The 115343-nt window shown below is 44.6% G+C and carries 99 protein-coding genes and 1 pseudogene (1 of these 100 only partly in view); 55 read left to right on the forward strand and 45 right to left on the reverse strand.

Features of this window, described 5'->3' with window-relative positions; all coding sequences use genetic code 11:
• Window positions 1-639: 639 nt before the first annotated feature.
• From ACRRSY_RS02945 to kduD (ACRRSY_RS02980), 8 genes are all read right to left on the reverse strand, one after another.
• Complete coding sequence (locus tag ACRRSY_RS02945; RefSeq protein WP_432454660.1) at window positions 640-1416, reverse strand: IclR family transcriptional regulator; 777 nt, start codon at window positions 1414-1416, stop codon at window positions 640-642.
• A gap of 124 nt (window positions 1417-1540) precedes the next feature.
• Window positions 1541-2380: a 5-dehydro-4-deoxy-D-glucuronate isomerase gene (gene kduI / locus ACRRSY_RS02950; protein ID WP_432454659.1), complete on the reverse strand. Its 840-nt coding sequence runs from the start codon at window positions 2378-2380 to the stop codon at window positions 1541-1543.
• A gap of 275 nt (window positions 2381-2655) precedes the next feature.
• Window positions 2656-3279, reverse strand: a complete 624-nt coding sequence (locus ACRRSY_RS02955) for a bifunctional 4-hydroxy-2-oxoglutarate aldolase/2-dehydro-3-deoxy-phosphogluconate aldolase (protein ID WP_432454658.1) — start codon at window positions 3277-3279, stop codon at window positions 2656-2658.
• An 11-nt stretch (window positions 3280-3290) separates the two neighbouring features.
• Window positions 3291-4220, reverse strand: a complete 930-nt coding sequence (locus tag ACRRSY_RS02960) for a sugar kinase (RefSeq protein ID WP_432454657.1) — start codon at window positions 4218-4220, stop codon at window positions 3291-3293.
• A gap of 174 nt (window positions 4221-4394) precedes the next feature.
• Window positions 4395-5036: an RpiB/LacA/LacB family sugar-phosphate isomerase gene (locus ACRRSY_RS02965; protein ID WP_432454656.1), complete on the reverse strand. Its 642-nt coding sequence runs from the start codon at window positions 5034-5036 to the stop codon at window positions 4395-4397.
• Window positions 5037-5078: 42 nt separating this feature from the next.
• Window positions 5079-5399, reverse strand: a complete 321-nt coding sequence (locus ACRRSY_RS02970) for a cupin domain-containing protein (protein WP_432454655.1) — start codon at window positions 5397-5399, stop codon at window positions 5079-5081.
• 15 nt (window positions 5400-5414) lie between these two features.
• Window positions 5415-5933, reverse strand: coding sequence for a YgjV family protein (locus ACRRSY_RS02975; RefSeq protein ID WP_432460868.1), 519 nt, complete (start codon window positions 5931-5933; stop codon window positions 5415-5417).
• Between the two features lie 30 nt (window positions 5934-5963).
• Window positions 5964-6725 carry a 2-dehydro-3-deoxy-D-gluconate 5-dehydrogenase KduD gene (kduD, locus tag ACRRSY_RS02980; RefSeq protein ID WP_432454653.1) on the reverse strand — a complete coding sequence of 254 codons (762 nt, stop codon included), beginning with the start codon at window positions 6723-6725 and terminating at the stop codon, window positions 5964-5966.
• 256 nt (window positions 6726-6981) lie between these two features.
• Here kduD (ACRRSY_RS02980) and kdgR point away from each other — a divergent pair, with 256 nt between their 5' ends.
• The 3 genes from kdgR (at window position 6982) to ACRRSY_RS02995 (ending at window position 10424) form a co-directional block, all read left to right on the forward strand.
• Window positions 6982-7764, forward strand: a complete 783-nt coding sequence (gene kdgR, locus ACRRSY_RS02985) for a DNA-binding transcriptional regulator KdgR (protein WP_432454652.1) — start codon at window positions 6982-6984, stop codon at window positions 7762-7764.
• A gap of 76 nt (window positions 7765-7840) precedes the next feature.
• Window positions 7841-9703, forward strand: coding sequence for a DUF294 nucleotidyltransferase-like domain-containing protein (locus ACRRSY_RS02990; protein ID WP_432464324.1), 1863 nt, complete (start codon window positions 7841-7843; stop codon window positions 9701-9703).
• Between the two features lie 10 nt (window positions 9704-9713).
• Window positions 9714-10424, forward strand: a complete 711-nt coding sequence (locus ACRRSY_RS02995; RefSeq protein WP_432464325.1) for an exonuclease domain-containing protein — start codon at window positions 9714-9716, stop codon at window positions 10422-10424.
• A 90-nt stretch (window positions 10425-10514) separates the two neighbouring features.
• On the opposite strand, the gene ACRRSY_RS03000 is transcribed toward ACRRSY_RS02995, so the two are convergent.
• Window positions 10515-11273, reverse strand: a complete 759-nt coding sequence (locus ACRRSY_RS03000; protein WP_432454649.1) for a S1 family peptidase — start codon at window positions 11271-11273, stop codon at window positions 10515-10517.
• 119 nt (window positions 11274-11392) lie between these two features.
• On the opposite strand from ACRRSY_RS03000, the gene ACRRSY_RS03005 reads away from it, so the two are divergent.
• The 3 genes from ACRRSY_RS03005 (at window position 11393) to ACRRSY_RS03015 (ending at window position 14487) form a co-directional block, all read left to right on the forward strand.
• Window positions 11393-12253, forward strand: a complete 861-nt coding sequence (locus ACRRSY_RS03005) for a ThiF family adenylyltransferase (protein WP_432454648.1) — start codon at window positions 11393-11395, stop codon at window positions 12251-12253.
• Window positions 12254-12448: 195 nt separating this feature from the next.
• The gene (locus tag ACRRSY_RS03010) at window positions 12449-13357 is read left to right on the forward strand and encodes a THxN family PEP-CTERM protein (protein WP_432454647.1); all 909 of its coding nucleotides are present in this window, start codon (window positions 12449-12451) and stop codon (window positions 13355-13357) included.
• A 167-nt stretch (window positions 13358-13524) separates the two neighbouring features.
• Window positions 13525-14487 carry a PEP-CTERM/exosortase system-associated acyltransferase gene (locus tag ACRRSY_RS03015; RefSeq protein WP_432460871.1) on the forward strand — a complete coding sequence of 321 codons (963 nt, stop codon included), beginning with the start codon at window positions 13525-13527 and terminating at the stop codon, window positions 14485-14487.
• 30 nt (window positions 14488-14517) lie between these two features.
• Here the strand turns inward: ACRRSY_RS03015 and prsT are convergent, their stop codons facing one another.
• Complete coding sequence (prsT, locus tag ACRRSY_RS03020; protein WP_432464326.1) at window positions 14518-17277, reverse strand: XrtA/PEP-CTERM system TPR-repeat protein PrsT; 2760 nt, start codon at window positions 17275-17277, stop codon at window positions 14518-14520.
• A gap of 174 nt (window positions 17278-17451) precedes the next feature.
• On the opposite strand from prsT, the gene tviB reads away from it, so the two are divergent.
• The 8 genes from tviB to ACRRSY_RS03060 all read left to right on the forward strand — a co-directional run bounded on the left by tviB (window position 17452) and on the right by ACRRSY_RS03060 (window position 26298).
• On the forward strand, window positions 17452-18720 hold the full coding sequence (gene tviB, locus ACRRSY_RS03025) for a Vi polysaccharide biosynthesis UDP-N-acetylglucosamine C-6 dehydrogenase TviB (RefSeq protein ID WP_432454644.1): 1269 nt from the start codon (window positions 17452-17454) through the stop codon (window positions 18718-18720).
• Window positions 18721-18732: 12 nt separating this feature from the next.
• Window positions 18733-19767: an NAD-dependent epimerase/dehydratase family protein gene (locus ACRRSY_RS03030; RefSeq protein ID WP_432456105.1), complete on the forward strand. Its 1035-nt coding sequence runs from the start codon at window positions 18733-18735 to the stop codon at window positions 19765-19767.
• A gap of 158 nt (window positions 19768-19925) precedes the next feature.
• The gene (locus ACRRSY_RS03035) at window positions 19926-20984 is read left to right on the forward strand and encodes a GNAT family N-acetyltransferase (protein ID WP_432464327.1); all 1059 of its coding nucleotides are present in this window, start codon (window positions 19926-19928) and stop codon (window positions 20982-20984) included.
• On the forward strand, window positions 20936-22345 hold the full coding sequence (locus tag ACRRSY_RS03040; protein ID WP_432454642.1) for an O-antigen ligase family protein: 1410 nt from the start codon (window positions 20936-20938) through the stop codon (window positions 22343-22345). Before ACRRSY_RS03035 ends, ACRRSY_RS03040 begins: the two co-directional genes overlap by 49 nt.
• Before the next feature lie 52 nt (window positions 22346-22397).
• Window positions 22398-23315 carry a polysaccharide pyruvyl transferase family protein gene (locus ACRRSY_RS03045; protein WP_432454641.1) on the forward strand — a complete coding sequence of 306 codons (918 nt, stop codon included), beginning with the start codon at window positions 22398-22400 and terminating at the stop codon, window positions 23313-23315.
• Entirely contained in the window at window positions 23305-24192 is an 888-nt protein-coding gene (locus tag ACRRSY_RS03050; protein WP_432454640.1) for a glycosyltransferase family 2 protein, read from the forward strand. Before ACRRSY_RS03045 ends, ACRRSY_RS03050 begins: the two co-directional genes overlap by 11 nt.
• Before the next feature lie 26 nt (window positions 24193-24218).
• A complete protein-coding gene (locus ACRRSY_RS03055) occupies window positions 24219-25145 on the forward strand; it encodes a glycosyltransferase family 2 protein (RefSeq protein WP_432464328.1) in 927 nt (308 codons plus the stop codon).
• A gap of 208 nt (window positions 25146-25353) precedes the next feature.
• Entirely contained in the window at window positions 25354-26298 is a 945-nt protein-coding gene (locus ACRRSY_RS03060) for a sulfotransferase family protein (protein ID WP_432464329.1), read from the forward strand.
• A gap of 301 nt (window positions 26299-26599) precedes the next feature.
• Here the strand turns inward: ACRRSY_RS03060 and ACRRSY_RS03065 are convergent, their stop codons facing one another.
• The 4 genes from ACRRSY_RS03065 to ACRRSY_RS03080 form a co-directional block, all read right to left on the reverse strand.
• Complete coding sequence (locus ACRRSY_RS03065) at window positions 26600-27661, reverse strand: pectinesterase family protein (RefSeq protein WP_432464330.1); 1062 nt, start codon at window positions 27659-27661, stop codon at window positions 26600-26602.
• A gap of 48 nt (window positions 27662-27709) precedes the next feature.
• A complete protein-coding gene (locus ACRRSY_RS03070; protein WP_432464331.1) occupies window positions 27710-29743 on the reverse strand; it encodes a methyl-accepting chemotaxis protein in 2034 nt (677 codons plus the stop codon).
• 294 nt (window positions 29744-30037) lie between these two features.
• Complete coding sequence (locus tag ACRRSY_RS03075) at window positions 30038-32251, reverse strand: right-handed parallel beta-helix repeat-containing protein (RefSeq protein ID WP_432464332.1); 2214 nt, start codon at window positions 32249-32251, stop codon at window positions 30038-30040.
• A gap of 86 nt (window positions 32252-32337) precedes the next feature.
• Window positions 32338-33108, reverse strand: coding sequence for an oligogalacturonate-specific porin KdgM family protein (locus tag ACRRSY_RS03080; RefSeq protein WP_432464333.1), 771 nt, complete (start codon window positions 33106-33108; stop codon window positions 32338-32340).
• Window positions 33109-34558: 1450 nt separating this feature from the next.
• On the opposite strand from ACRRSY_RS03080, the gene ACRRSY_RS03085 reads away from it, so the two are divergent.
• The 6 genes from ACRRSY_RS03085 to ACRRSY_RS03110 all read left to right on the forward strand — a co-directional run bounded on the left by ACRRSY_RS03085 (window position 34559) and on the right by ACRRSY_RS03110 (window position 42393).
• Window positions 34559-35446, forward strand: a complete 888-nt coding sequence (locus tag ACRRSY_RS03085; RefSeq protein ID WP_432454633.1) for a carbohydrate ABC transporter permease — start codon at window positions 34559-34561, stop codon at window positions 35444-35446.
• The gene (locus ACRRSY_RS03090; protein WP_432454632.1) at window positions 35446-36354 is read left to right on the forward strand and encodes a carbohydrate ABC transporter permease; all 909 of its coding nucleotides are present in this window, start codon (window positions 35446-35448) and stop codon (window positions 36352-36354) included. Before ACRRSY_RS03085 ends, ACRRSY_RS03090 begins: the two co-directional genes overlap by 1 nt.
• A 17-nt stretch (window positions 36355-36371) precedes the next feature.
• Window positions 36372-37514, forward strand: a complete 1143-nt coding sequence (locus ACRRSY_RS03095; RefSeq protein ID WP_432464334.1) for an ABC transporter ATP-binding protein — start codon at window positions 36372-36374, stop codon at window positions 37512-37514.
• 113 nt (window positions 37515-37627) lie between these two features.
• On the forward strand, window positions 37628-38911 hold the full coding sequence (locus ACRRSY_RS03100; RefSeq protein ID WP_432464335.1) for an ABC transporter substrate-binding protein: 1284 nt from the start codon (window positions 37628-37630) through the stop codon (window positions 38909-38911).
• A 359-nt stretch (window positions 38912-39270) separates the two neighbouring features.
• Complete coding sequence (locus ACRRSY_RS03105) at window positions 39271-40941, forward strand: hypothetical protein (protein ID WP_432454629.1); 1671 nt, start codon at window positions 39271-39273, stop codon at window positions 40939-40941.
• Window positions 40942-42393, forward strand: coding sequence for an EmmdR/YeeO family multidrug/toxin efflux MATE transporter (locus tag ACRRSY_RS03110; protein ID WP_432464336.1), 1452 nt, complete (start codon window positions 40942-40944; stop codon window positions 42391-42393).
• An 18-nt stretch (window positions 42394-42411) separates the two neighbouring features.
• Here the strand turns inward: ACRRSY_RS03110 and ACRRSY_RS03115 are convergent, their stop codons facing one another.
• From ACRRSY_RS03115 to kduD (ACRRSY_RS03130), 4 genes are all read right to left on the reverse strand, one after another.
• Entirely contained in the window at window positions 42412-43323 is a 912-nt protein-coding gene (locus tag ACRRSY_RS03115) for an alpha/beta hydrolase (RefSeq protein WP_432464337.1), read from the reverse strand.
• A gap of 72 nt (window positions 43324-43395) precedes the next feature.
• Entirely contained in the window at window positions 43396-44034 is a 639-nt protein-coding gene (locus ACRRSY_RS03120) for an RpiB/LacA/LacB family sugar-phosphate isomerase (protein WP_432454626.1), read from the reverse strand.
• 49 nt (window positions 44035-44083) lie between these two features.
• Window positions 44084-44407, reverse strand: coding sequence for a cupin domain-containing protein (locus tag ACRRSY_RS03125; protein WP_432454625.1), 324 nt, complete (start codon window positions 44405-44407; stop codon window positions 44084-44086).
• Window positions 44408-44640: 233 nt separating this feature from the next.
• Window positions 44641-45402 carry a 2-dehydro-3-deoxy-D-gluconate 5-dehydrogenase KduD gene (gene kduD, locus ACRRSY_RS03130; RefSeq protein ID WP_432464338.1) on the reverse strand — a complete coding sequence of 254 codons (762 nt, stop codon included), beginning with the start codon at window positions 45400-45402 and terminating at the stop codon, window positions 44641-44643.
• A gap of 342 nt (window positions 45403-45744) precedes the next feature.
• On the opposite strand from kduD (ACRRSY_RS03130), the gene ACRRSY_RS03135 reads away from it, so the two are divergent.
• Complete coding sequence (locus ACRRSY_RS03135) at window positions 45745-46950, forward strand: hypothetical protein (protein WP_432464339.1); 1206 nt, start codon at window positions 45745-45747, stop codon at window positions 46948-46950.
• 46 nt (window positions 46951-46996) lie between these two features.
• Here ACRRSY_RS03135 and ACRRSY_RS03140 read toward each other — a convergent pair whose 3' ends face one another.
• Complete coding sequence (locus ACRRSY_RS03140; protein ID WP_432454622.1) at window positions 46997-48451, reverse strand: lipopolysaccharide biosynthesis protein; 1455 nt, start codon at window positions 48449-48451, stop codon at window positions 46997-46999.
• 444 nt (window positions 48452-48895) lie between these two features.
• Between ACRRSY_RS03140 and ACRRSY_RS03145 the strand changes: the two genes are divergently transcribed.
• The 8 genes from ACRRSY_RS03145 (at window position 48896) to ACRRSY_RS03180 (ending at window position 57801) form a co-directional block, all read left to right on the forward strand.
• Window positions 48896-50035 (forward strand): glycosyltransferase, encoded by a 1140-nt coding sequence (locus ACRRSY_RS03145; protein WP_432454621.1) that lies wholly within the window; start codon window positions 48896-48898, stop codon window positions 50033-50035.
• Window positions 50036-50187: 152 nt separating this feature from the next.
• On the forward strand, window positions 50188-51381 hold the full coding sequence (locus ACRRSY_RS03150) for a glycosyltransferase family 4 protein (RefSeq protein WP_432454620.1): 1194 nt from the start codon (window positions 50188-50190) through the stop codon (window positions 51379-51381).
• Window positions 51378-51905 carry a serine O-acetyltransferase gene (locus tag ACRRSY_RS03155; protein ID WP_432454619.1) on the forward strand — a complete coding sequence of 176 codons (528 nt, stop codon included), beginning with the start codon at window positions 51378-51380 and terminating at the stop codon, window positions 51903-51905. The genes ACRRSY_RS03150 and ACRRSY_RS03155 overlap by 4 nt, the downstream gene beginning before the upstream one ends.
• Window positions 51906-53078 carry a glycosyltransferase family 2 protein gene (locus ACRRSY_RS03160; protein ID WP_432460879.1) on the forward strand — a complete coding sequence of 391 codons (1173 nt, stop codon included), beginning with the start codon at window positions 51906-51908 and terminating at the stop codon, window positions 53076-53078.
• A complete protein-coding gene (locus ACRRSY_RS03165) occupies window positions 53075-54265 on the forward strand; it encodes a hypothetical protein (RefSeq protein WP_432454617.1) in 1191 nt (396 codons plus the stop codon). The genes ACRRSY_RS03160 and ACRRSY_RS03165 overlap by 4 nt, the downstream gene beginning before the upstream one ends.
• A 79-nt stretch (window positions 54266-54344) precedes the next feature.
• Window positions 54345-55253: a polysaccharide deacetylase family protein gene (locus tag ACRRSY_RS03170; RefSeq protein WP_432464341.1), complete on the forward strand. Its 909-nt coding sequence runs from the start codon at window positions 54345-54347 to the stop codon at window positions 55251-55253.
• A 27-nt stretch (window positions 55254-55280) separates the two neighbouring features.
• Complete coding sequence (locus ACRRSY_RS03175; protein ID WP_432464342.1) at window positions 55281-56714, forward strand: right-handed parallel beta-helix repeat-containing protein; 1434 nt, start codon at window positions 55281-55283, stop codon at window positions 56712-56714.
• A 40-nt stretch (window positions 56715-56754) separates the two neighbouring features.
• Complete coding sequence (locus ACRRSY_RS03180) at window positions 56755-57801, forward strand: glycosyltransferase family 4 protein (protein ID WP_432454614.1); 1047 nt, start codon at window positions 56755-56757, stop codon at window positions 57799-57801.
• Here ACRRSY_RS03180 and xrt read toward each other — a convergent pair.
• Both xrt and ACRRSY_RS03190 read right to left on the reverse strand, forming a co-directional pair.
• Window positions 57786-59214: pseudogene (gene xrt / locus ACRRSY_RS03185) on the reverse strand (exosortase). The gene ACRRSY_RS03180 and the pseudogene xrt overlap by 16 nt on opposite strands.
• A 4-nt stretch (window positions 59215-59218) precedes the next feature.
• Window positions 59219-60622, reverse strand: coding sequence for a TIGR03013 family XrtA/PEP-CTERM system glycosyltransferase (locus ACRRSY_RS03190; RefSeq protein WP_432454612.1), 1404 nt, complete (start codon window positions 60620-60622; stop codon window positions 59219-59221).
• A gap of 281 nt (window positions 60623-60903) precedes the next feature.
• Here ACRRSY_RS03190 and ACRRSY_RS03195 point away from each other — a divergent pair, with 281 nt between their 5' ends.
• From ACRRSY_RS03195 to ACRRSY_RS03230, 8 genes are all read left to right on the forward strand, one after another.
• Window positions 60904-61545, forward strand: coding sequence for an XrtA/PEP-CTERM system exopolysaccharide export protein (locus tag ACRRSY_RS03195; RefSeq protein ID WP_432454611.1), 642 nt, complete (start codon window positions 60904-60906; stop codon window positions 61543-61545).
• Window positions 61546-61562: 17 nt separating this feature from the next.
• Window positions 61563-63125, forward strand: coding sequence for an XrtA system polysaccharide chain length determinant (locus ACRRSY_RS03200; RefSeq protein ID WP_432454610.1), 1563 nt, complete (start codon window positions 61563-61565; stop codon window positions 63123-63125).
• Complete coding sequence (locus ACRRSY_RS03205; protein ID WP_432454609.1) at window positions 63122-64018, forward strand: XrtA-associated tyrosine autokinase; 897 nt, start codon at window positions 63122-63124, stop codon at window positions 64016-64018. Before ACRRSY_RS03200 ends, ACRRSY_RS03205 begins: the two co-directional genes overlap by 4 nt.
• Window positions 63972-65453, forward strand: a complete 1482-nt coding sequence (locus ACRRSY_RS03210) for an outer membrane beta-barrel protein (RefSeq protein WP_432464343.1) — start codon at window positions 63972-63974, stop codon at window positions 65451-65453. Before ACRRSY_RS03205 ends, ACRRSY_RS03210 begins: the two co-directional genes overlap by 47 nt.
• A 2-nt stretch (window positions 65454-65455) precedes the next feature.
• Window positions 65456-66523, forward strand: a complete 1068-nt coding sequence (locus ACRRSY_RS03215) for an XrtA/PEP-CTERM system-associated ATPase (protein ID WP_432454607.1) — start codon at window positions 65456-65458, stop codon at window positions 66521-66523.
• 415 nt (window positions 66524-66938) lie between these two features.
• Window positions 66939-68978, forward strand: coding sequence for an XrtA/PEP-CTERM system histidine kinase PrsK (gene prsK, locus ACRRSY_RS03220; protein ID WP_432464344.1), 2040 nt, complete (start codon window positions 66939-66941; stop codon window positions 68976-68978).
• A 42-nt stretch (window positions 68979-69020) separates the two neighbouring features.
• On the forward strand, window positions 69021-70367 hold the full coding sequence (gene prsR / locus ACRRSY_RS03225) for a PEP-CTERM-box response regulator transcription factor (RefSeq protein ID WP_432454605.1): 1347 nt from the start codon (window positions 69021-69023) through the stop codon (window positions 70365-70367).
• A gap of 70 nt (window positions 70368-70437) precedes the next feature.
• Window positions 70438-70881, forward strand: coding sequence for an acyl-CoA thioesterase (locus tag ACRRSY_RS03230; RefSeq protein WP_432454604.1), 444 nt, complete (start codon window positions 70438-70440; stop codon window positions 70879-70881).
• Window positions 70882-70923: 42 nt separating this feature from the next.
• Here ACRRSY_RS03230 and ACRRSY_RS03235 read toward each other — a convergent pair whose 3' ends face one another.
• The 5 genes from ACRRSY_RS03235 to ACRRSY_RS03255 all read right to left on the reverse strand — a co-directional run bounded on the left by ACRRSY_RS03235 (window position 70924) and on the right by ACRRSY_RS03255 (window position 77299).
• Entirely contained in the window at window positions 70924-72321 is a 1398-nt protein-coding gene (locus ACRRSY_RS03235; protein WP_432454603.1) for a TRAP transporter large permease, read from the reverse strand.
• 24 nt (window positions 72322-72345) lie between these two features.
• The gene (locus tag ACRRSY_RS03240) at window positions 72346-72882 is read right to left on the reverse strand and encodes a TRAP transporter small permease (RefSeq protein WP_432454602.1); all 537 of its coding nucleotides are present in this window, start codon (window positions 72880-72882) and stop codon (window positions 72346-72348) included.
• A gap of 69 nt (window positions 72883-72951) precedes the next feature.
• Window positions 72952-73932: a TRAP transporter substrate-binding protein gene (locus tag ACRRSY_RS03245; RefSeq protein WP_432454601.1), complete on the reverse strand. Its 981-nt coding sequence runs from the start codon at window positions 73930-73932 to the stop codon at window positions 72952-72954.
• A 199-nt stretch (window positions 73933-74131) separates the two neighbouring features.
• On the reverse strand, window positions 74132-75478 hold the full coding sequence (locus tag ACRRSY_RS03250; RefSeq protein ID WP_432464345.1) for a sigma-54-dependent transcriptional regulator: 1347 nt from the start codon (window positions 75476-75478) through the stop codon (window positions 74132-74134).
• A 9-nt stretch (window positions 75479-75487) separates the two neighbouring features.
• Entirely contained in the window at window positions 75488-77299 is a 1812-nt protein-coding gene (locus tag ACRRSY_RS03255; RefSeq protein ID WP_432464346.1) for a sensor histidine kinase, read from the reverse strand.
• Between the two features lie 201 nt (window positions 77300-77500).
• Between ACRRSY_RS03255 and ACRRSY_RS03260 the strand changes: the two genes are divergently transcribed.
• Genes ACRRSY_RS03260 through ACRRSY_RS03270 form a run of 3 tightly spaced genes read left to right on the forward strand, consistent with a single transcriptional unit; the run spans window position 77501 to window position 81736 of the window.
• Entirely contained in the window at window positions 77501-79288 is a 1788-nt protein-coding gene (locus ACRRSY_RS03260) for an assimilatory sulfite reductase (NADPH) flavoprotein subunit (RefSeq protein ID WP_432464347.1), read from the forward strand.
• On the forward strand, window positions 79288-80991 hold the full coding sequence (cysI, locus tag ACRRSY_RS03265; RefSeq protein ID WP_432464348.1) for an assimilatory sulfite reductase (NADPH) hemoprotein subunit: 1704 nt from the start codon (window positions 79288-79290) through the stop codon (window positions 80989-80991). Before ACRRSY_RS03260 ends, cysI begins: the two co-directional genes overlap by 1 nt.
• Entirely contained in the window at window positions 80984-81736 is a 753-nt protein-coding gene (locus tag ACRRSY_RS03270) for a phosphoadenylyl-sulfate reductase (RefSeq protein ID WP_432454596.1), read from the forward strand. The genes cysI and ACRRSY_RS03270 overlap by 8 nt, the downstream gene beginning before the upstream one ends.
• Window positions 81737-82032: 296 nt before the next feature.
• Here ACRRSY_RS03270 and ACRRSY_RS03275 read toward each other — a convergent pair whose 3' ends face one another.
• From ACRRSY_RS03275 to ACRRSY_RS03290, 4 genes are all read right to left on the reverse strand, one after another.
• Complete coding sequence (locus tag ACRRSY_RS03275; protein ID WP_432464349.1) at window positions 82033-82854, reverse strand: TIGR03899 family protein; 822 nt, start codon at window positions 82852-82854, stop codon at window positions 82033-82035.
• Window positions 82855-83100: 246 nt separating this feature from the next.
• On the reverse strand, window positions 83101-83643 hold the full coding sequence (locus tag ACRRSY_RS03280; RefSeq protein ID WP_432454594.1) for a YtfJ family protein: 543 nt from the start codon (window positions 83641-83643) through the stop codon (window positions 83101-83103).
• Between the two features lie 75 nt (window positions 83644-83718).
• Complete coding sequence (locus ACRRSY_RS03285) at window positions 83719-84645, reverse strand: hypothetical protein (protein ID WP_432464350.1); 927 nt, start codon at window positions 84643-84645, stop codon at window positions 83719-83721.
• 80 nt (window positions 84646-84725) lie between these two features.
• Window positions 84726-84965: a hypothetical protein gene (locus tag ACRRSY_RS03290; protein WP_432454592.1), complete on the reverse strand. Its 240-nt coding sequence runs from the start codon at window positions 84963-84965 to the stop codon at window positions 84726-84728.
• A 49-nt stretch (window positions 84966-85014) separates the two neighbouring features.
• Here ACRRSY_RS03290 and ACRRSY_RS03295 point away from each other — a divergent pair, with 49 nt between their 5' ends.
• Together ACRRSY_RS03295 and mpl are read left to right on the forward strand one after the other, a co-directional pair.
• On the forward strand, window positions 85015-85347 hold the full coding sequence (locus ACRRSY_RS03295) for a hypothetical protein (protein WP_432460889.1): 333 nt from the start codon (window positions 85015-85017) through the stop codon (window positions 85345-85347).
• Window positions 85348-85414: 67 nt separating this feature from the next.
• Window positions 85415-86764 (forward strand): UDP-N-acetylmuramate:L-alanyl-gamma-D-glutamyl-meso-diaminopimelate ligase, encoded by a 1350-nt coding sequence (gene mpl / locus ACRRSY_RS03300; RefSeq protein WP_432464351.1) that lies wholly within the window; start codon window positions 85415-85417, stop codon window positions 86762-86764.
• 34 nt (window positions 86765-86798) lie between these two features.
• Here mpl and ACRRSY_RS03305 read toward each other — a convergent pair whose 3' ends face one another.
• Entirely contained in the window at window positions 86799-87416 is a 618-nt protein-coding gene (locus ACRRSY_RS03305; protein WP_432454589.1) for a TetR/AcrR family transcriptional regulator, read from the reverse strand.
• 292 nt (window positions 87417-87708) lie between these two features.
• Between ACRRSY_RS03305 and hpt the strand changes: the two genes are divergently transcribed.
• The 4 genes from hpt to trmB are packed head-to-tail and all read left to right on the forward strand — an operon-like array spanning window position 87709 to window position 90647.
• A complete protein-coding gene (hpt, locus tag ACRRSY_RS03310) occupies window positions 87709-88239 on the forward strand; it encodes a hypoxanthine phosphoribosyltransferase (protein WP_432454588.1) in 531 nt (176 codons plus the stop codon).
• Between the two features lie 55 nt (window positions 88240-88294).
• Window positions 88295-89212: an ABC transporter ATP-binding protein gene (locus ACRRSY_RS03315; protein WP_432454587.1), complete on the forward strand. Its 918-nt coding sequence runs from the start codon at window positions 88295-88297 to the stop codon at window positions 89210-89212.
• The gene (locus ACRRSY_RS03320; RefSeq protein WP_432454586.1) at window positions 89209-89982 is read left to right on the forward strand and encodes an ABC transporter permease; all 774 of its coding nucleotides are present in this window, start codon (window positions 89209-89211) and stop codon (window positions 89980-89982) included. Before ACRRSY_RS03315 ends, ACRRSY_RS03320 begins: the two co-directional genes overlap by 4 nt.
• Entirely contained in the window at window positions 89979-90647 is a 669-nt protein-coding gene (gene trmB / locus ACRRSY_RS03325; RefSeq protein WP_432461093.1) for a tRNA (guanine(46)-N(7))-methyltransferase TrmB, read from the forward strand. The genes ACRRSY_RS03320 and trmB overlap by 4 nt, the downstream gene beginning before the upstream one ends.
• On the opposite strand, the gene ACRRSY_RS03330 is transcribed toward trmB, so the two are convergent.
• The 11 genes from ACRRSY_RS03330 to sfsA form a co-directional block, all read right to left on the reverse strand.
• A complete protein-coding gene (locus ACRRSY_RS03330; RefSeq protein WP_432454585.1) occupies window positions 90644-91480 on the reverse strand; it encodes a nitrate- and nitrite sensing domain-containing protein in 837 nt (278 codons plus the stop codon). The genes trmB and ACRRSY_RS03330 overlap by 4 nt on opposite strands.
• Window position 91481: 1 nt before the next feature.
• Entirely contained in the window at window positions 91482-92573 is a 1092-nt protein-coding gene (locus tag ACRRSY_RS03335; RefSeq protein ID WP_432454584.1) for a methyl-accepting chemotaxis protein, read from the reverse strand.
• A 75-nt stretch (window positions 92574-92648) separates the two neighbouring features.
• The gene (locus ACRRSY_RS03340) at window positions 92649-93053 is read right to left on the reverse strand and encodes a hypothetical protein (protein WP_432454583.1); all 405 of its coding nucleotides are present in this window, start codon (window positions 93051-93053) and stop codon (window positions 92649-92651) included.
• Window positions 93054-93290: 237 nt separating this feature from the next.
• Window positions 93291-93671, reverse strand: a complete 381-nt coding sequence (panD, locus tag ACRRSY_RS03345; protein WP_432454582.1) for an aspartate 1-decarboxylase — start codon at window positions 93669-93671, stop codon at window positions 93291-93293.
• A 13-nt stretch (window positions 93672-93684) separates the two neighbouring features.
• Entirely contained in the window at window positions 93685-94545 is an 861-nt protein-coding gene (gene panC, locus ACRRSY_RS03350; protein WP_432454581.1) for a pantoate--beta-alanine ligase, read from the reverse strand.
• Window positions 94546-95340 carry a 3-methyl-2-oxobutanoate hydroxymethyltransferase gene (gene panB / locus ACRRSY_RS03355; RefSeq protein WP_432454580.1) on the reverse strand — a complete coding sequence of 265 codons (795 nt, stop codon included), beginning with the start codon at window positions 95338-95340 and terminating at the stop codon, window positions 94546-94548.
• Between the two features lie 54 nt (window positions 95341-95394).
• The gene (gene folK, locus ACRRSY_RS03360) at window positions 95395-95895 is read right to left on the reverse strand and encodes a 2-amino-4-hydroxy-6-hydroxymethyldihydropteridine diphosphokinase (protein ID WP_432454579.1); all 501 of its coding nucleotides are present in this window, start codon (window positions 95893-95895) and stop codon (window positions 95395-95397) included.
• Between the two features lie 2 nt (window positions 95896-95897).
• Window positions 95898-97238 carry a polynucleotide adenylyltransferase PcnB gene (gene pcnB, locus ACRRSY_RS03365; RefSeq protein WP_432454578.1) on the reverse strand — a complete coding sequence of 447 codons (1341 nt, stop codon included), beginning with the start codon at window positions 97236-97238 and terminating at the stop codon, window positions 95898-95900.
• A 442-nt stretch (window positions 97239-97680) separates the two neighbouring features.
• Window positions 97681-98550: a tRNA glutamyl-Q(34) synthetase GluQRS gene (gluQRS, locus tag ACRRSY_RS03370; RefSeq protein ID WP_432464352.1), complete on the reverse strand. Its 870-nt coding sequence runs from the start codon at window positions 98548-98550 to the stop codon at window positions 97681-97683.
• 68 nt (window positions 98551-98618) lie between these two features.
• Complete coding sequence (gene dksA / locus ACRRSY_RS03375; protein ID WP_432454576.1) at window positions 98619-99062, reverse strand: RNA polymerase-binding protein DksA; 444 nt, start codon at window positions 99060-99062, stop codon at window positions 98619-98621.
• A gap of 334 nt (window positions 99063-99396) precedes the next feature.
• Window positions 99397-100098 carry a DNA/RNA nuclease SfsA gene (sfsA, locus tag ACRRSY_RS03380; protein ID WP_432454575.1) on the reverse strand — a complete coding sequence of 234 codons (702 nt, stop codon included), beginning with the start codon at window positions 100096-100098 and terminating at the stop codon, window positions 99397-99399.
• Window positions 100099-100253: 155 nt separating this feature from the next.
• Between sfsA and hrpB the strand changes: the two genes are divergently transcribed.
• From hrpB to ACRRSY_RS03395, 3 genes are read left to right on the forward strand one after another with little or no spacing between them, the layout of a single operon-like run.
• Window positions 100254-102719 carry an ATP-dependent helicase HrpB gene (gene hrpB, locus ACRRSY_RS03385; protein WP_432464353.1) on the forward strand — a complete coding sequence of 822 codons (2466 nt, stop codon included), beginning with the start codon at window positions 100254-100256 and terminating at the stop codon, window positions 102717-102719.
• 6 nt (window positions 102720-102725) lie between these two features.
• On the forward strand, window positions 102726-105122 hold the full coding sequence (gene mrcB, locus ACRRSY_RS03390) for a penicillin-binding protein 1B (RefSeq protein ID WP_432454573.1): 2397 nt from the start codon (window positions 102726-102728) through the stop codon (window positions 105120-105122).
• A 15-nt stretch (window positions 105123-105137) separates the two neighbouring features.
• Entirely contained in the window at window positions 105138-105791 is a 654-nt protein-coding gene (locus ACRRSY_RS03395; RefSeq protein WP_432454572.1) for a dUTP diphosphatase, read from the forward strand.
• Between the two features lie 674 nt (window positions 105792-106465).
• Here the strand turns inward: ACRRSY_RS03395 and ACRRSY_RS03400 are convergent.
• The gene (locus ACRRSY_RS03400) at window positions 106466-106651 is read right to left on the reverse strand and encodes a hypothetical protein (RefSeq protein ID WP_432454571.1); all 186 of its coding nucleotides are present in this window, start codon (window positions 106649-106651) and stop codon (window positions 106466-106468) included.
• A gap of 218 nt (window positions 106652-106869) precedes the next feature.
• Here ACRRSY_RS03400 and ACRRSY_RS03405 point away from each other — a divergent pair, with 218 nt between their 5' ends.
• Complete coding sequence (locus ACRRSY_RS03405; RefSeq protein WP_432454570.1) at window positions 106870-107241, forward strand: YbaN family protein; 372 nt, start codon at window positions 106870-106872, stop codon at window positions 107239-107241.
• A 9-nt stretch (window positions 107242-107250) separates the two neighbouring features.
• On the opposite strand, the gene ACRRSY_RS03410 is transcribed toward ACRRSY_RS03405, so the two are convergent.
• Together ACRRSY_RS03410 and hemL are read right to left on the reverse strand one after the other, a co-directional pair.
• On the reverse strand, window positions 107251-107796 hold the full coding sequence (locus ACRRSY_RS03410) for a cysteine hydrolase family protein (protein WP_432454569.1): 546 nt from the start codon (window positions 107794-107796) through the stop codon (window positions 107251-107253).
• A 71-nt stretch (window positions 107797-107867) separates the two neighbouring features.
• Window positions 107868-109151, reverse strand: coding sequence for a glutamate-1-semialdehyde 2,1-aminomutase (hemL, locus tag ACRRSY_RS03415; protein WP_432454568.1), 1284 nt, complete (start codon window positions 109149-109151; stop codon window positions 107868-107870).
• Window positions 109152-109299: 148 nt separating this feature from the next.
• Between hemL and ACRRSY_RS03420 the strand changes: the two genes are divergently transcribed.
• From ACRRSY_RS03420 to ACRRSY_RS03440, 5 genes are all read left to right on the forward strand, one after another.
• Window positions 109300-109971, forward strand: coding sequence for a DUF6776 family protein (locus ACRRSY_RS03420; protein WP_432454567.1), 672 nt, complete (start codon window positions 109300-109302; stop codon window positions 109969-109971).
• A 57-nt stretch (window positions 109972-110028) separates the two neighbouring features.
• Complete coding sequence (gene erpA / locus ACRRSY_RS03425; RefSeq protein WP_432454566.1) at window positions 110029-110388, forward strand: iron-sulfur cluster insertion protein ErpA; 360 nt, start codon at window positions 110029-110031, stop codon at window positions 110386-110388.
• Window positions 110389-110576: 188 nt separating this feature from the next.
• Window positions 110577-111695 carry an efflux RND transporter periplasmic adaptor subunit gene (locus tag ACRRSY_RS03430; protein WP_432460892.1) on the forward strand — a complete coding sequence of 373 codons (1119 nt, stop codon included), beginning with the start codon at window positions 110577-110579 and terminating at the stop codon, window positions 111693-111695.
• Window positions 111695-114820: an efflux RND transporter permease subunit gene (locus tag ACRRSY_RS03435; RefSeq protein ID WP_432454564.1), complete on the forward strand. Its 3126-nt coding sequence runs from the start codon at window positions 111695-111697 to the stop codon at window positions 114818-114820. The genes ACRRSY_RS03430 and ACRRSY_RS03435 overlap by 1 nt, the downstream gene beginning before the upstream one ends.
• 323 nt (window positions 114821-115143) lie before the next feature.
• Window positions 115144-115343, forward strand: the 5' portion of a protein-coding gene (locus ACRRSY_RS03440) for a hypothetical protein (protein ID WP_432454563.1). 121 nt of this gene lie beyond the right edge of the window; 200 of the gene's 321 nt are visible here — the first part of the coding sequence; its start codon is at window positions 115144-115146; its stop codon lies off the right edge, out of view.

The raw sequence follows: 115343 nt of genomic DNA on the forward strand, positions 1-115343 counted from the left end.
TATTTTATCCCCGACAAACCGTTGTTGTGCCTTGAAGGCGGGTACTCGTTTGCAAATTAGTCCTCCAAGGATTTGCCTTAGAGTTCGATCTGGAACTCTGTTGAATTTCAAAACAGCTAGGTTATTTCATCACAGACGTCGTGTGGTGTTTTCATTTAGCTTGTATCGGTTATCTAAACTGCGCTTGGAGCTGTTCTCTGAGTAGAAACGCAATGGTTTGGCATTCCCACAATGAGCAATTGATCCAGAACGTAGATTGATTTGTGCGATTTTAATATTGATAAGTGTGGCAGCGTTTAGGAGTTGCACCATCAATAAATTCACGTGTAAAACAGTATTTCAATAATATTAATTAGCATATTCAATATATATGAATGCATAAAAATAGAAAGTGTTTGCTTGGCAAAGTGTGAAGCTTGTTTAGGCTTTTATACTGCGAGGCCAATGTACTCGTTTAGGCGCGTGTTTTTGTCTGGTATTTGGGCTTGATATTGGGTTGGGGAGACAGTTCTTGGTGATTAAACATTTGGTTTGCGAATAAGCTGCGGTAGTTGGTTGATTCAGCGAGGCTCATTTTAGAGCAGAGACTCTCGCTTGTTGTGGGTTAACATTTCGGCCAAGGCGATATTCTTTAATTTTTTAAGCCTCAAGGCTCAAATTGTGGCTTAATTTTTTGGCCATTTTGAGTAGTTGCTGTCGGGTATGCTCTAGGTCGTCGACAGGATGATGTACGGTATTTTCATTTAAACTAAGAAACGGAATGGTCGCTACCGCCAGTAACCCGCCGTGAACATTTAAGATGGGTACGCTGATGTTGGTCACGCCGGAAATTTGAGGGCTGGGGCCAACAAAGTAGCCCTGCGCTAAGGTTTGTTCGAGTACGGCTAAAGCCTGATTTTTTTCGTCTGCTGTGTCTTCAAGCTGGGCCAAAATCTGGTTTCGTTGCTGGGGGTTACTGTAGGCGAGTAGGATGATCCCTGAACCAGAATTACAGATACTAAGCTTGGCTCCGAGTCGAAGGCTAAAGCCCATCTTGTAGGGACTTTCTTGGCGAGCGATAACCACCAATTCACCATGTTGATAGTGGCTCAGATGGCAGGATTGATTGACCCGATCACAAAGCTGTTCAAGTAAGGCTGGGGCTTGTTTTAGTAATAGCGCGATAGGGGGGTGTTGATTCGACAGAGTAAACATTTTTAGGGTTAGTGAGTAGGTTGCACTATCCAAGTCATAACCGAGGTAGTTTTTCTGTTCTAGCAGCAATAACATGCGAAATATTTCGTTGACACTACGCCCCAGCTTTTCGGCGATTTGTTTTTTACTCAGCGGTTCGGCTTGGGTGGCGAGTAGCTCAAGTATTTCTAAGCCTTTTTCTAGCGCTGGCGCTCGGTATTCAGGAGAGGGGGTATTTTTCATAGCTCGTTCAGGAAGGTCCTATGCAGGTGATGCTTCACGAGGGATCACAGAGATCCTCTGGTGTAATTGAAGGCAGAGTGCCAATTTTGACACTCTGCTTGCCACATTGGAAGCTTGGTTTGAGCTAACGTAGTTGGCTTGTTTCTACAAAATCCATGTCGTCAAAGGTTTGATTCTCGCCCACCATTCCCCAAACGAAGCTATAGTCTTTGGTGCCGCAGCCGGAGTGAATCGACCAGCTCGGCGAGAGCACTAGTTGGCGGTTATTCACCACCAAATGGCGAGTTTCTTGGGGTTCCCCCATCATATGGAAAACGACTTGGGAAGGTTGAATATTAAAGTATAAGTAAGCTTCCATACGCCGTTCATGGGTATGGGCTGGCATGGTGTTCCATACGCTGCCGGGCTGCAGATGAGTGACCCCCATACATAGCTGGCAGGTGTCTAGTACATCTGGGTGGATATACTGGTTGATCACTCGTTCATTGGCGGTATCTTGCGAGCCGAGTTCAATTTTAATGGCGTCATCTAATGATATTTTACGTGAGCTAAATTGCTGGTGAGCGGGGGCGCTAAGACAATATAACAAAGCTGGATTTTCGGGATTTAAGGATGTAAATCGAATGTTTTTTTCACCCTTGGCCAAATAAGCTGCATCTAGATGACCCAGCGTGTACTGTTCGTTATCACTTTCAACCAAGGCCTTACCACCGAGATTGACAATACCCAGCTCGCGGCGCTGCAAGAAAAAGTCGGTACCGAAAGCTTGGTTATCGATAAAGTCTGCTAGCTTGAGTACTTGCGTAATGGGTGATACTCCGATCGCGACAATTCGATCAATGTGGCTATATACCACTTGGATCTGATCTTCGATAAAGAGTTGCTCGGTTAGGAATTCCTCGCGTAAGCGAGCGGTGTCAAATTGTTTGACATCTCTTGGATGACTGGCGTGTTTAATAATCATAAGAACCTCATTCAATAATTATATTGAGTGTAGTGTCTATTTAAATATGATCAATTCGATTTGTATATGAATAATGTTTTTGTGAACGCGATCATTGTTGCTTACGATCAATTAAATCAACGGGATGCTGCGTTGCTTGGTATGTGCGAGGATTCGGAAGCTGAGTGACGAATGACGAGGTAAGATAATTGGGGCAAAAAAAAGACGCCTAAATGAGGAGTAAAGGCGCCAAGAGACTATGATAGTCAAAGTTAAGTATTGGAATTATGAAGGAATTAGTCGATGATCCCGGCCACTTCGCTGACCAGTTTAGCAAGTTCATCCCATTGCTCGTTGTCGATCAGATCGTTTGGAACCATCCAAGTACCACCACAGCAAAATACGCTTGATAGTGCCAAGTAATCGTTCACGTTTTTGGGATTTACACCACCAGTAGGCATAAATTTAACGGGGTAAACTGCTGCTAATGATTTTAACATTGCGACGCCACCAGATGCTTCCGCTGGGAAGAACTTAAGCGTTTCAAGACCCATTTCCATCGCCTGTTCAACCAGACTTGGATTATTCACACCAGGAACAATAGTTACATTGCGTTGCTGGCAGTATTTAACTGTGCTTGGGTTGAAACCAGGGCTGACTACAAAATCTGCACCTGCATCCATCGCTTGGTCAACTTGTGCAGGTGTTAGTACGGTACCGGCACAAATTAGCATTTCAGGGTAAGCTTCACGCATTGCTTTGATTGCGTCTGCTGCTTGCGCAGTACGGAAAGTTACTTCGGCGCAAGGTAGGCCGTTTTCAATCAGTACTTCTGCTAATTTTACTGCTTTAGAAGCATCGTTAATTGCGATAACGGGTACAACTTTGATCTCGCTAAGGCGTTGATTGATGGTTGTCATGCTTGTCTCCATTAAATAGTTGGCATTACGTCGCGAGATATTACCGCGCCGCGATGTTGAATTACATTTCCTGCTAGCACATGGCCTGCCTGAGCCGATTGTTGCATATCGCCACCAGTGAGTCGTTTTGCTAAATAGCCAGCACTGAATGAATCGCCAGCGGCCGTGGTATCTACGACTTTATCGATTTTATTCGCGGCGACCTCAGTTAAGCCATCTTTATCTACGACATAACAGGCTTCTGCGCCACGTTTCACAACAATCTCGGTTACGCCCAATTGTTGGCTGCGTTCAATGGCTTGTTGTTCATTGGCATCACCCCATAATAGTACTTCATCATCGAAGGTGAGGAAGGCAATATCGGTAATTGCTAGTATGCGCTTATAGAAAACCTGCGCTTCGGCGGCTTCTTTCCATAGTGCTGGGCGATAATTGTTATCAAAGACAATTTTTACCCCTTCGTTACGGCACATCGTGAGCACTTCAATTAAGGCTTCACGGCTTTCATCAGATAGGATCGCTAAGCTAATACCGCTTAAATAGATCATCTGGTGCTGGCATAAGTCTTTTGCGAGTGCACTTAATTGCTGATCTTTGATCCAATATTTTGCTGCTGAATCATTCCGCCAATAGAAAAAACTACGCTCGCCGTCATCGGCGGTCTCAATTGCGTAAATGCCAGGCAGCTTTTCTTTAGAAAGATAGACCATCTCGGTATTAATGCCTTCTTCTTTCCAAGCCGCGAGCATTTCAGAACTAAAAGGATCAAGCCCTAGTCCGGTCACGTAAGAAGTCGTAATACCGTGTGGTTTGGTTAAACGAGATAAGTAAACAGCGGTATTTAAAGTATCACCGCCAAAGCCTTGTTCTAGAGAACCGGCAACTTTTCTTAGCTCGACCATGCATTCACCGATAATGGCTACACGGGAAATTTGGGTCATTAGAATGCTCCTGATCATTTATTGCCGCGATTATACACAATTCCGGGTGGCTATAAATAAAAATTAAAACGATGTTTCATTAATTTGTGATGAAGGTCTAAGTTGTATCATAAAAAAATGGCTAACCTCATCGAGGCTAGCCATTTTTAATGTTCACGCTAAATTTTAGGTTGTTTAGCCTAAAATTGATTTTACATAGGCTTCGATTTCTGGCACTTGGCAGTTGTCGAAGAAACATTGTTGGAAGCGCTCACCAGAAACTGCAGTTTTCACTAATTCTGAGTCAATCGCTTTCAATGTATCTAGGTAGTTTTCTTTAACGACAGCAGATTTAACCTCGTTAAGGATCCCAGCATTGCGTTGTTGTGGTTCTGCACGCTCTAGTGGGTAACCTTGACCACGCTCACCAGTGGTGAAGGCTTTTTCGAAGATATAGCGAACGTTTAGCTCAGCACCCCAGCCAAAACCTTTCGCAAACGCTAGTGCTAAAGCATTACCGTTGTTGATTTGGTTGAATAGGAAAGCATCAGAAGGATCTAAACAGTAACCACATACCACACCTGGGTGGATGTTGAGTGACATCATCGCACCTTGGCCAGTACCACAACCAGTAACGACAAAGTCAACCGCTTTAGAGTTGATAAGGATACTCGCCATAATGCCGAGGTGGATGTATGTGAGGTGATGGTCGTTTTCATCGCTCATACCCACGTTGTAAACAGGGTAGTCTAGTCCACCAACAACTGTTTGTAGTTGGTCTAGTACTGTTGCGTTTTTGCCAGCTTGGCTATTTTCCATCATTAATGCAATTTTCATTAAATTCTCCTGCAGTATTTGCTGCGATAAATTAAAGTGTGATTAAACGAAGTCTTTACGCATAGGGGTGAAGTTGTCGATCAACACACCCGCTTCTAGGCAGACACAGCCGTGTTCAATATTTGGCTGTTTATACATGGTGTCACCGGCTTTGACGACTTTTACTTCATCACCAATGGTGAATTCGAATGCGCCCGACATGACGTAAGTTAATTGCTCATGCGGATGGCTATGCATTGGGCCAATGGCTCCTTTTTCGAAGTGCACTTCAACCGTCATGATGTTATCGCTATAAGCAAGAACTTTACGAGAAACGCCTGCTCCGAGGTCTTCTAAAGTGATTTGGTCGTTAAATACAAACATAGTTCACCTAATGTGTTAGTGATTAAGGGTCAGCGCTTGGCGACGTTCACGGGTTAAACGGTAGATGGTGATCAAGTTCATATGGATCACGGTAATTTCTAGGAGTGTTCCACCAATGGAGCCCACCGTTATGTTGTTGATTAACCAACAACTAGCCCCTGCGAGGAAGCCGAGTCGCATCGGAATACCTTTCAGTACAAATACCGAGTAGGTTCCGATAATCGTGCCTAGTATCGGCCAGAGATCCCAGAGGGTATCAGACATGTAAATGCCACTGGCCAAACTAATGCTGATAAATACCACCGCAACCTTTTTCGATGAAACATAAATCGCGGTTGCGGTTCGTAGCGCAGAAAGTAAAGCGCTGAGCGCAGAAACGACTGAGCCCAGCAATAAATAGTGTACGAGATGGTTGAGATTGAAGATTAACATCACAATCTTCAGGGTTTTATCATTTTTCTGATAAAAGGTTGATATCCCTAAAGCAAAGCTCACAAAACCTAATGCTTGCGCAAAAGATAAATCAACCACCATTATTTTAATTACTCTCTTTTTTTGTCGCGTTTAGCGTGATAACCAGCCGCCGTCGACAGCAATGGTATAACCGTTGATGTAGTCAGACGCTTTAGACGCAAGGAATACACAAGGTCCTGCTAAATCTTCTGGTGTGCCCCAGCGAGCAGCTGGAATACGGCCAACAATTTCGGCATTACGGGCTTCATCGGCACGTAAAGCAGTGGTGTTGTTTGTCGCCATGTAGCCAGGGGCAATCGCATTTACGTTCACGCCGTGAGCAGCCCATTCGTTGGCCATAAGACGAGTCACACCCATCACGCCGCTTTTAGATGCGGTGTAAGAAGGCACGCGAATACCACCTTGGAAAGATAGCATTGAGGCGATGTTGATAATTTTGCCGCCTTCACCTTGTGCGATAAATTGCTTGGCAACTGCTTGAGACATGAAGAATACAGACTTGATGTTGATGTTCATCACGTCGTCCCAGTCTTGCTCTGAGAAATCAATCGCATCGTTGCGGCGAATAATACCGGCATTGTTTACCAGAATGTCGATACGGCCAAATTCTTTCACGGCAGTTTCGACAATTGATGGAATGTCATCTAACTTCATCAAGTTGGCGCGAATGTCGATAAATTTACGGCCAGTTTCCGCCATTTTTTCGATGGTTTCGGTGGGTTCAACAATGTTTACACCAACGATATCACAACCCGCATTAGCTAAACCTAATGCCATGCCTTGGCCAAGACCAGTATCACAGCCAGTTACAATGGCCACTTTGCCTTGTAAGTTGAATGAATCAAGAATCATGTTATTTCCTCTAAACTACCTAATTTAGTGATAGCTTCAATTGAAGTGTCACTATTAATGCGCTCAATATACCAACAAATAGAACCGCTTTCCATTTATTTTTGAAATTACGTTTTAAAAAAATTGGTAAGAAGGCATAAGTAATCGTTGAATTATATGCGCGGTTTCAAAATTCTGAAAACCGTTTTCAAAATTAGTGGTCGTTCGCAAAGCTTTGGTTATAATGTCAACAAACATAGTTAAGTAAGGGAAAGTAATGGAAAAGGCAACTCAGCCTGAGGCGGTATCGTCGGTATTAAAGGTGTTTAACATCCTGCAAGCCTTGGGCGAGCAAAAAGAGATTGGGGTCTCTGAGCTATCACAACGTCTCATGATGTCTAAGGCAACTACCTATCGTTTTTTACAAACGATGAAGACCTTAGGCTACGTCTCTCAAGAGGGGGAAGCTGATAAATATTCTTTAACCCTTAAGTTATTCGAGTTAGGCGCTCGGTCATTAGAATATGTTGAGCTGATTGAATTAGCCGATAAACAAATGCGGCATATCTCCGAGCATACTAATGAAGCTTTGCACTTAGGTGCCTTAGACGAAAGCTCCATCATTTATATTCACAAGATTGATTCGGGTTACAATCTACGTATGCAGTCGCGTATTGGTCGCCGTAATCCTTTATACAGTACTGCCATTGGTAAAGTATTGTTGGCAGGGCGTGAAGAGAGCTTTGTCCGTGAAGTTCTTACTGGTGTGGAGTTTATTAAACATACCGATAAGACTTTAGAAAATACAGAACAGCTACTGGCGGAACTGCAAGTGGTTAGACAGCAGCACTATGCGGAAGATAACGAAGAGCAAGAACCTGGACTACGTTGTATTGCAGCCCCTATATTCGATCGTTTTGGTAACGTGATTGCAGGTATTTCTATCTCTTTCCCGACCATCCGTTTCGATGAAAAGCGCATGTCTTATTATGTCGGCTTATTACATAAGGCTGGCAAGAATATTTCTGAGCAACTGGGTTATCAGCATTATCCAAGCTAAAATCCGCAGCCTACGGGCTGTTTTTTTTGTGCCAACTTAGTATGTAAAACGCTGTTTCATTTTTAATGGGTTTAAAATGGGTACCTCCCTTACTATCAATGTTTTTGATTTTCTCGTGAAGCTCGATCCTTTTGATCGCCTACCAACGGCTCTGGTGGATAGCTTAGCTAATTCAGTGAAGGTGAGTTACTTAACTCGAGGTGAAGAGATACAGTTTAGCGCTCAATGTGAACAACGTTACTTATATATTATTCGCACCGGGGCGATCGAGCAACGTCTGAAAGACGGCGAATTACGTGCTCGTTTGGGCAAAGAAGATCAGTTTGGTTTTACTTTCTTAGGCCCTTTAGATAAAGCAGAAGATGGTTATCGTGCGGTTGCCATTGAGGATTCCTTACTTTACTTAATTCCTCATCAGCAGCTACAGCGGATCTGTCAAGAATATCCAGAGTGCGAGAATTATTTTGCCACGCAAGCTTTAGTTCGTTTGAGTTCGGCGGTGGATTATTCCCGTAAAGAGGATAATGGTCTGTTCTTCCGTTCGGTGGGAGAAGTCGCGAGTAAAAACATTGCGATTGTCGACGCCGATACCCCGATCCAAGAAGTCGCTCGTGTAATGTGCGGCGAGCAGCGTAGCTCTTGCGCAGTGGTCAAGCAGGGCGACGACATTGTGGGTTTGGTGACGGATCGCGATATGACCCGTAGTGTGGTTGCTACGGGGATTGACCGCAGCTTACCTATCCAGCAAGTGATGACGCCACAGCCGACGCTGATCCAGAGTGATGATAAGGTGATCCAAGCCATTTCTTTGATGTTGCAGTATCACATTCGTTGCTTGCCTGTATTAAAAGGTCAAAAGGTGGTGGGTTTACTTACCACCTCTCACTTGGTACATAATCACCGTACTCAAGCGTTATTTTTAATTGAAAAAATAAAATATGCCAGTTCGGTGGGTTCGTTGGCCACCTTAAAAGACGAGCGCTTGTCGATTTTTGAGTCTTTGGTTGACAGTGGGGTTAGCGCCGAAATTCAAGGGCGCGTGATGTCGATGATTATGGATGCTTTTACGCGTCGTTTAATTCAACTCTGTGAGGAACTACTTGGTCCTCCGCCAGTGGCATACGCATGGGTGGTGGCAGGCTCGCATGCCAGAAATGAAGTCCATATGTTATCCGATCAAGATAGCGCCATTGTCCTGGCCGATGAGATTAGTGCCGCTGATAGAGTTTACTTTCAGCATCTTGCGATGAAGGTATGCAATGGTTTAGCTGCCTGTGGTTATCCATTGTGTGATGGTAAGTATATGGCGGCTACCGCTCAATGGTGCCAGCCCTTAAGCCGATGGAAAGCCTATTATCAAAAGTGGGTGGCTAGCCCAGAATACAACAAGTTATTGAGTATTAGCGTCTTTTTAGAAGTTCGTGCGATCTATGGCGAGCATGAATTGGTTGATAAAATGCAGCAGTATTTACATCAGTGTATTCAGCAGAGCCGTAATTTTATTCCTGCCTTAGTCAAAGATGCAGTTGATACCCAACCTCCGTTAGGGATTTTCAATAATTTGGTCCTGGAAAAGGGCGGAGAGCATAGTAATACTTTAAATATTAAGAAATTTGCCTTGAACCTGATTATCGATTTAGCCCGTATATTCAGTCTCGCTGCGGGAGGATCGCTGACCGGAACCGAGGAACGTTTTCGCTATGCTGCGGAACAAGGCACGCTTTCTCAGGATAGTTGTGACAACATTATTGGCGCTTATCATTTTATTTCGCAAGTTCGTTTTATTCACCAGATGCACGCGATAAAAGCAGGTAAAGAGCCGAATAATCATATTGCGCCTGCTTTATTTAGCAGTTTCGAACGAAAACATCTTAAAGAGGCCTTTAAAATCATCAGTGAGCTACAAAGTGTAGCCAAATTGCGGTTTATTAAGGCGTGAGCGAAAAACCATGTTTAAGACGCTGAAAAGAACCTTTGCTAAAAAGCTGTCCCCAGAAGCGCAACGTTTAGCGATGCTTGCAGATCCCACGTGGTCACTTGGGATCCGCCAATATTTATCGACGCCTTTGCCCGCGCTTACGGCTGCATTTAACTCACTTCAGTTTTTGGCTTTAGATTTTGAAACCACAGGGGTTGATCCTCAAGAAGACCGAATTTTGAGTATCGGTCTGGTGCCGATGAGTCTTGCTCAGATAGAAATCGCTGAAGCGCAAGAGGTGTTCATTGCGCACGGGCAATACATAAAAGCGGATAGTGCAAGAGTAAACCAGATTACTCCGCAAATGCTTGATGGGGGGCTACCTTTAGAAGAAGGTATTAGTCTGTTATTTCAAGCTTTATCAGGTAAGGTGTTATTGGTGCATGGCGCTTGCATTGAACGAAATTTTATAGATGCTTACTTTAAACAATACCTTGGCATTGAACACTGTCCTTTGTATATCATTGATACTTTAGCGATTGAAAAGAAACTCAGTTATTCGGGGAGAACTGGTGCACATAAGAGTTTTCAGCTGAATGATTTACGTCGTCACTACGGTTTACCTGACTACGTTTCTCACTCCGCCGCCAGTGATGCCTTCGCTTGTGCTGAATTATTCATGGTTCAGTGTAAGAAGTTGAATATAGCAGCTACGACTTCCCTGCGAGATTTACATCTCTAACTTGAGCATGGCGCTTCTGGCCATGGTTGAACAGGCCATCACTGATTCTGATCAGGCTCTTTAAAGGCCCGCTGGCTATAGCATGTTGCTTTACTGTGGTTTGACGGTTGCTAATAGTTGCTTCAAGTATTTCACGGGTATCGCGTAACTGATTGCACTGGGGTTACTTAATACCGCTTCTTTAGTTGTTTTGACAAATACTTTGTTGATGATGCCTATGACTTCGCCCGTATCTGGGTGGTATAGCGGACTTCCGCTATTCCCTGGATAGGCAGTAGCGTCGAGCTGATAGACATTATAGGGCGCTTTCAATCTTTTGAGTTGAGCAGGGTTTAATTCTCGAGCTGAACGCGCAGGTATCACGACCGGAGTAATACTGGAAATGATACCGCGGTGAGTGACAGGATAAAGTCCAAGTACTGCCCCGATAGGAAAACCGGTAAAGGCATATCGCTCGCCTTCCCTTACCGTTTGGTTTGACACGCGCATTGGCCTTAAGGGTTCTCCTTCAATTTTCAGGAGTGCGAGGTCGTGCTGTTGATTACTTGCCAGCAAGGTTGCGTACCTTAGTTGGGGAGACCGACCTTGGCCAACAAATACCACTAAGCGTTCTTTTTGTTGTTGATTTAAGGTTTTGGGAATGACATGGGCATTGGTCGCGATGACATTGCCGCTAACGGCAAATCCGGTACCACGTAAGGTGGCTCTTGGTGAGTTTAATTTGTTGAACGTTCCCACGCCGACCACCGAGGGCTTGATCTGCTCAATGGTATCGGCAAGTTGGCTTGATGCGGTGCTACTGTATAGCGCCAAGATGATAAGACTTACGATGACTGGAATGAGCCGCATATAGAGTTATTCCTTGAAATGCTGCCTCATATTAATTTTTACTCTAGGCTAGGGCAAGCTAGTATGAAAAGAACATCAAATAAAGTGTTGTGATAAAAACGTTATAACAGGGATGAATAATGATGAGTTTCAATTACGAAGATGCATTTTCGCGCAACATAGGGTGGCTTACCGACGATGAACAGCAACTATTACGCGGGAAGCGGGTGGCCATCGCTGGGGCCGGTGGGGTGGGGAGCGAACATATTGTTACCTTGGCGCGTTTAGGTGTCGGTAAATTTAATATTTCAGATTTTGATGAATATGAAGTGCATAACTTTAACCGCCAAGCGGGCGCATTCATGTCTACCGTTGGGCAAGATAAAGTTAAGGTGATGGAAAGTGTTTGCCTAGATATTAATCCCGAAGCCGAGATCTGTAGTTTTCCTGAGGGTGTATTTGAGCATAATGTTGACCAGTTTTTAGAGGGGGTGGATGTTTATGTTGATAGCCTCGATTTTTTTGCCCTATCGGCACGTAAGTTAGTTTTTCAGAAGTGCCTAGAGAAAAACATCCCTTTGGTGACCGCTGCCCCCCTCGGTATGGGCTGTGCATTTTTGTGTTTCATGCCTGGTGGTATGAATTACGAAGAGTATTTCCGTTTTGAAGATTGCCAAGATGAAAATGAGCAATATATTAAGTTTTTAATTGGTTTGTCTCCCGCAATGTTGCAGCGCCCTTATTTAGTCGATCCAAGTAAGGCCGATTTTCACGCGAAGAAAGGACCGTCGACGCCGATGGCAGTGAAGTTGTGTGCAGGCGTGGCGGCGACTTATGTATTAAAAATCCTTTTAAAACGAGGTGATTTAGTCACCGCTCCCCATGGTTTACATTTTGATGCTTACCGGAATCGTTTTAAAAAAACCTGGCGGCCAATGGGCAATCGGAACCCTTTGCAACGGTTGGTGTTTAAGATTGCGAAAAAAGTGGTTTTAAATTGAGGACTTAGCAACTATTCGCTGAAATATAGTGGGAGTCGTTGCTTGATTAGAAGTGTCAGTAAATTTTACATATTGCTCATGAAAACGGATGTCATTTTATTTAAATTATTGTTTTATAAACGTTTTTTAAGTTGGCATTTGAGTTGCATTGATATACTTGTATTTAACTCTGCGATGACCAAATGGACGGGCAATATGAATAAATTAAAATTGACTGGTATGGCATTAGCTTTAGGTGTTTCAAGCCTTTCGGCAAATGCTGTTTTAATCACGGATTGGGATTACTTAAACGACGCGGGTTTCGGCACTGATTATGTCTCAGAAGCTGGCGACGCAACAGGGATTAACGCTTCGGGTGCTACCTTAGATGACTTTGATACACTCTTTGCTGGTGAGCTTCCTAAAACATTGGCTTGGGGCCAACCTTATAAAGAGGTTAACCCTAACGAATTGCAAAGCTCTTTAATCGTTGACGATGCTAAAACTGGCTCGGTAACCACCAGTGTAGTGAATGGTGTTGGTGCTCTAGCTTTCTCTGAAGGTACTGGTTTAACCCATGAAAACTGGGGAGTAACGGGTGATACTTTGGTATCGGCGACCTTATTCGATGGTTTGTTTTTAGGCCCAACATCTCCAGTGGTGTTGCCTCCAACGGCTGGACCAACGCTACAATTTGAAATTCAATTTGAAGAAACCTACAACCACCCTACTGGCGGCGTATGTGAATATGGCGATACTTTAGATGGTGCAGTTGGTATCAATGAGGCTGGTTGTGCCGATTTATTTACCATTGTATTAGACGACAGTGTTTCTTTCACTCAGGAAGGTGATGCGATTTTCTTAAGCAACAGCTTCACCATCCCTGTAGACGGCTTAGACGATTATGAATACACCTTAACAACTCGTTTGTTAGGTCTAACATTCGTTGAGAATGTCGATTGTCCAGAAGGTAAAACCTGTATTGGTTTCTTAACTGAAGAAGATGATACCAATACTCTTGAAGCTGCATTTGCTATCTCAGCCAGAGAAGTGACAGAACCTGGTACCTTAGCTATATTTGGTTTAGGTTTATTAGGTTTGGCTGGTTTGCGCCGCCGTGCTTAAGGCTTAATAAAAACGTCGCTAAGAGTTAGCGTCATTAGTTGATATTAAAAGCGCAGCCCAGTACTGCGCTTTTTTGTTTTTGAGTCCTTGTCATTGATATTATTTAGCTGCTTTTAACTCTGGCGAGTGAGTGGGTTGCTTTAGATCGAAAGCTTTGAGAGTGCCTTATGATTCGTAATAAATACATAAAAAATTTGGCAAGCTATCCGGTGATTGGGCCGATGGTGAGAAGTGGTATTTCACTGCTAGTGAAACGAGAAGCAAAGTTAATTGCTCAACATTTTGCCGAGTATCTGCGTCCTGTGGTTGCTTATCGTCCCGATATTGTGCATGAAGCGTTTAGGATCCGTCATGATGTTTATTGTGAAGAACTAAACTTTGAGCCAATTCGAGACGATGGGATGGAGCAAGATGAGTTTGATGAATATTCTCGGTTCTGTTTGATCCAACATAAACCCAGTGCGGATTTTGCAGGTTGTGTGCGGATTGTATCCCCAAGTCATAAAGATGAATTACTTCCTATCGAGAAATACTGCGCGCAGGCAATTGAAGGCGCGAAATTCCATCCGGATCAATTTGAACGCTCTGAAATATGTGAGATCTCTCGTTTAGCGGTACGACCTCAGTTTCGTCGTCGTAAAGCGGATAATTTTGAAGGCGCGGCAGCGGGTGCCATTAATGAACAAACCTACTCAGAAGAAGAGCTACGCTGTTTTCCATTTTTGGCGATAGGTTTATATTTGTCGATAGCTTCGCTTGCAGTACGCTCCGGCACACATCATGCGTTTGTCATGATGGAACCTCGTTTAGCACGCAGTATGAGCTTTTTAGGGATCAAGTTTGAGCAGCTCGGGGCCGCTATCGACTACCATGGTTTGCGAGCGCCTTACTATATTAGTGCGTCGATGCTGATGCGAAGCTTGCCGGTTGGTTTTCAAAAACTGATGATGAATATTGACAAAGAAGTAGCCAAGGGTTGTCTGGCCGCCAGAAAAAATGATGATGATGATGAATACATTAAAAAAATGTATTCATCAAACTTCAAAGCAAAACCAAAATCAGACAATAGCCTAATGATGAGAAAAGGTTTTGTTTATTCTCCTGCGAAGGGCTTGTACCTACCGCAATAACTGCAAGCTTTCTCACCATTGGTCAGATGGTTATTTTAGCTGAGCTTCTAGCTCAGCTTTTTTATTCAGCAAGGCCGGATCGAGATCGATTAAACTATTCAACAAGGTTCTCGCCTGACTATGTTTGTTACTCGCAATCAGCGCTTCAACATAATGAACGCCAATTTCGTTATTGGCTTGCTGTTGATAGCTTTCTGCCAGAATTTCGGTGGCTTTTTCTGCTTGACCCGCTTTAAGCAACATATAGCCATAAGTGTCTTTAATCTGGGCGAGTTCAGGTTTGAGTTGATAGACTTGTTTGGCGTATTTTAAAGCTTGTTGGTTGTCTTGTTGCGCATGATATACCCACGCGAGGTTATTCAAGGCAATGATGTTTTCAGGCTCCTTACTGATGATCTTCTGGTAACTTTGCAAAGCTTGCTGAGGGTTTAAACTCATTTGTAATTCTGCTAATTGCAGCTGTAATGGTTGTGCGGCTTCACCATGCTCAGACAGTGTTTTTTCTACAAATGCAACAGCACGCTCGGGTTGATTGGCGTCTTTGTAAGTTTGAATTAAACGATTTGCGGTTTGCATGCTGGGGTGCTTGCTATATAAGTCTTCAAAAGTCTTAATCGCTAAAGGCAAGTTTTCTTGGGTAAGATAAATATAACCTTGTTGTTGAATCGCGGCTAAGGTTTTCAACTGGTTTGGGGCGAGGCTATTTAAGGCCTCTTGGCTTGCCGCAGCATTGCCTGTTTTAAGCAACAATACCGAATTTAAAAAAATCATTTTTTGATTATTTTTAAATACTTTGACTGCTCTGTTGCTCAACGCCACAGCTTCATTTAGCTTATTATTAGCCTCTAATACATTAATGTTCTTAATATAAGCCGCTAACGATAATGGAGAGTTATCTAACCAGCGTCGATAAGTGCTAATTGCATTGTCGTTCTGCTTATCTTGTAAATATAGGTCGCCAATTAACTGCCAGATTTGGTCGCTACGTAGCAAAGGCTCGACCTGTTCAAGGCTTGTAATCGCTTGCTTAAAGTCTTTTTTGAAGACGAAGTAGCGGCCTAATTGTTCTTGCAATAGATTAGAGTTGGGTTGTTCCAGTAGCTGCTGATCGAGTAAGGCTTTAACCTCTGCCATTCTATCTAGTTGGCTGGCATGCCCCATTAAAAATTGAAACACTCGCAAGTTTTCTGGATTTTCGGTCTTGAGTTGGTAAATAATTTGGTAAGCTTTTTCGGCCTTGCCGATTTGTACATAAGCAGAAGAACTAAATAGTGTAGCTGGTACATCTTTCGGATTATCTTTAAGAACTGATTGGTATGCATCCAGTGCTTCTTGATAACGACCGAGTTGCTCTAATAATGCGCCTTTATACAATTTTACCGCTTGGTCTTTAGGGTGTTCACCTAGCCATTGCTCAAGTGCTGCAAAGACCTCGTCGGTTTTTTTCTGCTTGTAATGAAAGGCTTGGATCCCCAGGAAGGCTTGGGTTTGCGCTGGATTTTCTGCGAGAACTTGATTTAGGGTCTCTAAACCTTTGGGGTCATTCTGTTTTAGTTGTAACAAGCCCAATTTAGCCTTGGCCGATAAGTTACCGGATGCGGCAGCCTTTTCGGCAATTTGTAGTGCCTCTTCAGTTCTCCCCAGCTGGTTGAGCTGGATGCTGACGGTACTCAAAAAATTGCTATCTTGAGCGTCGGTAAGCGAACTCTGGTTAAGCTGCTCTAGTGCAGAGTCTAATTGACCAATACGAAACTGGGTGGTCACATACAGGCGTTGAGCAAGGGCGTTGCCCGGGTCTTTGGTAATCACTTTCTCAAGTTGAGTGAGTGCTTGCTCATACTTGTTTAGTTTGTAAGCGGATATGCCTGCAATTAGTTGGGTTGAAGTATTGTTTGAACCATTTTGTAAGGCTTTAGTGGCCAGTGTAAATGCGCTATCAAAATCTTCTTTTTGAAACTGAATATAAGCTTTTAATTGGTTACTCAGTATATGGTTCGGCGCCATTTTTAAGATCCTATTGAGATAGGGTTCGGCCTCCGAATACTGTTTGTTTTTCACTAATGCTTGCGCCAAATATAGGGTGAATTGAATCGCATCTGGGGCCAATTCAACGGCATGACGATAGGCCGCCACTGCCGTTTCTATATCGTTGGAGAGCGTTGCTAAGTGGCCTTTCAGCAGCCAAACATCGGTGTTATTTGGCGCCTCTTGTGCCAGCTGATCGATGGTACTATTGGCTTGGTCATATTGCTTATCAGCTGCAGAAATACTGGCGCTTGCCATTCGTGAGTAGGTATTCTCAACGCCCAGCTCTTGTGCCTGATTCAGAGTGAGACGAGCCTTATCGATTTGACCTTCTCTAAATAGTGAGAGGGCATAAATGGCCAGCAGTTCGGTTTCTACATCTGCTTCAAGGGGGCGATTATCAGGGATCAGTGTAGAAATTTTGTCGGCTTGATTTTGATTTAAATAGCTTCTTGCGAGTAGCGGTAAGACTTGCGCTTTGTCTGCGTTAAGCGCTAAGGCTTTGAGCAATTCTTTTTGTGCGGCTGGATAGCTGCCTCGATTCAAATAAATTCGTCCTAAAGAAAGTCGGGCTTGTCCGAGTTCACCATCCTTCTTTATCGCATTTTTCAGTTCGATAATCGCGGCACTATTATCCCCTTGGGCCAGATAATTAGTCGCCTTCGTTAGGTGCTCTTGGGCTGAATCGCCCCCACAAGCGACTAAGCTTAAACTTAGTGCACCTAATACTAGTAATTTTTTCATTCCAAACTGATGATTACTCATATCTTTCCCTGTTTGTTGGATTGATAAATTTGATAAAGAGCATACAACGGAATTAGCTCGATGTCCTACTTTGAGCAGCCTTTTGTTGAGAACTCAAGTTATACTCTTACTTTCTTCTTCAATATGCGGTTTAATTAGCCCAGATTATATAATTTTTATCACATAGGTGTGTACATGGACGTGAGTATTGCTGTAATTGGTTTAGGTTATGTTGGTTTACCTTTAGCCATTGAATTTGCCAAGAAACGCAAAGTGATTGGCTTTGATATTAACCAGGTGCGCGTCGCTGAATTACAGCGGGGGATTGATCTGACTCAGGAAGTGAGTGACGATGAGTTAAGTGATGTTGCCAATAACATGAGCTATAGCAGCCAGATCGAGGAATTGGCTAACTGTAACGTCTTTATTGTCACAGTTCCGACACCGATTACAGAACACAAACAACCTGATTTGACTCCATTGATTAAAGCCAGTGAAACGGTTGCAAAAGTGCTCAAACCTAAGGATATAGTGGTCTATGAATCGACGGTGTACCCTGGTGCAACCGAAGAGCAGTGTGTGCCCGTATTAGAGCAACATTCAGGCTTGGTATTTAACCAAGACTTTTTTGTTGGCTATAGCCCAGAGCGAATCAATCCCGGCGATAAAACTCACAGAGTTTCTACGATTAAAAAGATTACCTCTGGCTCCACACCTGAAATTGCAACTGTGGTCGACGATCTTTACAGTGAAATTGTGGTTGTTGGGACCCATAAGGCTTCTAGCATTAAAGTCGCCGAAGCAGCCAAGGTGATTGAAAATACTCAACGTGACGTGAATATTGCATTAATCAATGAATTAGCTTTGATTTTTAATCGCCTTGATATTGATACCGAAGCAGTATTGGAAGCCGCGGGCACCAAATGGAACTTTCTTCCTTTCAGACCGGGCTTAGTTGGCGGACATTGTATTGGTGTTGACCCTTACTATTTAACCCATAAAGCTGAGTCAATCGGTTATCGTCCAGAAGTTATCTTAGCGGGTCGTCGGATAAACGATAATATGGGGCGTTATGTGGTGGGTCAGTGCGTGAAAGCAATGGTGAAACGCAACATTTCGGTAAATCAAGGTCGTGTATTGATTTTAGGTTTGACCTTTAAGGAAAACTGCCCTGATATCCGAAACACCAAAGTGATTGATATCGTGCATGAGTTTTCTGAATATGGGGTGCAGGTTGATGTTTTTGACCCTTGGGCTGATAAACAAGAATGTCATGCAGAGTACGGCATTGATTTAGTTGAACAGCCAGCGGCTGATAGCTATGAGGCTATTATTCTGGCGGTCGCTCATCAGCAGTTTAAAGAGATGTCGGTGCAGGATATTCGAGCCTATGGTAAAGCTAAACATGTACTATATGATTTGAAGTATTTACTTCCAGTGAAAGACAGCGACCTACGTTTGTAATAGGAGTTCATGGTGAATCGTTTTGAACAGGTATGCGCAACATTAAAGGCCGAACCCAAAGTATGGGCTATTTCTGGTGTCGCTGGTTTTATTGGCTCAAATCTCTTAGAGGCCTTACTGAAGCTAAATCAGCGGGTGATTGGTTTAGATAATTTTGCCACTGGCTATCAACACAATTTGGATGAAGTCCAAGGTTTAGTGAGTGAGCAGCAGTGGCAGCGTTTCCAATTTATAGAAGGTGATATTCGAGAACTAGAACACTGCAAGCAGTTTGTTGCAGGTGCCGATTATGTCTTACACCAAGCGGCTTTGGGCTCGGTGCCTCGCTCGATCAACGATCCAATTACCACCAATGGCGTAAACATTTCAGGCTTTTTGAATATGCTGGTGGCTGCTAAAGAACAACAGGTCACAGCTTTTGTTTATGCAGCATCTAGCTCTACCTATGGCGATCATCCTGACTTACCTAAGGTTGAAGAGGTCATTGGGAATCCTTTGTCACCCTATGCGGTGACCAAGTATGTGAATGAATTGTATAGTTCGGTATTTGAGCGGACTTATGCCTTTCCATCTATTGGTTTGCGCTACTTTAATGTGTTTGGTCCACGACAAGATCCAAATGGTGCCTATGCAGCGGTCATTCCCAAATGGACTGCGGCGTTAATTGATGAGCAACAAGTCTTTATTAATGGCGATGGCCAAACCAGTCGAGATTTTTGTTTTATCGACAACGTGGTGCAGATGAATATTTTGGCGGCAACTGCGGGCTTAAGTCAAAGTGAAGTCTTTAATGTGGCACTGAATGATCAAACCAGCCTTACCGAGTTATTTGAGTTGCTACAACAAAATTTAGCAATTCATGGTGTCGTTCGACAATCGGTCCCTGAGTATCGTGATTTTAGGGCGGGTGATGTGCGACATTCTCGAGCTGATATTGGTAAGGCGCAGAAATTGTTAGGTTATGCGCCTGCATTTAATATCGGCCAAGGTTTGGCCAGAGCCATGCCTTGGTATATCGCGCATGCTGATTCTGAGCATCAAACTTAAATTAAGCTGGTTACGCTAATCGAGCTTATAGTTTCGCTGATGAGTGATGTTACAGGGAACGAAACAATGGGCTGTGGGCTATGTCACACCGTAGGCAAGGATGCTGGGGACGTTTATATCTATGCTGTTGTCTCTTGCTTTGTGGAAGAGTTTAGCGCATGAGTCAAACAGCGGTAGATTGGCGTGTAATTACTCAACTGGATGAGTTGATGCGCCTCGAGCCTCAATGGGAGCAACTTGCGGATACTTGTCAAGCTTCGTTGTTCAGTCAGTTCAAGTGGATTAAACACTGGTTAAAGGTTTACTGGCAGGAGGATTGGCAGCTGCTCGTCTATGCTGGTTTCGCTGAGGGTCAGTTGGTAGCCGTTGCTCCCTTTTATCGGCAAATCTTGAAAGCAGGCTTTGGTCTTAAAAAATTGTCGCTGTTGGCACAAGGCGAAGAAGAAGAGGCTGAGTTAGCCTCGGAATATATTGATGTTTTAGTGATGCCGAATTACCAACAGCAAGCATTGCCGGTTTTATCTTTGTATTTACAAAATCTCGATTTTGATTTATTGCTGTGTCGGGCGATTCATGTCTCAAGTCATTTGTATCAGTTGTTGGCTGGAGTAAAACTCTGTCAGTGTTATCCTGCGAAATCCTATGCGGTGAATTGCGAACAATGGTCAATTGCTAAGCTATCGCGTAATGGGCGTTCTAAGTGGCGTAGAGCCAGCAAAACACTAGCGCACTCGTCAGCTGTGTTTAAATGGCTAAGCTTGTCGGAGATGGAGCATTATTGGCCAGATTTGGTTGCCATGCACCAGGGGCGTTGGCAAAACCAAGGACAATTGGGGGCATTCTCTGCGGCTCGTTTTATTCAGTTTCATGGTGATTTTCGACGCGAATATGCCAATCATGTTGCAATGAGTGGCCTGTTTGTTGGCCAAAAAGCGATTGCCTTAAACTACTTCTTGCTGGATAAACAACATCTACATTTTTATCAATCTGGCTGGGATGACGCTCAATTTGCCCATTGCTCTCCAGGTTTCGCCTTACACGTTTGGAGCCTGTTGCATAGCAAAACGACGATTTATGATTTTATGATGGCAGGAAAGTTGGGCGGCTATAAAACGCAATTTGCTGCTGAAGAAACAGAAATGGCTAATCTTTGTCTCGCGAAACGTCCATGGAGGGTAAAGTTATTCAAGTTAATCAACAAAGTCATTCCAACATGAATGCGGGTAAGGGGATGCGGAGACAATTTCCGGTTAAAGAGCAAACGGCTCCTTTAGGCTTTTTTTTCTTATATCTGTACACCATTGCGGTATTGATCCGTCCTCATGAGTTTTCTTATGAAACCGCGAATTATATTGTCATTAAGGTGTTTGCGATTTCGTCTTTAGTATTGACATTATTGACGCTCCGCCCGATGAAGCTCTACCCGCAGCATTATATGTTGTTAGCTTTAGTGCCGTTGATTATGGGGTCCGCCTTTTTAAATGGCTGGGGGACTGGCGGGATTTTTCAGGCGCAGCGTTTATTTGTGAGTTCCATCGTACCATTCTTTTTGTACAGCGTATTAATCACCTCACCTAGTCGGCAGCGTTGGTTGATGGTGGTTTGCATTATTGCTGCCCTTGGCATGGTATATAACGGGCATGTACAGCAAAGTACGTTTAATGGCCGTTTTGGCTCTGGGATCGGTGGCAGTATTACGGTAGGTCGAGAGGAGATGCGGATTAGTTATCTGGGCTTCTTCAGTGATCCAAATGACTTAGGTATGTTTTTAGTGATGAATATTCCTTTTGTGGGGTATTTTTATGGCCGTGGCGGTAAATTAGTTAAATTATTAATGTTAGCTGCGCTTGTGGCCCTAGGCTACGGCGTCTATATGACTGGCTCGCGAGGCACCTTGTTGGGTTCTATCGCAGTGATAGCGATTTATTTTTTAATCAGTAATGCGGGCGCTCGCCTGGTGTTATTTATCGTGTTTAGCGCCCCCATTGCCGCAACATTGTTGGCTTCGTTTGGGGGCTTATCGGCTTCCGAGTCATCCGCTCATGGGCGACTTGATGCATGGTACGATGGTATTCAAATGTTGATTTCTAGTCCGGTATTTGGTGTTGGCATGGGCAATTTTGTGGACGTCCATGGCATTGTTGCACATAACTCTTATGTTCATGTCGCCGCTGAACTCGGGGTGCCGGGTTACAGTTTTTGGGGCGGCACTTTGATCCTAAATATGCTGATTGGATATATGTTTTTAAAGCGTTCTGACGCAGAGCTTGAGAATGATGACCAGTTGAGCGCCGAGCTTGAAAAAGAGAAACTGGAACAATACGCAGAAGAAGCCAGTCTCAATAAGACCTTATTTTATTCTATGGTCGGCTTTATGGTGACTGCATTTTTCCTTAGTCGACAATTTACATTGTTGTTGTTTATCTTTATGGGAATGCAAACCGCGAGTCACCTTCGTTTGATGAAAATCCGCCCGGTATTGGCAGAACTGCTATCCGCACAAATGGTATGGCGTTGTATGTTTTATGCCTGGGCGATTATTATCGCAGTTTATATCACCTTGAAAGTGAGTTTATGAGAACCGCTATGCAGCAAAGTACGATTCATCATCAATGGCGAGAGTATCGCTGATGCAGCTATTTTATTATAAAGACGACATCGGCAACTTTGGCGATGACTTAAATCCTTGGTTATGGCCGAAGCTACTTCCTGACTTTTTCAATGATGATCCCTCTGAATTGTTAGTCGGTATAGGTACCTTGCTCAATCATCATTTACCAAGTGATAAAACTCTACATATTGTTGGTTCAGGCGTGGGATATGGCGACATCCCCCAAGTGACTGAGCTTTGGAAAGTGCATGCCGTGCGTGGGCCTTATTCAGCAAAATCACTGAATTTAGATCCCAGTTGTGCGATCACAGATTCGGCACTGTTGTTACGCAATGTGATGCAGCCAAAACATCAAGCCAGTGGTGATATTGGTTTTATGCCGCATTATTTAAGTTGTCGCAGTGCCGACTGGCAAAATATCGCAGAGAGCTGTGGTTACCGGTTTATTTCTCCTGAATGGTCGGTTGAGCGAGTATTTGCAGAGATGCAGCAGTGTCGTTTAATGCTTTGCGAAGCAATGCATGGTGCGATTGTCGCCGATGCTTTGCGGATCCCTTGGCATCCAGTTTTATTATCGGACAAAGTGAATACCGTAAAATGGAAAGATTGGTTAGATACCATCAATATTGACTTCCAACCGACAACGATCAGACCGTATATTCATTATGCTAATGTTGGTACCAAGCAGTATCTTAAAGATGAGTTTAAACGTACGGTGCGATCCTTTGGTTTTGGGAAAGATTGGTATCCACCACAAGCTCGAAACTCAAGTATAAAGAGTAAAGATGAAACCATTGCCAATCTAGCTGCGCTTGCCAACACTAAGCGTTGTTATCTGAGCGATGAAAATTTACAAAATCGTTTGTTACAGCAACTGAATGATGCTGTTGAACAAATGCAATATAGCAGTGCGGAAGCTGGAACTTATGCAAGATAACTTAACTGTGAGTGTCATTATCCCAGCTTATAATGCTCAAAGTTTTATCGAAAAAGCCATCCTTTCGGTATTGGCTCAGTCAGCTGTTGCGAGCGAAATTATCGTGGTGAATGACGGATCTAGCGATGCAACTGCAGACATTTTAAGTGGATATTTGGATCGTATTATTTATATCGAGCAACAAAATGCTGGGGTTTCTGCGGCGCGAAATGCAGGGATAAGCGTTGCCACCAGTGATTTGATTGCCTTTTTAGATGCTGATGATTATTGGCATCCGGATAAATTGGCGATTCAACTCGAAGCGATGCAGGAAAACCCCCATTGGGTGGCTTGTTATACTCGAGATTGTAGTGACGATAGTGAGTTGAACCAAACAGAGACCGAAAGTGGACTCACATTTGAAGATAAAACTATCGAACAAATATTCATTAACCCTTATTTGACGACTTCAACGGTACTGGTGAAACGTGAGTTATTACTGAGCATCGGTTTATTTGATACTCGTTTACTTACCGCCGAAGATATCGATGTTTATTATAAAATTGCCAGCCTTGGCATGATTGGCTTTGTTAATCGAGTGCTGGTGCATAAAAAAAGTGTTGAGAACAGCCTGGGTTCTCAACTCTGTTCTTATGCGGATAATTTGGAAGTGATTGACCGATTTCTTACGACTAAACCGGCTCGTAAGCTCGAGGCTATTGCGCCGATGATTAAAGCTAAGGTTCGCCTAAATTGGGCCCGCGAGTTGATTTGGCGCGGCCAACCTAAGGCCGCAATCCCGATTATTAAACAGGCGTTAAGTGAAGCCCCGAGTTTTGCTGCTCGTTTATTGTTGTATAAGGCGCGTCTTAAGCTAATCTTTGTAGGAAGCAGTTAATTTAGTCAAAAAACAGGGAGTTGATAATGGCTGCGTGTTTGGTGTCCGTTGTTATTCCCGTATACAACGGAGAGCGTTTACTTGAAGCCTCCGTTGATTCAGTACTACAACAAGATTTTTCAGATTTCGAAATTATATTGGTAGATGATGGTTCAACGGATGGTTCAAGGTCGTTGATTGAATCACTTGCCAGCAGCAATCCCAAGATAAGGGCGTTTAGTAAACCCAATGGGGGCGTTGCCCATGCTAGAAACTTTGCGATAGAGCAGTCGCGCGCGCCCTTTATTGCTTTTTGTGATCAAGATGATTTGTGGGAAAGTCACAAACTCTCTTCTCAACTCCCCTTATTCGATGACCCTGAGGTCGGCTTAGTCTTTAGTAATGCCTATGTGGAGCTCTGTCAGTTTAAGCAGACCAAACAAACTCGACTAAAGCCTCTGCAGCAACAACAAATCCGAAGAGACTTGGTCAATGAAAACCTGATCATGTGTTGCACCGTTATTGCTCGCAAAGATATGATTTTAAGGGTCTCTGGTTTCGATGATGATCGACGTCTGATGGGCGTTGATGATTGGCATCTGTGGCTGAAGCTATCCCGCTATTGTCGATTTGACTATGTTTCTGCTCCTCTTGCAAAGCATATTATTCACGAAAATAATTATTCTCTTAATGATCAGAAAATGCATCAAGCGGAGTTGGTTTGTATCAATAAAATTGAAGCAGAATATGGGGCTGAGTTCCCCGGTATTAACTGGGCTGAAATAAAGTCAGCAATCCATCGGCGTTATGCTAAAAATTATGTGTTCTCTGGTGAATTTAAGTTAGCGGGTAGCAGTTTACTGTTGGCTGACCAGTGTCATGCTAATTTGCACATGAGACTGAGGGGATATTTATTGAAATTGATCCCAAGTCCACTATTAACTGCGGCCCAGCAGCTCAAGCGACGATTTTGAGAATGACTAACTGAGAATGATGGATCTTGGGCAGCGGTGTAAGATTATTGAAATTGCTCCTAAGTTTAAGTTCAAGTTTAAGTTCATGGTGAACTGCGGCTCAGCAGCTCAAGCGACGGTTTTGAGAATGACTGAGTGAACATTATTAATCATGGTTCGCAAAGGTTCGCTTGCTAAAACCGGCCAAATAAAGTCAAAGGATATTGTTATGGAAGCAAAGGCCATCATCGTTATTGGCATGCATCGCAGTGGGACTTCAGCCTTATCGGGTGAGCTTGCCCAGTTTGGTGTTTTTATGGGTAAACACCTATTTAAAGCGCAAGCAGGGGTCAATGATAAAGGTTTCTGGGAAAATGCTCATTTAGTCGACTTCAACGATCAGTTATTTGATGAATTAGGTAGTTCTTGGGAAGACCCTTGTTATTGCCTTCATCCGGCTCGCAGTTTTTCTGAGGCATGGCAACAACGGGCACTGCAATTGATTGAACAGGAATATGCTGGTTCAGCAGTATGGGGAATGAAAGACCCTCGGGTATCCGTATTATTGCCTCTATGGCGGCCAGTGTTAGAGCGAAGTCCAGCCCAGATTAATTACTTATTGATGATCCGTAATCCTGTTGAGGTGGCGGGCTCATTGGCGAAGCGTGATGGTTTTTCTCAGGCTAAAGGTCTAATGTTATGGCTTAATTACAATTTCTTGGCCTATCGTGAAACTAATCAAAGTTCTCGTTTAGTCGTAGACTTTGCTGACTTATTGGCTTCGCCTGAAACGGTGAGGAGGCAAATATCTGAAGGTTTTGAACTGGACCTCACAACCCAAGGCAGTGGTAGTTTCATTGAGCAGAAGCTTCGTAGAAATGTTGCATCTGCCGTTCACCGGGAAGGCGAGCTTGCTCGATTGGCAGAGCAAACCTATCAGGCCATTTTGGCTGGAGATCCCGACTTGGTTGAGCAACTTTATCAACAATATCAGCAATATTTGTCCCAATTAGACCCTGTCCTGGTGGAACATATATTGCGGTTGCAACGTTCAGAAAGTGATTACCGTAACTTGTTTGAGAGTGCATATCGTTCCTTCACTTGGAAGCTATCGTGGCCTCTACGAACACTTGAAAAGCGGCTGACGAAGGCTCTTTTGCCAAAGGGGTCATGACCTTTTGCCAGGCTGGTAAAGGCGTATTTTTATCGAGGCTAAAGCGGGTGAGGCAAGCTCTCTGGTTGATGAAGATAGACATTTTCCTTTAAAATTACACTCAGGTAGATAAACTGAATATTTCAGTTTATCTACCTGAGTGTAATTTTTGTATGATGTATATCGATTGAGGCTGCATATCAAGTTGGCTCAGCCTCATCAGTGACAAGCCGGGTAACGAAGCTTTTTAAAGAGCTGGCCTCAAACTATTTTGAATTGGCCTGACGCTTGTCGACTGAATCGAAATTGATCCAGAATCATCTTATTCGGCTTGGTTAGCTTGGTACAACGAGGGCCGCCAATCGCCGAAAATATGCTCTAGTTGATAATGCTGCATTTGTTGTTCTGTGAGCTGAGGTCGTTGTTTATCGCGTGATTTGGCACCCGCACCGCTATTGTTGTATTCCCAAAAACGAGAATTTTCAGGCCTGAACCAAATAATATTTTGCTGGATATCCCGACCGCTCATTTTATCCCATCCGTAGAGGTGGTCGTCGAGTTCACAATTGATAAAGGCGACATGCCCAATTGCCTTAGGGTCGGCATAGTTACCATCACTAAATTGTGTGGTTGGGTGCCATGGCCGTCCTAAAGCATAGCTATTAGCTGGTACTCCGGGCTCTTTGCTGAGCTGGCAATGGCGAAATACCAAGCCATGTGTTTGCTTGATGTCGGTACAAGGCGCACTAATATAGCCATAGACTTGCTCGTGGTGTTGCGCTTCTCGATTACGAGCTACGATCTCGCATTTGTCGATGAGGGCAACTCCGCCTCCGAAAATGAAGTCGATGGTGCCAGCGATACGGCAGTGGCTCAAGTAACAACGTCCGGCACGTAAATACAGGGTATCTTGATAGCTTTGCAGATCGAGATCGATTAACTGAACGCGGTCGGCATTGTCACCTAAGGCGAGGGCGACTGCTTGGGTATGTTTTAGTTTGCTTGGGTCACCTTCCGCTTTAGCCGCATTGGCTGGAAAATCAAAGCCATTTTCAATGCTTAGCGAGCGGATCTGTACGTCAGCTGCGTCAATACAAAGCGTGTAACTATTAAAGGTGGCAAATTTCCTACCTTGCGAGTCAATCATGCCGTTGGCCATAGTGGCACTGACAATGCAGTGGGTTTGGCTTTCGCCGATGAGCTGGGTGTTCGCTCGAGTCACTTTAATCTTTTCTTGATAACGACCGTTGGCTATATAAATTAAATAGGGTGAATGATCATCTGGTGCGTTGTCGAGCGCCTGTTGGATCGAACTAAAATCGGCGTCTGCTTGCAGAGACACAGTTACTTGCTGGATGTGATTAGGGGTTGTTTTATTCGGCATAGTCTTCAGTGATTGGCGAGTCTACATGAGGGCAGACTCGCACTGTATTTAGTGGAAGAAATTAAACTGTTCTTTGAGCGAATCAGCCTGTTGTTGTAGCGCCCGAGCACTTTCAGCGGTTTCTAGGCTGGTGGAATGGCTCTCTCGATTGAGTTCGTGGATTTCACTTGAATTACTGGCAACCTGTAAAGAAACCTGAGCTTGTTGCTCGGCGATGGTCGCGATGGAATGTGACTGTTCGGCGATTGCTGAGACTTGCGATGCGATCGCTTCTAGAGAAGAGCCAGCATTCTCCGATTGTGATAACAGTGCATTTGCCTGTTGGCGACTTTTCTCGGTAAGGCCAACAGCATTATCCGTTGAATTTTTCAGTTGTCCCATAATGTCTACCACGTCCTTCACGGAGACTTGGGTTCGGTGGGCGAGGGTGCGAACTTCATCGGCAACCACCGCAAAGCCACGGCCTTGTTCGCCGGCTCTGGCTGCTTCGATGGCAGCATTCAAGGCGAGTAGGTTGGTTTGTTCAGCAATTTCATCGATCATCTTGGTGATGTTATAGATAAGCTGGCTGTCTTTTTCAACTTGTTCTATCGCTTGCGAGGAGCTGTTGAGCTGATCGTTTAATAATACGATGTTATTGCGGACATGATCGACCACCTCTAAACCCGATTTTGTGTCGACATCAGCTAAACGCACATTTTCAGCAATGGTTTCTACTTGCTCGGCAACCGATTGGGCAGAGGCTGCGAGTTGTTCGGTTGCACTCACAACCAACTCTACTTTTTGCTGTTGTAAATCCGATTGAGTCAAGTTGGTATCGGCATGGCGCGCCACATTGGAAGACTGCTCATTAACCTGATTACTGGTTTGATTGATTTCTCCTACTAGTGAGTCTAATTGGGCAGCCATTTTGGCGACGCCTTGAGTTAACTGTTCAATTTCATTCTGGGACTGGCTAGAGCCAGTTGGCACCGAGATACTTACTTCGCCTTGACCCAAACGGTCCATAAACACTTTAAGGCGACTTAGTGGGCGAATGGTTTGCTTAATAATTAAGGTCATGACAGCGTAGGTGGCAAGGCCAATCGCAAGTGCAATCACAGCAATTAATTTGAGTAGCGTTTGGCTATCTTTGGTCAACTCATTCACTAAAGTCCCCCCAATGAGTCGCCAGTTCCAACCTGGTACCTGGGTATAGACCAAATATTTTTCTAAACGCTTGCCATCCACTTCAACAGGGAAACGGATCATGCCTTGTTGGCTATCGCTTAAGCTAGCAAAAGGTTGCTGCCCATCGGCGTCACTAAATTTGAGCAAGTTAGTTTCATTGTTACCAATTGAACCGAGTAGGTATTGACCTTGGTGTTCAGCTTCCTGATCGGCGACGATGGTGGCGCCAGTGCTGCCCCACTTGATGTTGGTTAAAGAGGCGAGGATCGCAGCAGTGGCTTTTTCTACGGGTAAAGAGACCGCAAACACCGCACCGACTTTGCCTTCAGAGTCTTTAATCGGATCAAAATATACGATGTAGCTATGACCATAACGGACCGTTTGTTGTGCAAAAGGAGTCGCCTGGCTTAAGGCCTGATAAGCAGGATGCTGGCTATCGATAACATGGTTTAAATCACGTTGGTCGCTTTCATTTTTGAGAGAACTGGCGATGCTTAACCATTGATCGCCCATTGCGGAGTAGATGGTGGCAAAGGCTCCGGTATCTTGGGTAAAGGTATCGACTAGATCTTCGTTATGGATCAAGGGCATGCCGTATAGGCTAACGTTTTGGATCTTCTTGTTTGCGTAATCAAGAATGGTGGTTTCGACTTCATAGCCAGCTAAATAACCATTCTTAAAGGTAGAGCTAAGCACTTTAGTCGAATCCAAATAGGCATTAAATTGACCGCTTACCGTTTGTGCGACAGCATCTAGTTTCGATTGCTGCTCCCTTAAGCTGGTTTCTAACAACAGCTTTGAGGCGTTTTGATAAACTAAGGTTGCGATCCCGCTAAATGCGATGACGAGGCAGAAGACAATCACCAGTTTAAGTTGAAAGCCTACGCTACGATTTTTATAAGCTGCAAACATAGTAGTCCTTAATCAGCATCATTTTGAAAAGCCAAATGTGCAATATCAATCATTCGAGTTTAGTCGGTTGATATTTCATCGTAAAAGTTAATTTTATAGAGAATATTTTACCGAAGATGCGTGTTGTTTATCATAAGTACATCTGCTTTTATTAACTTAAGTTGTTCCTAATAATGATATTTTTTTGTTTCTGTGACGCGGCTAACGACTCGCTTTGTGTCACCATGAGTAAAGGCTTAGCCCTTGATTGACTAAGAGCATAAGCCTTCATTGAACGATGAACTTACCGATCGTCTATTTTAGTAGTTGTTGTAATTTTTTGGCTTGCGCGTCCCCTGGAACCTTGTCTTGAGTATTCACTTTTGACGTGGCTTTTAATTCATCTAATTGGCTTATGTCTACTAAATTGCCATTTTGGTCAGTGGTTTTTCCATCAATAATAAATTGGTTGCCATTGAGTTTGCTGGCATTGACCACATCACTGTATTTACTCTTAACAAAGAAGCGATAGGATTGATTATCGGTGAAGTCACCTTGTTTGACTGCGTCAGAATAGGGGCTCTTGCGAAACAAGAAATTGAAGCGAGCGTTATCGATAGCGACGTTATTTTCTAGTATCAATGAACCAGGATTGAAGTTGTCGGTAAATCCATCCATGTTGTTATGGAAGGCGATACTGTTTTTCACCACATGGGCAACCGGCAGACCTTCCCCGCCTAGTTTAAAGCCATTGCCGCGGGTGCCTCCTTTGCCTTTTACGGTTAAGGTTTGACCGTTCATGTAGGAAATAGAGTCAATAATTGTCACCGCACCATTAGAGCCATCTTCGACCTTATTGAATAAATCCCAGCCGTCGTCAATATTGTGGTGAGAGATACAACGAATGAAAGTATTACCATCTCCCACACGTATTTTTGCCGCAAAACCGTCAGCATTAATTTGCGAATCATCCATATTGTTAAAGCTAATGCTATCGCTAACCACGTTATAGCTGGCCCATAACGCACGCCCAATGCCCTTGGCTGACGAGATCTGAAAACCAGTATCGGGGGATTGATGAGTGACCATGTGAGCAAAATTATTGTGACTGCCGTGAACATTGGTTCGGGCACCAATCACTTCAAGACCGGATATATTCCAGTAACTCGCATCATGCAGGTAGGCATCGGTAATGCGAACCTTGTTGCCCTTGGCTTTTAGGGTTTTCATATGATCGGGGGTGCCACTGGCAGAGATAGGGATTTCTAAACCTGAGTAATCGCCGTCCTCGAGTAAAATTGTGCCGCCCGGGGGGACCAGTTGAATGGCGTCGGCTAAGCTGAGTCGACCATTGTCACCCTGTGGATTCACCAAAATTTGCATTGGGTTCTTCAGCGCTTGTTTCACGACCTTATACTGAGTTTGAATCGCATTGGTATCTGGACCTTCCAGTGGCGTGAAGCTGAGGTCAAACTTGGTATTGCTTTGAGCTAATTGTGTGGGGTAGCTAAACATTTCGCCCGCGGCCACATGCTGGTTTTCCACCAAACTCTGTCCATCTTGACTCAGGCTAAATTGACCACTGTAATTGGCTTGGGCTTGTACGGTGTAGTGATTGGTCGCCGAGACCTCAGGAGACATCGCTTGTACAATTGGAGTTTCCATTTTGGCTACAAAACGGGGAGCATCCAAGGTGTTGGCTTTGCTTAATTGGAGTTTTACCTTGCTCACGGTCACTTTCGCATTCCGTGAAGCAAAGAAGCCAAGGTATTGATGGGCAGGGTCTTGCATTTCAACTATGTTGGCATTGGCCCCTTTGACTGCTTGGATTTGTTCAAGCTCACCATGGCGATAGCTAACACTGTAACCGGTGTTGGTTCGGGTTAAACTGATTTGATAAGTTTGTGCAGGGCCGTAGGGGATGCCTTTGATGAACTCGTCGCGTTTCATCCGGTTTCCGCCTGTTCCCCAAGGCTGGTAAATGCCTTCACGGTAAGTGGCGTTGATATTGATTAAGCCATTGTTGGCTTTTTTATTGGCACGTAAGATGGCTGCAACCATGTTGGATGCCGCCGGAAATTCTTCTAAACCTTCAGGCTGAGGATCGAGTCGTGGTTTACCGATCACATCGCGCAGCATAATGCCTGCACCTTCTTGGCGATTGGGTTTAGAGCCCGTTTCTGGGCCTAATTGTTCTAAAGTTACGGTGGCTGAAAGACTAAAATTTACATCGGTGGGCAGCTTGGTGTAATAGAAGGTCATCCCTTCATGAGAATTGGCAATTTTTCCACCACGGCTTTCAATGGTGAATTGATTGGCCACGGGGCCAGGTTGCACGGGCTGTCCATCCACTGTGACCTGATTGGTACCAACTTTTTCCGGCAAAATAGTGGAGCCAAAGTTAAGGTCGGTGGATTGGCCAAAGGTAATGGCTTGCCAGACTAAATCATCCGCACTTGCGGCATAGGCATTCAACGCATTGAGCGTGAAGGCCGAGGAAACGCAGACTACAACGGTCGATAATTTCATTAGGGATACCTATATTAAAAAAGCCTATTTTGAAAAGGAGAATCAAAATAGGCCTTGGTTTAAAAAGTAGTAACTATGTGACTAGCTTAGAACTTGTATTTCATACCGATACGGAAGCGAGGACGCCAGATATCTTTTGCCGCTTTAGGAGAACCTACACCCCAAGCATTGTCATATTTATTGTTGGCGTCTTTATCTTTGTCTGGTGCTAAGCCAATTTCAATAAATGGAGACCAGTTACCTTCGAATCCTGTATAAGTCGCTTTGGTATTAAACTCACTGAACCAAGCTTTTTTATCTTCCCAAGCGTTACCTTTGTTAGCACTGTTCCAAGTGTAATCAAATGACGCGCCGAGTTTCCAATCTTCAAAGCCTTTATAACCAGCTTCGAAGGTCCAACGATTGTAGTGGTTATTTGGCTTGTCAACCGTTGAACTCTGTCTTTCGTAGTTGTAACGATGACGCCAAGAAACTGCCCAAGCTTTGTTAATTTTGTAACCCAGGGTCAAGTTGAACTGGTGACTTAATTTAGTAGAGCCAGATTCCCACTTATATTGTGGTTTTAGCGAGAAGCCAGACTTGCCGATTTTGTATAGGTAGCTGATGTTGGCTTGTTGGCCAGAACCAGTGTAATCACCGAAAGCGTCATCATTTTTATTGTTTGCCCACTTGGCTTCTACTTCGAAACCAACGCCATTTTTAAGACGGTGACTAATCGAAATACGGTCTTTGTGTTTCGCATTGTTACCTTTATAAGATGGTTGGTATTCGTGACGCATGTTTACAGTTGCCGCGCTGACTGTCGCACTTGCGAATAAGCCAACGAGAACTGCGGTTGCAATAGTGCTTTTTCTCATTATGAAACTCCGTTTTGTTTTAATGGGTACACGAGTTCAATATAAGTGCTGTTTTTGTTTTGTAAAGATGGGTTAGCAGAGAAATGTGATCCAATATAAATAGTGATAAATATTGACAGTTATATTTGTGATCTAGCTCCGGAGAATGTTGGTGCTAGCACTTCATTTATGGTTGACACAGCACCGTGCCAATGAACATATTTGATGCATTTGATAGTCTTTATTTAGCAATTTTTGGTAACGTTTTCGCCATATCGTGAATAATTAATCAAAAGAAGCTTTTCGATAGACCTCTTTATTTAAGAGCTAGGGTTTTGTTGTTTGTAAAATTAAATTTTTATATGAAAGTTGTTTTTAATTTGCGTGAGTTGCATCAACTGTAATTTAGTATCGTCTTTGAATAGACTATTACCGATAGCTGTATCGCTAAATCATGTGCAGTCGCTCACAAATCACCATCTGTTGACTCTTTAGTTATTAAATGCTCATTCGTTTAGATTTAAAATTCAAGCTATGCATAAACTCATTTTATGCGATTATCGGCTTGTGGACCGCTGACTTCTCAAAATCTCCTATGATTGGTACTTACTGGCAACCCGTTATATTTGAAGGTTAGTAGCTCTCATCAACTGGCTACTCGTTTGATTTTCTTTTAAAGTGTTGATTTTAAATATTTTTTTAGTTTATTTGTTGTTTGTTATGACAGTAATGATAAAGAGTTAATATTGTTGCCACTTGTTTGGTGTTTTTTTGGAAGTCCATCTAAGGCTTAGCTCTATGTCTGGGCGCTTGCATCGATTTCCGTTCATTCGAAACTTGTTGTATGTCAAATTCTCATTATTTTATCGCTCACTTTTAGAGATATAAATCAACGCGCAGAGTCGTACTTTAGCCGAATCAAATATGTTGAAATGCTGTTGCTCTATTTATGTCTTAACAAATTAGAGTTGTTATACTTGATATAGGTATTGATCTTTCTGGTTCCGCGATGCTTGCCACTTAGACTTGTCTATAAAATAATGCCTAGTCAACACAACACACTAAATTAGAGTATTCTAATGTTGGTGACTTTCTTAAAAATAACATTAAGCGCTATAATTTTTTCTAGTTTCAGGATATAGCACCAAGCTGAATCGCCTGATCGTCTTTATCCCCAGTTTAAATTTTTCCTGACATCAATGCAGCCATTTATGGACGTTTTTGTCATGACAGAAGTGTGATGTAGATCTCGTTATTGTTGGGGTAGATGGTATTCAACTCAAATAACGGAACGATGTTTCACATTTTTTGTAGATATCTTTTAAAAAATAAAATCACTGATCACATTTATGGTTTTATTGAGTGGCACTTATGGATTTCTGCGTGTTTAATATAGCTAACAGCTAAAAGGTGGTGTTATACACAGTCCGCCACTTTTTAGAGGATTACTAGAACTATTAAGGACGAAAAAATGTATGAAAGTCGTAGGCTTGGTTTAGCGTACCTATCCCCCTATATTATAGGGTTGATAGTGTTTACCGCTTTTCCATTTATATCATCGTTTTTTATGAGCTTTACCGATTATGATTTGATGACAACGCCTAAGTTTGTCGGCATTGAAAATTATCGTTATATGCTCGCTGAGGACGATTTGTTTTGGAAGTCAATGGGCGTGACATTTATGTACGTTTTTTTGACAATCCCAGTAAAATTGGCATTTGCTCTTTTTATTGCTTTCCTTCTTAACTTTAAACTAAAAGGTATTGGGTTCTTCCGTACGGCTTACTACATTCCTTCTATCTTGGGTAGTAGTATTGCAATTGCGGTATTGTGGCGAGCTTTGTTCGCGATTGACGGCGTATTGAACGGTTTGTTAGCGGTGGTTGGTGCCGATCCAATTAACTGGTTAGGCGAACCTGCATTTGCGTTGTTCTCGATTACTTTGTTACGGGCTTGGCAGTTTGGTTCGGCGATGGTTATCTTCCTTGCTGCATTGCAAAACGTGCCTCAGTCTCAATATGAAGCCGCTTTAATTGATGGTGCTAGTAAATGGCAAATGTTCATGAAAGTGACGGTGCCACTGATTACACCTGTAATTTTCTTTAACTTCATTATGCAAACCACTCAGGCTTTCCAAGAGTTTACCGCTCCTTATGTGGTGACTGGTGGCGGCCCCATGAAGTCGACTTACCTCATCTCTCTTTATATTTACGAGACGGCGTTTAAGTTCTTTGATATGGGCTACGGTAGTGCATTGGCATGGGCTCTGTTTGTTGTTGTTGCCATCTTCACTGCAATCGCATTCCGTTCATCTAAATACTGGGTATTCTACTCAGGTGATAAAGGAGGTAAGGCATAATGGCTACTTCTATGTCTACAGCCGAAAAAGCACAAGTTGCTTTGGCGAATAAAGAAAACGACCGTACTATTCGTCGTGAGAAAATTAACGCGACCATCCGTTACATTATCTTAGGTGCTGTCGGTTTTGCGATGCTTTATCCTTTATTATGGATGTTCTCTGCGTCGTTAAAACCAAACCATGAAATCTTTAGCTCTATGAGCCTGTGGCCACATGAGTGGAGCATGGAAGGTTTCATCAACGGTTGGAAAACTGGTACCGAATTTACCTTTGGTCATTACATCTACAATACCTTTGCATATGTATTGCCAAAAGTATTCTTTACTGTGGTTTCTTCAACGATTGTTGCTTATGGCTTCGCTCGTTTTGAGATCCCCTGGAAAGGTTTTTGGTTCGCAACCTTGATTGCCACCATCTTATTACCTCAATCAGTATTGCTGATCCCTCAGTACTTGATGTTCCGCGAAATGGGTTTATTGGATAGCTACTTGCCACTTTACTTACCGTTGGCATTTGCAACTCAAGGTTTCTTCGTATTCATGTTGGTTCAGTTTTTACGGGGTATCCCAACCGATATGGAAGAAGCAGCCATGATTGACGGTTGTAATTCGTTCCAAATTTTATGGTACGTCGTGGTACCGGTGATTCGCCCTGCGATTATCTCGGTAGCATTGTTCCAATTCATGTGGTCGGTGAACGACTTCCTCGGCCCACTTATTTATGTATCAAGCGTAGAGAAGTACCCAATTGCTTTAGCTCTGAAAATGTCTATCGACGTTACCGAAGGTGCTAGATGGAATGAAATCCTAGCAATGGCGTCTATCGCAATTATTCCTTCAATCGTAGTGTTCTTCATGTCTCAGAAGTACTTCGTTGAAGGTGCTGCAAGCAGTGGTATTAAAGGTTAGTTTTCGGAGTTAAGACAATGGCAGAAGTTAAATTTAAAAAGTTAGAAAAAGTATATTCAAATGGTTTTAAGGCCGTTCATGGCATCGATTTAACCATTCGAGATGGCGAGTTCTTGGTAATTGTGGGCCCATCAGGCTGTGCAAAATCAACAACCCTACGCATGCTTGCTGGTTTAGAAACCATCACCGGTGGTGAAGTCACCATTGGTGAGAAGGTAGTGAATAACCTTGCACCGAAAGACCGTGGTATTGCGATGGTTTTCCAAAACTATGCTTTGTACCCACACATGACTGTGGCAGAAAACTTAGGTTTTGGTTTGAAACTACAAAAATTACCTAAAACCGAGATTGAACAACGAGTAAATGAAGCGGCAGCAGTCTTAGAAATTGAAGACTTACTTGACCGTTTGCCTCGTCAGCTCTCTGGTGGTCAGGCGCAACGTGTTGCGGTAGGTCGAGCGATTGTTAAGAAACCTGAAGTGTTCTTATTCGATGAGCCACTATCAAACCTTGATGCCAAACTGCGTGCTTCAATGCGGGTTCGTATTTCTGACTTGCATAAACACTTAAAAACAGAGAATCGTCCGGCTACAGCGGTTTATGTAACCCATGACCAAACTGAAGCGATGACCATGGGTGACCGCATCTGTGTGATGAAACTGGGTGAAATCATGCAGGTTGATACACCTGAAGATTTGTACAACAACCCAGTGAACATGTTCGTAGCGAGCTTTATTGGCGCGCCTGAGATGAACTTGTTCGACGTGAAACTTGAGGAAAAAGATGACTCATTAGTGGTTAACCTTGATGGTCAGATTTTGACCTTGCCGCCTCAAAAAGTCGCGAATATTCGTGCCAATGGTTTTACTGACACTGTATTTGGGGTTCGTCCAGATAATATTTCTCTGGCCTTAACTGCCGAGAACGTTGCGGGTGAACAAACCTTGAAAGGCGACGTTATTCGTATGGAAAATATGGGGCACGAAGTGTTTGTTTACTTCAAAGTAGGCAGCCATGAATTGACCGCACGTGTTCCTATCGATGATGTGAAAGCAGTTCTAAATATGGAACTGAAGAAAGATGTGACCTTTATGGTGGAAACCACTAAGTCACATATCTTCGATAAAACAACTGAAAAAAATATCTCTTTAGATCATTAATTTGAAGTAAAAACGTAACGCGCGTCCACAACGGACATCGGTGGACGCGTATCTTGAGTAAAACTGAAGTGAACATTTCTGAACACAAATAAAATAGCTTGGAGGCTATAATAATGATGAAGAAAACACTACTGGCGACCCTAACAGCGCTAACTCTTGGAGCAATGACTGCGAGTGCATATGCACAAACAGAATTGCGTATGTCTTGGTGGGGCGGTAACAGTCGTCACCAGGCAACCTTAAAAGCCATCGAAAAATTCCATGAGAAGTACCCTGATATCGTGGTAAAAGGTGAATACACTGGTTGGAGTGGTCACTTGTCTCGTTTGACCACCCAGGTTGCTGGTAATACTGAGCCTGATGTTATGCAAACCAACTGGAACTGGTTACCTATCTTCTCTAAAAATGGTACCGGATTCTACGACATGAATGGTCAAGCCGGTGCTTTGCATTTAGATAATTTCCCTAAAACTGCGCTTAATATGACTACTATTGATGGCAAAATTAATGGTTTGCCAGTTAGTATTACTTCGCGTGTTTTTTACTACAACAAAGACTCTTGGGCTAAAGCTGGCGTTGACTACCCTAAAACTTGGGAAGACTTTAAAACTGCTGGTCAAGCTTTCAAAGCTAAATTGGGCGCAGACTACTTCCCGTTGGTTGTAGAGTCGCGTGACGTATTTGCAATTAACCGTTCAATTTTCATTCAAAAATACGGTAAAGACATCATCAATCATGATTCAAACTTATTAGACTTCAGCCAAAAAGAAATGAGTGAGTTCTTCCAAGTTTACGTCGACATGGTTGAAAATCATGTATTCCCTTCTACCAAGCAGTTCGCTTCTTACGGTAAAGGTAATATGAACGAAATGCGCCCTTGGATCGATGGTCACTTTGGCGGTTTGTACATGTGGAATACATCAATCAAGAAATACGCTAACAACTTAGCTCCACCACAATCAATGGAATTAGGTCCATACCCAATGGCGCCTGGTGCAACTGATTCAGGCCTGTTAACTCGCCCATCAATGATGTTCTCGATTGGTCGTAACACTAAGCACCCAGAAGCGGCTGCTAAGTTAGTTAACTTCTTGTTGAATGATCCTGAAGGTGTTAAAGCAATGGCCGATGCGCGTGGTGTTCCACTAAGCAAATCTGGTCTTAAAACTTTGAAAGATGCAGGTTTAGATACCAACAGCTTGCCATTCCAAGGTTATACGCTTGCACAAGAGTTACCCGTGGACGTGTTGCCAACACCTTATACAGATAACGCTCAGTTAATGGAGTTATTTGCAGAAGAAATGCAACACTTAGATTATGGTCAATCGACTCCAGCTGAAGCTGCGAAGAACTTCTTACGCAAAGGTAATCGTGTATTATCGCGTATTTCTAAATAATCTAGATTAACCTCGGTTAATTTAAGCACCCCAGAGATGGGGTGCTTTTTCATTGTAAAAGATATGCGGTTTACTGAAGTGGATTGCATTGCTAAGATTTGAAGTTGCACTTCAAAAGCTTGCCTACCGTCAGCACCCTGTCGATATTGTTGTTTTGTAACGTAAATTCAATACATCGATGACAGTCCAATCAAGCCCTGAACAAGTGGCTAAAAATTTATTATGTCGTGGCTGTCGTGTTCTAGCGCATAAAGCTAGATAGCTGACGCATTGTACGCAGCGAATCACCTAGATAACGCTGTTTTAACTGTTAACTTGATGTCCTTAAACGAGGATATATATTTTCGATGGAGATCGTTATGTCTGATACTCGCCAATCTTATCTACCGCTTCTTACTGACTATTATCAAAAGTTATACTCATTGGCCAAAGCAAGCGATACTCCGTTGTTGGCGGATGGCCTCGATAGCCGTGACAATTCGGCGATTCAGTGGACTTACCCTGATGGGACCAAAGTACCAATGAGTAATTTGGCCAGCCAACAAAATTTCTTTCGCGGTTTAGTGGCCCTCTCGACGATTACCGGTGAGGCATGTTTTGCGGATCAAGCCAAGCAAACGGTGGACTACTTTTTAGAGCATTATGTTGATCAGGCTAGTGGTTTATTCCATTGGGGCGGCCATCGCTTTATTCATCGCGACAATGGCAATATTGAAGGGCCAGCGAGTAAAGAGTGTGTGCACGAACTCAAACATCACTTTCCCTTTTATGACTTTTTATATCAAGTGGCCCCCGAAACCACCCAAAATTTTCTAAAAGGCTTCTGGTCGGCGCATGTGCTCGACTGGAATAAGTTAGATTTAAGCCGCCATGGACAATACCTGACGCCTTGCCCCGATGATGTATTTCAGCAGCATCAGCCAAGTGCAGTCGTTGATCCGAGCAAGCTACCAGCCTTACCCGAAACGGTAGGTCTTACTTTTGTCAATGCGGCCACCGATTTGGTGTATGCAGCTTGTCATTATTATAAATATAGTGGCGACCAAGATGCGGCGACTTGGGCGAAACACCTTTACCATCAATTTGTTTTGGCGCGTCACCCAGAGACAGGCATGCCGGTCTATCAATATTCTTCTCCGCTGCAGCGTGAACCTATTCCCGAAGATGATAGCCTCACTTATTCTTGGTTTGGCGATCGTGCTAAACGTCAGTTTGGCCCCGAATTTGGTGATATTGCCCGCGAAGCCAATGTGTTATTTAGAGATTGTTGGCCAGTTGTGGTTGATAATCCACTGGCTATTTTAGAGTGCGCCAAACAGCTTAACGACCCGCAAATGGCGGCGTGGGCAGTTGATGGCATTAAAGCTTACTTTCAATATGCTTGGGATGAAGCGAGTAACGAGATCATTCCAATGTGGAATAGTGGTCAAGATATGACCGGGTTTGTATTACCACGAGATGGTTACTACGGGGCTAAAGGTGGACAAATCAAACGGCATGCTGCCGATCCATCCTATTTGCTGCCGTTAGTGCGAGCCAGTGTGCTTAGTGATAATTCTGAGTTAAGAGCATTAACTGCTAGCATGTTTGCTCGTTTTGGTTTGGGGGAGCTGGATGCACAGTCATTGGCACCTATAGCGATTGCTGAGCAATCTGATTTGAGTTCTGCTTATTTAGTCTTTGCACTACTAGAGTTATATCAAATTAGTCAAGATAGTCGATTGTTGAGTTTGGCAGATTTAGTGGGGCAAAACCTATTGAAGCAGCACTATCATCGCGGTTACTTTTTGGCCAGTAGCGAACACGTTTATGCGCGTCTTGATGATCCGATCCCCTATGCCTTGTTAGCTATAGAAGCCGCCTATAAAGGTCTCTATTCTGCGATTCCTGTCGCCATTTCTAAGGGTGGCTACTTACATGGGGAACGTTTAGTGAAAGGGGAAGTGAAAACCGTATACGACTATGACGTATTGTATAGCGAAACCTTAGATGGTCGTAGCTTTATTCCAGAGGGGTTAGCAGTAAATTAATTGAGCAGACAACTACTATCTAAAAGTCCACAAGTATTGACATCATCGCTAAGCCCAGCAATCCGATGGCGGTATTACTACCGCTATCGGGTGTTGTTGGCGCGTAACATTATTCCCTTCGCGTGGCCAATTTTAATTGAGTTAGCTTGTGTGGTGTTAATGGGGATCGTCAGTACTATTCTGGTGAGCCGATTAGGAAATGTACAAACCGCTGCCGTTGGGGTGAGCGATAGTGTTACTTTTATCATCATCTCTGTGTTGATGGCAGTGGAACTTGGGGGGTCGGTGCTGATCGCCCACGCTTTCGGCAAACGGGACATGCAAAAAGTCGTCGCTGGCGCCCCACAAGTGGTGAACTTGGCAATTGTATTTAGCTTGTTGGCTGGACTCGGCATTTTTGTTTTTGCCAAACCATTGTTACAAGTTATTGCTTATGGGGCTGACGAGCAGGTGATTGCGATGGCGGCTACCTATCTGAAGACGATTGCTTTCAGCTTTCCGGCTTTGGCGATTGTGTTTGCTGGTAGCGGGGTATTGCGAGCGGTGGGGAATTCTCGCTTACCCGCAATGAGCAACATTTTGATGAATCTCCTGAATATTGTATTCAGTTATCCGTTGATCTATGGATTTCATTGGCTTGGTGGTGATGTTTGGCAAGGTTTTGGCTTGATTGGTGCCGGCCTTGGGATCTGTGCGGCACGTTGGGCGGGCGCATTGATGATTCTGTACTGCTTAGCCAATAATCAGCATTTTAATCTTAAGTTGAAGTCGTATTTTACAGCTATTAACCGGCTCATTTTAAGAGAAATCTTGGGGATTGGTGTTCCTGCTAGCGTTGAATCGATGATGTTTAACGTTGGTAAATTGATCACTCAGATGATGGTCGCTGGGATGGGCACCGCAGCAATGGCTGGTAATGTGGTGGCCTTTTCTATCGCATTATTGATTAATATTCCTGGGAATGCCTTGGCGATTACCTGTACGGTGTTGATCGGTCGGCGTTTAGGACAAGATAAACCGAATGTGGCTCAGCGGGAGCTGCGATTATGCTTCTACTTTGCAACGGCGCTAATAGTCTCCTTTGCTGGCTTGAGCGCTTTGTTTGCCGAGCAATTGGCGCGACTCTATACCAGTGAACCCGAGGTGATTGAGATTGTAGTCAAGTTGATACATATGAATGCCTTGATGTCGCCAATATGGGCTGCTTCCTTCGTATTACCAAATGCCTTTAAAGGCGCGAAGGATGTGAAATATACGATGTGGACCGCGATTGTCAGCATGTGGGGTTGCCGGATTGTTCTGGGTTATGTCTTAGGTATTGTCTGGGGACTGGGCGTATACGGAGTGTGGTTGGGAATGTTTGCTGACTGGTGGTTCCGAGGAGCGTTATATTGCTGGCGTTTGATTAATCGGCGTTGGTTGCATCCGTATCTTCAATCTAAGTCGGGATAAGCGTACAGAGCTCGATTGTCACTTAGACGCAAACTGGCTATTGATCCATTGCTGCAAGAGTTGTGGCCACACGGCAAGCGGCAAACCTTCGGTCTTGCTGATACCAAAGCCATGGCCGCCACGTTCAAATAAATGTAGCTGGGTCGCTATTTGATGGCGACTCAGCGCTCGCCATAGTCGCAAGCTATTCTCTACACTTACCGAGGGATCGTCACTGGCATGCAGGATGAAGCAAGGTGGAGTCTCTGGGCTGACTTGTTGTTCGAGTGAATAAGCTGCAATTTGCTGAGGACTCGGATTTGTACCAATTAATAGTTGACGAGATTCTGGATGGGCAATGGCTTGCTCCATGCTTATCACCGGATAAACCAAGGCGCTAAAATCAGGCCGTGCACTAAAGCTATCGATGTGATCATGGTGCGGATAAATGACCTGCTTAAATTGGTTACTGAGCCGCCCTGCAACATGACCGCCGGCGGAGAAACCGAGTACACCAATGTGCTGTAATTGCCAGCGATGGGCATGCGCTCGGATCCAGCGAAGTGCGCGTTGAGCGTCGGCTAGTGGCGTATCTGCGGCGAAGCGGTGACCGTCGCCTGGCATTCTATAATTGAGTATAAAAGCGTGATAACCAAAGTGATTGAGCTGCTTGGCGATTTCACTCCCCTCTTGATCAATCACCACTCGACGATAGCTTCCTCCCGGTATGATCAATACGCCAATGCCTTTACTTTGCTTACTGGGATAGATGATTATTTCAGGATCCTGGGTTTGACTGAGCGCTCGATTAGGCGCTGCGAGATGGTGACTTCGTTCAGTGACTATTGGCTTAAGATGGGAATTGTCTGATGGCTCAGACCATAAGCGGAAGACTGCTTGTTGGGGAAATAGTTGCTGAACCGATTGAAGGGGGGTCGTGATTGGGGACATACTTGGATCGCTAATATTGAGATGAATAAAACCAGCCCGAGGGGGCTGGTTTAAACGCTGGGGTTTAATCCATTACTTAATTAATGAATTCACGTAATCAGCGATTTCTGGTACTTGGCAGTTTGCAAAGAAACATTCTTGGAAACGCGCACCAGTAACTGCAGTTTTGACTAGTTCTTGGTCAATCGCACGTAGTGTATCTAAGTAGTTGTCTTTCACAACTGCCGCTTTCACGGTGTTTAGGATACCTGCATTGCGTTGTTGTGGTTCAGCACGTTCGAGAGGGTAACCTTGGCCACGCTCGCCAACTAAGGCTTTTTCGAAGATGTAACGAACGTTTAATTCAGCACCCCAACCAAAACCTTTGGCAAAGGCCAACGCAAGAGCATTACCATTGTTGATCTGGTTGAATAAGAAGGCATCTGAAGGATCTAAGCAGTAACCACAAACGACACCAGGGTGAATGTTACAAGACATCATTGCGCCTTGGCCAGTACCACAACCAGTGACGACAAAATCAACTGCTTTTGAATTCAGTAAAATGCTGGCAATAATACCAAGGTGGATGTAAGTCAGGTGATGGTCATTCTCATCACTCATACCTACGTTGTAAACTGAATGACCTAGAGGGTCAGCCACGTAGTTTAGTTCTTTTAAAACAGTAGCGTTTTTTCCGGCTTGACTGTTTTCCATTAATAAGGCGACTTTCATTAAATATACTCCCGCTTGAGAAAGCTAAATAGCTTTCTACTATTGATAATTATGAGACGAAATCTTTACGCATTGGTGTGAAGTTATCGAGTAAAACACCAGCCTCTAAACAAACACAACCGTGCATCACGTCGGGTTCTTTGTAGAGTGTGTCACCGGCTTTCACGACTTTAGTTTCATCGCCAATGGTGAATTCGAAGGCCCCTGAAAGAACATAGGTTAACTGCTCGTGTGGGTGATTATGCATCGGCCCAACAGCGCCTTTTTCAAAATGTACTTCCACCGTCATGATGTTGTCGCTATAGGCGAGTACCTTACGTGATACTCCATTACCTAAGTCTTCTAAGGTAATGTCTTGATTAAATACAAACATCGCTCTCTCCTTTATTGCTAAGGCTGCTTCCCCTTTCGCTGGAGCATTTGGACAAATATTTGTCCACTAATGCTCAGCTGGGGCTTGTGACGCAAATTTTAAGTTCAGCACGTCATACTCAAGTACGAAGATGACCAGTCAGCGTGCAGAACGTATCCGCGGTATATATCAGGGAAGCCTGATATATCTGCGTCTGCGGCACTGAATAAGGAGCATCTGCGTTTATTTTCTCGTTAGCGAGACAACCAGCCACCGTCGACAGCAATGGTGTAACCACTGATGTAGTTAGAAGCTTCTGATGCTAAAAATACGCAAGGACCAGCGACATCGCTAGGTAAGCCCCAACGACCCGCAGGAATACGATCTAAGATTTCTTTGCTACGAGCTGCATCGTTACGCAACGCTTCGGTATTGTTAGTTGCCATATAACCAGGGGCAATAGCGTTTACATTAATGTTTTCTTTCGCCCATTCATTAGCCATCAGACGAGTGACGCCCATCACTGCACTTTTTGATGCAGTGTAAGACGGAACGCGAATACCGCCTTGGAAAGACAACATTGACGCGATATTGATAATTTTACCGCCATTTCCTTGGGCAATGAATTGCTTGGCAACCGCTTGTGACATGAAGAATACTGACTTGATGTTAATGTTCATGACATCATCCCAGTCTTTTTCACTAAAATCGACAGCATCTTCACGGCGAATAATACCAGCGTTGTTTACTAAAATATCAATTTTACCAAACTCACTTAGCGCAGTGTCAATAATGCTAGGGATATCATCTAATTTCATGAGGTTAGCGCGAACATTGATGAACTTACGGCCAGTTTCAGCCATTTTCTCAATGGTTTCTGTTGGCTCAACAATGTTAACACCAACGATGTCACAACCCGCGGCAGCGAGGCCAAGTGCCATTCCTTGGCCTAAGCCCGTATCACATCCGGTCACAATAGCGACCTTGCCTTCAAGATTAAATGAATCAAGAATCATAACTTCTTCCTTTATGTGTAGTTAAATTTGTGGCTGGAGCAAAAAGCCCGTCACCGTTTCTATATTTATAATTGAGGTATCAGAAACGCTGTTCAAATAATATTAAAAAGCGGTTTTAAAAAAGAAGATCAAAGTCGTGTTTTTTTATTTTGAGGTCATTTTTTATTGCTGCTGGAAGCTTTTTGACCATTTTGTGAGCAGGTTGTGGGGGCTGATTCGTTGATATCGTTTTCAATAAGTCGTTATTTTTTTATCGCATGTCGAACTGTAACTACTATTTATTGTGAAGATCGACTAGCCTAAGGACATTATGGGCTTTCATGTTTATCAAGGAAGATAACAATGGACATCGGTCCAATTACGATAAAGCAATGCCAAGATGTGGTGGCTTATCAAGTTGATTTCGACCTTAAGCAGCAATCGCACAGTCTGTGGTTTGAGCTAAACTTGCCTGGAGCTTTGTGGCCGAGTGAGAGTGGCGATGCCGCCATGCTGGCTTTATTGCTTCCGGCTATGTTGGCCAATGAAAATATTCATGTGCGTGGCAGGGTTTCTGCTCAATTACTGTTTCACCTCAATGGTGCTTATCAAACCTTGGTACGGCAGGTGATCCCTTATCTGCATCAGATATATATATCCGCTGATAGCTGTTGTGATCGTTCCAGCCAGGCAAAGGGCGTCGCCACAGGGTTTTCTGCAGGTGTTGATTCATTCTGTAGCTTGAGGGACTATTATTCAGAGCAGACGCCCGATGCTCTTAAAATTACTCACCTCTTATATAACAACGTAGGCTCTCATGGACATGGAGCGGATAAAGAACAGCTATTTCATGCGCGCTATGATCGATTAAAGAAAACTGCAGATGAATTAGCGCTACCCTTTATTATGATTAATTCTAATTTAAATGAGTTTTATGGAAAGGGCTTAAATTTTCAGCTAACCCATACAATTCGCAACGCATCGGTAGCGCTGTTATTACAGGAACATATTGGGCATTTTTTGTACTCATCAGCTTATGTTTACGCTGATTTATTTGTTGGTCCAAGTTATGACATGGCTTATAGCGATACCTATAGCTTACCGTTGTTATCTACAGAGTCCTTAATTTGCCATTCGGTTGGCAGCGAATATACGCGTGTTGAAAAAACCAAAAGAGTCGCAGAGTTACCGGCCTCTTACAAGGTATTAGACGTATGTGTGGTGGCCGATAATGCTGAAAATTGTTCACAGTGTGAAAAATGTTTAAGAACCTTATTTACGTTGGATATGTTAGGTAAGTTGGAGCTTTATCAGCACTGTTTTAACCTCGAGCGTTATCAACAACATCGGGCAGGGTTTATTCGCGACATGCTGATTAGTGACGACCCGCTGTTAAAAGAGATCCTTGATTGGACCAAGCAACATCATTTCCGCATTGAAAAGACGCATTATTTCGCGGCTTTGCTACTTTACATGCGACGTTTCCCATTGCTGTTCCTGCATCGACTTAAGATTTTTACCAAACGCCATTTGGTTTCGATGGGGCTCTATCAACCGAAGTCATATTAAGCCACTTAATTTACCACGCAATAGAGAGTGCATATTTTGGCTAGGCTTATGCTCGTTTCAGTAACTGCTTGGCTTCTTGGAATACTTTACGGTCAATGATCAGTAGCCCTGTTAGGTAGACGCTAGCACCGATCAGAATGCTGAAGAGCAAGATAACAATCGCACTAAAATCTGCGAGTAGTGGTTTGCTGTAATAAATACTCAGCATCATTAGTGCACCTGCGAAAGCGGGGACTGCAATGTGTTTAAACAAGTCCAGTAAAGGTATATTGATCCCTCGGCTGTTATGTAATACGACGATTAAATAGGCAACCGGGAAGGCGCATAACCAAGCCATTGCCAGACCATGTGCCCCATGGTGGGAGCCGACATAAATGCTGGGCACTAATACGGTCAGTAATATGGTCGCATTAATGAGCATGTGTCTCACCTTTTTAAGGCTTTTTAGCGCAGGATTAAATAGTTCTTCACTAAACCTGAGTGGCATCACCAGCAAAATCAGTGTTGCAGGCGTGACGGCATCTAACCATTTCTCCCCCAATACCAGTGGGATGAGTTGTTCGACGGTGGCAGCTAAGCCCCAAAAAATAGGTAAAGTAATCAGTAAACACAGCTTTTGTGATTTAATCACATAGCTGGCGATCATTTTAGGTTGGTCCTGAATTTTGGCGAAGGCGGGAAAGGCGACTTGACGTAGGATAGGCATTATTTTCTTTTGCGGCATCATCGCGATTTGTAAGCAGATGGCATATAAACCGACTTCTACTGGCGTCATCACACGGCCAGCGATCACGATATCTATATGTGAGAATATATAAAACATGATGGTGAGTAAGCTCAGTCCGCCACCAAATTTGAGCATCCCGCTGATTTCAGAATAGCTGAAGCTAGGCCAATAAGTTATCGGGCGAATAGCCATGACCATGCTGGCCTTCAGTAGATAGAACAAGACCTGCCCATAGATAAGTGCCCAGAAGCCATAGCCTAAGTAGGCCAAAATTAATGTGGTCACTGCAGCAGCCGCGTTGGCTATGCCTTCGATAATCGAAACTCTTTTAAAATCCATCTCTTTGGCGAGCAGTGCCGCTGGAATAATTTCAAAAGCCATGATCAGCACACACCATGCATTTACTTTTAAAATGGCTGCGACTTCAGGCGACTGGTAATAATGGCTGACGGGGCCTGCCAATAAATATTGCAGACTAAAAATGCTGAGATGCACAACAATAATCGCACCAAACATCTGTTTAAGGATATTGGTGTTGAGTGCTTGATGTTGAATTAAGGAGGAGCTAAAGAGCGAACCTAGAATTAACACAAAAAAACCGGATAAAACATCGGCCATGGCCACTAGGCCGTAATCTTCGGGGGATAATAATCGAATCACCCAGAAGGTCATCACCCATCTTAAGGTTTGGGTCGCTATTTTTCCTGCGACAACCCATTTTAATGAAGTGAGAACTTGGCTTTTTAAATTCGTGTGCTTTGATGCGGCCGTCATCGATTCGACTTTCCTTTGTCCGTTTCTACTGCTTAAACGCATTGGTTTACTAGGTGCTTAGGATATTACGAACAGGCCCTGCGTCTAACCGATGGCATCTTCGTTGATTTGTTCTCCTGAACTCAAATAATGGTCAATCTGCTTACTGTCACCGGACAATATCTAGGTTCGAAAAAGGATGCAAGTACTTTACTTTCGCATCCGCTGATCTTTGAAGAGCGCGCGAGTGCAATGTTCGTTATCGATTGATTCCTAAAGAGGAAACTAACCCTGCTACGAGTGACTCATGAGGCGGTCGATGTTACTGTTTGTTCATCGAATTTTTGGTTATTTATGCTATTTTAACAACAGTGGGTAAAAAGCGGGTATTGCTAACTAGCGAGCAACTGACTTTATTCATTGAGCGTGGATATAAAAAATGGATTTTGGGTCAATCAAAGATGGATGAACGAAGTGACGATAGATAAGCCGAAACTGGTTATGGTAACGAATTTGTATCCACTGCCTTGGGAACCGAACCGGGGCAAGTTTAACTATCAGCAGTTTGCTTTACTGCAGCAAGATTACCAGTTGGCGATCTTGGTTCCGGTTGCATTTACCGATTGGTGGCGAAATCGTCGACAGATTAAACAAAGCACCGAGTTGCGCTATTGCCCATATTTTTATACACCTAAAATTGGCCGTCGCTTTTATAGCGTGACTATGTTTTTGTCACTGCTGATACACAGTGGCTTATGGTTATTCAAATTTAAACCTCAGCAGCTCATGGCATGCTGGGCATTTCCTGATGCGGTTGCTTGTAGTTGGCTTGCGCGGTTATTTTCGCTCCCCTTTTTCTTTAAAGTTCATGGTTCTGACATTAACCAGCTAGGGTCTTATCCGGGCCGAGCAAAACAGATCAAGGCCGCGGCCGATAAAGCGATATCGATCTTATCCGTATCCCAAGATTTGGCAAAAAAACTGGTGAGCTTGGGGATTGAAGAACAAAAGGTGAAAGTCATTTATAACGGCGTCAACCATCAGTTGTTTGACCAGTGCTTGCCAGCAAAAATGGCCGATGATTACTTATTGTATATTGGTAATTTAAAGCATGATAAGGGCGTGGTGGAATTATTGCAGGCCTTTACGGCGATAGCTGAGCAATTTGCTGAGCTTAAATTAGTTTATGCTGGTAGTGGCGGGATGCTGGCAAAATTGCAACAAATGACTGCAGAGGCGGGTTTAACTCAACGGGTGGTTTTTTTGGGGGCGGTTGCGCATGAGGAACTCCCCCAGTGGTTAGGTCATGCTAAATTATTGGCCTTACCCAGTTATGCCGAAGGGGTGCCAAATGTGGTGCTTGAGGCGATGGCTTCCGGTACTCCGGTGTTGGCGACTAAAGTGGGTGGGATCCCAGAAATATTTAACCCTGCTTTATGCGGTTGTTTAGTCGAGCCTCGTAATACTGAGGCTGTAGCGAAAGGCTTACAGACGATATTGGAGCAAAGTTGGGATAAAGAGGCGATAAAAGCTTGTGCTGCACCTTTTACTTGGCAACGAAACCAGCAGCAGCTGTTAAGCATGCTTAGCCAAGCGGAGGACTAAGCTTGTTTGGCCTTTACGCAAAAAATATGGTGTAGGGGACAGACCGAATAATTCTCTGTAATTAATAACATTTTCTGACTAATTTTGCTAATGTCAGCGTATTCTCAGCAAGGACTTATCCGTTGCTGCAAGCTAGGGAGAGCTTCATAAAAATGAACATTTTATTTCATCACCGAACGCGAGGAAGAGGCGCTGAAGGGGTGCATATTCGGGGTGTGGTCAAAGGTTTACGTGAGCTTGGTCATCAAGTGAAGATCCTCTCTCTGCCTGGGGCCGACCCCGAAGAGGAATTACCCACCAACAACGAGCCAGAGCCTTCTGCGACGGAACAACCTGCCGCCCCGAAACGCGGACTATTTACCCGCATCACCGAATTGACTAAATATACCCCTGAGTTTGTATTCGAGCTATTTGAGCTGGGGTTTAATGTTATTGCTTGGTGGCGTTTACGTAAGACCGTTAAACAACAAAAGGTTGAACTGATCTATGAACGTTATTCCTTATTTATGTTTGCGAGTGTTTGGTGGGCGAAGCGTCACCATCTGCCGATTATTTTGGAAATTAACGATTCCTGCTTAGTGCATCGGGTTCGCCATTTATTCTTTCAAAGTCTGGCGAAGCGGGTGGAGCAATGGATATTTAGCCATGCGACTGGTTTGGTGTTTATTTCCAGTCGTTTTCAGCAGGTCGCGGTTGATACTTATCCTAATATTGCTCCCTCGGTTGTCTCTCCTAATGCGGCTGATTTAGACCAATTTGTCATTGATGAGCAAGCGGCACAACAATTACGCCAACAACTACATATCGAAGATAAGGTGGTCGTTGGTTACGTCGGCGCATTTGTCCATTGGCATGGTATCGACTGGTTTGTTGATATGATCGCGGAACGATTAAAAGATTACCCTGATATCGTCTTATTACTGGTTGGAGATGGCGCTTGTTATGAGTCGATAAAGCAGCGGATTGCCAGCGCGGGGGCGGAGCAACAAATTATATTGCCGGGGAGAGTGGCCCATGATCAGGTTCCAGTTTATTTGTCGGCGATGGACTATGGTATTTTGCCCGATTCAAATGATTATGGTTCACCGATGAAATTATTTGAGTTTATGGCCATGGGCAAAGGGATGGTTGCGCCAGACTTTACGCCAATCGCCGAAGTGGTTGCCGATGGTGAAACCAGTTGGTTATTTCCAGCTAATCAGCGTCAAGCCTGTGTTGAGCGGGTGTTAGATTTGTCCCTGAAGGCCGAAGAGCAGGCCCTGGTGGGGCGCAATGCGCGGCAATATATCGAGCGTGAAAGACAATGGCGGCATAACGCTGAACAACTACTGACTTTGGTGAAATGATGGAATTTTTAAAAGCAGACTTTCGACGTAAGCAACAAATATTTGCCGATGATGGGGCACCAACCAGTATGTTGCGCATTGTGATGGCGGATGGTTCTAGCGCCAATATTATTTACCGAACCATGCGCTGGTGTGCGACTCACCAATTAGCCTTGCTTGCTTATTTTTTTCAATGGTTGAATAAGTTTCTCAATGGCTGTGTGATTGGTAGTGGTGCAGAGTTTGGCCCTGGCTTTGTGATCATGCATCCGGTTGGTATCGTGATTAATTCTAAGGTGAGTGGCGGTGCAAATATCACTTTGGAAAGTGGCGTTGTGATTGGGGATGAAAAGGGCAAGTCACCGCGCTTGGGGAATGATATTTTTGTGGGTGCGGGCGCTAAAATTGTGGGTGATTTAGAGCTTGAAGATCTGGTGAAAGTCGGCGCCAATGCGGTCCTTACAAAAAGTGCTCCTCGGGGAGCGACTATGTTGGGGATCCCTGCGAAGGTTTACCATAAAGCCGAAAATGAGGCTGTAGAATAAATGGAACTGGTATTTTGGTTAGCAGTCGCGTTGATCGTCTATGGTTATACGTTGTATCCCTTGTTATTGTTGCTTTTTAGCGGCATAAAGCAAGCTGTTCGAGACACGCGCTATCTTTGGCGACGTCATGAGCGACGCTCTTACGAACCGAAACAATGGCCTTCGGTATCGATTATTATCGCCGCTTACAACGAAGAGCAGTGCCTCGCTCAGCGGGTCGACAATCTGTTAAAGCTCAGTTATCCCCAAGATAAACTGACGATTCATATTGGTTCAGACGGCAGTACCGATCAGACCAACTCTATTTTAAGAGCCGTTGAAGCCGAACATTTTCAAGCGCATATCTTTGAACAAAACCGCGGTAAAATAAATGTATTGAATGACCTGGTTGATCAATCTGAAGATGAAATTTTGGTGATGTCTGATGCCAATACTGATTTTGCAGTCGATGCGATTGAAAACTTGGTGAGGCATTTTGATCGGCAAGAGGTCGGCGCGGTATGCGGAGAACTTCATTTAGTGGATTCGGAGTCTGCGGATAACAAAGATGGGATTTATTGGCGTTATGAGCAAATGCTGAAGTTTCATGAATCTCGTTTAGGTGGTTTACTGGGAGCCAATGGGGCGATTTATGCGATGGCTAAACGCTTCTATCAAGTTTTACCAGCGAACACTATTGTTGACGACTTCATGATTGTCATGAATGTCTCTAAGGCTGGTAAGCAGGTGATTTACGAGCCCAATGCGGTGGCTTATGAAGAGGTTGCGCCTTCTTTAAAGGAAGAAGAAAATCGCCGAATTCGGATTGGTACCGGTAATTATCAAGCTTTTAATCGTTGCTTATGGGCTTTAAATCCCTTACGAGGGGCTCGGTGTTTTACTTATTTTAGCCATAAAGTACTGCGTTGGTTTACGCCGCACTTTATGTTAATTGCTTTGGTGAGTAACTTACTGCTCATTGGTCAGCCACTTTATCTGTTGCTGCTAGTGTTGCAACTGTTCGTCTATACCGTCGCGGCATGGGGAAATAGCCGCAGTAAACAAGGCAAAAAGCTGCCCGGGAGCATTGCTTTTTTGACCTTTTTTGTGGCGATGAATACAGCTTTATTGAAAGGCTTTTATGCTTTCTTATTTAAAAATGTGCAAGGAACTTGGCAAAGGACGTCACGGTGATTATCTCTTTAATTTTGTTATTCATTTTACTTGCTGTAGCGGCGGTCTTGTTGATCATTCGTAAGAAGCAAATGCATCTGTGGTTAGCGCATTACCTAAAGCTTAAATTGAAGCCTAAGGCTCACTTTGAAGGGCCAACTCATATTTTATTTTGCTTTGTTGATCATTATGAGCCGCAATGGGGCAAAAATATCAGTTTAGAACAAGAGCGAGCCAGAGTTGACCGCTGGTTTCATGATTACCCAAAAGTGGCGGGTAAACATCAGGATGCAGACGGATGTCATCCAAAACATTCATTTTTCTATCCAGAAGAAGAATACCGTTTTGAACACTTAGCCAAAATAGCTGACTTATGCGCTCGGGGTTTTGGTGAGATTGAAGTTCATTTACATCACCATGATGATACCAGTGACAATTTGCGTAAAACACTGGAAGGATTTACCGAATTATTGCATCAACAGCATGGCGCATTTATGCGTAGTGAAGCGAGCGGAAAGCTTCAGTATGCCTTTATTCATGGGAATTGGTGTTTGGATAATTCTCATCCCGATGGCATTTTATGTGGTGTTGATGATGAATTAATCGTCCTTAAAGAAACCGGTTGTTTTGTTGACTATACCTTTCCTTCGGCACCGAGTGCTACGCAACCTGCGACGGTAAATTCTATTTATTATGCTAAGGATGATCCGCATGCTGCTAAATCGCATAATAAAGGCCAAATGGTGAAAGTGGGTGGCAAGATGTGGGGCGATTTGATGTTGATCAATGGCCCCTTGGATTTAAATTGGAAAGTGCGTAAAAAAGGTATTTTTCCGCAAATTGAAAATTCAGATATTCGGACGAGCATGAAACCGACCAAGGATCGAGTCGATTTATGGGTGAAGTCGAATATTCATGTTCAGGGACGGCCGGAATGGCGCTTTATTAAAATACATACTCACGGTACGCAAGAAGCCGATATGCCAACTTTACTTGGTCAGCCTTTTGATGAGATGTGTGATTACCTAGAGCAAGAATATAATGATGGCCATAACTATGTCTTGCATTATGTGTCGGCCCGCGAAATGTATAACATTGCCAAAGCGGCGGAAGCGGGTAAAACTGGCGATCCTCATCAGTATCGTGATTTCTTAGTTGCAGCGCCAAATTATAAGACCTTAGCAAGCAGCGGTGATAGCCTTGCTTAGGGCATTGTGTAAACAGTCTATAGTTAGATTTTTTAACTGTCGACGACGGCGCTGGAAGACTCCTCAAAATGGCTTATATGTGTTTAACTATCATCGTATTGGTGATGCTGCTGGCACCGACTTCGATCCGAACATATATAGCTGTACCGCCGAAGTATTTGAGCAGCAGTTGGTGTTTTTAAAAGCCAATTTCACCTTGATTTCGGAGGCGAGTCTATTGGCTTTACTGGAAGATGACCAACCTCTGGACCGTGCTTACGCCTTGATTACTTTTGATGATGGTTATATCGACGCCTATCAATGTGCGTTTCCGATATTAAAAAAGCATCAGCTGTCGGCAGTATTTTTTGTGGTTACAGACTTTGCTGAAGGAAAGTCGATTGCTTGGTGGGATGAGATAGCTTGGTTGATTCGGCATACTAAACTATCGAGTATCAAGCTTGAACATTGGCGCAAGAAGGTGGATTTATCCAACGCAGACTTAAAACTTAATATCCGTAAGGTGCTCAAAGCCTTTAAAGAAGATAAACAGTTGCCTATGAGTGATAAATTGGCGCAGCTGCGTCAGTTATGTGGGGTGAAAGACATCCCTGAAGTGACTCTGTTCGCGAATTGGCAACAGTTGAAAGAAATGTCTGATGCGGGAATGAGTATTGGCTCACATACCATCGATCATCCTATTTTGGCTCACCTTAGCGACGAGCAACAAATGCGCCAATTGGCGGTATCAAAACAGCGTATAGCTGCGGCCACTGCTCACGACGTAAACTTAGTGGCTTATCCGGTGGGAAATAGTGGTAGTTTTAATGGTATTTCCGAAACCTTGGCTCGAAATGTTCACTATAAAGCGGCCTTTTCATTTTATGGTGAGGCTAATTATTTCTTAAGTGAGAGTAATCGTTTTAATATTGATAGAATTTCCGTGGATGGCAATAAAGATGAAGCGGCCTTGAAGGCGCAAATTATGGCGCTATCGTCCAATACCTGAGTCAAGACTACCAGCTAGGGAATGCGAATGAAACGAAGTCTATTGGTTCCAATGATCGTCATATTGGCCGTTTTTTTTAAGGCCCAAGCCGCACCACTATGGCCTTGGCAAAATGCATCTATGGGGGAAGGGGCTCCGGCTTGGGCAACTACCGATATTGCTGCGGGGCAGATTTGGTACGTGGATATTAATGCACCTAAATCAGCGGAAACCGGGAGCCATGATCAGCCCTTTCATCGAATCGCTGCCGCCTTGAAAGTTGCACGACCGGGCGATGAAATTTGGTTGGAGCCGGGGGTTTATCACGAGCAAGTGCGGATCCGTAAACCAAATATTACCCTGCGATCGAGTGTCTTACATCAGGCAAAAATTGAAGTTCCTTTTAACGAAAAAAAAATACAGCAAGCGATCCGTATCGATTTTACTGCGAAAGGTACGAGAGTTATTGGTCTAGATATCAGCGGTGGTTACTACTATGCGGTGTCTTTACATACTAAATGGAAAGGAGGGCCTCATTCGGGAGTTTCTCAGGTCTTGTTATCGCAAAATCTGCTCCATGGTAGTGGCCGAGATCTACTCAAAATAAATCCTTATGTTTGGCAAGTGTTGATAGAACGGAATCAATTTTATCGTTCTGGCCAAAGAGATAATAGCAACGCCGAAGCAATTGATGCGGTGAATGCCAGTGAATTATGGATCCAGGATAATCTGATTAAGGGGATTGCCACCTCTGGTATTTATGTAAAAGGTGGTTCACATGAGGTATTGATTCAGCGAAATTTGATTCGAAACGTTGGCTTAGCGGGCATTTTGGCTGGTTTTGATACCAGTCCACAGTTTTTTAATATGACTGATAATCCTAATATGTATGAGGCCAGACGGGTTCGTATTATTAATAATATTGTTGATGGAAGTCAGGGGGCGGGGATTGGGGCTTATTCAGCGGAACAAGTTGTGGTGGCTCATAATACGGTGCTTAATTCTGCAATACGTTACCATGCACCGATCTATTTTGGCTTGAGTTTTCAAGACCGGGAATTAGACGCCAAACGCCCACCTAGCAAGGATATTTCGGTCTATAACAATATTTTTTCATCCTTGCGACGTGATGGCACCGTATTGGAGGTTCGTTATCTTGAAGATGACACATTAGGCGGCTTGTCGTCCTTACAAGGGTGGCCGAAGGCGAATAATAATCGCTATTTCTCGGCCTTTGGGCCTGCTAGTTTTACCGATATGCGACCTCATGCGAAACAGCGCTCATCGAGTTTAAGTGAGTGGATGAAGTGGTGTGCTTGTGAGGCGGATACACAACTTATTGAAGTGGATCTAAGTTATCCAAATTATATGCCGCAGGGTGCTGATTTTCAGTTTACTTCAAAGGCCGAAAGTTTAGCGGTGGACTTCTATCAAAATAAACGTGTATCGACCACCTATGTAGGGGCGGTGATTCCTAATTGAGCTGTTTAACCAGTCAAGCCAGTAACAGAAGATGTATAAAATGAAAATTGTCCATGTGGTGAGTAGCCTCAATATGGGAGGTGCTGAGCGTTTAGTTGTGAATCTGTCAATTGAGCAGAAGAGGCTCGGACACCAAGTGACGGTGGTGTCTTTTGGGGCTAAATCTGACACCTACTACACGCTCCTACAAACACATGGTATTGCTGTGCAATTGGTGGGGGGAGGGCTGATTGCTCGATTCACTCAGTCACTCAAATTATTGCTGGCGGCCGATGCGATTAACATCCATTCGACGCCTATTGTGAGAGCGCTGGCACCACTTTTCCCAATGCTCTATTTTAAGAAAACGATTTTTATCGTGCATGGTGAAACGAGTCCTAAGCTACGCCTATTTAAACCCGCTATCTTATTCGCTTGTTTGTTTATAAAACATGTGGTTGCCGTTTCTGAATCGGCTAGGAGGTCTTTATATCGCCGCTTTGCGGTGAATACTGGGCGGGTTGGGATCATCGAAAATGGGGTTCAACTTGCAGCAACCTGCAAGCACGCACCTACTGGACCAGAGTTACCCTTGAAAGTTGGTGCGGTGGGGCGCTTGATCCCGCTGAAAAATTTTGAGTTACTGATTGAGAGTGTGGCGATTATCAATCAAACGGACTCAAGTCCTATCGAATTACATATTTTTGGGGATGGCCCAAGTTTAGAAGACTTAAAAACACTGGCTCGAGACCAAGGTGTTACGGTTAACTTTCACGGCATAGTGTTAGAGCAGGATGAAATTTACCGTCACATTGACCTGTTGGTGATTAGTTCAAATACTGAAGGGCTGCCAATGGTGTTAATTGAAGCCATGGCGCGAGGGATCCCGGCGATATCCACTCGTGTAGGTGCAATACCATCCGTGATTGTTGACCAGCAGAATGGCTGGCTAATTGATGTCGGTAATGCGCGACAGTTGCAACAGGCATTAGCTCAGGTTATTCACTCTCCAGGTTGCCTCTCTACGGTCGGTAGACAAGCCTATACGACCGTTGAGCATCAGTTCTCAATTGCTGCCGTGGCTGCAAAATATCAGTCTCTGTATTGAGTGCTTGCTTGTTGGGTGAGCATTTGTTGCAGTGTTCCGAGAGTGTCTCGGCAATCTGTCGCGTTGCATAAACTCGATCCGACCAAGATAGCCGATTCTCTATGGCCTGATAACGCAGCAAGTAGGTGATTTTGTTTTTGTTGCTTAAGGCTGCTGGTTAGGCCTCTGGCGCTTAAGTATGCATAAACTAACACCGCTGGCTGATTGTTTTTGGCTAAAAAGTAGATGCTATGGGTTTGTGCATCTCGTTTTTTAGTTTCTATTCTCATTCCGTCCGGAATGATGCTGTTGTTAAAGTAACTGGCCTTATTATCTAGGCCATAGCCGCTAAATGTAAAATACCACAACGATAGCTGATGATCGTTTTGTTCAATGAGCTGATAGCGCAGCTCGCTATACCTTGAGACCTGCAATGGACCGTGGGTATCAGATGCTATCACTCGATTGCTTGAATTGAGCGTTTCTGCATCAAAAACTGGTAAATCTAAACTCAGTGGGGAGAGTAAAATTAAGGCGAACAGACTTGCGAATATTGGCTTTAAGGCAATATTTTTTTTGCTGCTTAATCGGTGGTGTTCGGTGGTATTAGCTTCTTTCTTGGCGAGAGAATTTCCAACATAGAAAATCATCAGTAAATAAGGGGCATACACATACCAGCCTAAATTATTGTGATCGCCAACAATCGAACTTTGCATGTTGGTTAAATGGCCGATAAAAATGATTGTGATAATTCGGATCCAGTTAACCAATAGCGCACCGGCCATTGTAATGATGAAAAACAGCAATATCCGGCGGGCTGAACGCAGATTAAAATAGACAAATAGTAGGCATAAAAACAAGGAGGTAATAAAATATCGAAGCCCACTACACCCGTTCGCTATCTCAAATTGACCCGAAGGAATGGAGACAATGTTGCCTTCAAAGTAGCTCGGTATACCAGTAAATGCCATGATGGTTTCGACTGCAGTGGTGGATAGCTGCTGCAAGGGGGGAGAGAAGTCCCCATATGGGCGTAATAAATAAAAATACTAAAGCGTATAAATAGAGGCCTTTATGGCTGACAAAAATGCTTAATAGCGCACTTAGTAAAACCAAGGGAAGCAAGGCTCGAACTGGCAGGCTAATTTGTCCAAGATATAAACAGAGCTCCACCATTAACAAAAATACTAAGATTAGGGTGAAGCCATTGGGCTTGCTGCGAAATTGCAACTGTTCTCGAATATCATATAGAACATAAAGCGCGACAAAGGGGATCAAAAATGCGTGTGAGTATGTTCCATCATCGAAACTATAACGCCAAATATCGAGTATCACAGGCCAGAACAAGAGGCTGACTATTACCGTAAGTGCTAATACAACAATACTCTCGACTACACCTTTCGAATGTTCTGGCGAGTTTTGGTGCGATGCCACCGGATTAACGGCCTTTACCAAATAAAATGATCTCTGCAGTTCTGACCAGAATCAAAAGGTCTAAAAGAAAGCTGCGATGCTTAATGTAATATAGATCGAATTTTAACTTCTCTAAGGCATCGGCTTCAGTACTACCATAAGGGTATTTAAGTTGTGCCCAACCAGTCAGCCCGGGTTTAACATTGTGTCGTTGGTTGTAATAAGGGATCGATAATACCAATTCCTTTACAAAGGCCGGCCGCTCAGGTCGTGGCCCAACAAAACCCATGTCACCAACAAGTACATTGTAGATTTGTGGTAATTCATCAACTCGATATTTTCGGATGAAGTTACCCACTCGGGTGACTCGGGGATCTTCTTTTTCAGCCCACTTTGCACCATCTTTCTCGGCATCAGTTCGCATACTACGAAACTTATAGATACTAAATGGCTTCCCGTTGAGCCCAATCCGCTCTTGTGAGTATAAGACTGGGGCTCTAAAGCCTTCTTCCAATTTTATCATTACCACTGTAATTAGCATTAAAGGCCAGGTTAGACTCAATACAATAAGCCCAAGGAAGGTATTGCAAATCCAGTCTAAAGAGCTACGTAAGTAGTTGGTCGAGTGAAAGCCATTACTGTATATCACCCAAGATGGGTAAATCAGGTTCACCGCAATTTGTCCTGATTCTCGCTCAATAAAGTCGATGATATCGGTAATTTCTACGCCACGCAGTTTACACAAGAAGAGGCTGTCTACAGGCAGATTGGCACGTCGTTCGTCGGCAGCAATAACAATTTCTTCAACGCCGTTCGCCAGCACAAAAGACTCCAGTGGGCGGTCTAGCTCAAGAATTGTTTCTCGCTTGATACCATCTTCTGAGTCACCAGGCATGCGGACAAATCCAGCCATTTCGAAGCTTACTCGGTCTGATTTGCGGCGCATTCGCTTTTCTATGATGCTGGCTCGCTCTCCGGCACCTAGCACCAAGATGCGCTTCCGCCCCATGTGTTCATATTGCATTTTAAGCGCAAAGTAACGAACCACCGTTAGTGCCATCATCACTGCTGCATACAGCAACTCTCTAAAGTTACCGGGTAATACTTCTAATGGGCTTACAACGTAAATAACCGAGGAAATAAAATAGCCGAGAGCAATACTCACCAACAAACGGCGAATCACGCCACGAAAAGTCTCGCGTATTTTTTGGTTGTATAAGCCAACCGAGAGGATCGATAGTTGAATCGGGAAAGTGAATGCCAGCAAATGCATCAGCAGAGTGCCTTCCCCGTATGGAGGGATATTCTCAAACCCGCTAAAACGCAATAATTCAACGCCCAACACAAATATGACGATGAGCACTAAAAATTCGGCAATAATAATGACTCTACTACCAGGATCTAGATTGTGAAACTTCGAACCAGCCACGCTTCTTCCTTGAAACCAATTAATTGATATTAATTTTAGACGAACAAGTATACCGAGATTAGCTCGTAGAGCTACAAAAATCCCCTGTATAGCAATTCAGATAGTTACTCATGAGTATGTTACTTTAGCGTTACAGTTGTTTTAATACCACGATAAATATCGATATATCAAAACTATTTAACTCAATAGATTTACAAGATGAGCGCTCGCGCACTATCATGGGAAAAAGGATTTATTCAATCAATGTTATTTGATGGACACTCAGCGTAATGGACAGTGCTATGAAAAAACTTAATAAAGTCGTTATCAAGTCGCTTGCGTTTATTGTGGTTGGTTTTTACCTATCTGCATGCTCAAGCTCTTTACCTAATTTACAAGAGGCTTCTGTAAAACCCTCTCTTACTCAAAATCCCGCGGAATATAAATATTTGATCGGTCCGGGCGACGAACTGAACATTTTTGTTTGGCGCAACCCCGAGATATCTGGAACCTTTTTTGTTCGCCCAGACGGCAAAGTGTCAGCGCCGCTGGTCGAAGACCTTGAGGTATCAGGTAAAACCACAACTGAGATGGCCCGTTTAGTCGAATCTGAACTGGCTGAGTATATCCGTGATCCAATTGTGACCGTGACCGTAGAAGGTTTTGTCGGTCCGTTCAGTGAACAAGTTCGGGTAATCGGCGAAGCCTCTGCTCCACAAGCGGTCAATTATCGAGAAGACATGACCTTACTGGATGTGATGATCCAAGTGGGCGGTTTAACTGAATTCGCTGACGGTGATAATGCTCGCTTGGTTCGAGTGGTCAGTGGAGAGCAACGATCTTACGGTATTTCGGTTGGTAAATTGATTCAAGATGGAGAAATAGACGCCAATGTCGATATTTTGCCTGGTGACATTATTATTATCCCAGAAGCATGGTTTTAGGCGGAGTAGCGGTTTAGATGCAGGAATTTATTGAGGACTTTTTGCAGTACCTGAGAGGGGTATGGCTGAAGCGACGTTATATTATTATTGCACTTTGGTTGCTTTGCCCTATTGGCTGGATTGTTGTGACCTTGTTGCCAAATCAGTATACGGCCGAAGCAAGAGTATATGCGGATACTCGCTCTTTGTTACAGCCACTGCTGAAAGGCTTAGCCTTGCAAACAGACCCTGCTCAAGAATTGCAAATGATGGTTAAAACTCTGTTGAGCAGAAGTAATTTGGAAAAAATTGTTCGCGCGAGTGACGCAGATTTAAGAGTGAACAATAAGCTTGAATATGAAGAGCTACTCGATGATTTAAAAGAAAAAATAATCATTGATAAGACAAAACGAGAAAACCTGTACACCATTAGTTTTGAAGCTGACTCCCCACAGTATGTGCGTGATGTAGTGCAAGCTGCCCTTGATGTATTTGTTGAAAATACTTTAGGTGAAAAACGTCAGGATACAGATACGGCGAATTCTTTTATTAATCAGCAAATTGAAGAGTATGAGACGCGCCTGATTGAAGCAGAGAAACGGCTCGCGGCTTTTAAGCAAGAGTACACAGCTTTTTTGCCCGGTAAAGAATCGACTTATTACAGTAATCTTGAAGGGGTAAAAAAGAAGCTTGAAGAAACTCGTTTACAGTTAAGCGAAGCAGAGACAAAGTTAACATCGGCTCGGGCTCAATTAGCTAGTGAAGAACGTTTAGCATCTCAACAAACCGCTAAGGTCAGAACTGAGTTCGATGACCGAATTGTCTCAATGCAAACCCGACTTGATGATATGTTGCTGCGTTATACGGACAACCATCCAGATGTTATCGAGGTTAAGCGACAAATTGCAGGCTTGCAGAAACAGAAAGATAGTGCTTTAACCGTTGCGCAGACGCCTGCCGCGATTGCCTCCGACTCGGTGATTTATCAGGATCTGAAAATTACCGTGAGCCAGTTGGAAAATGAAGTGGCTTCGCTGAATGTTCGTGAACAACGCTATAAAGACAATGTTTCTGATCTACAAGACCAGTTACGCCAGGTCCCTGATGTGGAAGCTAAACTCACCGGTTTGAATCGAAATTATGAGATTACTAAGTCGAAATATGAAGACTTGTTGTCTCGCCGAGAAAGTGCTCAGATTTCTGAGAGCGCGGGTAAGACCACCGACGATATTAAGTTTAGGGTGATTGACGCTCCAAGGGTGCCATTAGAGCCTTCTGGACCGAAGCGGCCACTGCTTATTATTGGAGTGCTGATTTTAGCTTTGGGTGCCGGTGTTGGTTTGTCTCTGGCATTTAGTCAGATTAATCCAGTGGTATCGAGTATTCAGCAGCTATATCAGCAAACCGGCTTTCCGGTGCTCGGGGTTGTGTCTGCCACCGACAGCTCTGGTTTGATTAAAGTCGAAAGGCAAAAAATGCGTATATTTGTATTTTCAAATATATTGTTATTGTGTTGTTTTGTTGGGTTTATGGTCATTAATTTACTTCCGGGCTTACACAATAAGCTTATTTCTATCTTGGGAGGCATTGGGATCTTATGAGTACCATAGAAAAAGCGATGGGTAAGTTGGCCAAACAAGCCCAACAAAATCAGCAGTCGAATAATGCTGCAGCTCCAGACTCTGTCGCGGATGTGAATCCGCCGAATCAAGAACCCAATGCAAGGCCTCGCGAAAAGGCTGTATTGCAAATTGACTCAAGTGTATTAAGAAACTTAGGGATGTTATCCGATGTTCGTTCTCGAGAGACTCGAATGCTTAGTGATGAATATCGAGGCGTTAAGCGTAAGTTATTGAAAAATGCATTTGATCCAAGTTTGATACCGCGTAATAAAAGTAATCTGATAATGGTCACCAGTGCCAACCCTGGCGAAGGGAAGACATTTACTTCGATTAATTTGGCACTTAGTTTAGCCTTGGAAAAAGATAAAACAGTACTACTGATTGACTCGGATGTATTGAAACCCACCGTGAGTAAAACCTTAGGGATTGGCCAACATATGGGCCTTATGGAATATTTACTCGGTGAGACGGATGATATTGCAGATGTCATTTATCATACCAATATCCCAAATTTACGGATTATGCCGGCAGGAATGCCTCATCACTTAAGTAACGAGTTGTTGGCAAGTGATAAAATGCGTGCTCTGACTGAAGAGTTAAATAGTCGTTATGCCGACCGAGTCGTGTTATTCGATAGTCCACCAATTCTTGGGGTGAATGAAACTGTGGTTCTGTCTAATTTTATTGGTCAGGCGGTGGTGGTGGTTGAACAAGACAAAACGAAGTTGGCCGCAATTAAGGCGGCTGTTTCCCAATTTAGTGAAGAATTGGCGATAGGTTATGTGTTGAATAAAGCAGTGCACGGTAAAACAGGAACTTACGGTTATGGCTACGGATATGGCTATGGATACGAGGAAGAACAAAGCGCTTAGCATCGTTGTTGCGCTGATAGTTGGTTTATCGATGTCGGTGTCGGCAGCAGATTTTAGCTTCCTTCCTAAGCTAAGTGCTGAGCTGGTTTATACCGACAATGTTGGTTTAACTGAAGATGCGACTCGATCAGGACAAATCGGTGTATTTACAGCGGGGCTCGAATCTGAATTTATTGGTCATGATGGTCGTTTGACGCTCGACTACCAAGCTGAGCAAATTTACAATTCAGACGATTCAGATAAGAATAAGCTGTATCATGATCTTATTTTTATGGCTGAAAAGAAAATCCGCAATACTGGTGTTACGGTCGGTCTTGTCTCAAAGATGTATATAATGCCTGCTAAGGTTAATGACAATGCGATAACTGATGTCGTGACTGGTGATTTAATACAAGGCAGTTCACATGAGCTTTCATTAGGATATAAATCTAACCCTCGTAAATGGATTGATTTGAACACGGCGGTGTTTTCTACTTTTAATCGTTATGAAGATGACCGCGGTAATAACAATGATTTAGAGGGAGCTTTGTTATTTAAGAATGGACAGAAAGTAAAGAACGTTACTTGGCTTGTTGAATCCGCTTATTCGAAGCGTGAGGCTCGCGCTAATTCTGCTGCAACCGAAACTCTGAAATATAAAATCGAACTAGGTCTTCCACCACGCTCGGGATTTAGTCCTTTTCTACGTTATTATGCCGAAAGCTACCTCGAAGGTGTGAATGCCTCATCTACGGTCGGGGAGTCTGAAAGTTGGGGACCCGCGCTTCGTTATTTTCGAACTCAATTAAGCTATCTCGAAGTGAGCTATAATTTTTCTTTAGAGCGAGAAAAGAATGATGACTATATCGGCGCAGCGCTGAATCTTCAGCCAAATCGCAGAACCAAGTTGCTATTTGAGTATGGCCAACGGTTTTATGGTGATGCTTATAACTTTACCTTTTCGCATGAACGCAGACGGATTAAAACCGATATTTCTTACATAGAAGAACCCACTAGTTTTGACCGGCGGTTTTTTGTTGAAGGGGATATTCTTGCAGAGCAAAAATTAAATAAGACTTTACGCTGGAATAGTGCTTTGGACTTACGTCGTAGTGGCATCGATTTTGAAATTCGCCACCAAGATCGAACCAGTTTGACTGAGCTTACTGATTTTATTCAGGATAAAACTTACGGTGTCGGCTTAGGTTTAGATCACAAGTTAACTCGTCAGCTTCGAGCGGCTTTTAAAGTTGATTATGATTACTATCGCTTTGAGCGAATCAGTAAAGGTAAGCAAGTCGATAAATATAGCCGTTATAATTTGTCGCTCACTCAAGATCTGATCGAAGGTTTTTCTCTAATTTATCGTTATCAATTCACTCGTCGTAGCTCTAGTATTGAGGGCCGTGACTATAATGAAAATCGCGTTTCAATTAACGCTACTAAGCAGTTTTAAATATGTATGAATCTTTTTTTGGTTTAAGCGATAAACCTTTTAAGCTAAGCCCTGATCCTAAATTCTTTTTTGCGAGCCCTCATCATGACCGCGCGATCTCTTATCTGCGTTATGGGCTATCACAAGGCGAGGGTTTCATTGTGGTGACGGGCCCGATTGGTACCGGTAAAACCACCATTGCTCGTAGTTTACTGGCCTCGGTTGATGAATCGATCGTCGCTGCGCAGATTGCTACAACCCGACTCAGTCCAGATGAGTTAGTCCGCTTAGTCGCGGCTCAGTTCTCCATTGAAGTCGAAAGCTTAAATAAAGCCGAAATTTTAAAACGCTTTGAGCAGTATCTACTGAGCTTGCATCGGCAAGGGAAGCGCGCGTTATTGGTAGTCGATGAAGCGCAGAACTTACCAGCAGAAACCGTTGAAGAGTTGCGGATGCTGTCTAATTTTCAATTAGATGATAAACCCTTGTTTCAGAGTTTTTTGCTTGGGCAAGAAGAGTTAAAACCAATTATTGAATTACCCGAAATGGAACAGTTTCGGCAACGGATCATTGCTTCTTGCCATTTACAGGCCTTTGATGCCGAACAAACTCAGGGATATATTTTACATCGACTCAAACAAGTGGGTTGGCAACAAAACCCACAATTAGATGACGATATTTTTGTTCAGATTGCCGACTTTACCAAAGGTATTCCTCGGAAGATCAATATTTTTGCCGACCGCTTATTTTTATACGCATTTTTGGAAGATTTGCATACCATTGGTTCTAAGGATGTGGCTGCAGTCATTGAAGAAATGGGCGGCGAATTGTCTGGATCGCTTCAGGGCACGCCACCTCAGCAAGCAAGTGTGAATATTGATCAAGTTCTAGGTCGCCAATATAGCGATGGCTTAACTTCTCCCGATGTGTCAGTGATGGCCGTTGGTGAGCAACAGATGAAAGCGAATCTATTAGATGTGTCTAGTTATCTGGAAGAAGTGGTGCTGAGAAAGATTAAAATTATCCGTTACTTAGACAAAATGATAGAGAAAAAACGCAAAGAAATTGTTGAGTTAGGAGAAAGTCGCTAATTTGACTTTCCCTTTATGGAGTGGTGCTTCTCGCGTCGGCTATTTAGCTGTGAATGAAGGATCGCTATTGGCGAGCGGCCCAATCTTGCTTTGAGGCTCTATCTTGCGTTGAAATGAAGGCCAATGTGAGCGTTGATTTGCTCACAGGATGTTGTAGGGAGTATGAGGGCTCGTAATGGCAGAGCTTGATGTGTAAGTCCTGCAAAGCCGCAATGGAGAGTAAACCATTATTCAATTCACTTTAGTCTGGTATGGCTAAGTAGATATTTGGCTTAAAGCTTTTGACGCGTTGTTTTGCGGAATGAGTTGTCCCCATTATGCCACATCGCGTTCGCTGCGATTAAAAGGTTTTCATCTCGAACCTAAAATGACCACCCAGTATAACTGCCCTGAGGGCTAAGATGGATGACTTAGATTGAGTATAATTGTAGGCCTATTCGGATATAGCTTAGCTGCAATAATTTATTTGTTGTTTAGCTTGTTATTGTTGACGACCAAGCAGAGTGGTTTTCAGCGGCAAGCTTTAAGTTTAGCTGTGTTTTTTACTTTTATTTGGGCCGTTCTTGGTGCCGCCCAAATGCGCTTTTCATTTGCCTTAGGTTATTTTTATTCTTTGGAAAGCTTGCGTAACGGGCTATGGATGTTGCTGTTATACGCAACCATTGCGCCGCGCTTTAGTTTTGGTAATTTGTTGCAAGGTTCTTGGCGCCGTAAAGGCGTATTGCTTGGTCTATTGGTGATTGCCTTATTACAGTTGTTGGCTGCTATTTTTCATGTCCCACTGAATCAGTTTTGGCTGATTAGCCAATTGTCACAGGCAGTGGTGGGTCTATGGCTAATTGAGCAGTTGTATCGACGTATCGATGTCACGGCTCGGCCAACCATTAAACCGATGTGTTTAGGTTTGGGAAGCATGTTTGCTTTCGATTTTTCACTGTATGCTAATGCGTTAATCACCTCAGGTATTTCTTTTGATTTTTGGGTCTTACGTGGCTTAGTGGCAATTTTGGCCGCCCCTTTGGTATTGCTAAGTGCGCGTCGGGTCAAGCGTTGGTCGACTAAAATTTATGTCTCACGAGATGTGATTTATCACAGCACTCTACTGTTAGTTGCAGGGGCTTACCTGCTAATGATGGCGCTGGTTGGCTATTACCTCCGTTATGAGGGAGGAGACTGGGGAAGTATTGCCCAGAATGGTTTTTTTGCCTTAAGCGTGCTGGTACTGGTGAGTTTATTTTTATCGGAAAAGTTGCGTAAGCAGCTTAAGGTTCAGATCACAAAGCACTTCTTCGCCAATAAATATGAGTATCGTGAAGAATGGATGAAGTTTGCTGCGGTGTTAGAAGATGACGGTATCTCGCCCTATGCGATTGCGCTTAAAGCGATTAACCAGCCCTTCGATTGTCATTTTGCTAGCTTAGCTATCGTGGAAAATGGGCGATTTATAGTCAAGACTAGTTATAATCTAAGAGAAGATGATTCACAGATTTTGGCTTGTTTGGAACACCTTGGTATGGCAGCTATCGAGCATCAATGGATCGTTGATATTGCGGAATTAAAAGCTGATCCTAGTGTCGTTCCATTTAAGGTTTCGACTCTGGATTTGCAGCAAATTACTAAATTTGCCTATGTTATTCCAACCAGTACTGCTGCCGGATTTAAGGGGGCAATCTTGTTATCTCCGCCCACTTCGATCCATAGTGTAAACTGGGAAGATCGCGACTTAATGCGTGCTATTAGCCGCCAGTTAGCGGTGTATTTGAATCTTCATCGTTCCAACTTAGCGTTGGCCGAAAGTCAGCAATTCGACACCTTTAACCGGATGTCGGCCTACTTGGTACATGATTTAAAGAACGTATTAGCGCAGCTGCAATTGTTATCAAAAAATGCCATTAAGCATAAACATAATCCTGAATTTATCGACGATGCCTTTGACACGGTCGATTCGGCTGCCAGTCGCTTAAGAAAGGTGGTTGCGCATTTAAGTAATAAACAACGTATTGATACTGTGGTTGCACCATTTAATCTGCTTCGGGCATTGCAGCAAGTTTTAAAGGTTAAGGTGAGTAACCTACCAGCACCGGAGCTGGATTATCAAATTGGATCCGATTTTGAATTGGTTGGAGATCAAGAACGCTTTATTAACGTACTCTCACATTTGGTTCAAAACGCCCAAGATGCCAGTGATGAGAGTGGTCAGGTCTTGCTTCGCGCATCTTTGCAAGCGCAAACTTGTTTGGTCGAAGTTGAAGATAAAGGCGTAGGTATGAGTGTTGATTTTATTGACAATCGCTTGTTTAAACCCTTTGATACAACTAAGGGAAATGCTGGTATGGGGGTGGGCGCTTACGATGCCAAACGTTTCGTCGAAGAGTTGGGTGGACATATCCAAGTGATAAGTAAACAGGGCGAAGGTAGCTTATTTAAGCTATTTTTACCGATTCACAAGATTTAAATAAGTCTGCGGGCTTACTAATAAGTAAATGGATGAGATGACATGGAAACGCTATTAGTCGTAGAAGATGACCCTGGTATTCAGAAGCAATTGAAGTGGAGCTTTAGTGATTATCAAGTGGTGATAGCTGGTGATCGTCATCAGGCCATTACCGCACTTAGGCGCTATGAGCCTAAAGTGGTCACGTTAGATTTAGGTTTACCACCGGATGAAGCCAATGCCAGTGAAGGTTTAGCAACCTTGAAAGAAATGCTGGAGCTTAATCCTAAGCTTAAGGTCATTGTGATTACAGGGAATGAAGATAAAGACAATGCCTTAAAGGCGATCGCGATGGGGGCTCATGATTTTTATCATAAACCGATTGACGATGACACGCTGTCGGTGATTATTGCCCGAGCCCTGTGGGTGGCAAACATTGAGCTTGAAAATGAAACCTTGCGAGGCGCATCGCTGGATAGCAATGGCTTCTTAGGTAATTCCCCTCAAGTGCAAAAAGTGTGTCGGATGGTGGAACGGATTGCGCCAACGGAAGTCACCACGCTGCTATTAGGGGAGAGCGGCACTGGTAAAGAGGTCTTGGCTAGGGCGATTCATCAGCAAAGCCCCCGTAAAGAGAAGCCCTTTATTGCGATAAACTGTGCCTCGATCCCTGAAAATTTGTTGGAAAGTGAGCTATTTGGTTTTGAGAAAGGTGCCTTTACTGGAGCTCATAAAACCACTGAAGGGAAGATTGAATGTGCCAATGGTGGCACCTTATTCCTTGACGAGATTGGTGATATGCCTTATCCACTACAAGCGAAAATATTACGTTTTTTGCAAGAGAAAGTGGTTGAGCGTGTTGGTGGGCGTAAAGAAATTCCTGTGGATGTGAAAATCGTTTGCGCGACTCACCAAAACTTATCGCAAATGGTAGAACAAAAAGAGTTTCGTGAAGATTTGTTTTATCGGATCAGCGAAATAACCATTAATATTCCACCTTTGCGGGAACGCGGTGAAGATGTGATTCTGCTGGCGCGCGCTTTCTTGCAAAACTACAACAAGCAGATGCAGCGAAACATTAATAATTTTAGTGACGATGCCATCGCCGCTCTCAGTCATCATCGCTGGCCCGGCAATATTCGTGAGTTGCAAAATAAAATTAAATCAGCAGTGATCATGGCTGATAACAAGCAAATTACTGCTGAGGATTTGGCCTTATCGGTGGGTGATGAAGAGGAGATGAAGCTGGCTTTAAACCTACGCCATGTTCGAGAAGCAGCAGAGAAATTGGCGATTAATAAGGCTTTGGCCTTAAGTGATGGCAATGTCTCAAATACTGCTAGTTTATTAGGCGTGACACGACCTACCTTATATTCTTTATTTGAAAAACACGGTTTAAAAACAGATTAACTCGGGTGAATTATTTTGCCCGTAATTCCCTACCGCCGACGAAAGGGTTTGGCAGAAAGAGATGAGGAATATGATGGATAATTCACAAACAGAGATGAATATTTTGGTGACCCCTGAGATGGCTAACTTTTCAGGAAAGATGCATGGCGGGTCAATGTTAAAAAAGTTGGATGAAGTGGCTTATACCACCGCGATCCAGTATTGCGGGCATTACGCAGTGACCTTGTCGGTGGACCAGGTGTTATTTAAGAATCCGGTAGAGATTGGCGAGTTTGTCACTTTTTTAGCCTCTGTTAACTATACTGGCCGAACCTCGATGGAGATCGGGATTAAGGTGATAGCCAAAAATCTGAAAGAACAAACCGTGCGGCATACTCATTCGTGCTTCTTCACCATGGTGGCTGTCGATGATAAAGGTCATTCGATTAACGTTCCGCCACTTGAACCACGCACTGAAGTGGCTAAACGTCGCTTTAACGATGCCTTACGCCGGCGACAGCGGCGCATGGAATAATCACTGAGTAATAATAGGGCCTGCATTTGCAGGCCTGTTTGATTAATAGCCATTGATGCGATCGAAGTATTCGGGTAAAAACAGCGATATCTGTGGGATGTAGGTAATCAGCATTAAAAATAGCAGCAGTAAGCTTAACCAAGGCAGACAGGCCTTAATCACCCAGCCCATGCTTTTACCGGTAATTCCAGCAGTGACAAACAGATTGAGTCCTACCGGTGGCGTGAGCATGCCGATTTCCATATTGACCACCATAATGATGCCCAGATGGATTGGGTCGATCCCCAGTTGAGTGGCGATTGGGAACAAGATCGGAGCCATAATTAGCAAGATGGCCGAAGGTTCCATAAAGTTGCCAGCGATCAGTAACAGAATGTTCACTACCACTAAAAATGCCCAGGGTTGTAAGCCATAAGCGACGATCGATTCGGCGATCATATGCGGAATGCGCTCGGTAGTAAGCACATGCGCAAACAACATCGCATTGGCAATGATGAATAACAACATGATGCTTACTTTAGCTGCGTCCTTGAGCACGTGGCGAACCTCTTGATTGTTCACCGATTTGAAGATGCTGATTGGCAATAACCAAACATTGCGAGCGATCGCTTTAGACAGGCTCTCCCCTTGGTTTCGCCAGGCCTGACCTTTGAGCGGCCCAATATCACGATAGCCATAAACCGAGACTAAGAAGGCGTAGACTGCCGCGACCGATGCCGCTTCGGTGGGGCTGGCGATACCGCCATAAATGGATCCCAGCACGATGACTATCAGCATTAAACCGCCAGTGGCTTTGAGCGCCGATATCCCCCATTGGCGACAGCCGGGATAGGGCTGCGCCGGAAGATTTTTGATCCTTGCAACTACGTATATGGCGAGCATTAAGATACTGCCCATCATGAGCCCAGGGATGAAGCCAGCCATAAACATGCGTGACGCCGAGACCTCGGTGGCGGCAGCATAGACCAGCATGACAATCGAGGGGGGGATTAAAATACCCAAGGTACCGGCATTAGCGATAACACCTGCCGCGAGGGACTCAGGATAGCCAGAGCGTACCATGCCAGCAATCACGATGGAGCCAATCGCTGCCACGGTGGCGGGACTGGAGCCCGATACCGCGGCAAATAACATACAGGCCAACACCGAAGCCATGGCCAGTCCACCACGAATATGGCCGACACTGTCCATCGCAAAGTTAATCAGCCGTCGCGCCACTCCCCCAGTTGAGAGAAATGCCGATGACAAAATGAAGAAGGGGATCGCAAGCAGCGTATAGTGCTCCGAGGTTGCTTCAAATAGCTTTAGAGCGACTGATGCCAAGGAGTCATTGGAAAACAGTAAAATGGTGGTCATACTGGCAAAACCTAAGGCGACCGCGATGGGCATACCAATGATCATGCAAATAAACAGTAAGATAAAAAGAGTGAAGGTGGTCATGGTCAGATCCTTTGCCGGTAATGCTTATTGTTTTTCTATTTCGTCAGCTAAGTGCATGCTGTCTTTGGCTTCGTCTGCGAGGTGGAAACCATCTTGTTGATTGGTGATGACCTTCCAACCTACCTCTAAAAATCGAACCACTAACAACACAAAACCGATGAATAACACACTCATGGTTTTCCATTTTTCAATCGGTAAATCTTCCATTTCAATGCCGATCCGCTGCAGTTTGCTTAGGTATACCCAAGAGCCATACATAAATAGGCTGCAATAGAATAAACATAGAGCTAAGGCCAATAGCGTGAGTAGTTTACGTTGGGTGGGCGGAAGAATTCTGACAAAGGCATCGACCCCAATATGGGCGCCTTCTCTGACTCCCCAGCTAGCACCGAGTAGGACCAGCCAAGCGGAGCAATAGAGAGTGACCTCTTGTACCCAGTGGATCCCAGAGTTAAATACAAAGCGCATGATCACTTCGATAAATACCAGTAGCGTCATGGAGACCAACAGTAGGGCGATGAAGTTTTCTTCGAAACGCCGGAACCAAGTTACAAATTTCATGCTATGTCCTTATGAGCAAAACCGCTTGGGGACTTGCGCAGAGTGAGGGGCCTCTGCGCAAGTCAGCGTTTATTGGTTGGCAGCCGCCGCTGCTTCGATAATATTTTTACCGATTTCAGTTTCAAATTGTCGCCATACTGGCTTCATTGCCTCGACCCATTGTTGGCGCTGCTGAGGAGTGAGAGAGATAACTTGTGAGCGTTTTGAAGCGATAATATGGGCTTTATCCTGTTCGGCTTTGTCGGCAGCAATCTGGTTTCCCATGGCGACAGCTTCGTTTAAAGCCGCTTTTAATTCAGTACGGATATCATCGGGCAGCCCGTACCAGAAATCGGCGGAGGTGACGATGAGGTAATCCAATACGCCATGGTTGGATTCAGTAATGCTGTTTTGTACTTCAAAAAATTTCTTCGAATAAATATTGGACCAGGTGTTTTCTTGGCCATCGATGGCGCGAGTTTGCAACAGGGTAAATACTTCCGAGAAGGGTTTTTTCAAGGGAACCGCGTCCACAGCTTCAAACTGTGCGGCTAATACGTCTGAAGACATGATGCGAAACTTCTTACCTTTGACATCCGCTGGTGTATACAGTGGTTCATTGGCCGATAATTGTTTCATACCGTTATGTAGATAGCCTAGACCGACTAGGCCCTTGCTTTCGAGAGAACCTAATAGCTCTTGGCCAGCATCACTGGCTTGAAATCGCTCAACCGCAGCCATATCTTTGAATAAGAAAGGAAGATCAAATACTTGCAACTTCTTCGTGTATTTTTTGAATTTAGATAGCGAAGGCGCAATGAATTCGATGTCACCTAAAAGCAGCGCTTCTAGCTCCTTACCGTCCCCATAAAGTTGCGAGTTGGGGTAGACTTTTACTTCTACTTTACCGGGTAAACGTTGTTCAGCGAGTTGTTTAAATTTAAGTGCCATTTGCCCTTTGGGAGTGTTTTCTGCAACCACATGAGAAAACTTAAGTTCAATCGGGGCGGCATGGATTGCTGATGCAAACGCCAAGCTTAGGGCGGTGAGTGTGCTTGCCAATCGTTTCATATTATTCTTCCTTGTAATGGCTTATGTAGGGATTACGCGATAGCTAACAGCAAGCTTTAAGCCAACAATGAACTACATTATTTAACTATTTGTTTACAATGGCTTATTGGTTTTTTCATGAGCGGTGAAGAAAAGGGATGGGTTATGAACGGGGGGGATCCCCCCCTTTGCTGATGATGAAATGGGGGGATTTCCCCCCTTAATCTAAATTGACGTGTTTATAATCATCCTTTTCTAATTGGTATTTTTTCATTTTTTCGTAAAGGGTTTTACGGCCGATCTGTAACTCTTCTTGAACCGCCTTTAAATGGCCTTGATGGCGATGTAGGGCATCTTGTAAGAGGGTTCTCTCGAATCGGTATAGTTGCTCCGCTAGGTTTAAAGACCGTTGTTGAGACTGGGTATTAAAGGCAACGTCTTCGCCCATCAATACCCAGCGTTCGGCCAAATTACGTAGCTCTCTAACATTGCCGGGCCATTCTTGTGCCATGAGTTCGGCGAGGCGCTGCGGACTCACCTTGGGGCTGCTGAGTTGATAGCGAGCGGAAGCCACCCGTAAAAAATTCTCTAACAGTAGGGCGATGTCTTCGCTACGTTCGCGTAGCGGGGGAATATGCACTTCGACGACGTTGAGTCGATAATAGAGGTCACTGCGAAATTCACCTTGTTCACCGAGTGCTTTCAAATCGCTTTTGGTGGCGGCAATCACCCGCAGATCAAGTTGTACTGCTTGATTACTGCCCAAAGGTTCAACACTACGTTCTTCTAAAACTCTGAGTAATTTTATTTGTAAAGCCATCGGCATACTTTCGATTTCATCGAGAAATAGCGTGCCATGATTGGCGTAGGCAATTTTACCGATGCGTTTTTTCTGGGCGCCGGTAAACGCGCCTGCTTCGTGGCCAAATAATTCACTTTCTATCATGTTTTCCGGCACCGCGCCGCAGTTGATGGCAACAAAAGGATGGTTGGCGCGTACACTATGATCATGCAGAAAACGAGCGACCAGCTCTTTGCCGGTTCCTGTCTCCCCATTGATCAACACATCTGCTGGGGTATCCTTAACATGGCTTAAAATTTTGCGCAGTCGCATAATTGCTGGGGTACTGCCAAGTAGTCGTGGTCCAGGGCCACTTTGGGCGTCTAGCTCCGCTTTTAGCTCTCGATTTTCTAGGGTGAGTTGCCTTTTCTCTTGGGCGCGTTGTAGAACTTCGAGTAGGTGGCTGGTGGAAAAAGGCTTCTCAAGAAAATCGTAGGCACCATCACGGATGGCTTTAATTGCCATCGAAATATCACCATGGCCAGTGAGTAGAATAATCGGCAGATCGGGATCGATCTGCAGTGCCTGTTGCATCATTTCTAAGCCGCTGATCCCCGGCATATTGATATCTGAGATAATCACGCCGGGCCAATCCTGTTTGAGTTGGCTGAGCGCTTGCTCGGCACTGCTAAAGGTTTCACAGTGGATCTCCTCCAGCGCTAAGGTCTGCGCCAAAGAGCGCAGAATATCTGGGTCGTCGTCGATGATGATTACCGGTGTTTGCACTGTTACCTCTTAACTATTGATAGCTTGGACAGGGGGACTCGCTGAGCGGAGTCGGATTTCAAATTCGGGGCCAATGTCGCCATGATTACCAACCACTAACTCACCATCGAAGGTTTCCACCAGTCGTTTAGAAATCGCCATGCCTAAACCTAAACCTTGTTTCTTGGTGGTAAAGAAGGGTTCAAAGATACGTTGCAACTGTTCTTCACTGAGCTGCGGCCCATTATCCCAGATGGCAATGCACTGCCAATCGTCGTGTTGGTATTGGCGGATCCCAAGGCGAGCATCGGCTTGTTGCTCTAAGGCGTCGATGGCATTGTTAATCAAGTTAATCAGCACTTGTTCCAGTTGAATGGCGTCGGCCTTAACCCATTGCTCCTCTAAGCCGGAGAATTCGATTTTTATCTCATGTTTCACAATTCTATTGGCTAAGATCGCGAGCGCCGCGTTGATTGAACTTGAACTCGAAACACAAGCGATTTGGCCGCTAGATTTGCGAGAGAAAATTTTAAACTTGGCGATCATCTTGCTCATCTTCAAGCAGAGTTTAAGAATGTCTTGCAAGTTATGAGTGACTTGCTGATATTGTTGCTTTTGCTGAAAGCGTAGTGCGTTTTCGGCGTAGTTTTGCAATGCAGTCAAGGGTTGATTCAGTTCATGGTTGATCCCTGCGGATAACTCTCCTAGGGTGGCTAATTTGGCTGCTTGCACGAGTTCATCCTCGGTCTTCTTCAAGGTGCTAGCGGTTCGTTGGTAATCATTCAGCGCTTGTTGTAACTGTTGGTTGCTGATGGTGAGTTGGGCGGTGCGTTGCGCTACGCGACTCTCTAGTTGTTGGTTGATTTGGTCTTGTAATTGGCGCGCTGACTGTAATTGTCGCCAGTAGAAATACAATAAAACTAAGCCTAAATAACACAGCGAACTGAGCAACATAGCCTTAGCAATCGCTTGCATATAGCCTTGGTCTGGCGATAGGGCATAGAGGCGCCAGCCGGTGTTCGCTAAGATCCGGCGGGTGTAGATGTAGTCTTGGCTTTGGTCTCGGAAATTCGGTAAGGTTATTTCACTGTCACGCTTTTTTTGGGCCATGTTAAGCAGTAAATGTTCACCATATTGCTTTGAGTTGATTAGCTGTTGGCGTTGTATTTCAGATAAAGGTTTAATGCTTTTATATAGCCAATGTGACTGTGATGCGTAAAATACCACGCCGTGTTTATCGGTAAGCAAATATTCAAAGCGAGGGTCTCGCCAACTCTTATCGATCACATTTAAGGCAACTTTGACCACCAATACTCCAATCACTCGTTGCTGCTGGAGTACTGGCGCAGAAAAGTAATAACCGCGTAATCCTGAACGAGAACCCAAGGCGAAGTATTGTGCATTCTTTCCTTGCATGGCCGTTTGAAAATAAGGGCGATAACTGTAATTACTATCGATGAAGGTTCGACTGCTTTGCCAATTACTGGACGCAATGGCAGTGCCGTAAGCGTTGAGTAAATAAGTGACATCGCTGCCTTGCAGTTGATTAATTTTTTGTAAATACAGATTTAATGCATGGCGCTGGGCGTCATTGTCTTGGTCATTTAAGGTCGCGAACAGCGGCTGTTGTACTGCCAGTACTTTTGGAAAATTGCGAAAGCGATCCAGTTCATGCTGAATACTCAGCTGCAGACGATAACTCTCTTCTGAGAGTTGGGCTTGTCGTTGCTGCTGATCTTGATATTGCGCCGCGGTGCCAGTGATGAGCATTAGCATCAGCCAAGCGAGAATTAATAGTAGTTTTTGGCTGTTGGTCATGTTGTTGCTCAGCTGTTGTTCCATCGCAAGCCCTGTCAATGTTTCAATGTTGCTAGTTTATTGATTTTTTGTAAGCAATGCTGGTTGCTTAGTCACATAGTGGACATGCTTCACGGTGCGGTGATCTTATATTTCCTAAAGTTATAAAGAATCCCTTTTTATTCTTTATTGTCTGGACTCTGGCGTGGTTAAACTAGCAGCAATTGTGATTTAGGGTGTGAAAAAATGCTGTTAAAGGAACTTTCGTCATTGGCCAGCCCACTGTCTGAACAACAGGTGAGTTTGTTACAACAAGCAACGGCTGAACTATCGGCTACTCAGTTAGCTTGGGTCAGTGGGTATTTAGCTGGAATTGGTCAGAATTCTGGACAATTGGTACCCCAAGCGGTAGCGCACGCAGCGGCTAAGTTAACCATTCTTTATGCCTCTCAAACGGGGAATGCTAAGGGCGTTGCGGAAGAATTGTTGAGCGCGGCGCAGGCCAAGGGCATCAATGCAGAGTTAGTCAATGTTGCCGACTATAAAACCAAGAGTTTGAAGACCGAAAGCCATTTGTTGCTGGTGAGTAGCACTAACGGGGAAGGCGAACCACCCGATGACGCGATTGAATTCCATGAGTTTTTGGTTTCAAAGAAAGCGCCTAAGTTAGCGCAGTTGAAATACGGTGTATTGGCCTTAGGTGATTCAAGCTACGAGTTTTTCTGCCAAACCGGTAAGGATTTTGATGAACGCTTAGCCGCCTTAGGCGCTGAACGTCTTTGTGAGCGAGTCGACTGTGATGTTGACTACGATAAAGACGCACAAGCTTGGGCGGAGCAAGCGTTAGCGCAAGTACAGCAAACCTTGCAAAGCGCGTCCAGTAGCGCGACAGCAAATTTGGCAGCTAGTACGCCAAGCAGTCGTCAATATAATAAGAAAAACCCCTATACAGCCGAGCTGTTGGTTAGCCAAAAGATTACCGGTCGTGATTCGGCTAAAGATGTTCGCCATGTCGAAATTGATCTCGCAGAATCAGGCTTACAATATCAGGCCGGTGATGCCCTTGGAGTATGGTTTGAGAATGACCCTCAGTTGGTGGAGCAAATTCTCACGCGCTTAGCTTTGAGTGCCGATGAGGAGGTCACGATCGATGGGCAGTCGCTTGGTCTGGCACAGGCCCTCACTAGCAAGTTAGAAATCACTCAAACCAGCGGTGCCTTTGTCGAAGCCTGGGCGAGTTGGTCGCAGAGCAAAAAATTACAGGCACTGGTGGCCGATAAAAACAAACTGCGTGAGTATGCTGCGAGTCATCAGGTAATCGACGTATTACTTGAGAAAAAAGCTAACGTGACTGCGCAGCAGTTGGTGGATGGATTGCGTCATTTAACCCCTCGCTTATATTCGATTGCTTCCAGCCAAGCGGAAGTTGAGGAAGAAGTCCATCTCACCGTGGGAGTCGTGAATTACCAACAGGGTGAGCAGCAACGTTTTGGCGGTGCTTCAGGATTTTTTGCGCGCGCTGAAGAAGGCGCTGCGGTCAAAGTTTTTGTGGAGCATAATGATAACTTCCGTTTACCCAGCCAGCCCGATACGCCAGTGATTATGGTTGGTCCGGGAACCGGCATCGCGCCATTCAGGGCCTTCTTACAGCAGCGTGATGCCAGTGATGCTGAAGGTAAAAACTGGTTGTTTTTTGGCGACCAAACCTTTACTCAGGACTTTTTGTACCAAACCGAGTGGCAGGGCTATCTTAAATCCGGTTTGCTCACCAAGTTGGATGTGGCCTTCTCGCGCGATCAAGCGGAAAAAATCTATGTGCAAGATCGCCTCAAAGAGAATGCCGCTGAAGTTTATCAATGGTTGGAATCCGGGGCTCACTTCTACGTGTGCGGGGATGCCAATCGAATGGCGAAAGATGTGCACCAAGCGCTGATCGAGATTATTGCTGAGCAGGGAGCGAAAAGCCCTGAGCAAGCGGAAGAGTATTTAAAACAGTTACGTAGTGCCAAGCGTTATCAGAAGGATGTTTACTAATGAGTGATAATTTAATTGTTGAAGGCAAATTGTCGGATAACGAGCGCCTGAAACGAGAAAGTAACTTCCTGCGTGGCACCATTGAAGCCGATCTGCAGGATCGGATCAGCGGTGGTTTTAGCGCCGATAACTTTCAGCTAATTCGTTTTCATGGCATGTATCAGCAAGATGATCGGGATATTCGAGCGGAACGAACCAAGCAAAAATTAGAGCCGCTACATAACGTGATGTTGCGGGCGCGGATGCCGGGCGGGATTATTCAGCCCAAGCAATGGTTGGCCATCGACAAATTTGCCAGCGAAAAAACTATGTATGGCAGCATTCGTTTAACCACCCGTCAAACTTTCCAGTTTCACGGTGTGTTAAAACCCAATATTAAGTTGATGCATCAAACTTTGGATAGTATTGGTATTGATTCGATTGCCACCGCTGGCGACGTTAACCGCAACGTCTTGTGTACCAGTAATCCGGTTGAATCAGAATTGCATCAGCAGGCTTACCTGTGGGCCACTAAGATTAGTGAACACTTACTGCCGAAGACACGAGCTTATGCTGAAATTTGGCTCGATGGTGAAAAATTAGAAGGTGGTGATGAAGAGCCTATCCTCGGCTCAAATTATTTGCCGCGTAAGTTTAAAACCACAGTGGTGATCCCACCGCATAACGACATTGACGTGCATGCCAACGATCTTAACTTTGTGGCCATTGCCGAACAAGGGCAGTTGATTGGCTTCAATGTTCTCGTCGGTGGGGGCTTGGCTATGACTCATGGTGATAAGTCGACCTATCCACGTCGAGCGGATGACTTTGGTTTTATCCCTTTAGCTAAAACCCTTGATATTGCCGCTGCAGTGGTCACCACGCAACGTGATTGGGGGAACCGAGTGAATCGTAAGAATGCCAAGACCAAGTACACCCTCGATCGGGTGGGGATCGATACTTTTAAAACGGAAGTTGAAAAACGAGCGGGGATTCAGTTTGAAGCGAGCCGTCCTTATGAGTTCACATCGCGTGGCGATCGCATCGGTTGGGTCGAAGGGATTGATGGTAAGCACCACTTAACCTTGTTTATTGAGAATGGCCGCTTGCTTGATTATCCGGGCAAACCCCTAAAAACCGGCTTGGCTAAGATTGCCGAAATTCATCAAGGTGATTTTCGCATGACCGCCAACCAAAATTTGGTGGTAGCAGGGGTCCCTGCTGCGCAGAAGGCTCAGATTGAAGCCTTAGCGCGTGAACATGGTTTAATGGACGATAGCCATAGTCAGCAGCGCTTCAATTCCATGGCTTGTGTGGCTTTTCCTACCTGTCCATTAGCGATGGCCGAGGCAGAACGTTATTTGCCGAGCTTGGTTGATGATGTAGAAAGCCTATTAAATAAACATAACATGGCCGAGCAACATATTATTTTGCGGGTCACTGGCTGCCCCAATGGCTGTGGCCGTGCCATGTTGGCTGAAGCTGGTTTAGTGGGTAAAGGGCCTGGTAAGTACAATTTATATTTAGGTGGTAACCAAAGTGGAACACGTATTCCTAAGCTCTATTTAGAGGGCATCGATGAACAACAAATTCTGTCGGAACTTGACGGTTTAATTGCTCGCTGGTCGGTAGAACGTGAATCTGAAGAAGCTTTTGGTGACTTTGTTATTCGTGTTGGTATCGTCGCTGAAGTTAAAGTAAGCGCTAGGGATTTTCATGCCTAACTTAGATTTGCAGCAGCTAGTTAAGCTGCCGCATGAGTTAAGAAAAGCAGAGTTAGCCTCGGTCAATCAGACCTTAGAGGCTAAAACTGCACAGCAGCGTATTGAGTGGGCTTTAGAGCACTTACCACAACAGGCGGTGCTTACTTCGAGCTTTGGTATTCAAGCGGCTGTGAGCTTGCATATGTTGACTCAAGTAAAGCCAGATATGCCAGTGATTTTGACTGATACGGGCTACTTATTTCCTGAAACCTATCGTTTTATCGATGAACTGACGGCCCGTTTGAACCTAAATTTAAAAGTGTATCGAGCTCAGCAGTCTAATGCTTGGCAAGAGGCGCGCTTCGGTAAGCTTTGGGAGCAGGGGGTCGAGGGCTTGAAGCAGTACAATACGCTTAACAAGGTCGAACCGATGCAGCGGGCTTTTCAAGAACTAAATGTTCAAACTTGGTTCTCGGGTTTACGTCGTAGCCAATCATCGAGCCGTTCAGAGCTGCCTGTGCTGCAGATCCAAAATGGGAGTTTCAAATTGTTGCCAATTATTGATTGGAGCAATAAGGACGTGCATTACTATTTGCAAGAGCATTCCTTACCCTATCATCCGCTCTGGGAGCAGGGTTATGTTTCGGTAGGGGATGTGCAAACTTCACAACCCTTACAGGCGGGTATGAGTGAGGAAGACACCCGTTTTTACGGTTTGAAACGTGAATGTGGGATCCACGAAGAAGTTGCGGGAAGTGGTATTTAATGAATATGTAGCTCATATGAGCTCCAAACAATTCAAATGCTGGTGGGGTGGTTATTAAACCATTCTGCTGGTAGGTCTGATAAGTTCAGGCTCGTTTTGTTGGTGCTTTTATGGCCTGCTTGAAAGGGGGATTTACTGCTATCGCTTATCTTTTTGTGTGGTACTTAAAGTCATAGAAATGCCTGTTGAAGTATTCTGCGCAGTTTATCGCTTATAACATTCGCTGAGGTAAGTCTTTGGGATTGCGATATTTTGCTGCTAATTCAGGGAGTACCCAAGTCTAAACGTTGCTCCGCTCAAACTAATTCGAAGTAGTTTTGTAATAATACGCTCAGTTGTTCCTGATAAGATGGCTGTGGCTGTTTTTCAATCAGTTTCGCCAACTCGTCACCAATCGGTGTAAAACGATGATAAGTCAATTTCACTCCTTTATAGCGAGAACGTAGTTGATATTGGCTTGTCCCGTGGGTTAGTGCGGTATTGTGTTGAATAGAAGGGCGAATTTCTAATTCTCGATCGAACAGCAGACCTAATTCGGTGAGCTGTAAAATATAGTGATAAGGCATCCGGTGCTGGCCTAAGCTTATTTTTTCCAACCTAGCTCTTACCAAGCCTAAGTTACTCGCTGGCCTGACGGCTCCGGTGATGATCTTGTGATTGCTTTCCCCCCCGACCGTTGAACTGAGCTCACAAGCCGTATGAAACCATAAAGCTTCTCTTTGCGTCATTAACTTCAAAGTCCTTAGTGCCTTGACCGAAAAGCTGCCGGGGGTGCTTAATTCTTGGCTTAAAATATCGGCCCACAATAACTGCATCGATTTTACTTGGGTATTACTGGCAAGCTTTAAAAACTCGCTCATCCAATCGGCATCAGGTTCACTGCCAAGGTCTTGTTCGCTAGTTTTTTGTGCTGCAAGGAAAAATATGTTCTCTAAGTTTTTTTGTTCAACCGCTTGCTCAACAATTGAGCGAGCCTGAGCTCTTTGCGACCAAGTTGAATTGGGTTGCTGCTTTCTTAGCAAGGCATCTAAACCGCGTTGTTTGGCTATTTTTACCAGGCGTAAGCTGGTGTTTTCTACTTGGCTGGTTTTATTTTCGATGATCGGCTTGTCTGACATTGAACTCTCCCTCGCTTTAGCTGTTTTACTGAGGATTTGCGGATAAAGCAAGTTTGCTTTTGTTGTTAAAGGTGTTAAATTTAGGTTAACTAAAAACCGTGTGGGGGTAATTGTGTTAAAAAACCTTACCGTATGGGCGAAACGACACAAACTCTTAACTTTGTTAATGAGTGCTTATGTGCTTAGTTTATTGGTTCTGATGATGATGTTTGAATAGGCGTAATGCTGCTTACGCCAGAGTGACGATTAAATATGCGAGTAGATGAGTTTAATCACTTGCTTAATTTCTTGTTTGTTCAATGCCCCATCTTTGGCAAATAATATTTTACCTTGCGTATCGAGTAAAATAATCGCTGAAGATTTAGGTTTTATATCTAGTAAATCAAATAGTTGCCCATCTTTATCTAATACAAAACTAGCATGTGGAAATTTTTTCTTATTGCTTTTCAGCTTGCTTTGAACAAACATTGAAGTACCGAAAATAGCGTCATCAAGGTTCACAATAGTGGTTGTTTGATATGTTTGAGCCGCAAAGTTAGCATTTTTAATCGCCTCAATCATGGCTGCATTAATCTCTTTAGCGCTGCTGCGTCCAGCCATTGCCTGTACCAAGCGGACTTTACCTGCCAGTTGTTTGGTATTCCATGGACTATAGCTTATCTGTTCGTCAACTAATTGTAACTCGCCCACCTTGTCTATAGAAATGTTGGGCAGAGACTCTCCCAGACTGAGGTTGAGTGCCATTACCCAAGTTGGTAGTAGGCTGAAGAACAATATTAGATATTTCACGTGCCGTTCCTTTTTATTGACAGTTAAAGCAGGTCAGACCTGTTATAAACATTTATAACAAAAAAGCAACAGATGTTAATAGAGGGCATCACTAATCAGTTCTACATCTGCGAGCTGCATCTCGTTTATCAGCTCTGAAGATCCAGAGATTAACACCAGGGTATGCTGTCCAAGAGTAATCGTTGGACCTTCGATACCACTATTGGCGTCGATAGTTAGCCAAGCGGGTGAGGCGCTACCAACGCTATGTGCAGGATAAACCATATACAGTGAATAGTCTGGGGCTAATTCACTGAGCATCAACGCCAGTAATAAGGCGCGTTCATCGCTATCCGCCAGATTATCCTTGAGTACATGGAGCGGTGGAGAAAAACTGTCACTGATTTCTCGTTTTACTGGAATGGTGAGTAGCCATGCTTGTGCCTCCGCTAGCGTTTGGTTGAGATCTTTCAAGGGCTGAAAGTTTTTTATTAATGGCAGCATTCGATTCCGATTTTGGTAGAACAGCTGCGAATAATTGGGCCGAACACAAGGGTATTGAGTGCCTCGCGGATGTCGACAAGGTAATAGACCTAAGTGGCGAAATGCGTCTTGAGTATATTGTTGATAGGCTTCCCAAAGCATCTCGGAAGAAGGGGTATTAGGATTACTGGCTAATATTTTAAGAATATCTTTTGGTGCCGCCGTTGGCTGCTTAGCATGTTGATTGATCATGACTAAAGCGTGCTCTAGGCGAGGGTTTAAGTAAGCACTAATCGCTTTGGTTGGATAAGTCAGACTATAACTGATCCTAAATTGTTCTATTGCCGATTGTTTTAAGAGTTCTTGAGAGAAATGCAGGCGCATTTGTCGTAGCTGACCTTGGGGATTTGACCATTGCCACTCGCCGTTAAAGGCTTGCTCATCTAGCGGCTTAAGCGTTAAGTCAGCGGCCGATGCAAGGGGACTAAACAGTAATACGGGCATTAAAATAAATCGCCATAAAGCCATTAAACTAAGCATCAATAGCTCCCGATATAGTGAGCGTATACTTAAGTTAATAGCAGTATTTGGTCAAATTACTAAGTTTTGTGAGTGCTTTGTTATTCGGGGCAGGCGCCTTGTTGATAGGAATTAACTTCGACATCGCCACAAGCAGAGCAGGCATTTCCATACTCTTTTAGCTTCCCTGCCACTTCTGCACATACCGGATCATATTGCATACTACAGAGTTCAGGTCGGGGGCTTTGGCAGATGTTATCAGCGTTTAATAACGGCGCTGATGTTTGACTACAAGCCATTAAAAGTAGAGCAAAAGATAAGATAGTTGAGTGCTTAATCATGGGCTATCGCCTAAACTTTCAAAAGATAATTATTGTAGATGAAATACTGATGATACGTCGATCTATTTACTTTTTTTGGGCTCTGTTCTTCAGCTTAAGCGCAGCGCAGGCGGGGCAGATTATTGTACAAAAAAGCTCAGACCCAAATAAAATTGATGTTTTCGAATTAAAAAAGGAATTGCTCGAGCAGCAACGCTGGCAAGAACAGCTTCGCGCAGAGGCTCATTTACAGTGGCTCCGAGAGTTACCTATTGGTTGTGTGGTTGGCGAGAATGGTGATTATCAATGTGGTTTAGTTTGGTATCGGCCCTACCGATATCGGCAACAGCAGTTGTTCATTGAAGTACCTAGGCCTCATTCGAGAGAGGAAAAACAACAATAGCGTAAAGTTGTGGGCATTTCGATGTTATTCTAAGGCTTAGATTTTTGCTTTAGAACAACGAACATTTATGCACATTCATATTCTAGGTATTTGTGGAACTTTTATGGGCGGCTTAGCCATGTTAGCCCGAGAGTCTGGCATGCGAGTCACTGGTAGTGATTTGAACGTTTATCCACCGATGAGCACTCAATTGGAGTCTTTAGGGATTGAGCTGATTCAAGGTTATGATCCTTCGCAGCTTGAATCCGCACCCGATCTGGTGGTGATTGGTAATGCGATGAGTCGCGGTAATCCTTGTGTCGAGTATGTGCTGGACAAAGGCTTAAAGTATTGCTCTGGCCCAGAGTGGTTAAACAATCACATCCTGCCTAATCGATGGGTATTGGCGGTGGCTGGGACTCATGGTAAAACAACGACTGCCAGTATGCTTGCTTGGATCCTCGAGGATAATGGTCTGGCGCCTGGTTATTTAATTGGAGGGGTGCCTCGCAACTTTTCCGGTTCAGCTCGTTTGGGAAATACTCCTTTTTTTGTGGTTGAAGCGGATGAATATGATAGCGCCTTTTTTGATAAGCGTTCTAAGTTTGTTCATTACCAACCTCGAACATTGTTACTCAATAACCTTGAATTTGATCATGCAGATATTTTTGAAGATTTAGCCGCAATACAAAAACAGTTTCATCATTTGTTGAGAATTGTCCCATGCTCAGGCCGGATCATTGCGCCAAAGATGAATCAAGCGATACAAGACGTGATTGCCATGGGATGTTGGTCGGAACTGGAGCTCACTGGTGAGGGCCAAAATTGGCAGTGGCAGGCGCTTAAAGATGATTGTAGTGAGTTAACCATTAGTCTTGATGGACAACAACAAGGATGCCTAAGTTGGTCGCTGATTGGGCAGCACAATGCCGAAAATGCCTTAATGGCGATAGCCGCAGCAAGGCATGTCGGGGTATTGCCAGCGCTTGCGATTGAAAGCTTGCAGCGTTTTCTGCCTCCGAAACGTCGATTAGAGTTACTTGCTAAGTTGGATGATATTCGCCTATTCGACGATTTTGCCCATCACCCCAGTGCGATTCAGAGCACCCTTGCAGGATTAAGAGCGCAAGTGGGCAAGGCAAGGATTATTGCAATCCTAGAAGCGCGCTCTAATACCATGAAGATGGGGATCCATCAGCAAAAGTTAGCCGAGAGTTTACAGCTGGCTGACTTGGTCTACCTCTATCAACCGAACGAGGATAATCAATATATATGTGATACGGCAGCACAGTTAGCACAAGCAAAAGTGTTTCAAACTGTTGAGCAGATAGTCGAACAAGTGAAGTCGGTGATGTGTGGTGGCGATCAAATACTAGTCATGAGTAATGGTGGTTTCGAAGGGATCCATGGCAAATTAAAAGCGCTATTAAGCCAATAAAAAAGGGCCTGATGAGGCCCTTGATCGTTTTTAGTTACTGACCCGGTGGGCGTAATAACGACAATACAAAGTCGTTAAGAAAGTCGACCACTTCTTGGCGCTCTGGGCTGTCTGGACGATTAATCATTTGTACCGCTAGGTACAAACCTGCATTAATCGTTTGAGCCGCTTGTAAGGCATTCAAGGCACTGCTAATTTCATTGTTGTCGAAACCAGCTTGAATACTTTCACCAATTTGTTGATTGATTTTAGCCATTACATTACTGAAGCGTGGCCAAACATCTTCGCGTACCGAAGAACTCCACTCTAACCAAATGTGAATGACATCCGAGTTGGTGTAAACCAATTCAACAAGTGCTGATAGATGGTGCTGAACGGCAGTAATGGCATTTTCATCGCTAGGATAAGTTTGTTCAACTACGCCTAACATGGTTTGCTCTACTTCCGATAAAACGGCATCAACTAAGTCTTCGCGGGTATTAAAGTAATTAAAAACCGTTGCGACCGATACATTTGCAAGTTCTGCGATTTCCGCATGACCTGCACGACCGATACCACGGCGGGCGAAAATTTCAACAGCGCATTGCATGAGCTGTTTACGACGTACTTCAGGCGACAGCCGAGTACGGCGTCTTAAGGTGCTAGTTTGCATATTTTAGTTCTCGCGTTTGTTGTTTCAATTATTATTTTTTATGAGGCATTTGTTGCTTACCATTTCAGACAAAAATCATCTAAAATATGGCGTTCAGTGCTGAAACATACACGAACATGCGAATACCTTCAGCTAAATCATAGTGTATTTACAAGCTAATTAATAGTTACTGACATAAGTAACTAATGATTTTTTTGTTAATTCATTGAAATATCGTGTGTTTATGTATTTTTTAGGTCCGGTTTATCCAAGTTTTTACTGATGGAAATCAGTTTATTAATAGGTCAGAGTTATGAAACATCGCGTAGAAGAAATGATCAGTGAGCAAGATATTGCACAACGAGTAACGGCTATTGGAGAGCAGATAAATGCCGCTTACCCCACTGACCGAAAATTAGTACTTATTGGGTTGTTACGCGGCTCATGTATTTTTCTTTCTGATCTGGCTCGTAAGATTGATCGCAAGCTAACCTTCGATTTTATGACTGTATCGAGTTACGGTAGTAGCATGGTTAGTACTCGTGATGTTCGAGTATTGAAAGATTTAGATGATGACATTAAAGGCTGTGATGTGATCATTGTCGAAGACATTATTGATACGGGCAACACTCTGAACAAGGTTAAAGAGATGCTGTCCTTGCGTGAACCAAACAGTGTGGCTATTTGTACATTATTGGATAAGCCTTCACGTCGAGAAGTTGAAGTGCCTGTTGATTGGATTGGTTTTTCTATTCCCGATGAATTTGTTATTGGTTATGGACTTGATTTTGACCAGTACTATCGCAATTTACCTTATGTAGGCAAAGTTATTCCGCTAGATTAAGCCAACTATCTTCGGGCCTAGGGGCCCATCTTTTATCTTCATTTAAGTAGTGATTATGCAGGCATTAGCAATTCAAGGTTTACAAAAAACGTACCCCGGTGGTGTTCAGGCGGTAAAAGGGTTTGATTTATCGGTAGAGCAGGGAGATTTTTTTGCACTTTTGGGACCTAACGGAGCGGGGAAGTCGACCACGATTGGCATCATTACTTCATTGGTGAATAAATCAGCCGGTAGCGTGAAAATTTTTGGTCACGATATCGATCACGACTTAGAAGCGGCTAAATCTTTTGTTGGACTAGTACCACAAGAATTTAATTTCAATCAGTTTGAAACAGTACTACAGATTGTGGTCAATCAAGCTGGTTATTATGGGGTTCCCCGAGCACTGGCGATGAAGCGTGCGCAAACTTATCTTTCTCAACTGGATTTGTGGGAAAAACGCGATGCACGTGCTCGCGAACTCTCTGGCGGGATGAAGCGACGCTTGATGATCGCACGGGCATTGATGCATGAGCCTAAACTTCTTATTTTAGATGAGCCGACCGCTGGGGTTGATATTGAGTTAAGACGTTCGATGTGGGCTTTTCTTCAGCGACTCAATGCTCAAGGCATTACGATCATTCTTACGACTCACTATTTGGAAGAGGCGGAAATGCTCTGCCGTAACATTGGTATCATCGATAAGGGGCAGTTGGTTGAAAACACTTCGATGAAGCAATTGTTGTCTAATTTAAACATCGAAACTTTTATTTTTGATATTGAAGATGGGATCGAAACGGTGGCATTAAATGGTTTCGCCACTCGAGTAACCGATGCTCATACGTTAGAAGTGGATGTTGAAAAACAACAGGGCCTGAATGCAGTGTTCCGTTTGCTTGATGAAGCAGGCATTGTGGTGAAAAGTATGCGCAATAAGGCGAACCGTTTGGAAGAATTGTTTGTCAACTTAGTCGCTGATGGGAGACAAGCATGAATTTAAGCTTATATTGGACTGCGCTGAGTAGTATTTTAACCAAAGAGGTCATTCGTTTTGGTCGAATTTGGGTGCAAACTCTAGTACCTCCAGCGATCACCATGAGTTTATATTTTGTTATTTTTGGTAACTTGATTGGTTCGAGAATCGGTGAAATGGGCGGCTATAGTTATATGCAGTTCATCGTGCCAGGTTTGATCATGATGTCGGTGATTACCAATTCCTATTCCAATGTGGCGTCGTCATTTTTTAGCTGTAAGTTTCAACGTAATATTGAGGAGTTATTGGTCGCGCCAGTACCAAATTATATTATTATTTTAGGTTTTGTGGGCGGTGGCGTGGTGCGAGGTTTATGTGTCGGCTTCCTTGTGACCATGGTCTCGCTGTTTTTTGTACCTTTGCACCTGCATAGTGTAGCGGCCATTATTTTCACAGTACTACTCACTTCCATTTTGTTTTCTTTAGGGGGGTTGATTAATGCCATCTATGCCAATAGCTTCGATGATATCAGTATTATTCCTACCTTTATTTTGACGCCACTGACTTACTTAGGTGGCGTCTTTTATTCAATTAGTTTGTTGCCAAGCTTTTGGCAGGGCTTATCACAAGTGAACCCTATTGTTTATATGGTGAATGCTTTCCGTTTCGGTTTTCTGGGTATTAGTGATGTTTCGCTAGTGCTATCGTATACGATGATATTAGCGTCGATTGCTATCTTGTATACATGGGCATTTATTTTAATTAAACGTGGTTATGGTTTGAGGTCATAATGGAGGGGAATTCTCGCAGTGTTAGCTCTAATCAACAAGGTATTCACGAGAATTTGCAAAAAGTGGTGCGACGCCACTTACAGCAGCCCTTCCAAAAGCCTTATCAACAGCACACCTTAGAAGCGTTCTTGAATTTAGAAAAGCAGCTTGCTGCTGCAGACCGCCCACTGATATTGGATTCTTGTTGCGGTACCGGACTGAGTACGGCTGCGCTTGCTCAACTTCATCCAGAGGCCTTGGTTGTTGGCTTAGATAAGTCGGCTCACCGCTTAACCAAGCACCAAGCGCATTTTGACCAAGCCGGGCAAAATTATATTTTGCTACAAGTCGATTTAAACGATTTTTGGCGTTTGGCTTGTGAAGCTGGCTGGCAGCCAAGCCATCACTATTTGTTATATCCCAATCCTTGGCCAAAGTCGCGGCATCTGCAGCGGCGCTGGCATGGGAGCGCGGTGTTCCCCTACCTCCTAAAACTTGGCGGGCAGTTAGAGCTGCGTAGTAATTGGCAGACCTATTTAGATGAATTTCAAATGGCCTTACAATTAGCGGGTTACAGTAGTCAAATTCTCCCTTATCAAACCGAAACACCGATGACCGCTTTCGAGCGCAAATATCAAAATAGTGGGCAAGGCTTATGGCAGTTACGCAGCCAGTTATCGGCTTAATGTTTCGTCGTCTGGTTTGCTTCCAAATGGGCTATTCCTGCATCAAATAGCTGGTATAGCCCATCTAATACGGCGCTAGCCTGCTGAAAATAATCGGCAACATTGATGGTTGGTCGAGGTTTGTTAATGAGTTCTAGCTGAATGGTCTGAAGCAGTTTTTCTAGTAAAGGTTGATAACTGGGATCCTGTGGAATGAAACTATCGGCAAAGTGATTGAGAGAATGTGCATCTATTTGGGCAATCTTGTTGTGTAAAAATGCTAAGCGGATCCGCTCGACGCTGCTGCTTTGATTGGCAGCGGCCAAGCCTGAGCCAAGCGCTCTTGCTTGGCCGATAGATTCAGCGGTTTCCAATAGTTCAAACCAGAGAAAATCGATATTTTTATGCTGCTTACTGAGGTTGGCCAAGCTGTAAAAACCAGCTAAATCTTGGGCTAAAAACAGTAGGTTTTTAATCATTAGGCTATGTTGAGCGATATTATTTTCTAAATTGTTATTCTGCCAACTGTGTTGCAGGCTTTGCCAGTGTTGACTAAAGCTGTCCCAACGAGCTTGCTCGGCGATGAACTGATCTTCGCAGAGGGTGCTTTGATAGCGGCGAATTTGCTGTTGTTGTGTGGCAAGCTCAGCTTCTGCTTGAGTATTCCCTTTTAAGATCGCAGAGCTCAATCCACGGTGCTTTTGTAAAGCAACGAGCAGATTTTTGAGTTGTTTTAAAGTATTTAGCCCAGCATATTGCTGTTGGCTGTGTTGTTTGCCTAGCAGCCAGGAGAGGCTGAGCCCCAGAGCAATGATGCTTAAGACACTGATGGCGATAATCGCGCTGGTATTCATGTTACGCTCCTTGCTGACTTAACACGCTAAGGTGTTGTGCAATATCGGCGCTTTGTTCTGCGCTAGAGGTATTTTGCCGCGCGGAATCAGCCACTTGATTAATGTTTTTGGACAGTTCTATAGTGGCTGTATATTGTTGCTCACTATTGCTGGCGATGATGGCTATTTGTGTTTGTAATTGTTGATTCTTATCGAAAATGGCAAGTAACTGCTGGCGTGAATCATCAACGGTGTGCTGGATCTGCTGCGCCTGTTCGGCCAGTTCAGTGATAGATTCTAGTAATTCATCGATATTGGTTTTCACATCTTTCATACTACTGCTAATTTCATTCGCCGATTGGTAACTGCGCTTCGCTAATTTTCGAACCTCATCGGCGACAATGGTAAATCCTCGCCCATGTTCGCCAGCCCGCGCAGCTTCAATCGATGCATTTAAGGCAAGTAAATTAGTTTGCTCGGCTATCTCTTCGATGGTTTTAGAAATATGACTGACAGTATGTGATTGTTGATGAAGTTGAGTGACCTTATTGAGGCTAGTGGTGCCCTTGTGGACCATTTTTTCAGTGACTTTTTGAGCGCTTAGAGCCGCCTTTTGGCCGAGCTCTGAGTAGTGTTTTGCTTCAGTACTCGCGCTTGCCACGTTTTTTACCTGTTCAGCGACATCTTTGATACTTTGACTCATTTCAATCACTGCGCTTGCCGAGGCCTCACTCGCGGCGGCCTGTTGTAGTGCCCCGCGAGCGACCGACTGCGCTTGTTGAGAGAGCTCTTTGGAGCAGTGGCTAATTTCCGCAAGGGCGTCTTGGTGTTGGGCAACTTGGCGTTGCTGTTGTCTCATCAGATCTAATTGTTGATAACGGGTATTGTGAAAGAAGTATGCCGCAAAACCTTTACTGTGTTCCTCTACGGGGTGTTGTACATGGGCGGTCAGCAGTTTAAGTAAGTACAGGTTGGCGATGGCGAATACGATGTTAACGGATACCATACTAAGGCTGAGTTGCGAATGATATTGCAGTAATATCAGTAGACTCAAACTGATGACTAGTAGATGACTAAATAAAAATAAGTAGAAAATAGCCCTTGCTCTACGCATGTATAGTCCTTGCTGGGATGAACACTGATGCTGTTGTTTATCGGATAAAGCAAAGACCATTCCTTTTTGATGATTTTATTTTAAAGCGTGATTGAGAGAGTCTTGGCAAAGTCGTAGCATTTGCTGGTGGTGATAGCGTAGTTGCGGTAATTGCTGGCGCCGATTAAGTTTGTGCCAATGCAGCATAAGATCATTAAATTCTTCATAATACTGGTTATTTATCTTGGTATTTAATAACACCAAGGTTTCGTCTATTTGTTGTTTGGTGCTTGCGAGTGCCACACTGGGAAGTCGTGATTGAGCCAGTTGTTGTGCTTGCAGGCGCCAATGGCGTCGTAGATTCCGATCTAGCGACAGGATCAGCCGTTGGTATTTGGCCCGTTGTTGCTGTGCTACACCGCGACGAGCACGGATAATTGCAGGAATAGGAATGACTGCTACGACGAATAAACTCAATATCACAAACCATACACTCAGCACCGCTGCGCTCCTGTGCCAGAAACCGAACTAGAAGGATCTTAGCAAAAAGCAAACCATAATCTAGAATGAAGGCTTTCTCACCATATATATCGCTAGTTTTTTGCAAAATGTTAGTGAACTGTGTGGTTGTCGTGTCTTGGGTGTTAATTTGCTTGTTGAGCGCGGTGTTGCGGAGAGGCCACTCATAAAAAACGCACTAATTTAGTGCGTTTTTTTAAGGAATGCACAATCCTGAGCTTAGCTAAGTTGCACTGGAATCGCCTTACTGGTACGAACCACATCATTGTGCTGATTGAGGTATACCAATGAAGGTTTATGTTGCTGCACTTGTTTGGCATCAAGGCCTACGTAGGCACAAATAATGACGCGATCGCCGACGGCGGCTCGTCGGGCAGCGGCACCATTCACTGAAATGATTTTAGAGCCGCGTTCGCCTGCAATGGCGTATGTTGAAAAACGTTCACCATTCTCGATGTTATAGATATCTATTTTCTCGTATTCCAGTATGCCGGCTAAATCCAAAATGTCCTGATCGATGGCGCAGGAGCCTTCATAGTTCAGTTCTGCATGAGTTACACGAGCCTGATGTAACTTGCCTTTAAGCATGGTTGTTTGCATGGACTTCTCTCTATTAATTGACGATTTGTTTCAGCGCAATCACGCAATTATCGATGAGTCTAACTTCCCCGAGAAAGGCCGCTAGTAGAATAACAGCACGTTGTGAGTGAGGCGTTAAGGGAGCGAGTGTATCTGCGTCAACGATATCGATCCCGTCACAAATAAAACCATGTTGTTCAAGCTGTTGTTTGGCTTGAATGGATAGCGATTGCTGGTTGCCGTAGCTTAATTGCTCGGCTAATGTGTACATCTGTTTGGCCAGTTGTGGTGCCACTTGGCGTTGCTCTGGGCTTAGTCGAGAATTACGCGAACTCATCGCGAGTCCATCGGTTTCTCGTATCGTAGCCAGCCCTATAATCTGGATTGGCAACAGGAGGTCTTGTGTCATCTTACGGATCAAGGCTAATTGCTGAAAATCTTTCTCGCCAAAAATTGCCACTGAAGGCTGTACTAAGTTAAATAATTTACAAACGATGGTCGAAACACCATCAAAATGTCCAGGCCGCAAGGCCCCTTCTAAGATGGTGGATAAACCAGGGACTTGAACTTTGGTTTCTTCGGCTAAGCCGTTTGGATACAAGGTCTCAGGGCTTGGCACAAATGCTAAGTTTGCACCAGCTGCCGTTAAGGCTGTTAAGTCTTGCTCAAGGGTGCGCGGATAGTTTGCCAAATCATTGGGGTTGTTAAACTGTAGCGGATTCACGAAAATAGACACCACTACATAGTCACATTCGGTCTGCGCCCGTTTGACAAGTGCGATGTGACCCGCATGTAGGTTGCCCATCGTGGGGACAAAACCAATTCGTAATTGTTGGTGGCGAACATGATCTAATTGCGAGCGTAACTCGTCGGGTTGCTGAATGACTTTAATCATTTAGTTGAAGCTCTGCTCTGTGCCGGGAAATTCTCCGGAAGCCACTTGCTTGATGTAACGACTAACAGCACTGGCGATATCCCCCGTTTCGGCTAAAAAGTTTTTCGAAAATTTGGGAATATGCCCCTTGCTAACGCCAAAAGCATCGTGCATCACCAAAATTTGCCCATCAGTTACATTACCAGCACCGATACCGATGACAGGGATAGTTAATGCGGCGGTAATTTGCTGGGCTAAGGCCAATGGAACACACTCTAATACTAATAATTGTATACCAGCGGCTTCCAAGCGCTTGGCGTGGTCGAGCATTTGCTGTGCTTGTTGTTCACTTCGCCCCTGTACTTTATAACCACCAAATACATGCACCGATTGTGGCGTGAGACCGAGATGACCACAAACCGGTACCCCCCGCTCAACAAGGCCTGTGATGGTTTGGCTCAGCCATTCTCCGCCTTCTAACTTCACCATTTGAGCGCCTGCCTGCATTAACTTAGCGGCATTTTGGTAGCTTTGTTCGGGTGTGGCGTAAGACATGAAAGGAAGGTCGGCAACAATCATGCTGGTGTCACTCCCTCGAGCCACACATCGGGTATGATAGGCAATCTCATCAACAGTTACTGCAAGGGTATCTTGGTGGCCTTGTAGTACCATCCCTAGTGAATCACCTACGAGTAGCAGATGCATGCCAAGTTGGTCAAATAACGCGGCAAAGCTCGCATCATAGGCGGTGATACAGGAGAATTTCTGGTTATTCTGTTTAAATTGTTGTAATTGAGAAACCGTTATTCTGCTCATAATAGGTTACCGTTTACACCAAGATAGGCATAAATTTGTTAGTGAATTTTTTGTTTACGCCCATTCGAGTGGACGTTTATAAACTTGTAAGCCGTTAGTATCGATAGATTCTGCTAATTTTAGTAGCTGACTCCCGTCAGGTAAGCATAAATCTACGGCTATTTCAGCAAGTGGTAATAATACAAACTCTCGCTGCTTCATGCCATAGTGCGGTACGGTTAGTCGGGGACTATCGATGATTTGATTGGCGTAGAGCAATAAATCGAGATCTAAGGTGCGTGGTCCCCAACGTTGATTTTTGCGAACTCGACCTTGTTGTTGCTCGATGGATTGAGTGAGATCGAGTAGCTGAAGCGGTTGTAAGGAAGTGTCTAAACTGAATACTGCGTTTAAATAATCGGGCTGGTCCTGTGGTCCCATCGGGCGACTGCGATACAAGGATGAACTAGCCACTAATTTCAGTTGTGGATGAGCAGCCAGTGCGCGTCTAGCTGCTATTGCCTGATGAAGTGGATCGACTAGATTACTGCCTAGGGCAAGATAACAACGAGCCATGGTTAATCGTCAGTTTTTTTCGGCTTACGGGGCCGACGACGGCTCTTGGTGCGGGCAGACGTTTTATTGAGTTCTCGCACCATGGTATTGCGACCTTGCTCATTACTGCGCTGCCATTGTTGCCACCATTGACTAAGCTCCAATAATTTGGGTTCTTGAGTGGCCTTGGCGCGTAATTCTAAGAAGTCAAAGGCGGCTCTAAAACGAGGATGACCAAAGGTTTGGAAGGCGCGCTTGCCGAAGCGACGATCAAGTCTTGCTTGTAGCTGCCAAATTTCGCGAATACCAGTGGTAAAACGTTTAGGTATTGCGACGCTCTTGCATTGTTGTTCTAGTAACCAGTTCATCGCCATGGCAGAGGCATCATGCTCGCCTAGTGATAATTCGATCAATAACTCGTCTTTCTTAATTTCCAATAAAGGCCACAGTAAAGCAGCGAAAACGAAGGCTGGCGTGACTTTTTGCTCGCCATTTACCCGTTTATCGGTGCTGGCTAGCGCCATAAGCATGAAGCGTAGTTCTGGTGATTCTTCATCCCATTGCTGTAATAAGGGTTTGAGTAAGGGGAATAATGGGTAAAGAAGTTGGGTTTCGGCCAACATCTTAAAGGTATCTCTTCCTTCACCGCTTAAAAATAATTTGAGGCATTCTTCAAACAAGCGGGCGGAAGGGATCTCTTTTAGTAGATGCCCATGTTGAGCAATTGGGGCTAAGCTCTCTGGCGCAATACTAAAATCGAGCTTAACGGCAAAACGTACCGCGCGGAGCATCCGCACCGGATCTTCTCGATAACGCGTTTCCGGCTCGCCGATCAGTTGTAAGCGTCGTTCGGCAATATCGGTAATTCCGCCAGCAAAGTCGACCACTGAAAAATCGGCGATATTGTAATATAAGGCGTTCACCGTGAAATCTCTGCGCTCGGCATCTTCTTCAACGCTACCGTAAACGTTATCTCTTAGCAGCATGCCTTCTTCACTGCGTTTCGATTCGTTGTTTGCAGCATCGCTATCGTGATGGCCTCGGAAGGTGGCAACCTCGATAATATCGCGCCCAAATAAAATGTGTGCTAAACGGAAACGGCGACCCACTAAGCGGCAATTACGGAATAAGGCTTTGATCTGTTCTGGTGTCGCATTGGTTGCAATGTCGAAGTCTTTAGGTTGTTTGCCGAGCAGTAAATCCCTTACGCCGCCACCTACTAAATAGGCTTTATAACCAGACTTATGTAAACGGTATAATACCTTGAGTGCATTTTCACTAATATCCTGACGGGAAATATTGTGTTCGGCACGCGGGATCACTTGTTGCACCAGTTTGGCCGGCTCGGCACTATTGGTTTGCATGATCCGTTTATATACTTTGGCGAGTTTGCGTAAAATGGGTGCCCCCTTGAGCGCGCATTATCTACATGGTGAAAATAAGGCGCTAATATAGCTTTTTTACACAAAAATACAACCAATTCACGGTTCTAGCATGTCGATCTTTGTCTATCCAGCCGGTCACTCTTTGCTGCTTCTTTATACAAAACAGTACGATGGCTTGGCGTGAGGCAAAGCAAATAAGCTCGCTGTTGGGACTAAATAAGTGATAGGAGCTATCTGTAAGCGCCGATGACAAAGCTTAGAGTCAGTTGATTGATGCGGGTTGGTATTATTCAATGCCTTAACGACTGAGCTTTTAATTCTTAGGCTAAAGGGAAGGTCTATCGGTGTAGGGCTTGGTGAGCGTTAATGGCTGTTCTTGTATCCACTTGAAGCCAAGTTGACTTCGAAATCCTAAGCGACTTTAGCGGAGCGCTGTTTTAGGGATTGTTTTTAGCTGCCAATTGATGACTGCCTCGGTCAATATTTGTTCACAACTGAGTTCAATCCAACCCGTTTCAACCGTTTGTCCTAGAAAGCCTAGCGCATGCAGCAACAGTTGTTGCGCTTGCTTGCCCGAAATTGAAGGCGCGTGATTCTGTTTACTCAGCTTATGGCCTTGTGCGTCATAAACCAGGGGAAGGTGGAGATAACGTGGCGCTGGCTGTTTTAGTAATTTAAAAATGCTCAGTTGGCGTCCGGTGGTGAAGATCAGATCAGCACCGCGTACCACCTCGGTAATACCTTGTTGGTAGTCATCCAAACTTACCGCAAGATTATAGGCGTACAAACCATCACGTCGCTGAATGATGAAGTCTTCTTCGGCTAAGGCTTGCGTAATCGAGACCTTGCCATACAGACCGTCTTGAAATTGATAAATGGGGTGGTCAGTCATCAAGCGAGTTGCTAAATCACCTTGCTTGGGTTGTTTATGGCGACAGTGGCCTAAATAGTAACCGCCATCGGCTTTAATTTGTTTGCGAGAGCACTGGCAAAAATAAGCTTTGTGGTCTTGTAAGCATTGGTCGATGAATTGTTGATAGCTGTCTAAGCGTTGGCTTTGGTAGCATACAGTTTGGTCCCAGTAGAGCGAAAACTGTTCTAGTTGTCTTAAGATCAGGCTGCTGGCACCGGGCTGCTCTCGGGGCGGATCAATATCTTCGATACGGACTAGCCATTGGCCATTGTGGCTTCGGGCCTGTAAATAACTGCCAAGGGCGGCAACCAGCGAGCCTAAATGCAAGGGGCCTGAAGGGGAGGGTGCAAAGCGGCCTACGTAGGGCTTAGTGTCCATAGTTAAGTGATGGCTAATAAGTTTAGGCAGAACGAAACTGAGCTCATCTCTGCCTAAACTTGAATAAACTAGCCTACCAGCTGCTTCTCTTTGATCTCAGCTAGGGTTTTACAATCGATACACAGATCGGCTGTGGGTCTTGCTTCTAAACGACGGATCCCGATTTCGACACCACAGGCATCACAAAAACCGAAGTCTTCATCAATCTTGAGCAAGGTCTTCTCGATTTTCTTGATCAGTTTGCGTTCGCGATCGCGAGTTCGAAGTTCAAGGCTGAACTCTTCCTCTTGAGCCGCTCGGTCAACTGGATCAGGGAAATTAGCCGCTTCGTCTTTCATGTGGGTAACCGTGCGATCGACTTCTTCACGAAGTTGATTACGCCACGCTTCAAGTATGATTCGGAAGTGGTCAATCTGAGCATCGTTCATGTACTCTTCGCCAGGCTGAGCTTGATAAGGTTCAACCCCTGCGATAGAGAGCACACCTAGTGTTTTCTTTTTGCCTTCAGGCATACTTCTCTCCCAAATTCCGTACGACTTTATTCGTTTAATAGTCGAGGATGTAAATTTAGGCGGGTATCTATATCAGAAAGGATTAGTTACCGCAAATAAAATGAAACGAATTTGCTATTGCCACCTAAGCTCAGTGAAACATTTTGGACTGTTTGTCGATTTATTAACCGCTCCTATATTTGTCAGGGAGAATGACTTACTGTTGATCAATTCAGCAGTGGTGCCGCTAAGGATCAAGTTGGTCCGTAAGGAATGGTCTGGCTTGAGTTTACTTAGCTTCGTGTTACCAATATGTGAATATAAGTATACACGTATATTGCAATATGCGGGTGATTTAATAGCTTGCTAATGGGTGTTGTAAAAGACAGGCCTGAGGGCTGAGACTAGCCTTGTAGGCTAGAATTTCCACGCCTTGTTGTTTTGCTTGTTCGAGCAAAGCTGCATATTGAGGATCGATGTGAGCGGCAGCCTGTACATTGTTAATACCGCTGTGGAGTACCGCAAACAATAGTACCGCACGATGTCCCTGTTGTTTCATCGCCATTAACTCTCGCAAATGTTTTTGCCCCCGATGGCTAACCGCATCGGGAAAGTAGCCTTTTCCTTGTTGTAATAAAGTGCAAGACTTGACTTCGAGATAGCATAGTGGCTTTTCAGGAGCGCTCAGTAAAAAATCGACGCGACTGTTCTCGCTTCCATATTTCACTTCGCGTTGGATATTGGGGTAAGCCTTCAGTTCGTCAATCTGCTGATTGTTTATTGCTTCTTCGACTAAGTGGTTGGCTTGAGCGGTATTCACGCAGATGATGTCGTTATTGGCTGTTTGGCAGAGTTCCCAAGTGAGGGCGTATTTGCGTTTGAGGTTACTCGATTGGCTATACCATACGGTGCTACCTGGCTCGGCACAGCCAGTCATTGCCCCCGTGTTGGCACAATAAATCGTGGTTTCGCTGCCGTCGGCGAGTCTTACATCGGCTAGAAAGCGCTTATATCGTTTGAGTAGGATCGCGGCTTGTAAAGGTGGCTTAAATTGCATGGGGCTGACTGTCGGTAAATGATTCGAGATGATTTGATGCTAGCATTTTCACGGCTGGCTTGCGTAGTGGTATCTTCGTTGTTCGTTACTTGGGTCGATCGCGCGAATTGGTTAAACTAAGCAGGTTTTATAATGATTTAAGTTTAGGAGCTGCTTTGAGTGCGTTACCGGTAGCACAGATTTTCCCTGCCTTGTTAGAGCAGTTCAGTTTACGGCAAAACTTTATTGTGTGTGCTCCGCCAGGAGCGGGCAAGTCGACAGCTCTGCCCTTGATGTTGCTGCAACAAGCCGCTTTCAAGGGGAAAATTATTATGCTGGAACCCCGTCGTTTAGCGGCTCGCAACATCGCCCAATACTTGGCGAGCCAATTAGGTGAAGCGCTTGGTCAGCGGGTTGGTTATCAAATGCGCGGCGATAACCGCCAGTCAGCGAATACCCAGTTATTGGTGGTGACCGAAGGGGTATTAACTCGTTTGATCCAAAGCGATCCTGAATTGAGCGGAGTCGGGTTGCTTATCTTCGATGAATTTCATGAGCGTAGTCTCCACGCCGATTTAGGTTTAGCGCTCAGTTTGGAGGTGCAGCAAGCTTTTAATCCCGAATTAAAGTTGATGTTAATGTCGGCCACTTTAGAAAGTGAGCATTTACAGCAAATCCTTCCCGATGCCTTATTACTTGAGAGTGAAGGGCGTAGCTTTCCTATTACTTACAGTTATCATCCGATAGCACGCGATTGGCAATGGAGCGAACGTGTGGCGCAACGCTGTATGCTGGCGGTATCAGAGCAGGTGGGGAATCTGTTGGTATTTTTGCCTGGTAGCGGCGAAATTCGTCAGGTGGCTCAATATTTGTCTGCTGAGCTGCCCGCTGAGCTAGAGCTGCACTGCCTATATGGCCAGTTGTCCTTGGCTGAGCAGCAAGCGGCAATCCAGCCACCCGCGCAAGGGAAGCGCAAATTGGTACTCGCGACCAATATTGCTGAAACGAGTTTAACCATCGATGGGATTAGCTGCGTGATTGACTGTGGATTCGAGCGGCAGGCGAGTTATCATGCAAGCAGTGGAACCAGCCGCCTGCAAACCAAGATGATCTGCAAGGCTTCGGCTATCCAACGTGCGGGGAGGGCTGGACGCTTACAAGCGGGCCACTGTTATCGCTTATATAGTGAAGAACAGTTAAATCATCGTCCCTTTGCCAATAGCCCAGAAATTTGTCGCAGTGAATTGAGTCGTTTGCAGATCGAATTGCTGCAATGGGGGGCTAATGCGGCAGAGTTAACTTGGCTGGATGCGCCGCCTGCGGCCCACTTAGCTCAGGCTGAGCAGCTGTTGATTGAGTTGGGACTGATGACCTCACAAGGGCGGCTAAGCCCAACGGCCGAGCGACTTGGCCGAGCGGGAATTGGACCGCGTATGTTTGCTCTTATTGAACAAGCTCAGCGCTGGCAGCAACAGTTTTCGCAAGCCGGCTTGGTATGGCGAGCTTGCCAATTGGTTGCCTTGTTAGAATTGAACTTACCCATTAAAGCCGATGAACCGAATCAAGCCATCCTTAACTTACAAGGCGCCGCGAAGCAACAATATAAACAGCAGCTTGGCCAGCTCGCTCAGCGTTTTAAGGTTACGGTTGCCGACCCCATCGATGCCAAATGGGATGGTTTACTATTGGCCCAAGCTTTTCCTGATCGGATCGCCTTAAAGCGGCAAGGAACGGCGTATACTTGTAGCGCGGGGTTTGGTTTAGAATTGGATGAGCAACACCCCTTGCTGAAACAGCAAGCGTTGGTGGTGGTTGATTTATATTGGCCAGAAGGACGTACTCAAGCGCGGCTGGCGCTAGCTTGTCCACTTGATTTAGCTGAGCTTGAAAGCCGACAAGCCGAGCGTTTTAGTACTCAGTTGTATTGCAGTTGGTCTGATTCGGCGAAACGAATTGTTGCGGAGCAACGTAAACAACTGGGGGCACTGGTATTACATCGACAGCCTTCAACTCGCTTTGAGCCTAGGCAAATTAGCCAAGCCTGGTTGCAACAAATACATAGTAAGGGTTTTGCCTGGTTACCGATTGGTGAACGAGCCCAAGCATGGTTACAGCGGGTATGTTGTGCTCAGCAGTGGTTTAGTGAATTGGCTTGGCCCGATTACAGTGAGCAGGCCTTGCTCGCCGAGGTTGAACAGTGGCTATTGCTGGATCTACAAGCGTGCCGTAGTTGGCAGCAACTTAAAAACCTTGATTGGTTAGCGTTACTTAAATCGCGACTCACTTGGCAGCAGCAACAGCAGCTGGAACAATATGCGCCGATCCACTATTTAGCGCCTTCGGGAAATCGAGCGACCATTCGATATCAGTTGGGGCAAGCGCCGATGGTGTCGATTAAACTGCAAGAGATGTTCGGCCAACCGCAGTCGCCACGGCTGGGGAATAAAATCGCTTTGACACTGGAGCTATTATCCCCTGGCGGGAAAGCATTACAGCGAACCCAAGATTTAGCCAGTTTTTGGCAATCAGCTTATATAGAAGTAAAAAAAGAAATGAAAGGGCGTTATCCTAAGCACCCATGGCCCGATGATCCGGTTCTGGCACAAGCCACCCATAAAACCAAACGTCAATTAAAGCAGTAAGGCAGTATGAGTCCAAAAGTGTCCCTTTCTACCCCAAAAAAAGCGAGTGCGAAGAAGCCGGCTGCTAAGAAAAAAGCGGCCAATAGTCGAACAAAGCCTAAATCAAGGGCACGCAGCAAGGCGAAACCATCTCGTAGTCAAAAGATTTCTTTAAAAAAACGTTTGTTTTCTTTGAGCTGGAAACTTGCTTTAGTGTCGACCCTATTGATTGCTGCTTGGGGGGTATTGTTAGATGGTAAAATTCAGCAACGGTTTAGCGGTGACAAATGGCAGTTACCAGCAGCTGTATATGGTCGAGAGTTACAGCTTTATCCCGGTTTACGTTTAAGTCGTAAAGAGTTGCAAGATGAGCTGGCCTTGCTGAATTACCGTAAGGTGAAGCGGGCCAAACATGGCGGTGAGTACGCCGTGTCTAAAACTAAAATAGAAGTGGTGCGTCGGCAGTTTGATTTTGCCGATGGTGTCGAGCCAGAGTTACCGATGTTACTTACCTTTGGTCCATCTCGTTTGGCCAAAATTCAACATCGTGATAGCGGAGAAGAGATCGCACAAACACGTCTCGATCCAGTGCTGCTAGAACGTTTAAATGTGACCGAGCAAGAAGATCGCTTATTTGTGCCGCTGGCTGAGATCCCCGATAATCTGAAACAAGCACTGATCCTCACCGAAGATCGGCACTTTTATCAGCATGATGGGGTTTCCATGATGGCCATCGCGCGAGCCATGTTGGTTAACCTGCGAGCGGGTCGCACGGTACAAGGCGGCAGCACCATCACTCAGCAACTAGCCAAAAATTTCTTTCTCACTCGCGAACGAACGCTTTGGCGAAAAATACAGGAAGCGTATATGGCCTTGCTGATTGATTTTCGTTATAGCAAGGATGAAATCCTTGAGAGTTACTTAAACGAAGTTTATCTGGGGCAAAATGGCAGTAATGCGGTACACGGTGTTGGTTTAGCCAGCTATTTCTACTTTGGCCAGCCGGTGAGTGATTTGTCGGTGGAACAAGTTGCGTTATTAGTGGCAATCGTGAAGGGGCCTTCTTATTACGATCCTTGGCGTCATACGCAACGCGCCACTGAGCGCCGTGACTTGGTGCTACGTATTCTTGCCGAAGCAGGAACTTTAACTGCTAAGCATTACAAACAAGCGGTACAGCAGCCTCTTGGCTTGAGTAAACGCGGTAGTATGGGTTACCAAAAAACCCCTGGCTTTGTCTCTTTGGTTCGTCGCGAGCTACAGCAACATGCAAGTAATTGGCGCAATTATAATGGGGTGAAGGTGTTTACTACGCTCGATCCTTTATCGCAACGGCATGCTCAGAGTGCCGCGCAAGCAGTACTTAATCAACTCGATAAGAGCCACAAAAAACAATTACAAACTGCGATGGTGATTAGTGAGCGACAAACCGGAGCAATTCGAGCGCTAATTGGCAGTCGGGAGCCTAATGACCATGGTTTTAATCGGGCTTTAGATGCGCGTCGGCAAATTGGCTCATTGGTCAAACCCTTCGTTTATTTAACCGCTTTAGAGCAAGGCCATCAATTGGGAGAATTATTGGAAAATAGCCCCTTATCGGTACGCCTAGATGATGGCTCAACTTGGCAACCAAATAACTACGATAAGCAGTTTAGTGAGCCGGTGATGTTAGTTCGTGCTTTAGCCGAGTCGCTGAATGTGCCGACAGTGCGTTTAGGTTTAGAGCTTGGTGTAAATTCGGTATTACAAACTTTGCAACAAGCGGGTTTAGAGACCAAAGCAAAACCTTACCCGGCCTTACTGCTGGGAAGCCTCAGTTTGTCACCTTACCAGTTGGCGCAACTTTATCAAACGCTAGGCGGTGATGGTGAGTATCGTCCGTTGTACGCGGTACATCAAGTGAATGACGGCCAAGGTCATGTTTTATATAAAGCGGATAGTGAGCCACAGCGCCGTTGGTCGGAAATGGCCAACTATCAGATTTTATATGCAATGAGTCAAGTGACTCGCAGTGGGACTGCTCGTTCACTAAAATGGCGGATCCCTAAGGTAGATTTGGCGGGTAAAACTGGTACCACCAATGATTTACGTGATAGCTGGTATGTGGGGATCGACCAACGAGAAATTGTGACTGTGTGGGTTGGGCGCGATGATAATAAACCGGCTGCTGTTACTGGGTCATCGGCGGCACTGCCAGTTTATGCTGCCTATTTAAAAACCTCTTATCCGCAATCGTTACGAGCCATGCAACCCGATCAATTGAGTTGGGTGCATTTTGCAAGCCGCGATGGGCGACCTACAATTGCGGGTTGCGGCGAATCAGTCTTGTTACCCGCACCAAGCAGTCAAGCCGAGTTGGCGAAAGGCTGTATCCAGCAGACGGCGAGCAAGGCAAAAACGTGGCTGCAAAGCCTCTTTAACTAATCTAAAGGACCGATCATGCTACAAGCAATTCAAGCGCAAGTGATGTTGCAGCTTCAAGACGATATGAATACTAAAGTTAATCCAGATTGGTTGCAGGCGCGCTCACCATTTTTACGCGCAGTTGTGATTGAAGGGGCAGAAGCCATTGAGCACCATGGTTGGAAATGGTGGAAGAAACAGCACTGTGATTTAGAACAACTGCAAATGGAGTTGGTAGATATATGGCATTTTGTGTTGTCAGAACGACTACTGCAGTTTGCGGGAAAGCATTCTTTGGCTGAGGATTCCATTTTTGCGAATATCGCTGAAACAAGCCTTGAGTTTGATGGCCAAAGTTACGTCTTCACTGAGCTTGATTTACTCGAAAAGTTAGAGCTGTTGATCGGCTTAGCGGCAGCTAAACGCACCAGTATAGGGCTGTTTTCTGCCTTGCTCCTTGATTGTAAAATGGATTGGCAATCCTTGTATCAACAGTATGTGAGTAAAAATGTACTTAATTTTTTCCGACAAGATAACGGTTATAAACAAGGCACTTACCGTAAAGTATGGGATGGGCGCGAAGATAACGAGCATTTGGTTGAATTGATGACTCAACTGGATGCAACGGCGGCAACTTTCCAGCAAGATTTGTATCATGCCCTCCAACAACGTTATGGCCGCTCTAAGTAGAGATATGTTCCATTTTGGCGCATGTTTTGCGCTTAGTTAGCGCAGTTTATTGAGCGGTGTAGATACCTTTGCAATTTTTATTTATATCATGCTAGGAAAATCGCAAAAAAAGAGTATATTCTGCTGTGTATTGACTTTGTTGTTGATTGAATTAGATATTTTTGTGAAATTTGGTTTTTGCCACGCCTTGGCCTTGTTATTGCAACAATTTATTTGTGGGTTTAGGCAGAGCGCCGAATACCAAATATTTTGTTAAGTTGTAGAGGTAAATAACATGGCTTTTTCTAGTTTTAGAGGTGCTTCAGGTGCCAGTTTTTGTCCAAGTAAATCAGCTGACGAACAAGCGCAGACGCCGACTAAGCCCAAAGTTAACTAATTGCAACATCACTCCTTTACCTCATGTGTAGCGAGAGTGAAGTATTTACTTTGAGTTCATGGTGATTTTGAACGGTTAATGACATTCGCTTAAACGAGTGTTGATTTTGCTACGCTATTGTTGCGTTGCAAGAGACGATTCCGCTTGCTTATTGGTTCACCGTCGCTGGTGGTTGCGCTTCATCTTGCGCTGATCGTTGGTGGATTGAAAAATATTCAATCGTAAAACTAGTGTTGCGCAGAGCCTTGCAAGAGTTTGTTTACTGCATCTGCAAGGCTGGGTGATGAGCGATTAAAGCTTAGGTATAACTGGTGCGATAACCGGGACGATAACGGTCGTTAAATGCCGATTGCTCCAAGAGCGCTTCGGGCAGTCGATGGCTGGCGAAGGCGGGCTTAGACTGTGATACTGGCGCTTGGCGACTTGCAGCAGGGCTAGCCTGAAATAAGTTTAATAATTCCTGTTCACGGATAGCTTCAAACATAACGAACTCCTATTGAATGTTCGCGCCATGCTGGCGCTTTAGCTGAATTTTTAGTCCGCCCGCAAGTTGGCGAGTAAATCGGCGGCAAAGCTAAGTTAGCAAATAGACATCCAGACGTCCATGCATTAAAGCTTATATCTCATAACAATCTGTTATTACATTGCAGGCTGAAAGAGATAAGATAAGCCGAACAGATGGATAAGGTGAGTACTACTGGCATGTTAAAACTGTTGTACCTGATCATTGGCTGGATATCAGTACTATTGGGTACCCTCGGCATTTTCCTTCCTTTATTACCGACCACGCCTTTCATGCTGTTGGCTGCGGTTTTGTTTTCTAAAAGCTCGCCCCGTTTTGAGCGTTGGCTGCAACAGCACCGGGTCTTTGGTCCCTTGATTGAGGATTGGCACCAATATGGCGTGGTTAGCTTGCGAGCGAAGTGCAGTGCGACCATCATGGTGCTTATTTCCGCTGCTTTGATGTTGTGGTTTCAGGTGCCTTGGATAGGTCGTATGGTGGCCGCTGCTTGTTTATGCTCGGTGATGATTTTTTTATGGACTCGGCCTTCCAGGCGAGATCCTTCCGATTAACATCAAGTTCTATTCTGCTGCTTGTGCGATCAGTGCAGCAGTATTGACCGCCGCAATTTTTACTCCGAAGCTTGTGATGTTAGGCAAGGTGCAATTGTGATGTAGGCGAATGGTCTCAGCGCTCGCATGAGGTTTGTCATGGGTGGTATGGGCATCGGCAACCAGTTCGACAGAATATCCCAAACTTGCCGCGCGGCGAATGGTGGTATCCACACAAAACTCGGAGGCATAACCGCAGACGATGAGGTGTTCAACTTGTAGGCTTTTAAGCAAGTCCCCAAGGTCAGTATTGAGGAAGCTATCGGGCGTGGTTTTTCGAATAAAATAGTCGTTGGTTTGGGTCTTTAGGCCCGCTTGTAGTTGCCAGCCATCACTGGCAAATTCGATCGCTGAGTTTGCTTGTTCGTGCTGAATATAAATCACTGGCTGATGCTTCGAGCGCGTCCATCGGCTGAGAACATTTATTCTTTCAATGACTTCATTTATTTCAAATGGTCTGGGTTCGGGATCAAACAAAACGCTTTGTACGTCAATGATTAATAGAGCGGATTTCATATCTTTCCTGCTTTTAATGTTTCATCAGCCATATTGCTTGAGTGTGAGCAATATGACTGATGATGGCTTGCTTAATTGAGTTGAGCGAAACAGCGCTCGGCCGCTGCAATGGTGGCATCGATATCCGCTTCAGTATGCGCATAAGAGGTAAATGAGGCTTCAAATGCTGAAGGTGCTAAATAGATCCCTTCGGCTAGCATTAGATGGAAAAACTGCTTGAAACGTTCGGTGTCACAGGCACAGGCCTGAGCAAAGTTGGTTACTTTTGGTTCTTCGGTAAAGAAGAAACCGAGCATCGCGCCAACTTGGTTGATGCTCAGTGGAATGTTTTGCCGCTCGGCTGCGTCTTTTAGGCCCTTGGCTAAACGTTCGGTTATCGCATGAAGATGTTGGTGGACCACTGGATCACGTAGTGCACTTAAAGAAGCTAAACCTGCTGCCATCGCGATGGGGTTTCCAGAGAGGGTGCCTGCTTGGTAGACCGGACCAACAGGTGCTAAGTATTCCATGATTTCTTTTTTACCACCGAAGGCGCCCACAGGCATGCCGCCGCCAATGACTTTTCCTAAGCAGCTGAGATCAGGCGTGACGCCGTAGTGTGCTTGTGCACCGCCTAAGGCGACCCGAAAGCCAGTCATTACTTCGTCAATAATGAAGACACTTTGATATTTATCACAAATGGCGCGTAGCCCTTGTAAGAAGCCGTCGACAGGTGGAATGCAGTTCATGTTGCCAGCAACGGGTTCGACGATGATACAGGCAATTTGCTCTGGGTAAGCGACAAATAAGGCTTCAACCGAGGCTAAGTCGTTGTAGGTGGCGGTGAGTGTATGTTGGGCAAAATCGGCAGGGATCCCTGGAGAGCTGGGTTGGCCTAATGTAAGGGCACCTGAGCCAGCTTTGACTAAAAGTGAGTCGGCGTGGCCGTGGTAGCAACCTTCAAATTTGAGGATCTTGTCGCGTCCAGTATAACCGCGAGCGAGACGAATGGCACTCATGGTTGCTTCGGTTCCCGAATTGACCATGCGCACTTGATCCATCGAAGGCACCAGTTCACATACTAAGTTCGCCATCTCAATTTCACTGGCAGTGGGCGCGCCAAAGCTTAGGCCTTTGGCTGCGGCATCAACCACGGCTTGGTGAATTTTAGGATGGTTATGACCAAGGATCATCGGTCCCCATGAGCCCACATAGTCAATATAGCTATTGCCATCGACATCAAAAATACGGGCTCCGTCAGCTCGTTCAATAAATAATGGGGTGCCGCCAACGCCATTAAATGCTCTTACGGGTGAGTTTACGCCGCCAGGAATAGTTTGTTGAGCTTGGGTAAATAGTTGTTCTGAAAGAGACATGAAGTAATCCTTTAAAATCGTCAACGAGGGCTGAAAAGCACCGAATGGCGCTCACTATAACAAACAATGTAGGAGGGAAAAATCTCTGGTTTGTTGCAAGGCTTAATTATCGGTAAACTAGCGGTTTTTATTGTTCAGTGAGTTTTTCGTGCTTAAGCCTAAGTTGGTTGTGGTTAGTTTGGTTGGTGTATTAGCACTTACCTGTGTTTATGGTGTGTCGGTGGTGGTGGAGCAAAAGGACCAACTCAGTGCGCAGTTACAACAGCAGTTGAGTGTAGCTTTAGATAGCCAAGCAATATTACAACAACGCCTAGCACTCTTGAGTTTAGAGCAAGATACTAGCCTTGCAGAAATTGCGTCGTTAAAACAAAGTCTAAGTGAACGCAACGCCGAAAATTCCGACTTAAACCAAGAGCTGATGGTTTACCGAAAAATTATGGCACCCGAGCAACAAGCTGGTGGCTTGAAAATTGAGCAGCTGCATATCGAACCCACATTAAGTCCTGGTTACTTTCGAGTGCAGTTGTTATTAATGCAGGTGTCGCGTAATAAGCGTTGGTTAAGTGGTGAGGTGGAGTTGGTGGTGGTGGGTAGTCAAGATCAGTTGCCGAACCAATATAGCTTAGCTGATTTACAAACCACGCCCGATCCCTTAAGTTTTAAGTTTCGTTATTTTCAGGAACTAAATACCGAGATTAAACTGCCAGTAGGCTTTTTAGCCGAGCGAGTTGAGTTAAAGGCTAAACTGAAGGGCGATCGTTGGAATAAGGCGGCGGAAATATTATACCAAGAAAACTGGCCATCTTTGGGTAATACTTGAATAAATTACTCGGGTATTGGATAATCTGGCTTAGCTTATATATTTAAGGAATACACCGTGTCAGAACAAGCTGTAACTGAACAGGTCGCGTTTCCAATTCAATTTACCGATGCCGCGGCATTGCGTGTCAAAGAGTTGGTCGCGGAAGAAGAGAATCCTGCCTTGATGCTACGCGTTTATGTTACCGGCGGCGGTTGCTCGGGCTTTTCCTATGGCTTTACCTTCGATGAAAAAGTCAACGAAGGGGATACCTTAGTGGAGAAACAAGGGGTCTCTATGGTTGTCGACTCGATGAGTTTACAATACTTAGTGGGTGGCGTTGTCGATTTTACATCGGGTTTAGAAGGTTCTCGTTTCTTAGTCAATAATCCGAATGCCAGCGCAACTTGCGGCTGTGGTTCTTCATTTAGCATTTAAGTTCGCTAGAAATAATTTAACCGATTGCTTATTTTTTGATTAAGCCACCTTTAGGTGGCTTTTTTGTTTTACAAGCCAAGCCAAGGCTTGTATTGATTTTGTCAGCTCTGTGCATCAAATAATGCCCTAGTCAATACTTACTTGTATACTTTGAGCCTATTTAGACCAAAGACAGGGAGTATTTGATTGTGTCTACAGGCGTAAAGGGTTTTTTGGCCGCTCGTCCTTATTGGCTTTCTATTGTGATTGTTGGCATCGTTGCGCTATGGATGTTTTCTGGTCAAGTCTCTAATTGGGAGCAGGGCAACGACAATCCGCAGCCTCCCATTGAACAAACGACACATCAACTGACTCGAGTCTTGGTTAAAACCTTTCAAGCTCAGCGCATCGAGCGGAACTTGTTGCTATATGGACAAACTGAAGCTAGTCGTCAGAGTACTATTTCTGCAGAGATCTCGGGTCGACTGCTTGAGTTTTTAGTGGATGAGGGCCGACCAGTGAAACAAGGACAAGCCTTGGCTCGGCTCGATATTCAAGATCGCCGTTCTCAGTTATTGCGCGCTGAAGCCTTATTAGAACAGCGCCGGATTGAATACGAGGGTGTCAAAGCTTTAAGTAAAAAGGGCTTTCAAGGGAAAGCGCGAGTCGCCGAAGCGAAGGCTTCTCTGGTTGATGCCCAATCGATGGTGAAAACCCTCACCTTAGCCATCGACAATACTCTATTGCTGGCACCTTATGATGGAATTTTTGATGAAAATATAGTTGAGCAAGGTGCCTATTTGTCGATTGGCGATCCTATTCTTCGCTTAGCCGATACCCAACAACTTCGTGTGCGCACCGATGTGTCCGAGCGCGATATCGGGTTGTTGCAGCTTGGTCAAAGGGCGCATGTGAGCTTGGTTACCGGCGAACAGGTAGAAGGGCTTATCGATTTCATCGCCAGTATTTCTAATCCCAATACCCATACTTTTAAAGTTGAGGTATTAATTGATAATCAGCAGCATCTTTTAAAGGCTGGGGTGAGTGCGAGTGTGCGTTTTCCTTTGCTTGAAGTGGAGGCGATAAAGGTGAGTCCAGCGGTGTTAGCGCTAGATGATGAGGGCAACCTTGGGGTGAAAACGGTGCGCGACTCAGTGGTGCAGTTTGTTCCTGCTCAGCTAGTTCGCTCAGATCCTGATGGTGCTTGGCTATCGGGTTTTAGCGGTGATAATGAGGTGATAGTACTGGGCCAAGGGTTTGTGAGTGCAGGAGATAAAGTAGAAGCGGTCTCTCAGGTTGAGTCGTTGGCGCAACCGGAGGCAAACTAATGCATCGCTTTATCGAGGCCATACTGTCACGCACTCGTACGGTGATCTGCTTGTTGGTATTTTTATTTATTAGTGGCACCGTCACTTATATCAACATTCCTAAAGAGTCGGATCCCGACGTTGAGATCCCGGTTATTTATGTTTCTATCCCGCATGACGGCATTTCACCTGAAGATGCCGAGCGCTTATTACTGCGGCCTATGGAGCAAGCTTTACAGGGTTTAGAAGGTATCAAAGAAATGACCGCAGTTGCCAGTGAAGGCTTCGCTTCGGTCGTTTTAGAGTTTGTGGTTGGGGTTGATATTGACCAAGCTTTAGCCGATGTGCGGGCGAAAGTCGACGAAGCCAAACCGAACCTGCCCGATGGGGGGGAAGAGCCTGAAGTTCATCAAGTTACGCTTGCGACCGAACAGCCAGCGGTCACTGTATTGTTATCGGGAGACTTGCCACAACGAGCCTTGTTAAGCATTGCTCGTGACTTGCAAGATCGAATGGAAGCGATGAAACAGGTGCTGGAAGTGAACATTGGTGGCGACCGCGAAGATTTTTTGGAAGTAATCGTCGATCCTTTGCTGATGGAGTCCTATGGCTTGGATCAGGCCGATATCGGTTCCTTGGTGAGTCGGAATAATCGTTTAGTGACCGCTGGGACTTTAGATACGGGAAGTGGCCGTTTTGCAGTGAAAGTTCCCTCGGTGTTCGAAACTGTGAAGGATTTGATCGATTTACCAATTAAGGTGGATGGCGATCGCATCGTAACTTTTGGCGATGTTGCCAGCGCTCGGCGTACTTTTAAGGATGCGAGCAGCTATGCACGCGTCAATGGAAAACCAACCATCTCCTTGGAGGTTAGTAAACGTCCCGGTGAAAACTTGATCGAAACCATCGAGCAAGTGAAAACCCTGATTGCCGAAGAGCGCAAGCTATGGCCTGATTCGGTGGTGGTGGACTATGCTGGCGATCAATCAAAAGATATTCGGACCATGTTGTCGGACCTGCAAAATAATATTTTATCGGCAGTATTGTTGGTGGTGGTGGTGATTATCGCGGTGATGGGTTTGCGTTCGGCACTGCTGGTGGGGATTGCTATTCCGGGGTCTTTTTTGGCTGGGATCTTGGTTCTGTCGCTGGGTGGGCTCACCATTAATATGGTGGTGCTGTTTTCACTGATTATGGCGGTAGGGATGCTGGTGGATGGTGCCATTGTGGTTACCGAGTTTGCCGATCGGCAAATGAGTGAAGGGGTTCCTCGTCATCAAGCTTATTCTTTAGCATCCCAACGCATGGCTTGGCCGATCATTGCTTCCACTGCAACCACTCTTGCGGCGTTTGCCCCCTTGCTGGCTTGGCCAGGAATTATGGGACAGTTTATGGGGTATTTGCCGCTGACCTTGATTGCGACACTGAGTGCATCATTGGTGATGGCATTAATTTTTGTGCCTTCTTTAGGCAACATCTTTGGTCGCCCACGTAGCTTGAGTCACCAACAACAGCAAGCATTGATTAATGCAGACCTAGGGAAATGGCAGCAACTCACAGGCATGACTGGCTGGTATTTACGTATATTAAACAAGGCGGTAAGTGCTCCTTGGCGGGTTTTATTATTGAGTATTGTAATTGCTGGGGTGGTGCTCTTTACTTATGTGCGAGCCGGTAAAGGTTTAGAGTTTTTTCCCAAGGTTGAACCCGTGGGCTTTAATATTATTGTTCGCTCTTATGGTGATTTCTCGATCGATGAAAAGCTGGAAATCATGAAAAAAGTCGAGCGTCGGATCATCGATATTGAAGATTACGATACACTCTACAATAAGGTTGGTGGCGATCAACTGGGTAATATCCGGGTGAACCTAAAAGATTGGGATCAACGTCGGCCAGCGGAGGAGGTGATTGCCGATATGCAGGCTCGCCTAGCCCCCTTGGCGGGTTTAGAAATTGAATTTCCTCAAGACAAGGCGGGTCCACCCGCAGGCAAGGATATTCAGTTGGAATTGAGTTCGCGTTTTCCAGAACGTTTAGCCCCCATGGCGAAAAAGATCCGTGCACTGATTGATAATAATCCACATCTGGTGAACGCCGAAGATTCTAGCACCAAGCCAGGTATTGAATGGCAGCTGAAGGTGGATCGCGCTAAGGCCGCACGGTTTGGCGCCGATGTGACACTACTGGGCAATACCGTTCAGTTTGTGACCAATGGTTTGAACATTGGTGAATACCGCCCCGATGATGTCGATGATGAACTGGAGATAAGAGTACGTTTCCCTGAAGAAAATCGCAGCATTAGTCGTTTAAGTGAGTTGCGGGTAAAAACCGCCTATGGTCTTGTTCCGATGACCAATTTTGTGTCTTTGGAAGCGAAGCCCAAGCAAGACGTGATCAATAAGGTCGATGGCCGACAAGTACTTACCGTGGGCGCGGATATGGCGGAAGGGCAGAACTTAAGTTTAGAATTGCCTAAATTACGAAAGCAATTGAAGCAATTGCAGCTCGATCCCTTGGTCGATATCCGAGTGCGGGGTCAGAATGAAGATCAACAAGAAAGCATGGAGTTTTTAGAGAAAGCTTTTGTGGTCGCCTTATTTGTAATGGCGCTGATTTTGATTACTCAGTTCAATAGTTTTTATCAGGCATTTTTGATCCTCTCAGCGGTGTTATTTTCAACCGTGGGAGTATTACTTGGCTTGTTAATCGCAGGGCAAGCCTTTGGCGTTATCATGAGTGGCTTAGGGGTGATTACCCTTGCCGGAATTGTGGTAAACAATAATATCGTATTGATTGATACCTATAACGTGTTGCGTGCCCAGGGGCTGCCTGTGCAGGAGTCGATTATGCGAACGGGTGCTCAACGTTTACGGCCAGTGATGTTAACAACTATCACCACGATCTTGGGTTTAATGCCGATGGTGTTGCAGCTGAACATCGATCTGTTTGAGCGAAGCATTCAATTTGGTGCGCCGTCATCACAATGGTGGTCTCAGTTGGCCACTGCGGTGGCTGGAGGCTTAACTTTTGCGACCTTATTAACTTTGATCCTCACTCCATGTTTGTTGATGTTGGGACAAGTTGTGCCGCGGCAGTTGCGGGCTTTGACTGGCCGAGTTAAGCCTGTTAAGGCTGAAGTTCGCTAAGTTGTGCGGCCTAAAGTATCTTGTTAGTTCCAGAGATTCGCGTTACCGACTATAGCGCGAATCGCTTGATATGCTCCCTTCTAAGACACATCTTGAGCTGTAAGATAGTGATGACGATTTTCGTTTTCTCTTGTTTTTCGGTCGGTCGTTTATTTTTTTGCAATATGAGCTTCTGGTTATCCGGATAGGATTTTAATTATCTGCCAGGTAAGATTTGATTCATCAATCGTCATTTGTTTAGGTATTGCCAGCAATACGTCCTGTGCGAAGGCGGAACAATCGTTTAAATTGTAAACCTTAGGTTTGAAAGTTCGCAGATCATCGTGAGTGGAATGTTTGTTGAGTCGCTCTCTATCGCAGTGATTAGAGTGATTATCATTAATTATCAACGTTTTATGAGTTTTCTGATCAACCATGGTTTTCCCAAAGGTGGGTATTCGATTGGTTCCTGTTCGAGGTGTAAAAGTTGTGCTGAAAGGGTCTCCTCACCCATGGTCTCCAAACAACATCCTCAAGGAAAGGT

The sequence above is a fragment of the Agarivorans sp. QJM3NY_33 genome, from assembly GCF_050870865.2.
GTDB lineage: Bacteria > Pseudomonadota > Gammaproteobacteria > Enterobacterales > Celerinatantimonadaceae > Agarivorans.

Excerpts from the sequence above, each read along its gene's own strand:
- ACRRSY_RS02945 (WP_432454660.1), bottom strand. The coding sequence starts at position 1,416 with ATGAAAAATACCCCCTCTCCTGAATACCGAGCGCCAGCGCTAGAAAAA.
- kduI (WP_432454659.1), bottom strand. The coding sequence starts at position 2,380 with ATGATTATTAAACACGCCAGTCATCCAAGAGATGTCAAACAATTTGAC.
- ACRRSY_RS02955 (WP_432454658.1), bottom strand. The coding sequence starts at position 3,279 with ATGACAACCATCAATCAACGCCTTAGCGAGATCAAAGTTGTACCCGTT.
- ACRRSY_RS02960 (WP_432454657.1), bottom strand. The coding sequence starts at position 4,220 with ATGACCCAAATTTCCCGTGTAGCCATTATCGGTGAATGCATGGTCGAG.
- ACRRSY_RS02965 (WP_432454656.1), bottom strand. The coding sequence starts at position 5,036 with ATGAAAATTGCATTAATGATGGAAAATAGCCAAGCTGGCAAAAACGCA.
- ACRRSY_RS02970 (WP_432454655.1), bottom strand. The coding sequence starts at position 5,399 with ATGTTTGTATTTAACGACCAAATCACTTTAGAAGACCTCGGAGCAGGC.
- ACRRSY_RS02975 (WP_432460868.1), bottom strand. The coding sequence starts at position 5,933 with ATGGTGGTTGATTTATCTTTTGCGCAAGCATTAGGTTTTGTGAGCTTT.
- kduD (WP_432454653.1), bottom strand. The coding sequence starts at position 6,725 with ATGATTCTTGATTCATTCAACTTACAAGGCAAAGTGGCCATTGTAACT.
- kdgR (WP_432454652.1), top strand. The coding sequence starts at position 6,982 with ATGGAAAAGGCAACTCAGCCTGAGGCGGTATCGTCGGTATTAAAGGTG.
- ACRRSY_RS02990 (WP_432464324.1), top strand. The coding sequence starts at position 7,841 with ATGGGTACCTCCCTTACTATCAATGTTTTTGATTTTCTCGTGAAGCTC.
- ACRRSY_RS02995 (WP_432464325.1), top strand. The coding sequence starts at position 9,714 with ATGTTTAAGACGCTGAAAAGAACCTTTGCTAAAAAGCTGTCCCCAGAA.
- ACRRSY_RS03000 (WP_432454649.1), bottom strand. The coding sequence starts at position 11,273 with ATGCGGCTCATTCCAGTCATCGTAAGTCTTATCATCTTGGCGCTATAC.
- ACRRSY_RS03005 (WP_432454648.1), top strand. The coding sequence starts at position 11,393 with ATGATGAGTTTCAATTACGAAGATGCATTTTCGCGCAACATAGGGTGG.
- ACRRSY_RS03010 (WP_432454647.1), top strand. The coding sequence starts at position 12,449 with ATGAATAAATTAAAATTGACTGGTATGGCATTAGCTTTAGGTGTTTCA.
- ACRRSY_RS03015 (WP_432460871.1), top strand. The coding sequence starts at position 13,525 with ATGATTCGTAATAAATACATAAAAAATTTGGCAAGCTATCCGGTGATT.
- prsT (WP_432464326.1), bottom strand. The coding sequence starts at position 17,277 with ATGAGTAATCATCAGTTTGGAATGAAAAAATTACTAGTATTAGGTGCA.
- tviB (WP_432454644.1), top strand. The coding sequence starts at position 17,452 with ATGGACGTGAGTATTGCTGTAATTGGTTTAGGTTATGTTGGTTTACCT.
- ACRRSY_RS03035 (WP_432464327.1), top strand. The coding sequence starts at position 19,926 with ATGAGTCAAACAGCGGTAGATTGGCGTGTAATTACTCAACTGGATGAG.
- ACRRSY_RS03040 (WP_432454642.1), top strand. The coding sequence starts at position 20,936 with ATGGAGGGTAAAGTTATTCAAGTTAATCAACAAAGTCATTCCAACATG.
- ACRRSY_RS03045 (WP_432454641.1), top strand. The coding sequence starts at position 22,398 with ATGCAGCTATTTTATTATAAAGACGACATCGGCAACTTTGGCGATGAC.
- ACRRSY_RS03050 (WP_432454640.1), top strand. The coding sequence starts at position 23,305 with ATGCAAGATAACTTAACTGTGAGTGTCATTATCCCAGCTTATAATGCT.
- ACRRSY_RS03055 (WP_432464328.1), top strand. The coding sequence starts at position 24,219 with ATGGCTGCGTGTTTGGTGTCCGTTGTTATTCCCGTATACAACGGAGAG.
- ACRRSY_RS03060 (WP_432464329.1), top strand. The coding sequence starts at position 25,354 with ATGGAAGCAAAGGCCATCATCGTTATTGGCATGCATCGCAGTGGGACT.
- ACRRSY_RS03065 (WP_432464330.1), bottom strand. The coding sequence starts at position 27,661 with ATGCCGAATAAAACAACCCCTAATCACATCCAGCAAGTAACTGTGTCT.
- ACRRSY_RS03070 (WP_432464331.1), bottom strand. The coding sequence starts at position 29,743 with ATGTTTGCAGCTTATAAAAATCGTAGCGTAGGCTTTCAACTTAAACTG.
- ACRRSY_RS03075 (WP_432464332.1), bottom strand. The coding sequence starts at position 32,251 with ATGAAATTATCGACCGTTGTAGTCTGCGTTTCCTCGGCCTTCACGCTC.
- ACRRSY_RS03080 (WP_432464333.1), bottom strand. The coding sequence starts at position 33,108 with ATGAGAAAAAGCACTATTGCAACCGCAGTTCTCGTTGGCTTATTCGCA.
- ACRRSY_RS03085 (WP_432454633.1), top strand. The coding sequence starts at position 34,559 with ATGTATGAAAGTCGTAGGCTTGGTTTAGCGTACCTATCCCCCTATATT.
- ACRRSY_RS03090 (WP_432454632.1), top strand. The coding sequence starts at position 35,446 with ATGGCTACTTCTATGTCTACAGCCGAAAAAGCACAAGTTGCTTTGGCG.
- ACRRSY_RS03095 (WP_432464334.1), top strand. The coding sequence starts at position 36,372 with ATGGCAGAAGTTAAATTTAAAAAGTTAGAAAAAGTATATTCAAATGGT.
- ACRRSY_RS03100 (WP_432464335.1), top strand. The coding sequence starts at position 37,628 with ATGATGAAGAAAACACTACTGGCGACCCTAACAGCGCTAACTCTTGGA.
- ACRRSY_RS03105 (WP_432454629.1), top strand. The coding sequence starts at position 39,271 with ATGTCTGATACTCGCCAATCTTATCTACCGCTTCTTACTGACTATTAT.
- ACRRSY_RS03115 (WP_432464337.1), bottom strand. The coding sequence starts at position 43,323 with ATGTCCCCAATCACGACCCCCCTTCAATCGGTTCAGCAACTATTTCCC.
- ACRRSY_RS03120 (WP_432454626.1), bottom strand. The coding sequence starts at position 44,034 with ATGAAAGTCGCCTTATTAATGGAAAACAGTCAAGCCGGAAAAAACGCT.
- ACRRSY_RS03125 (WP_432454625.1), bottom strand. The coding sequence starts at position 44,407 with ATGTTTGTATTTAATCAAGACATTACCTTAGAAGACTTAGGTAATGGA.
- kduD (WP_432464338.1), bottom strand. The coding sequence starts at position 45,402 with ATGATTCTTGATTCATTTAATCTTGAAGGCAAGGTCGCTATTGTGACC.
- ACRRSY_RS03135 (WP_432464339.1), top strand. The coding sequence starts at position 45,745 with ATGGACATCGGTCCAATTACGATAAAGCAATGCCAAGATGTGGTGGCT.
- ACRRSY_RS03140 (WP_432454622.1), bottom strand. The coding sequence starts at position 48,451 with ATGACGGCCGCATCAAAGCACACGAATTTAAAAAGCCAAGTTCTCACT.
- ACRRSY_RS03145 (WP_432454621.1), top strand. The coding sequence starts at position 48,896 with ATGAACGAAGTGACGATAGATAAGCCGAAACTGGTTATGGTAACGAAT.
- ACRRSY_RS03150 (WP_432454620.1), top strand. The coding sequence starts at position 50,188 with ATGAACATTTTATTTCATCACCGAACGCGAGGAAGAGGCGCTGAAGGG.
- ACRRSY_RS03155 (WP_432454619.1), top strand. The coding sequence starts at position 51,378 with ATGATGGAATTTTTAAAAGCAGACTTTCGACGTAAGCAACAAATATTT.
- ACRRSY_RS03160 (WP_432460879.1), top strand. The coding sequence starts at position 51,906 with ATGGAACTGGTATTTTGGTTAGCAGTCGCGTTGATCGTCTATGGTTAT.
- ACRRSY_RS03175 (WP_432464342.1), top strand. The coding sequence starts at position 55,281 with ATGAAACGAAGTCTATTGGTTCCAATGATCGTCATATTGGCCGTTTTT.
- ACRRSY_RS03180 (WP_432454614.1), top strand. The coding sequence starts at position 56,755 with ATGAAAATTGTCCATGTGGTGAGTAGCCTCAATATGGGAGGTGCTGAG.
- ACRRSY_RS03195 (WP_432454611.1), top strand. The coding sequence starts at position 60,904 with ATGAAAAAACTTAATAAAGTCGTTATCAAGTCGCTTGCGTTTATTGTG.
- ACRRSY_RS03200 (WP_432454610.1), top strand. The coding sequence starts at position 61,563 with ATGCAGGAATTTATTGAGGACTTTTTGCAGTACCTGAGAGGGGTATGG.
- ACRRSY_RS03205 (WP_432454609.1), top strand. The coding sequence starts at position 63,122 with ATGAGTACCATAGAAAAAGCGATGGGTAAGTTGGCCAAACAAGCCCAA.
- ACRRSY_RS03210 (WP_432464343.1), top strand. The coding sequence starts at position 63,972 with ATGGCTACGGATATGGCTATGGATACGAGGAAGAACAAAGCGCTTAGC.
- ACRRSY_RS03215 (WP_432454607.1), top strand. The coding sequence starts at position 65,456 with ATGTATGAATCTTTTTTTGGTTTAAGCGATAAACCTTTTAAGCTAAGC.
- prsR (WP_432454605.1), top strand. The coding sequence starts at position 69,021 with ATGGAAACGCTATTAGTCGTAGAAGATGACCCTGGTATTCAGAAGCAA.
- ACRRSY_RS03230 (WP_432454604.1), top strand. The coding sequence starts at position 70,438 with ATGATGGATAATTCACAAACAGAGATGAATATTTTGGTGACCCCTGAG.
- ACRRSY_RS03235 (WP_432454603.1), bottom strand. The coding sequence starts at position 72,321 with ATGACCACCTTCACTCTTTTTATCTTACTGTTTATTTGCATGATCATT.
- ACRRSY_RS03240 (WP_432454602.1), bottom strand. The coding sequence starts at position 72,882 with ATGAAATTTGTAACTTGGTTCCGGCGTTTCGAAGAAAACTTCATCGCC.
- ACRRSY_RS03245 (WP_432454601.1), bottom strand. The coding sequence starts at position 73,932 with ATGAAACGATTGGCAAGCACACTCACCGCCCTAAGCTTGGCGTTTGCA.
- ACRRSY_RS03255 (WP_432464346.1), bottom strand. The coding sequence starts at position 77,299 with ATGGAACAACAGCTGAGCAACAACATGACCAACAGCCAAAAACTACTA.
- ACRRSY_RS03260 (WP_432464347.1), top strand. The coding sequence starts at position 77,501 with ATGCTGTTAAAGGAACTTTCGTCATTGGCCAGCCCACTGTCTGAACAA.
- cysI (WP_432464348.1), top strand. The coding sequence starts at position 79,288 with ATGAGTGATAATTTAATTGTTGAAGGCAAATTGTCGGATAACGAGCGC.
- ACRRSY_RS03270 (WP_432454596.1), top strand. The coding sequence starts at position 80,984 with ATGCCTAACTTAGATTTGCAGCAGCTAGTTAAGCTGCCGCATGAGTTA.
- ACRRSY_RS03275 (WP_432464349.1), bottom strand. The coding sequence starts at position 82,854 with ATGTCAGACAAGCCGATCATCGAAAATAAAACCAGCCAAGTAGAAAAC.
- ACRRSY_RS03285 (WP_432464350.1), bottom strand. The coding sequence starts at position 84,645 with ATGCTTAGTTTAATGGCTTTATGGCGATTTATTTTAATGCCCGTATTA.
- ACRRSY_RS03290 (WP_432454592.1), bottom strand. The coding sequence starts at position 84,965 with ATGATTAAGCACTCAACTATCTTATCTTTTGCTCTACTTTTAATGGCT.
- ACRRSY_RS03295 (WP_432460889.1), top strand. The coding sequence starts at position 85,015 with ATGATACGTCGATCTATTTACTTTTTTTGGGCTCTGTTCTTCAGCTTA.
- mpl (WP_432464351.1), top strand. The coding sequence starts at position 85,415 with ATGCACATTCATATTCTAGGTATTTGTGGAACTTTTATGGGCGGCTTA.
- ACRRSY_RS03305 (WP_432454589.1), bottom strand. The coding sequence starts at position 87,416 with ATGCAAACTAGCACCTTAAGACGCCGTACTCGGCTGTCGCCTGAAGTA.
- hpt (WP_432454588.1), top strand. The coding sequence starts at position 87,709 with ATGAAACATCGCGTAGAAGAAATGATCAGTGAGCAAGATATTGCACAA.
- ACRRSY_RS03315 (WP_432454587.1), top strand. The coding sequence starts at position 88,295 with ATGCAGGCATTAGCAATTCAAGGTTTACAAAAAACGTACCCCGGTGGT.
- ACRRSY_RS03320 (WP_432454586.1), top strand. The coding sequence starts at position 89,209 with ATGAATTTAAGCTTATATTGGACTGCGCTGAGTAGTATTTTAACCAAA.
- ACRRSY_RS03330 (WP_432454585.1), bottom strand. The coding sequence starts at position 91,480 with ATGAATACCAGCGCGATTATCGCCATCAGTGTCTTAAGCATCATTGCT.
- ACRRSY_RS03335 (WP_432454584.1), bottom strand. The coding sequence starts at position 92,573 with ATGCGTAGAGCAAGGGCTATTTTCTACTTATTTTTATTTAGTCATCTA.
- panD (WP_432454582.1), bottom strand. The coding sequence starts at position 93,671 with ATGCAAACAACCATGCTTAAAGGCAAGTTACATCAGGCTCGTGTAACT.
- panC (WP_432454581.1), bottom strand. The coding sequence starts at position 94,545 with ATGATTAAAGTCATTCAGCAACCCGACGAGTTACGCTCGCAATTAGAT.
- panB (WP_432454580.1), bottom strand. The coding sequence starts at position 95,340 with ATGAGCAGAATAACGGTTTCTCAATTACAACAATTTAAACAGAATAAC.
- folK (WP_432454579.1), bottom strand. The coding sequence starts at position 95,895 with ATGGCTCGTTGTTATCTTGCCCTAGGCAGTAATCTAGTCGATCCACTT.
- pcnB (WP_432454578.1), bottom strand. The coding sequence starts at position 97,238 with ATGCAAACCAATAGTGCCGAGCCGGCCAAACTGGTGCAACAAGTGATC.
- gluQRS (WP_432464352.1), bottom strand. The coding sequence starts at position 98,550 with ATGGACACTAAGCCCTACGTAGGCCGCTTTGCACCCTCCCCTTCAGGC.
- dksA (WP_432454576.1), bottom strand. The coding sequence starts at position 99,062 with ATGCCTGAAGGCAAAAAGAAAACACTAGGTGTGCTCTCTATCGCAGGG.
- sfsA (WP_432454575.1), bottom strand. The coding sequence starts at position 100,098 with ATGCAATTTAAGCCACCTTTACAAGCCGCGATCCTACTCAAACGATAT.
- mrcB (WP_432454573.1), top strand. The coding sequence starts at position 102,726 with ATGAGTCCAAAAGTGTCCCTTTCTACCCCAAAAAAAGCGAGTGCGAAG.
- ACRRSY_RS03395 (WP_432454572.1), top strand. The coding sequence starts at position 105,138 with ATGCTACAAGCAATTCAAGCGCAAGTGATGTTGCAGCTTCAAGACGAT.
- ACRRSY_RS03400 (WP_432454571.1), bottom strand. The coding sequence starts at position 106,651 with ATGTTTGAAGCTATCCGTGAACAGGAATTATTAAACTTATTTCAGGCT.
- ACRRSY_RS03405 (WP_432454570.1), top strand. The coding sequence starts at position 106,870 with ATGTTAAAACTGTTGTACCTGATCATTGGCTGGATATCAGTACTATTG.
- ACRRSY_RS03410 (WP_432454569.1), bottom strand. The coding sequence starts at position 107,796 with ATGAAATCCGCTCTATTAATCATTGACGTACAAAGCGTTTTGTTTGAT.
- hemL (WP_432454568.1), bottom strand. The coding sequence starts at position 109,151 with ATGTCTCTTTCAGAACAACTATTTACCCAAGCTCAACAAACTATTCCT.
- ACRRSY_RS03435 (WP_432454564.1), top strand. The coding sequence starts at position 111,695 with ATGCATCGCTTTATCGAGGCCATACTGTCACGCACTCGTACGGTGATC.